We start from the raw sequence: 111,645 nt of genomic DNA, 5'->3' as shown, positions 1-111,645 counted from the left end.
ATCGGGGACGCCTGCACGCTGAACGCCGGAAGCATCATCCAGTGCCACTCGCAGGAGGACGGCACGTTCAAGTCCGACACCACCACGATCGGCGGCGGCTGCACACTCGGAGTCGGCTCGCTCGTCCATTACGGCGTGACGTTGGGCGACGGCGTGGTGCTGGCCCCGGACTCCTTCCTCATGAAGGGCGAGATGGTCCCCTCGCACGCGCAGTGGGGCGGGAACCCGGCACGGGAGTTGGAGCGGGTCCGCCAGGACGCGGGGAGGTGCGGTCGATGACCGTCGAACCTGTCCTCAACGGGGGTGGTGTCACCAGGATTCCGCGCTGGTCGCTCCTGCCGGTGCCGGGCGTCGCGGAACACGAGGCGGTGATCCCCGAGGAGACCATGACCGCCGTTCACCGGCTGGCCCACGAGTTGGCCGTGCCGACCAGTTCGGTCCTGCTCGCGGCACACGCCAGAGTACTGGCCGCGCTGACCGGCGAGCACGAGGTCACGACGGGCTACATCACCGAGCCGGGCGGTCGGCCGCTGCCGTGCGGGCTGACGACAGAGGTGCCGTCGTGGCGGGCCCTCATCCGGGAAGCCCGGCGTGGCGAGACGGAACTGCCGGCGCACCGGCACGTCCCGGCCGGGGACCTCGAACGCGAGCCGGGCCTGTCCGGACCGCTGAGCGAAGCCGCGTTCGATCCGCTCCCCGCGGCCGGCGCCGACCCAGGCCGCGAACTCCCCGCCGGCACGGTGCTGCAGGTCGGGACCGCCCGGCACGAGAGCGGCACCGTCCTGCGGCTGCGGTACCGCCGCGACGCACTGGACGCCCGGTTCGCCGCGCGCGTCGCGGGATACCACCTGGCCGCGCTGGCCTTGATGACCGCCGCTCCGGACGCTCCGCACGAGCCACAGAACCTGCTGTCCGCGCAGGAGATCCGCTTCCAGCTCGACGCCCTCGCCGGTCCGCGGCGAGAGCTCCCGCAGCGGTGTGTCCATGAACTGTTCGAGCAGCGCGTCCAGGACGACGGGGACGCCGTCGCCCTCGTGCACGGGGCCCGGCAGTGGACGTACGCGGAACTCGACGCGCGCGCCGACGACGTGGCACGGGCCCTGCTCATGCGCGGGGCGGGGCGCGAGGACGTCGTCGCGGTGGTGACGGAGCGAAACCTTCACTGGGCGGCCGCCGTTCTGGGCGTCTTCAAGGCCGGGGGTGTCTACCTGCCCGTCGAGCCGCACTTCCCCGCCGATCGCATCGCGACCACGCTGTCGCGCGCCGGGTGCCGGCTCGTGCTCACCGAGCGGGGCAGCACCACCACCCTGTCCCGGGCCGTGGACACACTGCCCGACGTACGGACGCTGCTGATCGAGACGGCGTACGAGGAGACGCACGCTGCCAAAAACCCCGGCGTCGACGTGTCCTTGGACCAACTCGCCTACATCTACTTCACCTCCGGCTCCACCGGAGAGCCCAAGGGCGCGATGTGCGAACACGCGGGGATGCTCAACCACATCCATGCAAAGATCGACGACCTGCGCATCGGCGAGGGACAGGTCGTCGCCCAGACGGCGCCTCAGTGCTTCGACATCTCCTTGTGGCAACTGCTGGCGGCGCTCGTGGCCGGGGGGCGGACGCTGATCGTTCCGCAAGAGGTGATCTGGGACGTCCCGCGCTACGTCGACACCATCGCCGACGGCCGGGTCAGCGTCCTTCAGGCCGTGCCCTCGTACCTCGACGCCGTGTTGTCGTTCCTCGAGCGGTGCCCGCGCGAACTGCCCGACCTCCGCTGCGTGTCGGTCACCGGCGAGGCGCTGAAGAAGGAGCTCGTGGAGCGCTGGTTCGCCGCACAGCCGGGCATTCGGCTCGTCAACGCCTACGGGCTCACCGAGACCTCGGACGACACCAACCACGAAGTCCTGGACGGCGTACCGGACACCGCGCGGATCCCGCTCGGCCGTCCCGTCAACAACGTACGGGTCCGTGTTGTCGACGACCATCTGTCACTGGTCCCGCTCGGCGCGCCCGGCGAGATCGTCTTCTCCGGCGTCTGCGTCGGCCGCGGCTACGTCAACGATCCCGAGCGCACCCGCCGGTCGTTCACGACCGATCCCTATCGCGCCGGCGAACGGCTCTACCGAAGCGGCGACTACGGCCGTTGGCTGCCCGGGGGCAAGCTCGACTTCCTCGGCCGCCGGGACAGCCAGGTCAAGATCCATGGCTTCCGGATCGAGATCGAGGACGTCGAGAACGCACTGCCGAAGGTGCCCGGCGTGCGCACCGGCGCGGTGGCCGTCGCCCAGGGCGGACGCGACAGGCGCCTGGTGGCCTTCTGCTGCGGTGAACCACCGCTCACGGACTCCGTGATGCGCGACCAGCTGGGCAGGTGGCTGCCCGCCTACATGATCCCCTCCGCCTTCCACTGGCGCGCCGGCCTGCCGCTGACCGTGAACGGCAAGGTCGACCGCAAGGCGCTGGCCTCGCTCGCCACGGAACTCGGCGACACCGGGCCCGGCGGCACCGCCGATGCCACCGGCGCCGAGTCCGGCGAAGCCCCGCGGACACCGGCGGAGCGGCGTCTGGCCGCCGCATGGGCCACGGTGCTCGGCGTCCCGCAGTACCGGATCGGCCGGCACGATCACTTCTTCGACAACGGCGGAACCTCGCTCACCGCGGTACAACTCGCCATCCGCCTCGACCGCGTGCTCACCCTGAAGGACCTCACCCGGCATCCGGTCCTCGCCGACCTGGCCCGGCTGCTCGACGCCAGAGCGGCGGCGGCGTCCCCGGCCGTCGAACCGACCGTTGAACAGACCGTCGAACCGTCACCGGAGGCAATGTGAGATGTCCTCCTCATTCACCAGCCGACCACTGGAGCCGGACGTGCGGCTCGACCGGGTGCCGGTCCTGACGACCGGTCCGATCGACGATCCCTCCCGTTGGGCGGCCGAACACCGCGACAAGCTGCGGAACCTCGTCACCGAGCACGGTGCCGTTCTCGTCCGCGGTCTCGGTCTTCGTGACCTGCCCGCGACGGCCTCGGTCTTCAGCCGGCTGGCCTCGGGCCTGATGGACGAAAGGGAAGCGTTCGCGGCCCGGCGGTCCTACGGCAACGGCGTGTACTCGTCGTCGAAGTGGCCGCCCAACCAACCGATGTGCATGCACCACGAGCTCAGCTACGCCCTCCGGTTCCCGGGCATGCTCCAATTCGCCTGCCTGAGTGCGCCCGACAGCGGCGGAGCGACGGCGCTCGCCGATTCACCCACCGTGCTCGACGCCCTGCCCGGCGAGCTCGTCGAACGGTTCGAGCGCGAAGGATGGCTGCTCATCCGCAACTACAACGACGACATCGGCGCCTCCTGGGCCGATGCGTTCGGCACCGACGACCGTACGACCGTCGAGAATTACTGCCGTGCCGCGGCGATCGAGTTCGCCTGGCAACCCGACGGCGGTCTGCGCACCGGCCAGCGCCGCAGCGCCGTGATCCGTCACCCGCTCACGGGGCGGCGCTGCTGGTTCAACCAGATCGCGTTCCTCAGCGAATGGACACTGGATCCCGAGATCCGCGAGTACCTGGTGGATCTCTACGGCGCCGACGGGCTGCCGTTCAACACCCGTTACGGGAACGGCGACGCGATCTCGCGGGAGACCGTCGACCTCATCAACGGGGTCTACCAGGCCAACACCGTACGTGAACCATGGCGGGACGGTGACCTGTTGCTCGTCGACAACCTGCGCACCGCGCACAGCCGAGAGGCCTACGAAGGACGGCGCGAGGTGCTTGCCGCCCTGGCCGACGCGGTGCTGCTGGCCGACTGCTCGCCGACCGTGGAGGTGCTCCCGTCATGACCACCACCTACTCCCCCGCCGCCCGGCTCGCACCCTCCGGGCCGCTGCGTGTGCCTCCCTTCGCCGTCATCTCCGGCGCGCAGGTGCGGGGTGTGCTGCAGGGGCGGGAACAGCGGATCGTGCGACTGGTGGAGGACGCCTACCGGCTGCACGCCGAAGGCGACTCGGTGAACCCGCCCTCCTATTTCCTGCGTTTCGACGATCGTCCGACGTCCCGGATCATCGCGCTGCCCGCCTCGCTCGGAGGCGAGACACGGGTGGACGGCCTCAAGTGGATCTCCAGCTTCCCGCAGAACGTCGCGGCCGGCATCCCGCGGGCATCGGCGGTACTCATCCTCAACGACCATGACACCGGCTACCCGTTCGCGTGCCTCGAGAGTTCGATCATCAGCGCTTCCCGAACGGCCGCGTCGGCGGCGCTGGCGGCCGACCGGCTCACCCGGCGCCGGCCGCGCCCGGCGAGCGTCGGCTTCGTCGGCACGGGACTGATCGCCCGTTACATCCACACGTTCCTGGCCGGCACGGGCTGGTCGTTCGAGAACATCGGCGTGTTCGACCTGTCCCGCGAGAACGCCGCGGCCTTCCGTTGCTGCCTGGAGCAGTCCGGAACCACGGGGCACATCACCGTGCACGACAGCGCCGAACAGGTGATCCGCCTCAGCGACCTGGTCGTCTTCGCCACGGTCGCCGCCCGTCCCCACATCCACGACCCGGCATGGTTCGCGCACCGTCCCGTCGTTCTCCACGTGTCACTGCGCGACCTGGCGCCCGCGGTTCTCCTCGCGTCGGCCAACATCGTCGACGACACCGACCACTGCCTGCGGGCCGACACATCACCGCACCTGACCGAACAGCTCACCGGGAACCGTCAGTTCCTCGACGGCACCCTGGCGGATGTCATGGACGGGCGCGTGACACCACCGGCGGACCGGCCGGTGGTCTTCTCACCCTTCGGCCTGGGGGTGCTCGACCTGGCCCTGGGCAAGTACGTCTACGACCGACTCGCCGACTTGGGAGAACTGCATGTCGTCGATGACTTCTTCCACGAGCTGAACCGCTACGGATGAGCGGTCGGCGGCACTATCAGGCACTGCGCCGCTCTCACCAACGGAGGCCATCGTGCCCGTCATCTCGGAGCCCTCCGGCTTCAACGAGGAAGACCTCTACGTCGACCTCCGGTCGATCTTCGGGTTTCCGCTGTTCCTGAAATGCGAAGGCTTCAATTTCGCCGGCTCCATCAAACTGAAACCGGCGAAGGAGATGGTGGAGGCCGCGGAACAGGAGGGGCTCATCACACCCGACTCGGTCCTGGTGGAGTCCTCGTCGGGCAACATGGGCGTGGCGCTGAGCGTGATAGCGGCCAGCAAGGGCTACCGGTTCCTGTGTGTGACGGACTCCCGCTGCAACCTGTCGACCCGGCTGTTGATGGAGGCGCTCGGCGCCCATGTCCATGTCGTCACCGAGCCCAGCCCGGACACCGGTTACCTCGGTGCCCGTCTGGAGTACATCCGCGGACTGTGCCTCAGGGACAACCGGTGTGTGTGGCTGAGCCAGTACACCAACGCGCACAACTGGAAGGCTCACTACCACCGGACGGCACCGGCCATCGCTCGCTGGTTCCCTCATCTCGACGTCCTGTTCGTCGGTGCGGGCACCACCGGAACGCTCATGGGGTGTGCCCGCTGGTTCAGGCACTGGCACCGCCCCGTGCGGATCGTCGCGGTCGACACGGTCGGCTCCGTGACCTTCGGCGGCGCGCCGGGGCGCCGGATGCTCCCCGGGCTCGGCATGAGCATCCGGCCGCCCTTGCTGGACACGTCGTACGTGGACGAGGCCATCGAGGTCGAGGAGGCCGACACCATCCGGGCCTGCCATCGTCTGGCCAGCCACGGTTTCCTCTTCGGCGGCTCCACGGGCACCGTGGTCAGCGGGGCGATCGACTGGCTGTCCCGCCGCGACGACCAACGCCCCACCGCGGTGGCCATCGCCCCGGATCTCGGCGAGCGCTATCTCGACACCATCTACCAGGCCAACTGGATCCAGGCCCTCTACGGCGACGACCTCTTCCCCACCGACACGCGGTCCGACACCGATCCCCGTCAGGCCCGTCATGCCCGGCCGGCGCCGTCGGTGCGGTCGCCCGGCACGCCATAGGCGCCCGTCGCGCGGGCCCCCGCTCCTCGCGACCGCGCCACCGTCACGGCCGTCAGCACGAAGCCGGCGCGCACCGCGAACCGCCCGTCGAACCCGGCCGGCGCCGTCGGGTCGAGGACGGGCTCGGCCAGACGCCCGTGGAAGGTCTCGTGGGACGGGTCCAAGGTGAGAAACACGTCCGTGAAGTCCAGCCACTTACGGGTCAGCGGGAACCACGCCTTGTAGACGCTCTCCTTGGCGCTGAAGAGCACCCGGTCCCAGTGGACGTGCCCCCGGGGCAGGTCGTCGAGAGCCGCCGCTTCCGCAGGGCTGGTGACGACGTGCAGGACGCCGCCCGGCAGTCCGTCGTGGGGTTCGCCGTCGATGCCCAGCGAAGCCAGGTCCCGCTCCAGCGCCACCGCGGCGGCGCAGTAGCCGCGGCAGTGCGTGATGCTGCCGACAACCCCCCGCGGCCACACCGGTTCGCGCTGCGTCCCGATCAGGATCGCGGAGGCCGGCCGCCCCAGAGCCCGCATGGCGCGCCGGGCGCAGGTCCTGCCGGCGGCGAAGGCCCACTCCCTGTCCTCCGCCACCCGCCCCAGAGCCGCGGCCTCCTCGGGCAGCAGCCGCACATCGCTGTCGCGCCCCACGATCTGCGCGGCGCGCGCGACGTCGGGCAGGAGCCCGGCGATCGACTGCGACGGCCAGGTCATATCAGCAGTTTCGCCCGCCTACATGCCTGGTGCATCTCTCCACCGCACCGCCCGGCTCATTCGGCCCGCTCGGGGTCCGCCGCCGTGGCCTCCGTGACATCGCCGGCGTAGACGAGGGCCACCCGGTGGTTGTACTGGACGGTGTACATCCTCTTGCCGCCGAGGACGACCCTGCCGCTGGACGGGAAGTAGTCGTCGGTGACGGCCGGGGGCTGGGTGGCGACGTAGGCCTGGCCGGCCGGGACGGTGTACTGCGCCAGCGGTTTCTGGGTCGAGGCGCCCAGGCCGGACGGGTACTCGGAGGCGTCCGGGTAGCTGGAGCCGTAGACCGGCACCGGCGCGTCCCCGGAGGCACGGACGACCGTCACACCCTCGGCGCGGGTGGTGTCGCAGCCGCCCGGGTTGTGGAACCACACCTTGGACCCGCTGAACCAGATCGCCGTCCAGTCGCCCTCCTGCCCGGCGACGACGAACTGCTGGCCGGCCTGTGCGGTGCCGCCCCAGTCGTTGATCCGGTCGGTGCCCGCGGCGTTCGGGTGCACCGCCTGGTCGCCGAAGAGCGGGGCGTCCGCCTGGGGCGCGGTGCGCAGGTACACGAAGTTCGCCGGACCGGGCCGCTCGGTGCACTCCGTGGTGGCACCGGTCGGGTCGTCGGACGGGCAGACCTGGACGGTCTGCTGGTTGCGGTCGAATCCGGGGGTGATCGTGACCACCGAACCGACGGGGCCCACGCCGCGGCGCCCGGTGACCGGAGCCCCGAGCAGACCCATGAAGTGCTCCCAGTCCCATGCCGGTCCCGGATCCCAGTGCATCCCGGAGACCAGCGCCGTGCTGGGCCCGGCCACGTTGTCGTGTCCCAGGATGTGCTGGCGGTCCAGCGGGATGCCGTACCGGGCGGCCAGGTACTTCACCAGTTCCGCCGTGGCCTCGTACTGGGCCTCGGTGTACCAGGTGCCGCCGTGGGCGGCGTAGCCCTCGTGCTCGATGCCGATCGAGTGCATGTTGGCGGAGTAGTTGCCCGCGTGGAACGCGAGGTCCTTGGTCGGCACCATCTGCGTCACCGCGCCGTCGGAGGAGCGCATCACATAGTGCGCCGAACCGCCGCCGGGGGTCTGGAAGATGTTGATCGCGGACTCGTAGGACGACTCGGTGTCGTGGATGACGATGGAGTCGATACGGATGCCGTTGGCGGGGCGGTTGGAGACCTGCCCGTTCGAGGGGGACGCCGCGACGAAGGTGCACGACACGGTGACGGGACACTCCGCCGTGCCGTCCTGGGCGGTGACCGACTTCCGCACGGTCGACCGCGAGCCGGCCGTACGCAGGCCCGCCACGGCGCGCAGGGTGACCCGCTGGCCGTCGTCGGTGGTGCGCGAGGCCCCCTCACGCAGGGTCGCGTAGACCCGGTCGGCGTACGCGGTCGCCGCCCGGCGCTCGGTGGAGCCGCTGAACCGGGCCACCGCCTCGTACCAGGCGCCGGGGTCGCGGGACAGCTCGCCGGTCGATTCCCTCTGATACGACGCCAGCAGCGCGGCGCCGCCGCGTATGTTGGCCGCCGGGTCCGTGCGCAGCGCGCGGACCGGCAGACCGGTCAGGCGGGCCGCCTTTTCGAGGGTGTGCAGCGCGGGCGCCGCCGCCGTCTTCGCCAGATCGGCCCGGCCGGCCGCTCCGGTGTCGCCACCGGCCAGCATCGCCGGGGTCACGTCCGTCAGGTGCATGGGCCCGTAGCCGCCGTCGGCGCTGTACCTGCCTTGATGCGTCTCCCAGGCCGACTGCTGGTACGCGACGGCCAGCAGGACCGCCACCGGTACCCGGTATTCGGCGGCCGCGGCGGCGAACTGGTGCTGCCGCTGGGATGCCGCCGAGGTGACCGCGGATGCGCCGCCGGGCGCGGCGACCGCCACGGAGGGCGCGGACATGCCGGCCGCGGCCAGCAGCCCGGCCGCGACGAGCGCGGTGCCGCGGCCCCGCGCAGGGATGATGCGTCTCGTTATCAAGGTCCTGGACTTCCCTTTCCAACCCCCCGCCCTGAGCGGGCAGTTGCCGAAACTAGCACACGCCTCGCGGCTCACAGGGGCGGCCCGACGGCCCGCACCGACGGGGGTGTGCCATCGCCTGAAAGGACGTCAATTCGGGCGGAATGAACATTCAGCCATTACTGTCATTTGACATGATTTCAAACTATGAGAGTAATCAGGTCGGGTACAGCAGACCGAAGAAGGGGCGCCGCCTGCCGCTCGGGCTGTTCCCGCTGGTCGCGGCCCTACTGACGACCGCGACGCCGTCCGCGCAGGCCGCGGCGCTGGGCACCGACTGGGACGCCATCGCGAGATGCGAATCGAGCGGGCGCTGGCACGCGAACACCGGCAACGGCCACTACGGAGGCCTTCAGTTCAAGCAGTCGAGCTGGATCGCCGCCGGCGGACTCAAGTACGCCCCCCGGGCCGACCTGGCGACGAAGAGACAGCAGATCGCCGTGGCCCGGCGCCTGGCCGCCCTCCAGGGCATGAATGCCTGGGCATGCGCGTGAGGCCTGCCGGGCCTGGGCAGCCGACTGAAGGCCGCCCGCCCGCGGCCCCGTACTGTCCGCATGGGCGGAGGCTGGGGCATGGCGGACGCCGGGCAGCGACCGCGTGCCCGCCTCGCAGGACCCGGTGACCAGTGACGGCCGCCGTTCGCGTCCTCGCCCATACCGGTGAACCGGTAGCCACCGAGCCGCACTTGCTCCACTCCTGGGAGGGAGCCGGGGCGACTCCGATTACCCAGCCTTCACCATTCCCACACCAAGTCATCACCTTGCGGTCGCCTTTTGTGTAGGCTCCAGGCGCTTCATCCGTACCACCGAGGGGGGACTCCTCATGCGTACCCGTTACGCCGTGGCCACCGCCGCCACCGCCGTCATATCCGCCGTGCTCACCGCCGCGCCCGCGCAGGCCACCGAGTACACCTCCGCCCTGAAGATCAAGGGCGTGCAGTACGACGCTCCGGGCCCGGACTCCAACCGGTGCTCCGGCGGCAACACCAGGGACGAGTACCTGACGATCAAGAACTACTCACACAGCGCGACGGTCAATCTCAAGGGCTATGTCGTCAAGGACGCCACCGGCAACCACTTCACCTTCTCCGCCGACCACTACCTTCAGCCCGGCGACTACGTGAAGCTGCGCGGCGGCCACGGCACCGACTCCGACGCCCACAACGTGGTCTACCGCCAGAACTGCAACTTCATATGGAACAACGACAAGGACACCATCTACCTCTTCAAGCCCTCCGGATCCCACGCCGACACCCACTCGTACACCAAGGCGGGCTCCGACCCGGACGGCAACGGCTACATCACGTACCACGGCTGACCGCGTGCCCCGTCGGATCGAAGCCGTCGAGACCGCCAGGCTGAGTCTGGTGCCGCTCGCCGTCGGGCACGCGGACGAGATGGCCGAGGTGCTGTCCGACCCGGCTCTGCATGTCTTCATCGGCGGCGCCCCGCACTCTCCGCGAGCTCTGCGGGCGCGGTACGAACGCCTGGTGGCGGGCTCGCCCGATCCCCGGGAGACGTGGTGGAACTGGGTGATCCGGCTCCGCGAGGAACATCGCCTGGCGGGAACGGTGCAGGCGACGATCACCGCCACCGAGCACGGCTCCGCGGCCGCGGTCGCGTGGGTGGTCGGCACCCCGTGGCAGGGACGCGGCATCGCCACGGAGGCGGCGCGAGGACTGATCGCCTGGTTGCCGGAGCAGGGCGTGCGGGTGATCCGCGCCCACATCCATCCGGACCATCGGGCATCCGCTGCCGTGGCCGCCGCCGCGGGCCTGGCTCCCACCGGTCACCGGCATGACGGTGAGATCAGGTGGGAGCTCCGCCCGGCCGGGCCCGGCGGGGTCACGTCGTAGCGCGTGGCCTGCCCTGATCGTCGGCTACCGCCTCCGTTCCCGCGCCGTCACGCGCCGCTCGTGCGGGTGCGGTGGTGGGTGCGGGCGGAGAGCCGGCGGTACAAGGCGCCGAGCACCGCTGCCTGGACGAGGGCGCCGACGACGACCCCGGTCCACAGGAGCGGGCCGGGCAGGAACAGGAAGAGCCAGGAGGTGGGGGCCGTGACCACGAAGGCCCGCACTCCGGCGAGACTGGCGTCCTGGTGTTCGACGAACAGCGTGTCCGCCCCGACCCAGATCAGGACGGCGGCCACCACCGTCAGATAGCCCACGGCCGCCGGATTGAACAGGCAGTGCCGTACCGTCGCGGTGAAGGAGCGCCGGTCCGCGTCCATGTCGAGCCTCCCAAGGCCGTTTCCGGGTTCCCACGATCCCGTGAGCCGGCGACGGTGGCCTGAGTACCCGTACTCACATGCGTACACGCGCCCTGCCCAACTGCATCTGTGGCGCGATCACGGGAAACTCGAGAGGCAGCGATCGACTCAGGAGCGGACCGGGAGGCGAGGGATGTGATCGCCGTCAACCCGACGGACAGCGCGTCGCTGCTCGCCGCCTTCGGCGCGCTGGGGGTCCTGGTGGTGCTCTTCGCCGAGTCGGGCCTGCTGGTCGTCGGGTTCTTCCTGCCCGGCGACACACTGCTGTTCCCGGCCGGTGTGCTGTGCGCGGCGAGTGGTGACCAGGATCCGCGGCTGGAGCTGTGGCAGGTGCTGGTGTGCGCGGCCGTCGGCGCCGTGGCGGGCGGACAGGTGGGCTATCTGCTCGGGCGGCACGGCGGACGGCCCCTGCTGGCCCGCACCTCGAGGCGGCGGGTGAGGGAGGGGGCGGAACGGGCGGAGCGGCTCCTGGCCCGCTACGGATACGGCAAGGCGCTCGTGATCGGCCGTTTCGTCCCGATGGTGCGGACCGTGCTGCACCCGGCGGCGGGCGCGCTCGGCGTGCCCGCGCGGACGTTCACGGTCTGGCAGATCGTGGGCGGCCTGCTCTGGTCCCAGAGCCTCGTACTCGCCGGATATCTCCTGGGTTCGTCGGTCGCCCACATCGACGACTATCTGCTGCTCCTCGTCGCCGTGATCGTCGTTCTCTCGCTGCTGCCGCTGCTGGCGGAGGCCCGCCGGTCGCGGCACGACCGGCGGGATCCCTCTCGTCCGACGGGGAGCTGACCACGGCGCTCACGGGAGCCGGCGGGCCAGGTCCGTCTCGCGGACGAGCGCCCAGGCGTCCGCCACGGGACCTATGTGACCGAGCTTGTCGGGGTTGAGCACCGTGCGGATCGTCTGGATCCGTCCGTCGAGGATCTCGAGCGTCCAGATGTTGATGACCTTGCCGTCCCGGTCGCGGAAGACCGCGCCCGGCCGGCCGTTCACCTCGTGCGGCTGCACGGTCCCGCCGATCTGGGCGAACGGCGGGACGAGAGAGGCCAGCACCCGGGCCACGTCCTCGACACCGGTGACGCGTTCGGCGAACAGCGGGGCCTTGCCGCCGCCGTCGCCGACCATGTGCACGTCGGCGGCGAGCAGTTCCCGCAGCCCTTCGACGTCCCCCTCCCGGAAGGCTTCGAGGAACCGCCCGGCGAGTGCGTCGCGCTCGCGCCGGTCGGCCTCGAACCGGGGGCGGCCGGCGTCCATGTGGCGGCGCGCCCGGACCGCGAGCTGGCGGCACGCCGCCTCCGAGCGCCCCACGGCCGACGCGATCTCCGGGAAGCCGAAACCGAACACCTCTCGCAGCACGAACACCGCGCGCTCGAGCGGGCTCAGCCGCTCGAGCAGCAGCAGCGCCGCCATCGACACCGAGTCGGCCAGTTCCGCCGCGCGCTCCGGATCCTGGTACGGGTCGGTCAGCAGCGGCTCGGGGAACCACGGCCCCACGTACTCCTCGCGCCGCACCCGGGCCGACCGCAGCACGTCGATCGAGAGCCGGGTCACCACCGCCGAGAGGAAGGCCCTGGTCGAGACGGGCCGGGTCGCCGAGGCCTCGTAGCGCAGCCAGGTCTCCTGGACCGCGTCCTCGGCCTCGCTCACACTGCCCAGGATGCGGTACGAGATAGCGAACAGCAGCGACCGCAGCTCCTCGAACTCCTCGGCCCGGCTCACGCCAGCTCCTCCTTGAAGCCCTGCCGCCACGACGGATGGCGCAGCTCCCAGCCGAGCTCCCGCTTGGCCTTGGCGTTGGAGAAACCGCGTCCCTCGGTCATCATCACCACCGCCTGGTCCCCGGCCAGCAGCCGGGCCAGCCACACCGGGACCCGCATCGGCCGCTTCGCCCCCGCGCAGGCGGCCAGACAGGGCAGCCACTCGTTCGCCGGGGCGGGTTCGTCGTCGACGATGTTGAACACGCCCGTCGCCTTCTGCTCCAGGGCCAGCACGGTGGCGCTCGCCGCGTCGTCGAGATGCACCCACGAGCTGTAGCCGGTGGCGCGGCCGACGAGCGGGTACTGCCGTTTGCGCAGCAGCTCGACCTGGTCGTCGATGGCGCCCGGGCCGTAGAACGCGCCGTAGCGCAGGACCGCACCGCCGGCTTCGAGGACCACGTCCTCGACATGGACCAGCGCTTTCAGCCCCTTGTGCGCCGCCGTCCCCTCGAGCGTGTCCAGCGGGTCCTCCTCGGTCTTCACCCATCCGCCCTCGCGGATTCCGTTCCAGCTGGCGTAGCCCTGTGCGACGACGTGGGGGACGCCGGTCGCCTCGGCGGCGGCCAGCAGGTGGTCCGTCCCCTCGGTGCGCAGCCGGTTGGTGGTGGCGAACCATCGGTCCGGGTGCTTCAGATCGGGCTTGCCGGCGTGTGCCGGGGAGATCGCCGTCATCTGGTGCACGATCGCGTCCGGCCGGGCGGCCGCCACGGCCTCACCGACCGACAACGCGTCCAGTCCGTCCATCACGACACCGTCCGCGCCCAGCCGCGTCAGCGCGCCCAGCTTGGCCGCGCTGGTGGTCGTGGCCGTCACCTGGTGGCCCCGTGCCACGAGCCGCGGTACCAGCCGCCGCCCCAGAACCCCGGTCCCGCCCGCCACGAAAACCCGCATGATCGTCACCTTCCCGACGCAGAGTCTGTCTCCGACACCCGAGACGAGACAGCACCGGCCGTTTGTGACATGGGAGGAGAAGCCGGGGACGAAGCGGGTCATCCCGGCGTCGCCGTCACCGCGCACCGTCCGGTTTGCGCCAGGTCATGATCTCGGTCGGCGGGAGATGCTCCGCGAAGCGGCCGTCGGCAGAAGCCTGCCGCAGTACCGCGCGCAGGTCTCGCTCGAATTCCCCCAGACGGCCGCCGAACAGGTGGGGGGCGGAATCGGATCGGGAGAACACATACGCCACGAGGTCGTCGGCGCTGCGGTGCACCACCTCACCGGCCGGCACGACATGCCGTTCGAAGTCCCCGAAGCCGGCCCGGGCCAGGACGAGGTCCTCCCGGCCCGGCGTGCCGTTGACCAGCGTTCCCTGCCCGGCGCGGCGCACCGGACCCAGGTACCGCCGCACCAGCTCGCTGATCCGCGCGTACGGCGGTTCCGGCAGCGGCAGGGGCGTCGGTGCGGCGGGCGGGTTCTTGTGGTCGCTGATGTGGACGAAGGCGCCTTGCGGCTCCAGCATCCGCAGCACGGCCGCGGCGACCCGATCGCGCTCGGTCCAGTGGAAGGACTGGGCGAACACCACCGCACGGAACTCGCCCAGACCGGCGGGGAGGTCCTCGGCGCGGGCTGCCGCCCACCGCACGTTGGTCACCCCGCGGTGCCCGGCCCGCCGCTCGCCCTCGGCCAGCATGTCCGCGTCCGGGTCCATGCCGACCGCCTCGGCGAAGAACCGCGCCAGGGCGAGCGTCACGATGCCGGGCCCGCAGCCGACATCGAGGAGCCGGCCCCGCCCGTCCAGACCGAGAGCCGTGGCCAGGGTTTCCTCGAAGCCCGGGGCGTACGGCAGCCGGCCGCGCTCGTAGTAGGCCGCGCTTCCCCGGAACAGGGTGCTGTCCCACTGCCATCCGTCAGGCATGTCGATTCCGCTCCAGGAGTCGGCGAAGGGCGATCACCGTACGCGATGCGCGCGTCCGCCACGTACCGGTTTTCCTCGGCTGCGAGGTGTGAACCGACCGCGAGCGGAGCGCCCCGGACCTGTCCGGGGCGCCCGTTCCGCGGCAGCCGCTTCTCCAATGACCGCGGAGTACCCACCCGCTCGGCGAGGGGCAGCCCGAGAGTGCCACACCGGACGGCCGGCGCGGTGCCCACCGGCCCGGAGGTCAGCGTCTCGTAAGGTCCGTGACCGGCTCCCAGGGAACCCCCGTGGTCGCATCTCGGCCACTTTTAAGTCAGCCGCTTGATTAATGCAGTCGCTTTAACTTCACTGGAGGGGAAGCGTCCGCTTGATCAGCCGCCCCACCCCACTGGAGGCCGTGTGTCCCCCGCACGAGGACAGGAACAAGCACTGCTGCCCTACCCCCTCACCGGTCCCGCCGCGCTCGAACCCCCCACGGAATGGGTCGAGTTGCACCGGCGCTGCCCGGTGGCCCGGGTCGCGCTGCCGAGCGGGGACGAGGCCGCGCTGCTCACCCGGTACGCCGACGTGCGGCTGGCGCTGAGCGACCCTCGGCTGAGCCGGGAAGGCGCCACCAGCCCCGACGCTGCGCGCGTCGCCGACGGCGAGTCGAGCGTCTTCACCAGCCCCATGGCCCAGACGCTCAACGCCGAGGGCCACGAGCGGTGGCGGCGCATGCTGGGCCGGTGGTTCACCGCCAAGCGCATGCGGGCCCTGCGTCCGGCGATGGAGGCGACGGCCGACCGGCTCGTCGACGCCATGGTGGAACAGGGACGGCCGGCCGACCTCGTCGAGCATCTGGCCTTCCCGCTGCCGGTGTACGTGATCTGTTCCATGCTCGGCGTCCCCGAAAGCGACCGCGACGAGTTCAAGCTCTGGTCCGACACCTTCCTCAGCACCACCAGGTACACCCCGGACGAAGTGGCGGCGGCCTACCGCGCCTTCGAGTCGTACATGTCCGGCCTCATCGCCGACAAGCGCACGACGCCGGCCGGGCAGGCGGTGGCCGGACAGGCCGTCGCCGAAGAGGAACAGGACCTGCTCACCCTGCTGATCAGTGCCACCGACGCCGAGGGCAGGCCCATGTCGGACGCCGCGCTCACCGCCACCGGGCAGGCACTGCTGATCGCCGGGCACGAGACGACCGCGGGCTTCATCGCCAAGATGCTGGCCCACCTGCTGTCGGACCGGCCCGGTCGCTGGGAGCGGCTGCTGGCCGATCCCTCCCTGGTCCGCCCGGCCGTGGAGGAGGCGCTGCGCTTTGACCCCAACGGCAGCGCGTTCGGCATGGTCCGCTACGTGCACGAGGACATCGAGGTCGGCGGCACGGTCGTACCCCGCGGCACCACCGTGGTGTGCAGCATGGCCGCGGCCAACCGCGACACGGACGCCTTCGACCACGCGGACGAGATGGACGTGGCCCGCACCCCCAACCCGCATCTCACCTTCGGCGCCGGACCGCACTCCTGCCTAGGCCAGCCGCTCGCCCGGACCGAGATGCAGACGGTGCTCAGTGTCCTGCTGCGCCGCCTGCCCGGTCTGGAACTGGCGGTCGACGCAAGCGAACTGGAGCAGGTGGAGGGCCTCCTGACGCGCCCCTTGCGTGAGCTTCCCGTGCGGTGGTGACCATGAGCGCCGAAGTCGTGTCCACCGAACGCTCCGGCCAGACCCGCGAGGCCATCATGGCCGCGGCGGAGCGGCTCTTCGCCGAGCGGGGCCTGCTCGCGGTCTCCAGCCGGCAGATCAGCGAGGCGGCCGGGCAGGGCAACGTATCGGCGGTGGCCTACCACTTCGGCACCAGGGCGGGCCTCGTCCGGGCCATCATGCGCAGGCACTCCGAGGCGGTCGAACGCATCCGGCTGCGCATGCTGGACGAGATCGGCGGCAGCGACGACGTCCGGGACTGGGTGGCCTGCCTCGTCCGGCCCGTCCCCGAGCACCTCGCCACGCTCGGCACCCCGTCCTGGCACGCCCGTTTCGCCGCGCAGGTGATGACCGATCCCGTCCTGCGGGCGATCATCACCGACGAGGCCCTCGCCCGGGAGCCCCTGTGGCGCATCCTCCAGGGCCTGGGCCGTCGCCTCGCCTCCGTACCGGCTCAGGTACGCGCCGAACGCGGCGACATGGCGCGCCAGTTGATCATCCACACCTGCGCCGAGCGGGAACGCGCCCTCGCCGAGGGCACCCACACCCGACTGACCTCCTGGGAGGACACGGCCGTGGCACTGACCGACGCCGTCACCGGCCTGCTCCTCGCCCCCGTCACCCCCCGCCCCCCACACGCAAGGACAGCCCCCTATGAAGATCACCGTTGACGAAGTGAAGTGCTGCGGCGCCGGTCAGTGCGTGCTCATCGCGCCCGAGGTGTTCGACCAGCGCGACGAGGACGGCATCGTCGTCCTCCTCGGCACGGAGCCCGCCGAGGAGCACCACACGGCGGTCCGCGAGGCCGCGAGCGTCTGCCCCGCCGCGGCGATCGAGTTGAGCGAGACCAGGTGACCGCACCCGCCCACGTCCTGATCGTCGGGGCCTCCGTCGCCGGCCTCGCCACCGCCGAGACTCTGCGCCGCAAGGGCTACGACGGCCGCCTCACCCTGCTGGACGCGGAGTCCCGTCCGCTCTACGACCGGCCGCCGCTGTCCAAGCAGGTCCTCTCCGGCACCTGGTCGCCCGACCGGGCGCGGCTGCGCGCCCCGGAGGCGCTGCAGGCACTCGGCGCCGAGTTCGTCCTCGGCGATCCCGCCGTGGCGCTCGACGCCGCGACCCGCACCGTGCACACGGCGTCCGGGCGTGTACTGCGCGCGGACGCCGTGGTCCTGGCCACCGGCGTACGGCCGCGGACCCTGCCCGGTCGGGAGGCGCCGGCCTCGGTGCGCGTACTGCGCACCCTGGACGACGCACTGGCCCTGCGGGCCCGCCTGCTGACCACGCCGCGCACGGTGGTCGTCGGCGACGGCGTGCTGGGCGCCGAGATCGCCGCCACCGCACGCGCGATGGGCGTGGACGTGACGCTGGCGGGCCCCCAACGTGCCCCTCTTGAAAGCCAGTTCGGTTCCGCGGTGGCGGGGGAGCTGGCGGCACTGCACCTGCGGCACGGTGTCGCCCTGCGCCTCGGCACCCCGGTCGAGGGCCTGAGCCGGCACGACGGCACGGTCACCGGGGTGCGGCTGGGCGACGGCCAGACGCTGCCGGCGGACCTCGTGGTGGTCGCCGTCGGCGCCGCTCCGGCCACCGACTGGCTCGGCGGAAGCGGTCTGCGACTGGACGACGGTGTCGTGTGCGACGCCCACTGCCGTGCCGCCGCCGGTGTCTACGCCGTCGGTGACGTGGCCCGCTGGCACCACCCGGGTGCCGGCGAGCTGTGGCGGCTGGAGAACCGCACCAACGCCGTGGAACAGGCCGCCGCCGTCGCCGCGGACATCCTCGGCGAGCGGCGCCCCTACACCCCCGTCCCTTACTTCTGGACCGAACAGTTCGACGCCAGGATCCACGTCTACGGACGCCCCGGCGCCGACGCCGAAGTGAGCGTCGTCGAGGGCTCCCTGACCGACCGCCGCTTCGTCGCGCTCTACCGGCGTGCGGGCCGGGTCACGGCCGTCCTCGGCTGGAACATGCCCAAACAGGCACGCCTGCACCGCCAGGCCCACCTGGCCGAGCCCACGCACGCGCCCACACCCACCCCCACCCGAACCTGACCGCCCCGCACACTCCCGCCCCGACCATTCGAGGACGACGATGACCACCGCACCCGTCACCGGCCCCGCGTCGGCCGACATCCCCCGGTTCCCCCCTCCGCGGTCCTCCGCCTGCCCCTTCGACCCCTCCCCCGAACTGCGCGGCCTCGCCCTCCGGGGCCCGCTGACCCGCGTCCGGTCCTGGGACGGCAGCACCCCGTGGGCGGTGACCGGCCACGCCGAGCAGAAGGCACTGCTCGGCGACCCCCGACTCAGCGCCGACTTCGCCCACCCCGGCTTCCCCAGCCCCGTCCCCCACCACGGCGGCGGCGAGCAGACGGCCACCGACCTGAGCTTCGTCGGGATGGACGACCCCGAGCACGCCCGGCTGCGCCGCATGGTCAGCGGTGCCTTCACCATCAAACGGGTCGAGGCCCTGCGCCCGGCCGTGCAGCGCATGGTCGACGACTTCCTGGACACCATGCTGGCCGGTCCCCAGCCCGCCGACCTGGTCCAGGCACTCGCCCTGCCCCTGCCCTCCCTGGTCATCTCCGACCTGCTCGGCGTCCCCTACGAGGACCACGACTTCTTCCAGACCAACAGCAAGACCCTCGTGTCCGCCGTCGCCACCGCCGGGCAACGGCACGCCGCGCACACCGATCTGGCCCAGTACCTGGACGACCTGGTGGCGACGAAGCTCACCCGCCCCGGTGACGACCTGCTGTCCGCCCTCGCCGCCCGCATCCACGCCGGCGAGCTGACCCGCCGCGAGGCCGCCACCATGGGCGTGCTCCTGCTGCTCGGCGGCCACGAGACGACCGCCAACATGATCAGCCTGGGCACCCTGCTGCTCCTCCGGCACCCCGACCAGCTCGCCCTGGTCCGCGACGCACACGAGCCCGCGGCGATCGTCTCCGCCGTGGAGGAACTCCTGCGCTACCTCTCCGTCGTCCACCTCGGCCGCCGCCGCACCGCCCTGGAGGACATCCGGATCGCCGGCCACACCATCCGCGCCGGAGAAGGCGTCATCCTCCTCGGCGAACTCGCCAACCGCGACCCGTCCGTCTTCCCCGACCCCGACCGCCTCGACCTCACCCGCCAGGCCCGGCACCACCAGGCCTTCGGCGCGGGCACCCACCACTGCCTGGGCCAGCCCCTGGCCCGCATGGAACTCCAGGTCGTCTACCCCACCCTCTTCCGCCGCCTCCCCACCCTGCGCCTGGCCACCGGCCTGGACCGGGTTCCCTTCAAGTACGACTCGGTGATCTACGGCGTGTACGAGCTGCCGGTCACCTGGTAGCCCGGCCCCTCGGGGGCGGGCACTGCGAGCAGGAGGAGCGTCACGTCGTCGTCGTGGGCGGCGGTGTCCGGGATGAGGGCTTCGATCAGCCGTGCCGCGGCCTGGTCGAGAATCTCGGGGTCCGCGGGAGCACCCTTCAGCGCGACCTGGAGGGTGTGGGTGAGGACATCGATCTGGGCGTCGATGTCGGTGCCGGGTCTCTCGACCAGCCCGTCGGTGTAGAGCGCGAGGGTGCTGCCCGGTGGCAGGGGGTGGGTCGTCTCCTGGAACGGCACCGCGCCGACGGACGGATCGTTGACGCCCAGCGGCACGTTCACCGGTGCCCGCAGCCGGCGGGCAGGGCCGTCAGGGGCCAGGGCGATGACCGGCAGGTGTCCGGCCGAGCACAGGGTGACCTCGCCGACCGCCTGGTCGATGACGAGGTAGAGGCAGGTGACGAGCTGGTCCGCCAGGTCGTCGACGAACGCGTCCAGTCCGGCCATGAGCCGGCTGGGCGGTACGCCCGTGCGCGCCAGTGCGTGGGAGGCCGCGCGGAGCTGGCCCATGACGGCTGCCGCCTCCAGGCCGCGGCCCATCACGTCGCCGATGACGACGCCGGTGCGGTCCTGGTCCAGCGGAATGATGTCGAACCAGTCTCCGCCGACCCCGGGGTCCTGCACGGACGCCAGGTACCGGTGCGCGCTGGGCAGGTACGGCAGGCGGGGCGGCTCCCCCATCAGGCTGTGCTGGAGGGTGTGGGCGATGCGCCGGTGCTGCTCGTAGCGCTCGGCGCGTTCGGCCTCGGCCTGTCTGCGTTCGGTGATGTCCCGCACGGTCAGGAACACCAGCGTTTCCTGTTCGGCCCTCAGGCTGCTGACGCTCACCTCCACGGGGAACTCACTGCCGTCGCTGTGCAGCCCGCACAATCCCTTGTCCAGGATCATCGGCCTCGGGTCGCGCAGCCGCAGGTAGGCGGCGAGGAGCGCGCTGTGCCGCCGACGCCCCGATCGGGGCACGAGGTCGACGACCGCGGTGCCGGTGAGGTCGCCGGGCCCGTGACCGAACAAGCGTTCCACCTGGGCGTTGGCCATGACGATGGTGCCCCGGCCGTCCGTGATCAGGGTGGCGTCGGGCGCGGATTCCAGCAGCGCGAGAAAGCGCCGGTTGGCCCGCTGGACCTCGCGCTGGGCCGCGACCCGTTCGGTGATGTCGGTGACGACACCGCACACGGCGTAGGGCGTACCGAACGGATCCTTGAGGGGAAAGAGAGTGGTGAGGACGTCCCTCGGCCCTTCCGGCAGGGCGAGGAGCTCCTCCCGTTGCACGGGAGTGCCCTGTGCCAGCATGGCGAGGTCCGCGTCCCGCGCGTGACGCGCGAGGTCGGGCGGCATGACGTCCCGGTCCAGGCGGCCCAGCACCCGCTCGCGGGGCAGGTGTGTGCTCTCCTCGAACTGCGCGTTGACCGCCAGGTAGCGACCGTCCAGGTCCTTGATGAACACCACCGCGGGCGTGTGGTCCATGAACGCCTGAAGCAGTTCGGTCTGCCGTACCTGCCACTGGGCGCGGGCGTGCGCCACCTCGACACGGCAGCCCACGACCAGGGCGCCGAAGATGATCGCGGAGAACACGACCGCGTGGCCGCACACCAGCAGCGCGATGCCCAGCCGCGACCCGTACAGCCCCGCGTTCTCCCCTGCCAGGACGGCCCAGCCCAGCAGCAGCGGCGCCACCAGGGCGGTGGCGAACAGCCGGCGGCCCAGCGCGCCCGTGGTGCCCGCGTTCGTCAGCAGGCCTGCGACGCCTTCGTCGGGCCGGGTCAGGAAGGCGGCCATACCGAGCAGGACGAGAGCGAGCCCCGTGTGCAGGGCCATGCCCGTGTAGCCGCCGAACCGTTCGAGTTCGGGGACGTCGTAGGCGAATGCGTAGAGCCGCGCCATGCCCAGGGCGAAGACGGCCAGGCCGGGGATCTGACTCGTCCAGGCGGGCAGGCGGGAGGTGCTCGCGCACCATGACGCCAGGCCCGTCAGCGCCAGCGCCGCGGCCGTGTTCGGTGCCATGCGTCCGGGCACCCCGGTCGCCACCCGCGCGGTGTCGTCGTCGAAGAGGAGCTCGTCGATGCCCAGGCGCGCTCCGGTCACGTACTCCGCGATGGTGAGCCCGGCGATCAGGACGGCCAGGAGGGCTGCCGCACGGGCCACGGCGATCGTTCGCCGGGTCGCGGGCCTGCGGGCCACCAGGAACAGGGAGAAGCCGAGCGCCAGGAGAGCCACAGCGGTGTTCGGCTTCATGGACGAGTCGACGCGGGGCAGCACGGTCTTCAGCGCGTCTATGCCGAGGATCCAGCCGACCAGGCCCAACGCCCCCAGCGTGGCGGCCACCAGGGACGCACCCCGAGCAGCGGCGCGAGCGGCGGCCAGGGCGGGCTGCTGGAACGGCAGGCCCTCGGCCTGCACTGCTCCGGGCAGGCGAGGCAGCTCGGACGTCGGCTGCTCTTTCGTCACCAAATTCTCATCCTCATGGATGAACGGCTCCATCAGCACTCATCAGCTTAAATGCTGCCAAAGATGTGCATACGGTGATGAAGAGCGTCAACATTTCTGATCGCTTCACACCGCGGCGTGGGCTGCCGGGGCCAGGTGATCCGTGAACCAGTCGCGGGCCAGGTCGGTGACCGCCTCCAGGGCGCCGGGTTCCTCGAAGAGGTGGGTGGCACCGGGGACGACCGCGAGCCGGTTCTCGCAGCGCAGCTGGGCCTGGGCCCGGCGGTTGAGGCCGAGCACCGTCTGGTCGTGGCCGCCGACGATCAGCAGGGTCGGGGCCGCCACGGCAGGCAGGCGCGGCCCGGCCAGATCGGGCCTGCCGCCGCGGGAGACGACCGCCGCGATGCGCCTGCCCTGTTCCGCGGCGGCGCACAGGGCGGCGGCCGCGCCGGTGCTGGCGCCGAAGTATCCGACCGCGAGCCCTTCGCACTCGGGCTGTCCGCGCAGCCAGGTGGTGACGTCCACCAGGCGCCCGGCCAGCAGGTCGGTGTCGAACACGTTGGCCCTGTCGCCCTCCTCGTCCCGGGTGAGCAGGTCGAAGAGCAGGGTGCCGAGGCCGGCCTGGTTGAGCCCGGCGGCGACGAACCGGTTGCGCGGGCTGCGGCGGCTGCTGCCGCTGCCGTGCGCGAACACCACGAGGCCGGTCGCGCCGTCGGGCACGGTCAGATCCCCGCGCAGCCGCAGGGCGCCGGCGGCCATGTCGACCTCCCGGTCCGGTGGCACGCTGTCCGCGGCCCTTCCGCGCGGCCGGCCCGCGGCCTGTTCCAGCAGGGTGATGACCTCGTCGTCGCCGAGCTGGGAGAAGTCGTCGTAGAACTGGCCGATCGCGTAGAAGCGCCTGGGCGTGTCCAGGCAGACCAGATCGTCCGCCTCCCCGCCCAGCCGCTCGGTCCAGTCGTGCGGTGCCACGGGCACGGCCAGCACGATCCGCGCCGCTCCTCGCGCGCGGGAGATACGGCAGGCCGCCCGTGCCGTCGCCCCGGTGGCGACACCGTCGTCGACCACGACCACCGTCCGCCCCGCCAGGCCGACCGGCTCCCGCTCACCCCGGTACCGCCGGGCGCGCCACTCCAGCACCTCGCGCTCGCGGTCCTCGACCTCGGCGAGTTCCTCCCGCGTGACCCGCGCGCCGCGCAGCACCTCGTCGTTGATGACCCGGACACCGTCCTCCCCGATCGCCCCCATGCCCAGCTCCGGCTGGTACGGCACCCCCAGCTTCCGTACCAGGCACACGTCCAGCGGGGCGTTCAGCTCCCGGGCGACCTGTGCCGCCACCGGAACCCCTCCTCGGGGGAGCCCCAGCACCACCACGTTCTCGTTCCTGAGGTACGCCAGCCGGGAGGCCAGCCGCTGCCCCGCGTCGAGACGATCCGTGAAGAACATGACCGGCCTCCTCGTCGGCGCCTGCGCCCCCGCCTTCCATGTTCCCGCCGTGGGCAAAGCCGGACGACCGCTTAGCCTGGGATTATGCGCGGGGGCCTGGTCACCCTGTTCCTCTGCGGTGACGTGATGCTGGGCCGGGGTGTCGATCAGATCCTTCCGCACCCCGGGGACCCCGCGCTGCGGGAGACGTACATCCGTGACGCCCGTGCCTACGTCGAGCTCGCCGAGGCGGTGAACGGAGCGATTCCCCGGCCGGTCGGTTTCTCCTGGCCCTGGGGCGACGCCCTGCGGATCCTGGACGAGGCGGCGCCCGACGCCCGGATCGTCAATCTGGAGACCAGTGTCACGCGGGCCGGCCGGTTCGCGCCCGGCAAGGCGGTCCACTACCGGATGAACCCCGCCAACCTGCCCTGCCTGGCCGCCGCCCGCCCCGACGTCTGCGTCCTGGCCAACAACCACGTGCTGGACTTCGGGCCCGGCGGACTCGACGAGACGCTCGGCGCCCTGGCCGGCGCGAAACTGAGGACGGCCGGGGCGGGCCGGGACGTGGGCGAGGCGATACGGCCGGCGATCATCCCGGTTGACGGCGGGGGCCGGGTGCTGGTCTTCTCGTACGGGATGGCGTCCAGCGGCATCCCGCACGGGTGGGCGGCGACCGGCGAGCGCGGCGGTGTGGCCTTCCTGGCCGAGCCGTCCGATGCTGCCGCCGCCGGGATCACCGGCCGTGTCCGGCAGGTGAAGCGGCCGGGGGACCTCGCGGTCGTCTCGGTCCACTGGGGGGCGAACTGGGGCTACGGCGTCTCCCGCGACGAGGTCGGCTTCGCCCACGCCCTCATCGACGGCGGGGCGGACCTCGTGCACGGGCACTCCTCGCACCATCCGCGCCCCATGGAGGTCTACCGGGGCAAGCCGGTCCTGTACGGCTGCGGCGACTTCGTCGACGACTACGAGGGCATCAGCGGCTACGAGCGCTACCGGGACGATCTGCGGCTGCTGTACCTGGTCGCGGCGGACCCGGACACCGGCGCGTCGGCCGCTGTACGGATGGTGCCGCTCCTGGCGCGGCGGATGCGGCTGGTACAGGCCTCCCGTGCCGACGCGGAGTGGCTGCGGACCGTTCTGGACCGGGTCAGCAGCCGCGACTTCGGGTCGCACGTGGTCCGCGAACCGGACGGCACGCTCCTGCTGCGGCCGCCGTCGTCGGTCATGCCGCCGCCGAGGGGCGGATGTTCTGGTTGAGGCGGAACATGTTCGTGGGGTCGTAGGTGTCCTTCACCCGCACGAGGCGGTCGTGGACGGCGTCCGGGTACGAGGCCCGCACCCTGTCCTCGGCGGCGTCGCCGGTGAAGTTGACGTACATGGTCCCGTGGCCGTGATGTGCGATGTCCTTGCGGGTGTCGCGGGCCCACGCGACGTGGGCGTCGAAGTCCGTCGCGTCGGGGGATCGCGCGATCACGTTGCACAGCACGCTCGGCTCCCGCTGGCTGAAGGCCGTGGCGTCGGCGGGTACGCGGGCGTAGGCGCCGCCCAGTTGGTGCAGGTGCAGTTCGCTGGAGGGCGTGGGCGTTTCCAGGTGGTGGCGCAGCAGGGCGTCGACCGTGGCGTCGGACGGCTCGATGAACGCCGACGTGAAGTAGTTGTGCGAGCCGGCCGTCCACAGCGGGTCGAGCATCGACTGCATGCCGGTGTACGGCATGGGGCCCATGAGGTCGGCGATGGGTGTGCCCAGCCCGCGCAGCGGACCGACGACCGGCTCACCGGCGGCGGGGTCGCCGGCGTACATGCCGACGAGCACCAGGACGCGGGTGCCGTGCACCTCGGGCGGCAGGAACGGCAGCGGAGGTGCCGTCGTCAGGTTGATCAGTGTGGTCAGCTCGTCGGGCATGTCCGCGATCAGCTCCCGCCAGCCCGTGATCACCTGGCGGGCCTGGGCGAGGGGGTAGACGATCAGGCCGCCCAGGATCTGGGGCCCGACGGGGTGCAGCCGGTACTCGAACGACGTGACGACACCGAAGTTGCCGCCGCCGCCCCGCAGTGCCCAGAACAGTTCGGAGTTCTCGTGTTCGTCCGCACGCACCACGCGGCCGTCGGCGGTGACGACCTCGGCCGCCGTCAGATTGTCGGAGGCCAGCCCGTGCCGGCGCAGCAGCCAGCCCACCCCGCCGCCGAGCGTGAAGCCGGCGATGCCCGTCGAGGAGACCAGGCCGCCGGTCACGGCGAGGCCGAAGGCCTGGGTCTCCTGGTCGAGGTCACCCCACGTCAGGCCGGCCTGGGCGACCACGCGGCGGCTGCGGGGGTCGACGATGGCGCCCTTCATCGGCGACAGGTCGATGACGATGCCGTCGTCGACGGTCGAGAACCCGGCGATGCTGTGGGCACCGCCGCGCACGGCGACGCGCAGGTCCTGGCTGCGTGCGAACTCGACGGCGCGGATCACGTCCGCGGTCCCGGCGCAGCGCACGATCAGTGCCGGGTGCTTGTCGTGGGCTCCGTTCCAGACCGCCCTGGCCTGGTCGTAGCCGGCGTCGCCGGGGCGGACGACGGTGCCGCGCAGGCCCGCCTCCAGTTCGGCGATGGTGGCGTCGCCCAGGACGCCCTTTGCCGTGTCGATCGACATCATCGGCTCCTCGTTCTGAGTGTCTTGCGCTGATGTCCATGACCGTAGGCAGCGTCTCTTAGCACTCACTCAGCAGCGGCTTTGCGCGGTCGGCGTCCGTGGCAGCACGCGCCTCAGCACGGCCGTGCCGCGCCTGTCACCGAGGCCGGCGAAGAGTTCGCCGGCCCGGGCGGCCGACCCCCCGGCGGCGTCGCGGTCACCCGCCTCCCACTGGAGCCGCGCCAGCATGAGGGCGACCCATCCGGCGGCGGGGATCGACCCGGCGATCTGTTCGAGCCGCTGGGCACGGGTCAGCAGGGTCCGGGCTCGTGCCGGGTCGCCCGCCGCCCGGGCCACCAGGCCGAGGTGGAGCAGGCTGTTGGTGATGCCCGGGATGTCGTCGGTCTCCTCGAATCCGGCGAGGGCGCGGGAGACGGCGGCCCCCGCGCTCCCGGTGTCCCCCACGGCCAGGTGGAGCAGGCCGAGGCAGCCGAGGGTGATGCCTTCCTCCCGGCGGTCACCGAGGCGGCGTCTGATCGCCAGCGCGGTGTCGAGGTACGTGCGCGCCGCGTCGTGGTCGCCCCGGCTTCGGTGGATGTTGCCGAGGGTGTTGAGAGCCAGGGATTCCCCGTGCGGGTCGGCCAGCGAGCGGAAGCAGTCGACGCTGTCCTCGGCCGCCGTGGTGGCGGCGCCGGGGTCTCCTTCCAGTCGGGCCGCCCACGCGAGGTTCGCCAGGACGTAGCCGCGGGCCCGGGACGGGCCGACCGTGCGGCCGGCGAGCACCGTCTCCTCGAAGAGCAGCGACACCTGCCCCGCTTCGTCGTCCCGGACCGCGTACCCGGGCGTCATCACCGGGAAGAACGGGCCGCTGCCCGGTTCGGCGTCCGCCAGCAGCCGGAGGCTTTCGGTACAGGCGGCGCGGGCCGCCGGACCCTCGCCGCGGCAGACCGCCCAGACGGCCTCGAGGTGCGCGGCGACGGCGAGGACCGGCGTCTCGCCCGCCTCGCGGGCGAGGGTGCGGGCCCGGTCGAGGGCGGTGCGGGCGCGCTCCCAGGCGCCGCGCATCCAGAGCAGAACGGCCTGCTGGTAGTAGGCGTGCGAGAGCGCCGCCGGGTCCGGCCCGCGCCGGTGGATCGCCACGATCTGCGCGCCGATGTCCTCCAGCGGGGAGCCGTCACCGAGGCGGATGGCGAGTACGGCCTTCCCCATCAGTGCTCTCGCCCGCTGCGGTGTGGGCGCCGGCGCGGCGGCCAGGGCGTCGTCCAGCCGGCGCCGGCCCTCGGCGAGGCGCCCGCGTTCGGGCCAGAACGATCGCAGGGCGACCGCCAGACGCAGCGCGTCGTCCGGTTCGTGGCGCAGGAACGAGCGCAGGGCGGCCCGGAGATTGTCGTAGTCGGCCTCCAGTTCCAGGGAGGTCGCTCCACAGACTCCGGTGGGCGGCTCGCGGTCCCGTGCCTCGGCGAGCTCCAGGTAGTAGCGCCGGTGGCGGGCCTCGGTCGCCGCCTGTTCCCCGGCGGCCCGCAGCCGCTCGGCGGCGTACTGCCGGATCGTCTCCAGCAGCCGGTAGCGTGCGTCTTCCTCTTCCTCGTCCCGGTCCTCGTCCTCGTCCTCGTCCTGCCGGGGCTCCACCCCCACCAGGGATTTGTCGGCCAGCCTGCCGAGGAGGTCCAGCACCGGGGTGTGGTGGGTGCCGTCGGCGCACACCTGCTCGACCGCGGCGAGCGTGAAGCCGCCCGCGAAGACGGCGAGCCGGCGGAGCAGCCGCCGTTCGTCGTCGTCGAGCAGCCGATGGCTCCACTCCAGGGTGGCCAGCAGGGTCTCCTGCCTGGTCACGCCGTGCCGGCTGCCCCGGCCGAGCAGGGCCAGGGCGTCGTCCAGGCGTTCGGCGATCTGACGCGGGGCCAGGAGGGGCACCCGGGCCGCCGCCAGCTCCAGGGCCAGGGGCATTCCGTCGAGCCGGAAGCAGATCTGTGCGACGGCCTCGGCGTTCTGCGAGGTCAGCCGGAATCCGGGGGCCGCGTCGGCGGCCCGCTCCACGAACAGCCGAACGGAGGCGAACCGGCCCAGCTCCGCCACGGAGGGCAGCCGGCGCGGGTCCGGAAGACACAGGGACGGCACCCTGAAGGTGCGTTCCCCGTAGCTGCGCAACGGCTCCCGGCTGGTCGCGAGCACGAACACGCCCGGGCAGTGGGCCATGATGTCCGAGACCAGGGCGGCGCAGGTGTCGACGAGGTGTTCGCAGTTGTCCAGCACCAGCAGCAGGTCCTGGCCGCCGAGTTGTGCGATCAGCGCTCGGTGGGCCCCACCGGACGGCGGCAGTTGCACTCCGAGGGCTGTGGCGACCGCCTCGGGGACCAGGTGTGGTTCCGTCAGCGCGGCGAGGTCCACGAAGCACGCCCCGTCCCGGAAGCGGTCCCCACGCCGGGCCGCCACCGCGAGCGCGAGCCGGGTCTTGCCGCAGCCGCCGGCCCCGGTGAGGGTCAGGAGCCTGCTGCGTTCGAGCAGCCTCTCCACCTCGGCCGTCTCGCGCTCCCGGCCGATGAGGGCGGTGGCCGGCGTCGGCAGGCGGTGCCGTGGGACCTCGGGGCGCTGTTCCCGTGCCTCGACCGAGTCGGCCAGCAGGTCACGGAAGAGGCGGCGCGTCTGCGGGTCGGGGTCGGCGCCGGTGTCACGGCGCAGCTCGTCACGCAGACGTTCGTAGGCGGCCAGCGCTTCCCGGCGCCGCCCGGCGTCCGCCAGAGCCCGCATCAACGCCCGGTGGGCGGGCTCGTCCAGGGGGTCCTGGGCGATCAGGGTGTGCAGCACGTCGATGGCCTCGGCCGCGCGGTGGTCGTGCTCGAGCGCCTCGGCCAGCCCCAGCCTGAGCGTCGTACGCCGGGTCTCCAACGCGGCGGCCGCCTCGTCGGCCCATGGCTCGTAACGGTCCTCGGGCAGCAGCCCGGCGTCGGCCAGGGCGAGCGCGGCACGGTAGTCCGCCGCCCCGCCGCCGTCCGACGCGCGCCGTACCGCCTCGTCGAGTTCGTCGAGGTCGGTCCGCACGCCGCCGTCGGGGCCGAGCAGCACCATGTCGTCGCGGAGTACGACGACATCGCCGGGCGCCCCCGTGGCGGCCAGCGCGCGCCGCACGGCGTGCAGCACCTGGTGCAGGTTGTTCGACACGGCCGTCCGGTCGAGGTCCGGCCACAGCAGGTCGTACAGCCGCTCCCGGTGCAGCCGGTGGCCCGGTGCCAGGCACAGGAGTTTGAGCAGGCTGCGGGCCTTGCGCAGCCGCCAGGCCCCGGCGGCGACCGGGCGGTCCGCGACCGTCACGGCGAAACCGCCGAGAAGCCGGATGCGTACTTCGTCGGCCATGGCTGCCCTCACGAGCAGGCTACCGCCTGACCCGATCGGGGACCCGTCGGTGGACTACACTATTCACCGAGCGATGAATTCGACTCTCCTGGAGGCTGGAGGGCAGGGCGGCAATGGAGCGGACCACGTGTTGCGTAGTGGGGGGCGGCCCCGCGGGCATGGTGCTCGCACTGCTGCTGGCCCGGGCCGGCATCGACGTGACGGTGCTGGAGAAACACGGCGACTTCCTGCGTGACTTCCGCGGCGACACCGTGCATCCGTCCACGCTGGCCCTGCTGGACGACCTGGGGCTGGCCGAGCGCTTCGCCCGGCTGCCGCAACGCCGGGTACACACCGTCCAGTTGCCGGTCGGGACCGGCCGGTCGAACGTCACGGTCGCGGACCTCGCGGTGCTGCGCGGCCCGTACAACTACGTGGCCATGGTGCCCCAATGGGATCTGCTGGACCTGCTCGCGGACGAGGCGGGACGCGAGCCGTCCTTCCGGCTGCGGATGCACACCGAGGCCACCTCGTTCCTGATGGAGGGCGGGCGGGTGACCGGGGTGCGCTACCGCACCTGCGACGGCCGCGGCGGCGAGCTGCGTGCCCTTCTCACGGTCGCCTGCGACGGCCGCGGATCACTGGCGCGCTCACTGCCGGAACTGGGACGGCGCCGCTTCAACTGCCCGATGGACGCGTGGTGGTTCCGGCTGCCGCGGCGTGCGGAGGACCCGCGCGGACTCGTCGGCGGCGCCGGCGACCGCTTCCTCACCGCGATGATCGACCGCGGGGACTACTGGCAGTGCGCCGCGCTCATCCCCAAGGGCACCGACAGCCGGCGCCGCGCCGCCGGCCTCGACCGCTTCCTCGCCGACTACGCCGCCGCCGTTCCCTGGATCGCCGACCGGACGCATCACCTGCGCTCGTGGGACGACGTCAAGCTCCTCGACGTACGCCTGGACCGGTTGCGCCGCTGGCACCGCCCCGGCCTGCTGTGCATCGGCGACGCCGCGCACGCGATGTCCCCGGTCTTCGGCATCGGTATCAATCTCGCCGTGGAGGACGCCGTGGCCGCCGCCCGCCACCTGGTCGAGCCGCTGCGCCAGGAGCGGGTGGGACTGCGCGACGTACGCGGTGTGCAGCGCCGTCGCCGTCCCACCACGGTCGTCACACAGACCCTCCAGCGGGTGGCCCACGCCCGCGTCATCGCCCCCGTCCTCCAGGGGCAGCCACCGCTCGGCAGCGTCGACAGGGCGCGGCACGTGGCGGGTCTGCTCGCCGGGTCACGGTTCGTACGCCGCCTCCCCGCGTACTTCATCGGATACGGCGCACTCCGAGAGCGTCCACCGGCTGCGGCGGTCCGTAAGCAGTAGGCCCCTGCCCAGGGAGCGGACTCCCCCCGAGCGTCTATTCCGCCGGGCCCGCCGTTCCAGGGTTGACGGCGGAGAGGAGCTTGCCGATGGCGTCCCGGGAGCGGTGCGGGTCCGCTTCGTCCAGTGCCGCCAGGACGTCGGCAGCGGCCATGCGTACGGGGGTGGGCAGTGCGGCCTCGGCGGCGATCCGGTACGCGGCGCCGCGACGGGCGAATCGCTCCTCGGCGGTCACTCCCCCGACGCTCAGGGGAAAGACGGCCGCTTCGTACTGGGCGACGACGGTGAGGAGGCCATGGGAGAGGCCTTCGGCATAGCCGCGGGCCATCGCCTCCTGTTCCGCCACGGCGAACTTGGCCATGACACGCCGCCGCACGAAGACGGAGCCGGTCAAGCAGACGGCTCCGGCCGACAGACCGGCGAGGACCGACGCCGTCCAGCCGCCGAGGAGCGCGCCCAGCACCCCGCCCGCCACCACGACCAGGCAGGTGATGCCACTCCAGAGCAGTACGAGGGCGCGAGCGGGCGTCAGGGTCGTCATGCCGTGCAGTGTGCCAGGACCGTCGGGGGCGGGTGGAGACGGGTCCGCACGCGGAACTCCGTTGCCCGCGCCCACTCTTGACGAGTACACGCAGAACCCGAAGAATGAGCGCGCCGCTCTGACAACGTTGTCCAGGGGAGGGGTCGGACGCCCATGAGATGGACTCAGCGCATTCGCGGTGCGGGTACGGTGATCGCAGCGGTCGCTCTCCTCGGCGGGGCCCTCACCGCGCCCGCGGCCGGGGCGGCGGCCGACCCGGGCGGTCGACTCACGGACCTCGTCAACCCGTTCATCGGAACCGAGAACGAAGGCAACACCTACCCCGGCGCCGCCGTGCCCTTCGGGATGGTGCAGTTGTCGCCGGACACCGGGCACAACACCGGTTACGACTACGCCCAGAACCACATCCGGGGCTTCTCGCTCGTCCATCTCTCCGGCGTCGGCTGCGGCCTGGGCGGCGATCTCCCCGTACTGCCGACCACCGGCGACGTCACGGAGACCGACTACGCGACCTACGCGGCCGAGTTCAGCCACGACACCGAGAAGGCGAGCCCCGGCTACTACAAGGTCGGGCTGGGGACCGGCATCGACGCCGAGCTGACCGCGACCGCGCGCACGGGCGTACAGCGCTACACCTTCCCCGCGACGGACAAGGCCGACGTCCTGCTCAACGCGGGCCAGTCGCTGCACCGGACGGTCGCGAGCAAGGTCGAGGTCCTCGACAACCGGACCGTGCGCACCGCGATCACCGGCAGCGGGTTCTGCCAGGACACCAAGCCGTACACCGTCTACACGATCACCCGCTTCGACCGCCCGTTCACCGCGTACGGCACCTGGGACGGCGCCGAGGTCACCGCCGGGTCGAGAAGCGGCCGGGACGGCGCGTACGTCCGCTTCGACACGACCGGGGACCGGACCGTCGAGGCGACCACCGCCCTGTCGTACGTCGACGCGCACGGCGCCGCCGTCAACCTCCGCGCCGAGGGCGGCCGTTCCTTCGACCGGGTACGCGACGCGGCACGGCGGGCGTGGGAGGACCGGCTCGACGACGTGCGGGTGCGAGGCGGCGGCGACACCCTCCGCCGTACGTTCTACTCGTCCCTGTACCGGTCCTTCCTCGCGCCGAACATCGGGGGCGACGCCGATGGCCGCTACACCGGCTGGGACCAGAGGATCCACCGCGCGCGGGGCTTCACGTACTACCAGAACTGGTCCCTGTGGGACACCTACCGCACCCAGTCCCAGCTCCTGTCGCTGCTCGCGCCGCGTGAGGCCCGGGACATGGCGATATCCGTGATCAAGATCGACGAGGAGAGCGGCTGGCTGCCCAAGTGGGGGTACGGCACGGTCGAGACGAACATCATGACCGGCGACCCGGTGACCCCGTTCCTCACCAACGCGTACCAGCAGGGCCTGCTGAAGGGCTATGAGGAACGGGCCTATCGCGCACTGAGGAAGAACGCCGACGGGGTGCCGCCCGCCGACTCGCCGGCCGTGGGCCGCGAGGCGAACGAGGCCTACATCGCCGACGGTTTCGCCCCGTACGTCAAGGGCCGCCCGCACGCGAAGCCAGGAGACTCGGACTACGACCACGGCGCGTCCGCGACACTGGAGTACGCCCTGTCGGACGCCATGCTCGCCGAGATGGCCCGCGGCCTCGGCCATGACGCCGACGCGGCGCGCTACACCGCCCGTGCGCAGAACTACCGGCGGATATTCGACGCCTCGACCGGCTTCTTCCGCGCGCGGGACGCCTCCGGTGCCTTCACCGGGCCGGACGACCCGGCCCGGAGCGAGGGATTCCACGAGGGCACCGCCTGGCAGTACCAGTGGCTCGTGCCGCAGGACCTGCCGGGCATGGTCGCCCTGATCGGCGGCGAGCAGGCGGCCAACGACCGGCTCGACTCATTCTTCGCCTACGACCAGCTCGTGCGGGACCCCGCCAGGACCGCCCGCGAGGTATGGGTGAACGGTCCGTACGACTACTACAACGCGGACAAGTACAACCCGCAGAACGAGCCCGACCTCATCGCGCCCTACACGTACCTCTCCACGGGTGAGCCGTGGAAGACGACCGACGTGGTGCACGCCGCGCTGACCCTCTTCACGGACAACCCGACCGGCATGACCGGCAACGACGACCTCGGCACGATGTCCGCCTGGAACGTGCTGTCGTCGATCGGTCTCTTCCCGGTGCAGCCCGGCGACGACACCTGGGGACTGTCCACACCCGTCTTCGACCGCGTCGACCTCACCCTCGACCGGCGCTACTACCCCCACGGGTCGCTCACGGTCACGGCACCCGGCACCTCGGACGCCCGCCGCTACATCCGGTCGGCCCGCGTCGACGGCTCCTCCTACGCGCGTACGTATCTGACGACGCACGACCTGCGGCACATGCGGTCGCTCGCGTTCACGGTCGGCTCCGAGCCGTCCGGGTGGGGCACGAACGCCCAGGCCGGACCGCCTCCGCTGAACTGAGCGCGCCGACACGGGACGCCCTTGGGCATGCCCTCCGGGAACGCCGGGCGCTGCTTGACGATAGGTTGATCGCCATGAGCGAGAACGTTTACTTCGACATCACCATCAACGACGCACCGGCCGGCCGGATCGTCTTCCAGCTCTTCGACGAGGTCGTGCCCAAGACGGCCAGGAACTTCCGCGAGCTGGCCACCGGCCAGAACGGCTACGGTTACGCCGGTTCCTCCTTCCACCGGATCATCCCGCAGTTCATGCTGCAGGGCGGCGACTTCACCCGGGGCAACGGCACCGGCGGCCGGAGCATCTACGGCGAGAAGTTCCAGGACGAGAACTTCAACCTCAAGCACGACCGGCCCTACCTGCTGAGCATGGCGAACGCCGGCCCGCACAGCAACGGGTCGCAGTTCTTCATCACCACCGTCGTCACGGACTGGCTCGACGGCAAGCACGTGGTCTTCGGTGAGGTCGTCGAGGGCCAGGAGCTCGTCGACCAGATCGAAGCCCTCGGCAGCGGCAGCGGATCGCCCAAGGGCAAGGTCACGATCGCCGCGAGCGGCACGGTCTAGTCGGCGCCGCCGGTGCCGCGGGCCGGTTCTCGCCCGTTCTCCGGGCGGGTCAACCGGCCCGCACCCTGCCGCGGCGGGGTCACACGGGGAGAGCTCCGGCCGGGTGGCCGAGCTCTCGCCCGCACGCGGTGAGCGCCAGGACTCCTGAGCCCTCGACCCTCGTGTGCGCCCCCAGTGCTCCGGGATCGACGGAGAGCCGGGCGGCGATGTCCTTGGCGTAGCAGGTGTCGGGTATCCGGTGTTCCTCCTTGACGCGGCGGCACCAGGCGACGAACTCCTCGGTGTCGGAGAAACCGACGCCGTCGAAGGCACCGGCGGGGATACCGTCCTGGTGCGGCAGGAGACAGCCGGCTTCGGCCAGGTGCGCGGGGCCTTCGTCCCCGCCTTCCGCGGCGGCGAACGCGTCGTAGTGGCGCACCACTTCGCCGTCTTCGGCGATGCACCAGGCCGTCCAGCCGTCCCCGCAGCTCATTCCGTACCAATGAGCGGCGCCGAACCGGCGGCTGAGGTCCGCGCACCGCCCGCGCACGACGTCCGGCATCGTCCGCTCCCGGTCGTCCGCCTCTTCGATGCGGTGAGTGTCCTGGGACGAGTCGCCGAAGACGAGGGTCCAGCCGTCCAGTGCCGGGCTGACGAACGCCCGTGCGCAGCGGCGGTGCGGGCGGGCCCGCTCCCAGTAGTGGTGGCGGTCGTGGTTCCAGGCCGCGGCGCCGGTCCGGAGTGTGACCGGCTCGGGGTCGCCCAGGTCGAACGCCGCCAGCACCGCGTTCTGGTCGACGCTCGGAACCGCGTACCAGGATCCGCACAGGTGCATGCCTGCGGGGATCTCGTCCAGCCGCTTGATCCGCGTCAGCCTGCGCCACACCTCCTGGTCCCTGTCGTCGAGCACGGCCGGCCCGCCGATGGCCGCCAGCGCCTCCAGGGCCCCCGCCCGGATCCCGGGGCCGGGGGCGGGTTCTCGCCGCAGCCGCCGCAGCTTCGGGACGGCTCCGGTGCCGATCCCCTTGAACACCCGGACCGCTCGCCGGCGGACTTCGGGTTCCGGGTCTCCCAACAGCGGGATCAACTGCTCCATGACGGCCGACGCGGCCTCGCCCTCCCCCTGGAAGGCGGAGAGCGCGGCACTTCGCACCCCCGCGTCCCTATGCCTCAACAGCGATGCGTAGACCCCCGGACGGCCCACCTCCAGTCGCCCCAGGGTCCACGCGACCCTCCGGGCCGCCTCCGCCGAGCCCGCCGACACGGCCGCCTCCGCGAGCGGGAGGAGAGCGGGCTCCCCGATCCTGCACAACACGTCCGCCGGGACCGTCCAGTCGACGGGTGACCCCTCGTCACAGAGCACGTCCAGCACCGCCGCGACCACGGCCGCGCCCTGCCCCACCAGGGAGTCGCGAGCCGACCGGGTGCGGTCGAAGGAACCGGAGAGTTCTTCGGTCAGCAGTCCCTTGTCCATGGCGGGCACCCTAGCCGTGGGGTCTGACATGCCGATCGGGTCACAGCCGTGCGATGATCACGGCTTCACCCTGCCGCTCGCGCAGGAGCGGTCCCCAGCGGATAGGCGTCTTGTGGAATTCCGGGGTCGTCGTACGACGGTTTTCGCATCGGCGGCAGCGATCGCCGTCCTCGCCGCACCGGCAGTCGGCTGCGCCGGAGAGCACAGCGACAGCCCGCGCTCCTCCCCCACCCCTGCGCCGGCTTCCTCCTCCCGCTCCGTGAGCGTTCCCGGGAAGTCCGTGGCCAAGGCTCCGGACCTGCTGGAGGGAGAAGTCCTCGCCCAAGCGGCCGACGCCAGTGGCGGCCGGGAGATGGACATCCGAGGCGGGATCAGGCCCGGGACGCTGTCGGTCCTCGTGACGTGCCTGGGCGAGGGACGACTGACCGTCTCGGTCGAACCGCTCGGGCTGAGCTTCCCGCTCGACTGCGTGGACGGAAGGGTCAGCAGCGTCCTCGACCGAATGGATACGAAGCGCGGCTACGAGCACGGGACGGTGAACGTCACCGCCCCGGCCGGCCTCCGCTGGGCCCTCACCTTCGGACGGTCCCGTGGACGGTAGTCCCGTGCACCGTCGGGGAACCTACGCGGCGGTGTCGTCGAAGTGGAAGTAGTGGCCTTTCTCGAGGTCGTCGACGAGCCCGGGGCCGGTCGGCTGCCAGCCCAGTAGTTCGCGGGTCAGGGCGCTCGAGGCCGGGCTGTCGAGGGCGATGAAGCCGGCGAGCCAGCCGAAGTGTTCGGCCGCGGCCTCCGGCGGGACGGCGGCCACGGGGACGTCGAGGTGCCGCCCGATCAGTTCGGCAATGGTGCGGATCGGCACCCCCTCGTCGGCCGTCGCGTGCAGCACCGACCCGGCCGGAGCCTTTTCGAGGGCGAGGCGGAACAGACGCGCCGCGTCGGACCGGTGCCCGGCCGGCCAGCGGTTGGTTCCGCCGCCGACGTAGCCGGAGACGCCCTTGGCGCGGGCGATGCCGATCAGTGCGGCCATGAAGCCGTGGTCGCCCTCGCCGTGCACCGTCGGGGGGAGCCGGACCACGGACGAGCGGACGTCACGGGAGGCGAGGGAGAGCGTCAGCCGCGCGGTGCCCAGCCGGGTCCGCGGACCGGCGCCGAGATGGTCGAGGGACAGGCCGGCACCGGCGTCCTCTTCGCTGACGACGCGCCCCGGGGCGATCCCGAGTGTCCCGGAGGCGATGACGAGCGGCCGGCCGGAACCCGCGAGCGCCTCGCCGATCGCCTCGACGGCGCGGCGGTCCGCGTCGGCGGCGCCCTGGAAGTCCCCCGAGAAGGCGATGTCGTGCTTGAACGCCAAGTGGATCACCCCGTCCGAGGCCTCCGCCGCGCTCCGCAGGACGTCGAGATCGTCCACAGTGCCGCGCCGCACCTCGGCCCCGGCCTCGCTGAGGGCGGCGGCCGAAGCGTCCGAGCGGGCCAGCCCGACGACCTGATGCCCGGCGCCGACGAGTTCGGGAACCACGGCGGAGCCGATCCAGCCGGAGGCACCGGTGACGAATACGCGCATGAGATGTCCTTCGGGTAGGTCGATGTCAGTGACTGTCATCGACCGTAGCACCGATGTCAGTCACTGTCATCGCGTAAGATCAGGACATGGGTCGATGGGAGCCGAACGCACGCGGGCGACTCGAGCAGGCCGCACTGGACCTGTACGGCGAGCGCGGATACGAACAGACCACGGTGGCGGAGATCGCCAAGCGGGCCGGGCTCACCGAGCGGACCTTCTTCCGGCACTTCGCCGACAAGCGGGAGGCCCTGTTCGCGGGCGCCGCCTCGCTCCAGGAACTCTTCGTGAGCACCGCCTCCGGGGCGCCCGCGTCCGCGGCACCGATCGACGCGATGGCCGCGGCCCTCGATGCCGTCGGCGCCGTGTTCCAGGAGCGCCGCGCACACGCCCGGCGGCGCCATGCCGTCATCGTCGCGAACGCGGAACTCCAGGAGCGTGAGCTGATCAAACTCGCCTCGCTGTCCGCGGCACTCGCCGAAACCCTGCGCGGGCGCGGCGTCAGGGAGCCGGCGGCGAGCCTGACCGCGGAGGCCGGGGTCGCCGTCTTCAAAGTCGCGTTCGAGCGCTGGATCGACGCGGACGACGAGCGGGACCTCGGGCACCTCGTCCGGGAGTCGCTCGACGAGCTCAAGGCCGTGACAGCGGGGCGGGGACAGGGGGCGCCCCGCCCGGCCGTCACGCCGGCGTGATGTCGTCCCGCTCACCCTCCGCCTGGGACGGTTCGGTCCTGGGGACTTCCGGGTGCTGCTCCATGGCCGCCCGTTCAGTCGGTTCGTCGCGCTCGCCCTCGGCCTGTGAGGGCGTGTGAGAGTACAGCCAGGAGTCGTAGTCCGAAGCTCCGGTCTTCATGACGGGCCTCCCTCTTCCGCTCAGGTCTCGATCACGGCATCGCAGTCGGGGCACACCACGGACGCGTACTGCGGGGAGTACCAGGGCGCTCCGGGGTGCTCGGCGGGCCGCCAGGCAGCCGTCCGCATGGCGAAGGTGTCCTTGCCGCAGAGGGTCCGCGGCCCGGTGGCGGAGGACATCCCCGGCGCGGAGGGCGCCGCGTGCACCCTGCGGACGGGCTGCTGCTCACAGCCCTGCGTTCCCGAGGAGGTACGCGCGGCCTTCGGCTTGTCGAGCTCGTACACGACGACGATCCCGCCCATGTCTCCATGGTAGGCGGGCCCCGTGGACACCGCCGTGACACCGGGCGACGGCCTCGGCCCAAGACGGCGCCGCGCCGAGCCCGGGCCCCTGGAGTCGACCGCGATCGGCACATCCGCCAGGGGAGGAGCGCGGGATGTCCCTCACCGCCCGGCAGCGCGCGGAGGCGGCCCGGCTGCTGCGGCAGGCCGAACACCGCAGGGCGCCGGTCGATCCGCTGTCGACGCTGCTGCCCGGCCTGGACCTGGCCGACGCCTACGCCGTCCAGCGGGACAACATCGCCCGGCGCCTGGCCGACGGGGCGACGGTCATCGGCCACAAGGTCGGCCTGACCGCCGCCGCGATGCAGCAGCTCCTCGGCGTCGACCAGCCCGACTTCGGGCACCTGATGGACGACATGGTCCACCGTGACGGCGCCCCGGTCCCGGCGGCCCGCTACTGCGCCCCGCGCATCGAACCGGAGATCTGCTTCCGCCTCGCCGAGCCGCTGCGCGGTCCCGGCGTCACCGTCGAGGACGTGCTCGGGGCGACCGATGCGGTCGCCCCCGCGGTGGAGATCGTCGACAGCCGGATCCGCGACTGGAAGATCACGCTCGTCGACACCGTCGCCGACAACGCCAGTTCCGTCCTCGTCGACCTGGTCGTCGACGGCGAGCGCGTCGCCACGGGCAGCGGCAAGGAGGTCCTGGGCCATCCGGCCGCCGCCGTCGCCTGGCTGGCCAACACCCTCGCCGGCTTCGGGGCCGGCCTCGAGCCCGGACACGTCGTACTGCCCGTCACCATGACCACAGCCCCGGGATCGTCAGGTGCTCGTGAGGATGACGAGTCGCTGGGTCGCCCGGGTCATCGCGACATAGCGGTCGACCGCTCCTTCGACGCCCTCGCCGAACTCCTCCGGGTCGACGAGGACGACCAGGTCGAACTCGAGCCCCTTCGACAGCTCCGGGGCCAGCGACTGCACACGGGACGTCGCCGGGAACGCGGGATCGCCGATGACGCAGGCGACCCCCTCGGCATGGTCGGCGAGCCAGGTGTCGAGGACGGAGCCCAGGTCCGCGACGGAGCCGTGGGCGACGGGGATGCCGTTGCCGCGGATGGAGGTCGGCACGTTGGCGTCCGGGAGCGCGGCCCGGATGACCGGCTCGGCCTCCGCCATGACCTCTTCCGGTGTGCGGTAGTTGATGCTCAGGGAGGCGAGGGTGATCCGGTCGAAGCCGACCCGCTCGAGCCGTTCCCGCCACGACTCCGTGAACCCGTGCCGGGCCTGGGCGCGGTCCCCGACGATGGTGAAGCTCCGGGACGGACAGCGCAGGAGCAGCATCTGCCACTCCGCGTCGGTGAGTTCCTGGGCCTCGTCGACGACGATGTGCGCGAACGGGCCGGCGAGCAGGTCCGGGGCGAGGGCGGGGAGTTCGGACTCGTCGACCAGGCTGACCTTGGCGTCCTCGCCACGCAGCATCGCCACCAGGCCCTCGCCGTCGTCACCGTCGGCGCCGGAGTCGGCCACGGCTCCGATCAGGTTGTCGACGACCTGCGCCATGCGCTCGCGCTGGGCGGCGAGGACGGCCTCGTGCCGGTGCCCCCGTCGCGCCGCCTCCGGGTCGCCGAGCCGCTGCCGGGCCGCGTCCAGGAGAGGCAGGTCCGACACCGTCCAGGCCTGGGCGTCCGCGCGCTGGAGCCTTCGTACGTCGTCGCGGCCGAGCCAGGGGGCGCACATCCGCAGATAGGCGGGCACCGACCACAGATCTCCGACCAGGTCGGTGGGTTCCAGTAGCGGCCACGCACGGCCGAGGGTGTCGACCAGCTCCTTGTCCTGCCGCAGCGAGCTGCGGAACTGCTCGCGCGGGACGTCGTCGCCGTCGTACTTGTCCAGCAGGATGGTGACCAGCTCCTCCCAGATCTGGTCGCGCGCCTCGTTGTGCGGCGTGCTCGGCCCCGGTGCCTGGAAGGCCTCGGCCCAGTCGTCGGCGCTCAGCCAGAGGTCGGACCAGCCGGTCGTGACCGTCATCCCCTCGGCGGGTGGCTCCTCGTAGAACCTGACGGCCGTCTCGATCGCCCCGACCATGTCCGCGGACGACTTCAGACGGGCCACGTCCGGGTCGGCCTCGGGCGTCGCTCCGGCTCCCTCGTCGACGAGGTCCCGCAGGACACAGGTCTGCACGCCCTCCTCTCCGAGGCTGGGCAGGACGTCGGAGACGTAGTTCAGGTAGGGCCGGTGCGGACCGACGAACAGGACGCCGCCCCGGCGGTGACCGAGGCGGGGGTCGGAGTACAGGAGGTGGGCGGTGCGGTGCAGGGCGACGACGGTCTTCCCGGTACCCGGGCCGCCGTCGACGACGAGAGCGCCACGGGACCCCGCGCGGATGATGGCGTCCTGGTCGGCCTGGATGGTGGCGAGCACGTCACGCATCCGGTCCGACCGGTTGGTGCCCAGACTGGCGATGAAGGCGGACTGGTCGTCGAGCGCGGCATGCCCTTCGAGCCCGTCGGCGGTGAACACCTCGTCCCAGTAGTCGCTGATCCGGCCATCCGTCCAGCGGTACCTGCGGCGGCTCTTCAGGCCCATCGGGTCGGCGTGGGTCGCCGCGAAGAACGGCTCGGCCGCGGGTGACCGCCAGTCGACCAGCAGCCGCCGGCCCTCGCTGTCGGTGAGGCCGAGCCGTCCGATGTGGACGGGCTCGGGGTCGTCCGCGGCGACCATGTGCCCGAGGCACAGGTCCAGGCCGAAGCGGCGCAGGGTGCGCAGGCGCCCGGTCAGCCGGTGGACCTCGATGTCCCGGTCCATCGCGGCCCGGCCCGTTCCGCCGGGTGCCTTGAGTTCGGCGTCGAGGCGGTCGGACAGCTCGGCGATCGACTGCCGGAGGCACTCCGCGATGGCGGTGAAGTGCCGCTCGTCGTCGGCGATGAGCGCCGGGTCCGCCTTTGCGGTGAGGCGTTCGGGCAGGTCGAACGCGCTCGTGGTCAGGGAGTTCACTGCATCAGCTCCGATATGGGAGGGCCGGTCGCGCCCATGGCGCGCGGCGAGGCGTCCGGACCGCTTTGCTCACGGACCCGGGATGTCCGGTTCCGCGTGGCTCACGCGGACGGCGATTCCCGGCTGATCTCGTCGAGGAGCAGCCGCGCGGCCACGGTCGCCCCGTCGGCGCGGACGGTGCCGGCCAGGGCGGTCGCGCGGGCGCGGGTCTCGGGGGTCAGGGCCACCTCGAGCGCGGCCGACAGGGACTCGAAGGTCGGGGTGGGGCCGTCGTGTGCCGCGCCGACGCCCAGTGCGGCCACCCGGGCGGCCCAGTGCGGCTGGTCCACGAGCTGGGGGACGACCACCTGGGGCGCGCCGGCCAGGGCGGCCGTCGTGGTGGTGCCCGCGCCGCCGTGGTGGACCACGGCTGCCACCCGGCGGAACAGTGCCTGGTGGTTGACCTCGCCGACGGCGAAGCAGTCGTCCCGGTCGACCGCGGGTGCGAGGTCCGCCCAGCCGCGTGCGACGAGCACGCGGCGGCCCTGGGCGCGGACCGCTTCGACGGCCACCCGGGCGACGTCCGGTGAGGTGCGCATGGCCATGCTGCCGAAGCCCACGTACACGGGCGGTGCGCCTGCGTCCAGGAATGCCTCCAGCTCCTCGGGGAGCGGGCGTTCGTCCGGCAGGACCCACGCCCCCGTCTGCACGAGGTCGAGATCCGTCATGTCCTGCCACGGGGCCAGACCGGGGTCCGCCGCCAGCCAAGGCCGGTCGGTGAGGACGTGGTCGCGGACGTGGTCCACCGGCGGCAGGCCGATCGCCGCCCGGTGGGTGTTGAGGGCCTCTCCGTACAGATCGTGCACCCGCTGGGCGTCCACCTTCCACAGCGTCGGGATGTCGGCGTCCGGCGGGGCCGGGCGGCCCGGTCGCCCCGCCGGCGGGAACTTCGACGACGGCAGCCCGAACGGGTGGAAGCACGCGAACACGTAGCGGATGCCCAGCTTCTCGGTCACCGACCGCGCCCCGGCCGGCAGCAGGCCGGTCGCCAGCAGCGCGTCGCACCCCTCGGCCGCCGGGGCGACCGTGTCGAAGTGCGCGGCGACCAGTTCGGGCGCGAGCCGGAACGCGTCCGCCGGCGACGGATTCGGCCTGGTCACCAACGAGCGCACCGACGGTCCGAACGGCACGTGCTCCACACCGGCGCGGGCCAGCAGCTCCGCGAACTCCTCGTCCGGCGGCGCGCACACCCTGACCTCGGCGCCCAGTGCCCGCAACGCCGCCGCGAGCCCCGCCATCGGTTCGACGTCCCCGCGCGACCCATACCCCATCAACAGCACACGCATTTCGTGAATCCCCTATTTCCCCAGGACTTGGCCCAGGCCGGAGATTCTGCGGCACGAGGGGGGCCTTGCCGCAAGCCCCCCGGTGCGCTATATGTTGAACATGGCAAGGAGTGCGAGACTCCTTGCCTTTGTCGTGTGCGGTGTCGTCGTGTGCGGTGTCACGGACGGATCGTCAGCCAGTCCAGGGCCGCCACCTGGGGACCTCCCTTCGCGACGAGGTACAGGGTGTGGATGCCGGCCAGTGGACGGCGCAGGGTGAGCGACTGCTCCCGCCAGGTGTCGGTGGCGCCGGTGGCGCGTACGGGCAGGGTCGCTGCCACCGGCCCGTCCGGGGCGTCGAGCCGGAGCTGGAGCGCGCAGCCCGCGGCGCAGGTGGAGGCGAGGCGCACGGTGAGCCGGTCACCGGTCACGCTCGCCCGCCGGAAGCCGATCCGGTCGCCGGAGCCCAGTACGCCGGTGGCGGCCGTGCCGCGCGCGACGCCGCGCACGGTGGTGGCCTGCTCGGCCTGGAGCGTGGCGGAGGCGTCGGGGCCGTCGCCGTACAGGCGCAGGTCGTTGACCACCCAGGGAGCGGGGCCGCTCGCGGTGAGCGTGATCCGGACGTACCGGGCCGTCTGGGCCGGGAAGACCGCGTCCTGGGTGAAGGACCGCCCGGAGACCCGGGCGAGGGTCCTGCTCCAGTGCGTGCCGTCGCGGCCGGCGGACACGGAGAAGCCGTACGGCTGCCCGCTGGTGTCGCGCCCGGCGTCGAGGGAGAGCCCGTCGAAGGTCCTGGTCTCGCCCAGGTCGACGGTCAGCGACTGGCCGGGGGTCTGCGCGGCGGCAGCCGTCCAGCGGGTGTTGATGTCCCCGTCGAGGGCGGCGGAGGCGTCGGTGCCGTCACTCGCGGTCGCGGTCCAGCCGCCGTGCCGGACGCGCTGGCCGCAGCCGGGGAGGTCGCAGCCGGTCGCCCAGACCGGCGCGCCGTACTCGTACGCGCCGATGTCGGGAGCCGCGCCCCGCACGTCCGTGGTGATCCCGTCGATCGTCTCGCCCGCGTCGATGGCGGGTGAGCCGTCGGTGAGCCACAGTTCGCCGTTGACGGCGTCGGTGTAACCGGGCCTGTCGGTGATGAGGTTGGAGCGGACCACGGGCAGCGGGTCGCCGGTCCGGGTCGCGCTGACCGGCATCGGTCCGACGATGTTGCTGAGGTACGAGCCGGAGGCGTCCGTCGCGCCGCTCAGCAACGCCGAGTTGCCGTTGATGCCCACGCCGTAACTGGAGTTGTGGTCCTGGTTGGCGATACTCGGACCGGTGTGGCCGTTGAAGAACGTACCGCGGCCGCCGGTGTTCCAGGCGACGTTGTGGTGCAGCAGGAAGTGCCCGGAGTAGTTGTCGACGTAGAAGCCGACCTGGCCGTCCGCGTCGTGCGAGGTGTTGTGGTCGATGGAGCTGCCGGAGGCGTCCAGGCTGCAGCAGACGTAGAAGGGGGAGCCGTCGCGGGAGGTGCGCATCGCCTCGGACATGTCGTTGTAGGCGATGCGATTGCCGTGAAACTGCGTGCCGTTGAGTTGCCAGGCCGTGTCGATGGAGGCGCGTCCGGTGCGCCGGATCGTGTTGTGCGTGACCGTGTGGTCATTGCCGTTGATCTCGATGCCGGGTGTGTAGCTGCCCATCCAGCCGACGTCGTGGATGTAGTTGTTGCTGACCGTGTTGCCGGTGCCGCGCAGCAGGACGCCGTCACCCGCGGACCGCGAGATCTCGCTGTTCTTCAGGGTGTTGCCCGTGCCGAGGATCTGCACGCCCGAGTCGAGGATGCGGGAGGCGACGATGTGCCCCTCGAACGGCGGGATCGCGAGGTCGCTGTCGGGCGGCATGGGGAGGGTCGAGAACTCGGAGATGTAGGTGGCATGGAGTCCGTCGATCACAACTCCCGTGCTGTCGTCACCCGTTCGCAGGGACGTGCCCCACAGGTTCAGCCCGCGCACGGTGACGTACGAGCTGTCGCTCAGGTCGACGCCCCACAGGCGGTGCTTGGCGGTCACCGTGTGCCCGGCCATGCCGCCCTTCGGCGGTACGAGGTAGAGCCGGTGCGCGGATGTGTCGTAGTACCACTCCCCCGGCTGGTCGAGCGCGGCCTTCGAGCCCACGAGGTAGTAGTTGCGGTAGTTCTGGTTGCCCATGCACAGGGGCGGGCAGCGGTAGTTGCCGCCCTTGAAGTCCAGCTTGCCGGGTGAGGTGGCGGTGACCGTGCCGGTCTGCTGGGCCCACGGGTTGGAGCCGGCCCACAGGTGCACGGTGGCGCCGGTCCAGTCGGCGTCCGGCAGGTCGGTGTCGTCGATGTGCTGGTCGGTGGAGGTGGGATCGGCCTCGGCCCAGGTGGTGTTCAGCGGATCGGCGCCGGAGTTGGGCCAACGTCCCTCGGCCGCACGGTCGTTGTCCAGGAAGACCGCGTTGAAGTCGGGGTCGGGCGGCAGGTTCGTGTCGGCGGCGACCAGTCCGTCCCCGGCGTCCTTCCAGCCGGTCACCGGCTCGGTCCCGTCGACGGTCACCGGGCCGTCGCCGTACGCGGCGAGGGTGATCGGGGCGTCCTTCGTGCCGGAGGGCGGGGTGATCTGCTCGCGGTAGGTGCCGTGGTGGACGAGGCAGGTGTCGCCGGGGCGGACGCGTAAGAGGCAGGCGCCGATGGTGCGCAGGGGGCTCGACGGGGAGCCGTAGGCGTGGTCGCTGCCGGAGGGGGCGACGTGGTAGGTACGGCGGGGGCCCGCCGCGTGCGCCTGGACCGGGAGGGCCAGCAGCGCTGTGACGGCGGTCAGTACGGACAGGTGTCTCAGTCTCATGTCCCGTCTCCAGTGGTCGGGGGTTGCCGCCAGGCCGCCTCGGCTGCGGGGCCGGTGGGAGCGCCGAGCACCGCGCATCTCAACCAGTGCTCCCCGGGCGGGATGTGACCGGTCAGCATGGGCAGTGCCGTGCGCCGGGCCAGGACGTTGGTGCCGGGCAGGCAGTCGACGACCTCGCCCTGGCGTACGCCGTCGAGATCCCGTAGACCGGTGAGGCCCGCCGGTGCGGACGCGCGGGCGTAGCCGACGCCGGCCCTTCGGTTCACCCCTGTGTCGCGGTCGACCGCGAAGGCGCCCTCCGCCGTGTGGAGGGTCCGCCCGGTCCGTACGCGGTGCCTGCGTACATGCCACGGGGGCGCGGCGGTCAGCCAGGTGGTGATCTCGACATCGGGCCAGGGCCACCAGGTGCCGAGCACGGTGTCGCCCCTCAGGTGCCAGCCGGCCGGTTCCTCGCGGGCCCGGTAGTGCCTCCCGCCGTCGTCGCTGAGCGCGAGCATCGAGTCGTACGCGCCCTGCTCCAGCCCGAGCGTCCCGCTCGGCAGGCTGAAGCCGAAGCGCGTCGAGTAGGCGAACTTGGCGTACTTCGCGGCGCCGTGCCGTACCCAGGGGTGGTGCTGGCGTCCGGCGAGCAGCGTGACGTCGCCGTCCGCGCGCATCAGGACCGCACCGGCGTGCGGCTGGGAGCTGACCGTCGGGAGAAGCGGGGCGGGCTGCTCCGCGGCGGTCCAGAACGGGTGGTCGGCGGGCAGGGCGAGCGGCAGGAACGCCTTCAGGGACCAGTACGGTGAGCCCGGCGCGTTGTACTGCTCGGCCAGCTCGGGTTGCGGATAGCCGTACCCGATGGTCAGCAGCCCGTCCGGACCGGTCACCGGACGCCCCTGCCACCAGCGCAGATGCCTCAGCAGATATCCCTTGGCCTCTCCCCACGGCAGCGCGTCGACCCCGGCGAAGGGCAGCGCGCCCCAGAACGCGGCCTGCGCCCAGCGGTAGGTGAGGCTGCGGCCGTAGGGGACGGCGGCGCCGTCGTCGGCGAACCAGTGCCGGAAGTCGTGCGCGAACCGGGCGGCGCGCTCGCGGAACCGGTCTCCGTCCCGCGCGAGTTGGGCGTACAGCAGGCCGTAGAAGTGCATCGCCCACGGCACGTAGTAGTCGCGGCGCTCGGTCGGTCCGTCGGAGTACCAGCCGTCGCCGAGCCAGAAGGTCTCCAAGCGGTCGAGGCGGGCGGTGATCAGCTCGCGGTCGTAGGCCACGCCCACCCGGTCCAGGCCGAGGCCGATCAGCACCGGGAAGAAGTGCCAGTTGTTGTCCGCCGTCTCGCGGGGCAGGGCGCTCAGCAGCCAGCGGGCCAGCCGGTCGCGTTCGGGGCCGGTGAGCGGGTCCCAGAACCGCTCGGGCGCCAGCGCGAGGGCGAAGCCGATCGCGGCCATTTCGACGATCCGCTGGTCGCGGTCACCGGGCTCGCCCCAGTACTCGGGGTGGCCGGGGTCACTGCCCGAGGCCAGGCCGCGCGCCCAGAGTTCCGCGTACGGCACCTCGCCCTTGCCCGCGGCCAGGGGCGCCAGGCCCCACAACGGGCGGGCGAAGGACTCCAGTTCGGCGGCGGTGTCGTCATGGATGGCGGTGTTGGCGCCCAGGCGCACCCGGGCCCGCCCCGCGCTGAAATGCGGTACGACGGCCTCGGCCAACCCTCGGACGTCGTCCTGGAGTTGCTCCCTCATCAGCCCTTCTCCGCCCCGGCCAGCAGCCCTGTGCGCAGGAAACGCTGTGCCACCACGAACCCGACGAGCAGCGGCGCACAGGCCACCAGACCGGCGAGCGCGGCCTCCGGCTGGTGGATGTCGAGGTCGGCGAAACCACTGGAGTTGTTGACCGCGCCGGTGGACTGCAACAGGGACATCAGACCCAGCTGGAGGGTGAAGGTGCGGTCGTCGGAGAGCATGACGAAGGGGAGGAAGAAGTCGGTCCAGCAGCGGACGAAGCCGAAGAACGCGATCAGGGCGATCGCCGGGCGGGCCAGCGGCACCGCCACCGACCAGAACAGCCGCAGTTCGCCCGCGCCGTCGACGCGCCCGGCGTCCAGCAGGCTGTCCGGCAGGTTGGCCTGGAAGTGCAGGAAGGCGAGGTAGACGCCGAACGGGTAGAAGGAGAGCGGCAGGATGACCGCCCAGACCGTGCCGGTGAGGTCGACCGCCGACATCTCCAGGTACAGGGGCAGCACCAGGGCGGCCGGGGGCAGGATCATCGTCACGACGGAGAGGGTGAGCAGGGTCCGGCGGCCCGCGAAGTCGTGCTTGGCGAGCGCATAGCCGGCGGGCACGCAGAGCAGCAGGGCGAGGACGACGCTCGCGCCCGCGTAGATGACGGAGTTGCCGATCCACAGGGTGATCTCGCCGTCGTTGTACGACATCAGGTGCTGCCAGGCGTCGCCGACGTTGCCGAGCGCGCCGAAGCCGAGCGGGGATCCGGTCGTCAGGTCGTCGGCGGTACGGGTGGGCGCGAGGAGCAGCCAGAGCAGGGGCAGTGAGAAGAAGACGGCGGCGCCGAGCAGGAACAGGGCGCGGGCGCCGCGCGAGAGGGCGGTCATGGTCCGACTCACCCGGCTTTCGTGGTGTCCGTGGCGTACATACGGGTGCGGGTGATCACGATCCAGGCGGCCAGCAGCCCGACCGCGAGCATGGCCAGCGACAGCGCCGCCGCTTTGCCGAAGTCGCCGTCCTGGGTGGCGTAGACGTAGGCGAGCTGGTTGACGGACCAGGTGGGGCTGATCTGGCCGGGGGTGCCGGTGCCCAGCACGGTGGGTTCGACGAAGACCTGGCTGCCGGCGGCGAAGCTGGAGATCAGTACGAAGGCGACGTAGGTGCGGACCATGGGCAGCTTGATGTGCCACATGGTGCGCCAGGCCGACGCCCCGTCGACCTGGGCCGCTTCCAGGACGTCCTTGGGGAGTGCGGTGAGCGCCCCGTACAGGACGACGATCCAGCCGCCCGCGTGCACCGCGACACCCATCACGGCGAGGACGGCGATCAGACTGGAGCCGGAGAGGGCGTCCGTGGCGCTCTTGACGTCCATGAGCTTCAGCAGCGGTCCGAACGGGCTGTTGCTGGGGCTGACCATGAACAGCCAGAGCAGGGCCGCCGCCGAGCCGGTGACCGCTCCCGGCAGGTAGTAGACGAGTTGGAAGGCGCCGGAAGGCCGGCCCGGCCTGGCGTGCAGGGTGAAGGCGAGCGAGAGGACGGTCAGCAGCAGGACGGGCAGCCAGAGCAGGAGGTACAGGGTGACGTTCTGGGCCGCTTCGCCGAGCCGGTAGTCGTCGAGGACGGCCGTCCAGTTGCGCCCGCCGGCCCAGGAGCCGTCGTGGACGAAGGAGGTCCACAGGGCGTATCCGGCGGGCGCGAGTCCGAAGACCGCGAGGAACAGGGTGTACGGGCCGACGAGGATCCACACCGCGGTGGTGCGGCTCCGGTGCCCGCGGCGCCGGGGCCCGGCCGGTGCGGCGGTGGCCGTCGCCGGCGGGCGGGTGGGGGTCAGCGTCATCGTCCGACCGTGTATGCGCTGGTCCCGGCCGCCGCGGCCAGCTTGTCCTGCCAGCTCTTCAGCGCGTCGCCCAGGTCGCCACCGGAGTCGGCGGCCTTGCCGACGGTGTCGTTGAAGCTCGCCTGCCATTCGGCCTCGAAGCGGACGGCGCCGAAACCGGGGCGCAGCGCGTTCGCCGAAGCGGTGACGGCGGGCATCGGGTCGGAGGCGTAGTAGGGGTCCTGGGACTTGGCCTCGCCCCACTTCCGGGCGGCCGCCGCGAACGCGGGGTAGGTGGGCTGCTTCGCCTGCAGGGCGACGTCGGTGGTCATCCATCGCACCAGGTCCACGGCCTGCTTCGTACGGTCCCCGGCGTGCGCGGAGACGAGGAGGGCGCCGCCGCCGACCTGGCCGGCGTAGGACGTGGTCTCGCCGGGCCAGGTGGGCATGGGAGCGGCGGCGATCCGCCCCTTGGGGATCTTGAAGGCGGGCCCGAACATGAAATCGCCGAACCAGGCGGGGCCCGGCAGCATCAGGAGCTTGTTCTCCTTGCCGAGCTTGGCGAAGGCGGGGTCGGTGGGGACGACGGTCGTGACCGCCTTGGCCCTGGCCATCGGCTGGAGCAGGTCGGCGACGCGGGTGCAGTTCCGCTGGGTGAGGTCGATGCGGACCTTGGTGAGGCTGAGGGTGTCGCGGGTGGGGCAGCCGCTGCTGCCGAAGTAGATGCCGGCGCCGTACTTGCCGTTGATCGCGCCGACGACGGTGCCGGGGTGGTCCTTGGCCGCCTTCAGCCCGACCTGCTGGTACGCGGCCCAGGTCCTGGGGACCTCGTAGCCGTAGCTCTTCATCAGCTTCGCGTCGTACCAGAGCACGGTCGGCGCGATGTCGTTGCGCAGGCAGTACGTCTTGCCGCCGAAGGTACAGGTGTCGAGGGAGCCGGGGGTGAATCCGTCGCGGACGGACTTCGGTACGAGGCCGTCGAGCGGGGCCGCGTAGCCGAACCTGTCGCTCGCCAGGGTGGCGGCCTCGGCCGGGTTGGCCAGGAAGACGACGTCCGGCCAGCCGCTCTTGGTGCGGTTGGCGAGCGAGACCTTGGTGGGGACATAGCCCGCGTCGGGCGGGATGGTGACGATGCGCATCTTCAGGTCGGGGTGCGCCTTCTTGTACTGCTGCGCCGCCGGGGTGCGGGTGTTGTCCACCCACACCAGCAACTCACCCTTGCCGCCGCCCGAGGTGTCGCTGCCGCCGCCGGTGCCGCCGCAGCCGGCCAGCAGGAGTGCCGCGGTGGCGGCCAGGGAGGCGGCGCGCCACCTCCGGTCCGGACGCCATCTCTTCATCGAGAACCACCTGCCGCCTCTACACTGGAGGGTTGGATTGCGATAGTTTTCGCAAGCTGCGACCGCTCCGGAAACGTAGGAGATTCATCCGATGACGTCAACAGTCCGGACAGGATCCGGTGAAGCGAGGCGGCGCACTCTGGCCGAAATCGCCGATGAGGCAGGCGTTTCAGTCTCCACCGTCTCCAAGGTGCTGCACGACAGATCCGATGTATCGCCCGAGACCAGGGCCAAGGTGCAGCGACTGCTGGAGAAGCACGGCTATCTCGCGCGGCAGCGGCCCGCCGCCACCGCGGCGCCGCCCGGCGGGCTGATCGATCTGGTCATCAACGAGTTGGACAGCCCCTGGGCGGTGGAGCTGATCCGCGGCGCCGAGGACGTGCTGCACGAGGCGGGCATGGGGCTGGTCGTCTCGGCGACGCACGGGCGGCAGAAACGGGCGCGCCAGTGGCTCGACTCGCTGGCCACGCGCCCCACGCGCGGCGCGATCCTGGTCGTACCCGAACTCACTCCCGGGCAGCAGGCGGACCTCGCCGGCCTCGGCATCCCGTACGCCCTCGTCGCACCGATCGACGAGCCCGCGCCGGGCATCCCCTGGGTGGGCGCGACCAACTGGCCCGGTGGGCTGGCCGCGACCCGCCACCTCATCGAGCTCGGCCACCGGCGCATCGCCGTCATCAGCGGCCCGGAGCGCCGGCTGACCTCACGCGCCCGGGTGGACGGCTACCGCTCGGCACTGACGGAGGCCGGGCTCCCCTTCGACCCGGAACTCGTCCGCTACGGCGACTTCACCCACGGCCTGGCGCATCAACACGCCCTGGATCTGCTCGCGTTGCCCGACCGCCCCACGGCGATCTTCGCGGGCAGCGACCACCAGGCCCTGGGCACCTACCGTGCGGCGGCCGAACGGGGACTGGGCATCCCCGACGACGTCAGCGTGGTCGGCTTCGACGACCTGCCGTTCGCGGACTGGGTGACCCCCCGCCTGACGACCATGCGCACTCCCCTCGCCGACATGACCGCGCTCGCCGCCCGGATGGTGCTGCGGCTGCTGTCGGGCCAGGAGCCGGAGACCACGCGGGTGGAGGTGGCCACGGAACTGGTCGTACGGGAGAGCAGCGGACCGCCGGCGAAACGGTGACGCCGGTCAGGCCGCCGTGTATCCGAGCTGGCGCCGCATGAAGGGGGTCATGAGGGTCTTCGCCTTGGCCAGGGTGGTGGTGCGGGTTCCGAGGACCGCTGTCTCGCCGCCCGGCACGGGCAGCATGGTCACGCCGTCGGCCGGGCCGAACGGCACGATGAGCGGGGTGCGGTGGATCGCCCGGTAGGAACGGGACTTGCTGCTGTGCCGACCCGAACTGCGGAGGTAGGAACGGATGTTGTGGAAGGCGACCTCCGCCTGGGCCAGCGCGGCAGGGGTGACCTTGAGCTCGCCGACGTCGTTCACGTCGCCGACCGCGAACACGTCCGGCCGGCCCTCGACGCGGAGCATCCGGTCGACCTTGACGTGGCCCGTTCCGTTCAGCCAGTCGCCGTGCCCGGCCAGACGCAGCCAGAGCGTGTTGGGGGTGGTGCCCGTGGCCCAGAAGGAGACGTCGGCGGCGAGGACGGCGCCACGGGCGTCGCGGTAGGTGCCGAAGTCGTTGCCGGGCGACATGAAGGCGTCGAGCCGCACCTCCACGTCATGCGACTCCAGCCAGGCCCGGGCCTTCCGGCCGGCGCGGGCGCTGCCCGTGGAATGCAGCAGTTCCTGCCCCGCGTGCGCGAGGGTGACCCGGGCGTCCGGCCGGGCCAGGCGGATCTCGGCGCTGAGTTCGACGCCGGAGGGGCCACCGCCGACGACGAGGACGTGCTCGGCGATGGCGACCTTCCGCTGGTGCTCGGCGAACGACTTGGCCGCTTCCTCGGGGGTGCTGCCGGTGAAGCGCGCCGGTTCCGGGTAGTCGGCGCCCGTGGCGATCACCAGCACGTCGTAGGGGAGCCGGTCCCCCGTGGCGAGTGCGACCTCACGTGCGACGGGGTCGACGCGGACCGCCTTGCCCACGACCACCTGGCCGTTGCGCAGCAGCCGGTCGTACGGGATGAACGGGGTCGCCGTCCACTCCGGGCGCACACCGGCGCGCAGGGAGGCGATCCGGTGGAAGAAGACCTCCTTGCGGTCCACGAGCGTGACGTGCGCCGTCGCGTCCAGCCGTTTCGCCAGGCGGACACCCGCGTAGCCGCCGCCTATCACCACTACGTTGCCTTCTCGCACCGGAATCTCCTGCGCTGTGGGGGGATTGGGCGCGAGATTAACACTTGAAACTTAAAGCGCCTGGAGAGCTCTGTGTGAGTACTGTGAAGGGGACGTTCACCGTGTCCAGTACAGGATGTTACGGAAACGTGCCTCGGCGCGGCCCGAACCGTGGTTGTACACGCCGTTCTTGAAGTAGCGGGTGGCGGGACCCCGGTCGGCGACGGTCAGGACGAGGGAGTCGTCGAAGTAGACCTTGATGCTCCCGGTCCCGCTGCTCGCCGCGTGGGCGATCTTCACGTTGAACCAGGTGTCGTACGCGCCCGTCCTGAGCACCGTGCCGTCGTAGCGCCGCACGGTGCCGCCGTTCGTGTCGTAGACGTTGAGCATGATGTCGGTGGCGGGGGTGCCCGAGGGGTGGACGCCCCGCAGGATCTGGACGAAGGAGGCGCCGTCCGTGCCGGACGGGAGGTAGACGTCGGCGTCCCACATGTGGTCGCCCGTGGTGTAGTCGGCCTTCCAGCGCATCTCGGTGCGCGGGTCGGTGGAGCTGCCCTCCTCGAACGGCTCGTCGGTGGCGTACACCCACATGCGGTGCACGCCGCCGCTGTAGCTGTGCCGGTCGGCGAGGTCGAGGTTCCAGGGCTTGTGCCAGCTGTAGGTGAACGAGGTCCGGGTCCAGCCGTCGGTGGGGTCGGCGGCCGCGACGGCGGGCGTGGCGGCCGGGAGGGTGAGTGCGGCGCCCCCGGTCAGCAGGCCGGCGCCGGCCCGTAGGACTGATCTCCTGTTCATCGTGTGTCCTTTCCGGTGAGTCAGTTCCCGGTGAGTGAGTGGAGGTCGATCGCGTCGGCCATCGCCCGCAACCCCGTGTCGTCGAAGTGCAGGTGGTCGCCGGAGTCGTAGTCCGGCAGGATCCGGTCGGGCGCGGCGGGGTCGCGGACGACCGCGTCGAAGTCCACCACCGCGTCGAAGATGCCACCGTGCCGGATCAGGTCGTTGACGGACTGCCGTACGGCCTCGCGGGCCGTGGTCCAGCCGCTGTTGCCGCCGTACGGGGTGATCGTGCCGCCGACGACACGGATGCCCCGGGCGTGGGCGCGCGCCACGATCTCGCGGTACGCGGCCTCGAAGGCGGCGGGATCGGTCTGATTGGGGCTGCCCTTGATGTCGTTGATGCCCTCCATGACGACCAGGGCGCGTACACCGCTGCGGGAGAGCACGTCGGCGTCCAGCCGGGACAGGACGCTGGGGCCGGTGCCGTCCAGCAGCACGCGGTTGCCCGCGATGCCGGCGTTCAGCACGCCGAGGCGCTCGCGCGGCGGCAGTTCGCGCAGTCGGGCGGCGAGCCGGTCGGGCCAGCGGTGGTTGGCGCTCGAGGTCGAACCGGAGCCGTCGGTGATCGAGTCTCCGAGCGCCACGACGCTGCCCGCGGCGGGTGCGCCGAGCACGTCGACGCCGGTCAGGTAGTACCAGGAGCCGGTGGCCCTGGTGTACGACGCGCCGTCCTGGTCGGCGGTGTGGTCGCCGGCCGGGGCGAGGAAGGAGGTCTGCAGGCCGGAGCGGTGGTACGTCGCCGGGCCCGAGTCATGGGGCGTGTACAGGCTGACCAGGAGGTTGGCGTCCGCGGGCACCCGCAGCGGCACCGGATCGCTCACCGCGTCCCGCCCCGCCGGTACCGCGGCGGCGGTGGCGCCGTGGAAGGTGACCGTGCGCACCGAACCGGGCACGGCGTTCGGGCTCTTCGGGGAGCCGGTCTCCTGTACGGCCACGGTGACGGCGCCGAGTTCGAGCGGCGCCGTGCCGAGCCGGTTGGAGATCCGGATCCGGGCCGCGCGGCCGCCGAGGCTGGTGTGGATCACGTTGCGCACCGACTGGTCCGGGAGTTGGGCGACGGTGCCGGAGGCGGCGGCCTCCCAGGTGCCGGTCCAGGGGCTCTTGTGGGGGTGGCCGGACGGGGCCGCGCTCGCTGGAGACGGCTGCAGCACAAGGGGCAGTGCGGCCGCGAGAGCCGCGAGTAACGACGCGATCGAGCCTCTGCGCATGGAGGGCCGTCCTTCCGGGCGGGAGACGGAGGCGGGGCAGGGAGCGGGATGCGAAGGCAGGCAACTCCAATACATCGGAGGAGTCAAGGACTTGAGTCAGGATTATTCATGTGAACGTGAAGCTCACAGCGGCGTGTTCAGCCCAATACGCCTTCACCACGCAACTGTTGGCCTTGTTGACAGAGACACGCAGGGTGCCTAGGTTCGCCGATACACCCGATGTATCGACGATCCGTCAGGTCTGGAGGACTACGATGACCTCGCAGCCGGAGAAACGTTCACCGGTGCCCCGCAGAGCCGTACTCGGGACCGCCCTGGGCGGAGCGGCAGCCTCGGCCCTGCCCGGAACCGCTCATGCCGGACAACCCTCGGCCGCGGCGCGACCGACGGGCACCAAGGCCGCACGCCCGTGGAAACTCCGCGACACCATGACCACCGACGGCGCCTGGGACCGGTTCCTGCGCGGCCAGGACCTGCTGTGGACCAGGCTGCCCACCCTCTGGTACGAGGGCCCGTTCCTCGGTGACGGGCTGCTCGGCAGCATGGTCTACCAGGAGCCGGGGGCCAACCGGATCCGCTTCACCGTCCAGCACGGCCGAGTCCAGGACCACCGGCCGGAGTTCGGCAGCGGATGGGGCACCTGCCGCCTGCCGGTCGGGCATCTCACGCTCGAACCGGCCGGCACCATCACCGCCGTCGACTGGCGGCTGAGCCTGTGGAACGCCGAGCTCACCGGCACCGTCACCACCACCGAGGGCACACTCACCCTCTCCGCCCTCATCCACGACGAGGTCTTCGCCGCCCGTGTGACGGCCGGCGGCGGGGAACAGGTCACCTGGACGTTCCACCCGGAGGACGCCGTCAGTCCCCGGCACATCAGCGAGGCCCCGCCCGCCGGATACACCGCCAACCCGCCCTGGACCGCCCGCACCGCCGCAGACGGCACCGAACAGGTGCTCCAGCCCCTGACCGGCGGCGGCCAGACCGCCACCGCGTACCGCCGCACCGGCCGCGACCTGCTGCTCAGCGTCGGGCACAGCTCGCCCTCCGACACCGCTGCGGAGACCGACTCGCTGCGCAACCTCCGTCGCGCGAAGTCGTACAGCGCCTTGCGGCGACGGCACACCCGCTGGTGGCACGAGTTCTACGGCAAGAGCTTCGTCTCGTTCCCCGACCAGCGGCTGCAGAGCTTCCACTGGATCCAGCTCTACAAGGTCGCCTCCGCGAGCCGCGCGGGCGGCCCCGTCATGGCCACCTCCGGCCCGTGGCTGGAGCCCACCCCGTGGCCCGCGGTCTGGTGGAACCTCAACGTGCAGCTGGAGTACTGGCTCATCCATGGCTTCAACCACCCGGAACTGGACTCGCTCGCCACCACGCTGCGGCAGAACCAGGAACAGCTCATCGCCAACGTGCCGGCCGCCTACCGCGCGGACAGCTCCGGTATCGGCCGCAGCTCCGACATGTTCGCCGACCGGGAGGTGGGCAGACCCGGCACCGGCGCCGAGACCGGCGACCTCACCTGGGCGCTGCACAACGTGTGGCTGTCGTACCGGCATTCCATGGACAAGGCCCTGCTGCGCGACACCGTCTTTCCGGTGCTGCGCCGGGCGGTCAACTACTACCTGCACTTCCTCACCCCGGGCAGCGACGGCAGGCTCCACCTGCCGAGCACCCTCTCCCCCGAGTACCCGGTCGTGCCGCCGCAGGACACCAACTACGATCTGGCCCTGATCCGCTGGGGCTGCCAGACGCTCCTCGACTCCGCCGAACTGCTCGGTGTGGACGACGAGTTGAAGCCGCGCTGGCAGGAGGTGCTGGCCCGGCTCACGCCGTACCCGGTGGACGACAACGGCTTCATGATCGGCGCGGACACCCCGTACGCGCAGTCCCACCGGCACTACTCGCACCTGCTGATGGTGTACCCGCTGTACCTCGTCAACTGGGACCAGCCGGAGAACCGCGAGCTGATCGCGAAGTCGGTGGCCCGCTGGCACGCGCTGACCGGCGCCCACCGGGGCTACAGCTACACCGGGGCCGCCTCGCTGTACGCGATGACCGGCGACGGCGACACGGCGATCACCTACCTGCGGAAGTTCTTCGACCCCACCACCCGCTACCCCTGCCGGGCCAACACGCACTACACCGAGGCCGGTCCGGTCATCGAGACGCCGCTGTCCGCCTCGCAGTCGCTGCACGACATGTTCTGCCAGAGCTGGGGCGGCGTGATCCGCGTCTTCCCGGCGGTCCCGGCCGCCTGGGCGGACGTCACCCTGCGCGACTTCCGCACCCAGGGGGCCTTCCTGGTCACCGCCGTCCGGAAAGCGGGGGTCACCCGGTTCGTCCGGATCGAAAGCCTGGCGGGCGAGCCCCTCAAGCTCCGCCACGGTCTGACCGGTCCACTCACCGTCCTGCTCGACGACGGCACCCCCGCCCGCACCCACGACCTCGGCGACGGCACCCTCGCCATCGACCTGCCGCGCGGCCGTGAGGTGCTCGTGCACTCCGGTTCCCGGCCCGACCTCGTCATCGCGCCCGTCGCCGTCAGCGAACCGGGCGCGGCCTGGGGACTGCCGTAGCGGCCACACACCTCGGCCACACACCTCGGAGGGATCACATGGCAGTCGCTCTCAGCAGAACCAGAACCGCGGTCACCGCGCTCTGCGCCGGTCTGGTGGCCGCACTCTTCACGTCCGTGCCCGCGCACGCCGAGCAGCACGAGCGATCGTGGTCGGTGTCCGAGGCGGCACACGCACCCCATGCGCGGATCACCCTGGACGGCACCACCGGCACCCTGAGCCTCGTGGTCTCCCGTGACGGCCGTACGGTCCTCGAGCCGTCACCCGTCGGCATCGTCACCGAACAGGCCGACCTGTCGAAGGGGTTGCGCTTCCTGCACCGCAAGGACCGTACGGTGAAGGAGCGTTACCGGGCGAAGTCCGGGAAGCGGCTGGACCGCAGGGTCCGGATGAGCGAGACCCGGTTCTCCTTCGCCACCACCGCCGGCGCCCGGCTCGACCTCGTCGTCCGCGCCTCCGCCGACGGCATCGCCTACCGCTACGTCCTTCCCACCGGGTACGGCGACGTCCTCGGCGAGACCTCCGCGTTCAACCTGCCGCCGGACGCGGGCGCGTGGCTCGGCACCTACCGGGTGGACAACGAGGGCCAGTTCAACCAGTACACCGCCGCGACCGCCCCCACCGGCGAGTACTCCGACCAGGCGCTCTTCTCCACCGCGGGCGGCTACACCCTGCTCGCCGAGTCCGACCTCACCGGCGCCTACTCGGGCGCCCGGCTCGCCCACGACCAGGGCACCGGCACCTACCGGATCAAGCTCGCCGACGACCGGGTGCACACCGCCGGCCCTCTCGCCACCCCCTGGCGGGCCATGGTCACCGGCGACCTCCCCACCGTCACCCGGTCCACCTTCACCGACGACCTCGCCCCCGCCGCCAAGGCCGGCGACACCTCCTGGGTCCGGCCCGGCACCGTGCTGTGGACCTGGCTCGCCGGCGGCAAGACGGCAGGCCAGAGCCTCGCCGCGCAGAAGGCGTACGTCGACTACGCCGCCGAGCGGCACTGGCCGTACGAGGCCGTCGACTCGGGCTGGTACTTCAAGAAGGACGAGTGGGACGTCACCGATCCCGACTGGCAGACCACCAGCTGGATGCCGGAACTCGTCGAGTACGCGCGCGCCAAGGGCGTCGGGATCGTCGTCTGGATCCACCAGCGCGACCTCGACACGCCCGAGGAACGCGCCCAGTGGCTGCCCACCCTGGAGCGGTGGGGCGTCAAGGGCGTCAAGATCGACTTCATGAACTCCGAGGCGCAGTCCATGCTCCAGTGGTACGACACCATCCTCCCGGAGACAGCCGCCCACCACCTCATGGTCGACTTCCACGGCTCCACGATCCCCAAGGGCATCCAGCGCACCTGGCCGCAGGTCATGACCCTGGAGGGCGTCGGCGGCGAGGAGAAGCGGACCAACACCGCCACCCACCTGACCACCCTGCCCTTCACCCGCAACGTCATCGGCTCCATGGACTTCACCCCCGGCGCCTTCCAGCGCGTCGGCCTGCGCCCCAACTCCGACGCGGCCGAGGTCGGGCTCACCGTCGCCTACGAGTCGGGCCTGCAGATGTTCGCGGGCACCCCCGAGTCGTACGACGCCCGGCCGCTCGCCCGGGCCTTCCTCGACCAGGTCCCCGCCGCCTGGGACGACACCCGGCTGCTCGCCGGGCAGCCCGGTCAGGAGGCCGTGCTCGCCCGCCGCAGCGGCGACCGCTGGTTCCTGGGCGGGGTCTACGCCGGCGCCGCCCGCACGGCTTCGGTGCCGCTGTCCATCGGCTCCGGACGGTGGCTGGTGGAGACGATCCGGGACGGCGCCGACGGCCTGGTCCAGGACCGGCGGGTCCTGCGCGGCGGCGACACCCTCGGCGTCGACGTCACGGCCAACGGCGGCTTCGCTTCGATCGCCTGCCGCTGGCACCCGGGCGTCACCACCTGCTACCGCTGACAGCCCGCTCCCGGGGTTCAGTGCACGGAGAACCCGCCGTCGACGAAGATCGCCTGGCCGGTGACATAGGCGGAGGCGCGGCTCGCCAGGAACACCGCCGCCCCCGCGAAGTCCTCGGCCAGGCCGTTGCGCCCGACCAGCGTGCGCGCGGCGAGCGCCGCGACCTTCTCGGGGTCGGAGGACAGACGTGTGTTGAGCGGTGTCATGACGAAGCCCGGCACCAGTGTGTTGCAGGTGACCCCGTACGGCGACCAGGCCTCGGCCTGCGACCGGGCCAGCGACTCGAGCGCTCCCTTGGAGACGCCGTAGGCGCCGCTCTGGACGAACGCGCGGTGCGCCTGCTGGGAGGTGATGTGGATGATCCGCCCGTGGCCGCGTTCGGCCATACCGGGTCCGAAGCGCTGTCCCAGCAGGTGGGGCGCCTCCAGGTTCACCGCCATGGTGGTGTCCCACACGTCCTCGCTCAACTCGCCCATCGGGGGCCGCAGATTGACCCCGGCCGAGTTGACGAGGATGTCGGGCTCCCCGAACGCCCCGGCCGCCTCCTCGGCCGCCGCGCGCACACCGTCGCGCGTGCCCAGATCGGCGCTCACCCAGGCCGCCCGGCCGCCTTCGGCCTCCAACTCGCCGACGGTCGCGGCCAGTTCCTTCTCCTTGCGCGCCACGACCACCACGCTCGCCCCCGCCCGCGCGAGGGCCCCGGCGATGGCCCGGCCGATGCCGGAACTCCCACCGGTCACCACGGCGACCCGGTCGTCCAGCGAGAACAGTTCGGAGAGATACGCCTTCGAGGTCATGATCGCACCCTAGGGCCTGTCGACCCTGGGGTGCGCGGCCGGGGGGACGGCCGCCGGGGCCTCGTCACGCACCCTCCTCGCGCACGGCCTCCTGTGTCCCGCGCCCGCCCTCGCGCAGCGCCCGGGCGGCCCGCTCGGCCACCGGCGCCAGTCTCGCCGCCGCGCTGTCCACGATCTCCAGGTCGGCCTTGGTGTGGGCGATCGCCGCGTCGATGAGGAGGGCCACCAGCGGGTCGTCCAGGTGGGAGCGGCGCAGGCGGGTGAGGCCGGCGAGTTCGGAGACGTACTTCTGGCGCTGTGTCGACACGAGGGTGTCCAGCGCCTCGGGGCCCAGTGCGGATGCCCCGAACAGTTTCAGGAACAGTTCGTCCCGGAAGCCGCCCGTGCGCACCCAGGCGCTCGTCGCCCACTCGCGCAGTTCCTCCTGCCCCGCCGGGGTGAGGGTGTAGCGGGTCTTGTCGGGGCGGTCCGACTGCGTCACGTGGGAGCGGGTGACGTAGCCGTCGCGGACCAGGCGGTCCAGGATCTGGTAGAGGTGGCCGATGTTGAGGCCGCCCCACTGCGGGCCGATGGCCTCTTCGAAGCGTGCCTTCAGTTCGTAGCCGTGGTCCGGCCCCTCGGTCAACAGCGCGAGCACCGCGTGGTGCAGTGGCATTTACACACCTCCTGGATTGTGACAATGTACCGCTGCATTGCCGCAATGTAAGGGTCGCACGGACGGCGGTGCGGAAAGGGTGGGAAGTACGTGGACGTGACGTTGAGGGGTGTGTCCCGCCGGTATACGGGGGTGACCGCGCTGGACGCCGTCGATCTGGAGATCGAGGACGGCTCTGCCGTCGCGCTGACCGGTCCGTCGGGCTCGGGGAAGTCCACGGTGCTGCATCTGCTCGGCGGGATGGACCGGCCGGACGAGGGCACCGTCGTGGTCGAGGGCAAGGAACTGACGGCACGTCAACTGGACGCGCACCGGCGCCGGGTGGGGTTCGTGTTCCAGCGCTTCCACCTGCTGCCCGCACTGACCGTGCTGGACAACGTGCTCGCGCCGGTGCTGCCGCGCCGGGTGGACTTCGACCGGCGGGCCCGGGCCGGAGAACTGCTGGAGGCGGTCGGCCTGGCGGAGCGTGCGAACGCCCTGCCCTCGGAACTCTCCGGCGGCCAGCAGCAACGCGTCGCGATCTGCAGGGCGTTGATCAACCGGCCGGGGCTGCTGCTCGCCGACGAGCCGACCGGCAACCTCGACAGCGCGACCGGGCGGGAGATCATCGACCTGCTGCTGTCGCTGCGCGAGCGCTACGGAATGACCATGCTGGTGGCCACGCACGACGCCGAGGTGGCCGCGAACTGCGACCGGATCATCCGGCTGGGCGACGGCAGGATCGTCGCCGACGAGCAGGTGGCACCGGCCACCGACGTCCTCGACCGGCTCGGGGGCCTGCGTCCGTGATCGCCATGATCCTCTCCCAGCTACGCCGTCGCCGCGCCCGCGCCCTCGCCCTGGCCGCCGGGATCCTCGTCGCCGCCACCAGCTTCACCCTGCTCACCTCCGCCGTGACCACCAGCCGCGCGCAGACCACCGGTCTGGTGCAGCGCAACGCCCGCTCCGCGTACGACGTGCTGGTCCGGCCGCCCGGCACCGACACGGCCGTCGAACGGCAACACGGCCTGGTACAGGCGAACTTCCTGTCCGGTGTGTTCGGCGGCATCACCCTCGACCAGTACCGGCGGATCAAGGACCTGGCCGGAGTCGAGGTGGCCGCGCCCGTCGCCAACGTCGGCTACCTCATGGTGCACGCCACGCTGCGGATGGACGTCTCCCGATTCCTGGACGGCAAGGCCCCGGCGCAACTGCTGCGCGTCAAGCCGACGCTGACGGCGGGCCTCGGCAGCTACCCGGTCGCCGACCAGTACGTCTACCTCACCCGCAACCGGATCGTCTCCCGTGACGACCTCCTGGAGGACACGGGACTGCTGGGTCTGGAGCAGGAGAAGGCGAAGCGCGGGGACTACTACGTCTGCTGGTATTACAACTATGACAAGTCGGATACGGCGCAGAGTGCGGACGGTACGACGCTGACACCGCAGGCCGAGCCGCCGTACAACCCCGCTCCGGCCTCCCCGTTCGACACCGACGCACGCTCACGCCTGAGCTGCCAGTCGGGGAAGGGGAAGGCCGTGGCCGAAGTGCCGTTCGCCTTCCCGGTGTTGCTGTCGGCCATCGATCCGGCCGCCGAGGACCGGCTCGTCGGGCTCGGTGCCGCGGTCACCTCCGGACGGATGCTCACGGCGAAGGACCGGCCGGTCTGGGGTCCTGACCCGTTCGACAAGGGCCCGGCGGCCCAGCGCCAGCACGACTACCAGGTCCCGATCATGCTCAGCAGCCACACCCTGACCCCGGGCAGGGTCAAGGCGACCGTGCAACGGCTCGACGCCGGCGACCCGTCCGCGCTGCCGGCCAAACTGGGCAGCCCCGCCGCGCACACCTTCGTCAAAGGCCTGCACGGCACCACCGTCGGCAAGGTCGCCGGCGATCTCGACCACGCCTTCCGGTCCGCGAGCTCCTCGGTCAGCTTCCAGACGGGCAACTACTGGACGGTCGGCCCGGTCGCCTACCGCGACACCGGGGACGGCCTGACCGCACGGACCCGGTCCGCGCAGTCCGCCGACGTCTGGCAGGACAACTTCGACCACCAGCCCAGGACCGACATCCCCGAGGAGAACGCGGACACCCAGTTCCGTACGGTCACCGGCCTCACCGGTACGGACTGTATGGGCAACAAGTCCTGCGGCAGCCCGGACTCGGGGCGCGCGCCCATCCCGATGCTGCGTCTGGTCGGCCGTTACGACACCGCCAAGCTGCGCGGCTTCTCCGCCCTCTCCAAGGTGCCGCTGGAGACCTACCAGTCCCCGGAGGTCACCGGCGCCGACGCGGCCTCCCGCCGCGCCCTGGGCAACCAGCCCCTGCGCCCCGACCGCAATCTGGGCGGCTATCTCGGCGCGCCGCCCACCTTGCTCACCACGCTCGACTCGGTCTCCGCGTTCACCCACAGCCGCCACAAGCCCACCGCGCAGGAGAAGGCACCGGTCAGCGCCATCCGTATCCGGGTGGCGGGCGTGACCGGGGTCGACCCGGCCTCCCGGGCCCGGGTCAACGCCGTCGCCGCGCAGATCAGCGCCGCCTACCCGAAGCTGCACGTGGAGGTCACCGTCGGCAGCTCGCCCGCACCGCAGACCGTCGCGCTGCCCTCGGGGATCCGCATCAGCGAGAACTGGGTCGCCAAGGGCGTGGCCCTGCGCATCCTGCGGGCCGTGGACACCAAGAGCGCGGCCCTGTTCGTGCTGGTGCTGGTGGTGTGCGGGCTCTTCCTCGGCCAGGCCGCGCTGGCCTCCGTACGATCCCGTCGCGCCGAGATCGGCACGCTGCGCTGTGTCGGCTGGAGCGCCCCGGAGATCCTCCGGCTGATCCTCGGCGAACTGGCGGTGATCGGACTCGGCGCGGGCGCGCTGGGCTCCCTCCTCGCCTTCGTCCTGGGCACCCTGCTGGACGTGTCCCACGCGGCACTGAAGGCGGTCCTGGTCCTGCCCGTCGCGCTGCTGCTCGCGGTGGTCGCGGGCCTGATCCCGGCCTGGCGGGCGACCCGGCTCGGGCCCCTGGACGCGGTCACGCCTGCGGTGACCGCCACCCGCCGGGCCGCCGCCGTCCGTTCGGTCGCCGGTCTCGCCGCACGCAACCTGCTGCGCGTCCGCGGCCGTACCCTCCTGGGCGCCACCGGCCTGGCGCTCGGCGTGGCCGCCTTCACCGTGCTGTTGTCCGTCACCCTCGCCTTCCGCGGCGAGGTCGCCGGTTCGCTGCTCGGCAACGCGGTCGTCGCCCGGGCGCGCACGGCCGACTACCTGAGCGCCGTACTCTCCCTGCTGCTCGGCGCGGCCGGGGCGGTGGACGTCCTGGTGCTCTCCCAGCGCGAGCGCGCCGCCGACCTGGCCGTCCTGCACGCCACCGGCTGGACGAAACGCGAACTCGCCCGCCTCACCTTCTACGAGGGCCTCGGCCTCGCCCTCCTGGGCGGCCTGGCCGGAGCCGTCGTCGGCCTGGCGGGGGTCCTCGCCCTCGGCCGGGGCGTGCTCGACGGTCGCCTTCCCGCCCTGACCGGTGCCGCGCTCCTGGCCGTCCTGGCCGGGATCGCCCTGGTCTGCGGCGCCCTGGCCGTACCGATCCGCGCACTGTCCCGCATCGCCCCGGCTCAAGCGCTGGCGGCGGAATGAGTGGACCGCCCTGCCCCGGAGTCAGTGGTAGGCGTGCACGACGGCATGGCCCTTGCCGCGGCCGATCATCCACCGGTTGACCGGAGTGGTCAGCGCGAACGCCAGGACGAGGGAGAGTGCGAGCGATACCCAGAAGAGGACATCGGTGAGCCCGGCATCCATGGCTCCGGGCACACCCACCATGACGGTGTTGTCGATCAGTTCCATCACCGCGATGGACACCGTGTCCGCGGCGAGCGCGACCTTGAGCGCCCGCCGGACGGGCAGTCCGGCACGCAGCACACCGCGCATGGTCAGCGCGTAGCCGAAGACGAAGGCCAGCGCGATCGAGACGACGACGGTGGCGGCGTTGTGCAGGCCGGCGGCGGTTCCGACGACCATGCCGAGGACTTCGCCGATGGCACACCCGGTCAGGCAGTGCAACGTCGCCTGTGCGGCCGTCCGCCAAGTGCCGTGAGAGAAGTGCCCGTGCTCGTGCTCGTGTTCGTGCGCGCTGTGGTCCATCGTGGACTCCTCATGTCGGATGAGCTCTCCACCAGGACCAACCAGATACCCCCCAGGGGTATTCCCCACCGACCCGCCGGGACGGCGAATCTCCTCGGACAACGCCATGGGTCCCGGATCACGTGATCCGGGACCCATGGACGCGCAGACGCTGCCGTCAGTGCGTGGCGGTGACGCTTCCGCCCGCCGTAAGACCGTCGGGCGTGGCGACGGCCAGCAGGTCGGCGCAGAGGTCCGCGACCGGCGTCTCGATGTGGAGACCCCCGGAGCCGCCTGCCGCGAGGCCGCCGGAGACGCGGTCCAGGTCGGCGTCGGATATCTGGGCCGTCTCCACCCGGGAGGCATGGTTCATGACGCGCTGTTCCCTTCACATAGGCACTTTTCCATGACGTAGTCCGCTCGCCCGATCCCCGACAGCGCGAGCCGTCAAGCGAGAGCCGATACCGGCGACCTGCGCCACGCGAAGGATCAAAGCACGCCCGTTCAGGGGACGGCCAGCCACGTACGAGCCGAGCGGACCCCATCGCGAATGCAACCTTCACCGGCGTGACGACCCGGTGACCGAGGACACCCACTCCTTCACAGGGCCCGCTGCGCCGCAGCACGCGCGGCCATTGCCCTCGGCACGCGGCGGCCACTCGGACGCCCGGATCCCCGGGCCGCGGCCCGGGCGTGACCACCACTCAGGGGCGGTGTGCAGATTCAACGGATTTCCCGCAACCGTGCGGCCTCACCCGGACGGATCAGTGCGGCGACACCGGGCGCCGGCCCAGCGGGCGATCTTGGCCCGGCTGCCGCAGGATGGTGCCGGTTGCCCGCCCACCTTGTTCCCCGAGGGAGCCTCGTATGGCAGTGATGACGGAGGAGCTCGTACCGGCGCTGGAGGACGCACGCCAGGCTCACGCCGCGGTCCTCGACCGGCTCCGGGCGGATGCGACGGTCACTCCGGCGGGCCCGCACCGGGAGATGCTCGAACGCCAGGCCGCCGAGGTCCAGGTCGGTGTGCAGCGCATCCAGCGTCAGGTGCGCGAGCTGCAACCGCAGGGGCTCGTGGGCACGGCGGCGAGTATGACGCGGTACGTCTCGCACGGCGCGGTGCGCACGGCGATGCTGCCGCTGAACATCGGGGCGGCGGCCGTCAGGGGCATGCTGCCCGACAGGCGCCCGGCCGACGCGCGACGGCTGCTGCGGAACGCGGAGAGCGAGTACTCGGCCGCCGCGCGGGCGCTGGCGACGTGCCGGGCCGGAGAGGTGCTCGCCGAGCAGGTGGACGACGAGACGACCGCCGCGCTGCTCGCGTCGCTGCGCCGCCAGGACGAGGAACTGCTGCTGGAACTGGAGGAGAGCCTCGCCGAGCACGCCCGTGCCGTGGCGGATTCCGCCGTCGTCTTCGGGCCGGGCGTAAGCCGCGACGGCGGTCTGGCCGACGCGGCGGTCCGGACGGTGCGGACCGCCATCGTCCAGGCCGGTGACGTGATCCAAAGTGGCGTCCGGAAGGCCAAGGACGTCGCCGAGGGTGCGGTGCGGCAGGGAAACCGGCCCAGCCCCAGTCCCGAGGAGGTCCTCGGCGCGGTGCGGAGCGAGGAGGACCTGCCGATCCACGGGTTCAGCCAGCTGAGCACGGATCAGATCCATCGGCGGCTGGGCACGCTGTCCCAGTCGGACCTGACGCTGATCGAAGCGTACGAGCGTACGCACGCCCGCCGGAAGGGAGTCCTGGACGCCATCGAGCAGCTGCGCGGCGAGCAGCCATGAAATACGCGCACCGCCGGCGCCGGGAGGTCGTGTCCGCCGCCGAGGAACGCATGCGTGGCTGACGCGGACGGCCGATGTCAACGGCTTACTACTCGCCGGTACCCCGCCATGGATCAGGCGGGCACCCTGAGGTAGGGTCTCCCCTCCGGCCCTCAACCATTCACCTGTGACGGGCCGTTGCGGGGAGCGTCGGAGGGCTGCAAGCACGATGGAATCGCACCTGGTCGACGGGGGACCGACAAAGCTCGGTGGCGCACGCCTGGAGGACCTCGACCCGCAGCCGTTGCTGACACGCGACTACGAGACGCGCCCCGCCCTGGTGTACGAGCGGCTGCGCGAGCGGCACGGGCCGGTCGCGCCCGTCGATCTGCTGGGCGTGCCGGCGTGGCTGGTGCTCGGCTACCGCGAGTCGCTCCAGGTGCTGCAGGACGACCCGGCCTGGCCGAAGGGGCTGGAGAACTGGCGGGCCCGCACGGAGGGCCGGGTGCCCGCGGACTGGCCGTTGGCCCCTTCCCTGGAGGTCAACCACGTCCTCATCCAGGGCGGTTCCGGCTACCGCACGCTGCGCACGGCGTGGGACGCGGCCCTGCGGCCCTTCCAGGACCCGCGCCGGCCGCAGGCCAAGCGGCTCCGCGCGGCCGTCACGTCCTACGCCGACGAGCTCATCACCCTGCTCGGACAGGGCGGCGGCACCGGCCACGCCGACCTGTCGGCACAGTTCTCGCGGCCCCTGCCGCTGATGGCGGCGAGTCATCTCCTCGGCTTCCCCGGCGCCCAGGGCGATGACGCCCTGATGGACATGTGGCGGGTCCTGGACGCCGGCCCGGACGCGGAACCCGCCCTCGGGCGGCTCCTGGAGACGCTCGCCGAACTCGCGGCCGCCAAGATCCGCGAGCCCGGCGACGACTTCCCCTCCCTCCTGCTGGCCGCCCACCCCGACCTGTCCGTCGACGAACTGGCCCGCGAGCTGTTCATGCTGCTCGGCATGACCTCCGACCACGTCGGGATCCTCATCTCCAACACCGTCGTCGAGGTGATCTCCGGCGAGGTCGACGGCGGCGTACGGACGGTGCTGTCCGCCGGGATGGTGCGGGAGACGATGAACCGGGTGGTCATGCGCAAGCCGCCGCTGGTCAACTTCGTGCCGAGGTTCGCGGCCCAGGACACCCGGCTCGGCGCGTACACCATCCGCGCCGGTGACCCGGTGTGGGTCTCCTCCTCCGCCGCGCACGCCGACCCGCTCTTCGCCGGTCAGATGACCCCGGGCTCCACGATCAGCAGCCGGGCGCACCTGTCCTGGGGCGCGGGCCCACGCCAGTGCCCGGCCCGGGAGCTGGCCTCCACGATCGCCGCGGCGGCCGTGAGCCGTCTGATCGAGCGCTTCGCCCACCTGGAGCTCGCCCTCCCCGTCGACCAACTCCCCTGGCGGTCCTCCCCGTTCATGCGCGGCCTGCGGTCCCTGCCCGTACGGTACGAACTCGCCGCCCCCGCGGTGTTCCCCGCGTCGCGGACACCGGAGCCGGAGGCTGTCGAGGACACCGAGGACACCGAGGCGCTCGCCCCGGACCAGGCCGCCAAGCGGCGGTCGTCACTGTGGCGGTACCTGACCGGACTGATCCGCACGGGCGGCTGACGAACAGGATGACCGATCAGTACGAGGGCGCGCTCACGTGGTTGTCGTGGAACGCGGCCGCCCCGGGCAGTGTGCTGCTTCGGCTCCTGAAACACGGCGACCGGTCCATCAGAAGGTACGTCGCCCAGCGCGGGAACCTGCCGCCGGAGGTGGTCGAGGCGATCCTGGCCGACCCCGACCCTGACCTGCGAATGGATTTCGCCGAGAGCTGGAACGCCGATCCCGCCCAGCGCGCCCGGCTCGTCGACGACCCGCTCTGGAAGGTCGGCTTTCTGATCGCCACAGGCCCTTTGACGTACCGGACCGGGGTGGAAGCGATGCCCGACTGGGCGTACGAGCGGCTGCTCGCGCATCCGGACGAACGTGTCCGCCATGAGGCCGCGGTCTCGCCCACCATGCCCGCTCACGTCCTGGCCGGCTTGGCGGACCATGCGGACCGCGTGTTCCGCCGGGCGTCCTGCCGCGCATGGGACCAGCTCCCCGAGTCCGCGCGACAGGCGCTGCTCCGGGACGAGGACCCGGAGGTACGGCAGGCTGCCGCACTGCGCGTATGCCACGAGGACGCGGATTGGACCGCATGGCTCGTGGAGAGCCTCGGCGACTCCTGGCTGCTGGCCGACGTGCTGCGAACCGGGCGGCTCGGCCGGGACCTCGCCGAGCGTCTCGTCGCCGCGGACGAACACCCGTCGGCCGTCGCCGCCAACCCCGGCCTTCCTGTGGACCTGGTCCGGCGGCTGGCCGTCCACCCGGATCCGCACGTACGGCTGGTGGTCTCCGCACGGGCGGAACTGACCGAACGGGAACGCGCGGCCATCGACTACACCGTGGCGCCCGAAGCGCGCCTGAGCCCCCTGGAATGGGTGTGGGGCGCCCGCGAGGACGCCGGCCTCCTGCGGCGGTGCGCGACCTCGGCACACCCCTGGCTGCGGCGCAGCGCCGCCGTGTGTCCCGGCCTGCCGCCGGACATGGTCGAACTGCTGGCGCGCGACGAGGACTTCGCCGTACGGCTGCTGCTGTGCGAGTTCCATCCCGAACCGCCGCCGGAGCTACTGCTCGACCTGTATCTCAACGGCGAGCACCGTGCCGTGAAGATGCTCGTCACCAACCCTCGGTTTCCCACGGCGGGGCTGGCGGCCCGCTTCGCCGGCTCTGCCGATCCCGAACGTCGCCGGCTCGTGCTGCGTGATCCCGCGCTGACTCCGGAGTTCCTGGACCGGCTCAGCCGTGAGCCGGAGATGAAAGAATCGGCCGCCCGGGATCCGCGGCTCCCCCTGGCGCGACTGCGAGAACTGCTGGCCGGTCCGGACCCGTTCGGTGCCGCCGCCGGCAATCCCGCCCTCCCCGCCGAGGACATGCACCGGCTCCTCGACAGGGCGGGCGTGCCCGCGTAGGCAGGCCGTCATTCCGCGCCCAGGAGGCGCTGCTCGGCCTCGGGGGTGACCGGTGCGAAGAAGTTGACCAGGTTGCCGTCGGGGTCCCGGAACAGCAGGGAACGGTTGCCCCAGGGCTGGGTCGTGGGCTCGTTCACGAACTCGACGGCGAGCGGGCGGAGCCTGTCGTACTCGCGGTCCACGTCGTCGACGAGGAACTCGATGATCACGCTCTCGTTGGCGGCCGGTCGCGGCGCCCGCGCGCCGAGCGGCCGTACCGTGCGGACGCTCGCGAGAGCGAGGGTCCCGGCGGGGGTGCGGAACTCGGCGAAGTCGTCGGTGAAGCGCTTCGCGGTCCGGCCCGTCACCCTCTCGTAGAACTCGATCATGCGGTCGACGTTGTCGGTGATGATGCGGATCGAAGCGAACTGCATGGCGGACTCCTCGGGCTGCTTCGCGTGGGTGTGTCAGGGCGCTGTGCCGCGCCCTGTGGAGACCGTAGGACGGATACAGGACAGGATCCGCCCGGTATCCGGGAGAGACTTGGCCGCATGAGTCGTCCCACCGCACGTGTGCTCGCTCTCCTCGAGATTCTTCAGGCGGGAGGCGTCCATACGGTCGCCCACCTCGCCGGGCGGCTGGGCGTGGACGCGCGCACGGTCCGCCGCTACGTCGATCACCTGATCGACCTCGATGTACCCGTCGAGTCGGTACGCGGACGCTACGGCGGCTACCGGCTGGCACGCGGGTACCGGATGCCCCCACTGATGCTCACGGAGGACGAGGCGCTGGCCACCGTGCTCGGACTGATCACCGTGCACCGGGCGGGACCGGCCCCGACGCCGGACGCCGCCGCCGGCACCGCCGTCGCGAAGCTGCGCCGCGTGCTGCCCGAACCGCTGGGCCGACGGCTGGACGCGCTGCTGGCCACGACCAGCTTCACGGCGACCGCCGGCCGCGGCGCCGAGGGCCCGGGCGGGCGCGTCCTGCTCACGCTCGCCGAAGCCTCCGCCGACCGGCACCCGGTGTCGATGGAGTACCGCAGCCGTGACGGCAGGGTCAGCCGCCGGGTCGTCCACCCGTACGGTCTCGTGGCCCACTCGGGCCGCTGGTACGTCACCGGCGCGGATACCGAGTCCGGAGACGTACGGACCTTCCGGGTGGACCGGGCGCGTCACCTGCGCGTGCTGCCGGGCTCCTTCGACCGGCCCGAGAACTTCGATGCCGCCTCGCACACGCTGGCCGCGCTCGCCGGGACCCCGTGGACCCACGACGTCGAGATTCTCGTGCAGGGCACGATGGAGCACATCAGGTCGGCATTCCCCGAAGGCATCGCGCTCGTCGACGAGGCCGACGAGGCCGACGAGACGTGGTTCCGGGTCCGGCTCCGCGCCGAGCGGCTGGACTGGATCCCGCCCCTGATCGCCGGGCTCGACTGCCCGTTCGTGGTGCGAAGGCCTGCCGAACTACGCACCCTGGTGCAAGAGTTGGCGCAACGATTCGCCCGGTTCGCCGCTCAGCGGGACTGAGCCGTGGCCTGTACGGCAGGGATCAGGTCCGCGACTCGTTCCAGCTGGTCGCGCTGGGCGCGCAGGCCCACGGCGCCGAGGCGGGCGACGATGTGCCGGGCGCCGGCGGCGACGTACCGTCGTAGACCCTCACGTACCTGCTCGGCCGTGCCGGTGACGACGGCCTGGATCCTTTCCAGCTCCACCAGGGGCATGCCGTATGTGGCCCGCGCGTACTCGTCCAGTGCCCGGCGGCCGCTCTCCACGTCGTCGTCGATCCGCACCGACACGAACAGCGCGGGGGTGATGTCCTCGGCCGCGCGTCCGGCGTCGGCCGCCGCCGTGCGGATGTCGCGGAGGCCGGAGGCGTAGTCGGCGGGGTCGGGCGGGTAGGGCAGCCATCCGTCGTACAGCCGGCCGGTCCGGGCCAGCGCGGCAGGGGTCGCGCCGCCGAGCCAGATGGGCGGGCCGCCGGTCCGGTAGGGCCGGGTCGCGGGTGGAAGGTCGTCGAAACGGAGGATCTCGCCGTGGAAGGAGCCGGCGCCTTCCCACAGGGCCCGCCACAGGGCGACGGTCTCGTCCAGGCGGGCGAAGCGCCGCTCCCAGGGCAGCTCGGACAGGGTGTAGAGAGGCCGTCCGAAGCGGCCGGGGAAGCCGGCGCCGACGGTCACGGTGAGCCGGCCGGCGGACAACAGGTCGATCGACGCCAGTGACTGCGCGGCCTGGACCGGCCGGCGCAGGAACGGCATCAGCGCGGCCGTTCCCAGGGTCACGGCCCCGGTCGCCGGGGCGAGCGCGGCCAGCATCGTGAGCGCTTCGATGCGCGGGCTGATCAGTGAGTCGTTGACGAAGAGGGAGGAGAAGCCCAGCCGTTCGGCCCGGCGGCCGAGTTCGACGAGCGTGCGGGGGTCGTCGGCCGCACCCCACTGGGCGGTTCCGGTCGGAAGCAGTACACCGATGTCCATGCCGCCGATGTTCATCACCACCGCGGCCGGCGACAATTCCCCGGGAGGAATGGCCCGGAGCACGCCCGGACCGTTACAACAGGGCCGTGGACTTCCCTCGTGCGCTTCGCGAACGCCGTACCGGCCGTCATCTCAGCCAGCTCGACCTGGCGCTGCGGGCGGGCACCACCCAGCGGCATCTCAGCTTCATCGAATCCGGCAGGTCCGCCCCCGGTCGCAACATGGTCGTGCGTCTGGCCGAGTCGCTGGAACTGCCGTTGCGGGAGCGCAACGAACTGCTGCTGGCCGCCGGGTTCGCGCCCGCCTACCCCGAGAGCTCACTCGACGACCCGGTGCTGGCACCCGTACGCACGGCGATCGACAACATCCTGCGCGGGCATCTGCCGTATCCGGCGCTGGTGGTGGACCGGGGCGGTGATCTGATCGCGGCGAACACCGCGTTCGACGTGATCACCGAGGGTGCGGCCCCCGAGCTGCTGGGCCCGGGCACGAACGTCTACCGCCTCGCGCTGCACCCCAACGGCGTGGCTCCCCGCATCCACAACCTCGCCGAATGGGCGCGCCACATCCTGGCACGTCTCGGCCACCTGGCCGAGTTGCGCGCCGAACTCACCTCGTACGTTCCCGAGTTGGAGCCGTCCGCCGGGCATCTCGGTTTCGCGGTTCCGCTGCGTCTGCGGTCCTCGTACGGTGAGCTGCGTCTGATGACGACGGTGACGACCTTCGCCACCGCCGTCGACGTCACTCTCGCGGAGCTGAAGCTGGAGGCGTTCCTGCCGGCCGACCCGGCGACGGCCGAGGCTCTCACCGCGGCCGCCGGGCCACCAGCCTCGGGCGCCGGGGGTCAGGCGCCGGGGAACATGTAGTCGGTCTTGATCCGCCCGGTCTCGTCGAGCACGAGGATCTCCGAGCCGCCGCCCGCCACGGCGCCGGTTTCGGCGGACACGGCCTCCCAGCCGAACCTGACCATGCCGTGGAGGCGTACCGCGTCGCCGCACGCCCGGAACGTGAACCCCGCCTTCTCGACGAAACGCTCGTGGCTTCGTGCCACCCGGGTCTCGATGGCATCGTACCCCTGGGCCTCCAGCGTCGTGTGGCCGAAGCCGAGTTCCGCGGCGATCCGCCGCATCTCCTCGGGCGGCTGGAGGATGTGGGCGCCGTCCTCGGCCCACAGCCGCTCGATGGCCGCGCGGCGTTCGGTGGCCTCCGGGAGGTTCCACTGTGCGATGTAGCGGTCGGCCACGTCCTGCGGGTCGATGTCGATCACGTGCATCTCCTTGCCGATCAGATCACTTGGGAACAGATCCTGCGGCGCACGAGGGAGACCGACAATTCCCCGCGGGGAATGGGGCCCGGCAGCGCTCAGGTGGCGGGCAGCCCCCAGCGGGGCGCCTCTCCGATCGGGGGCACGGGCTCGATGGCCAGGTCGGGCCGGTCGCCCTTGGCCGTGATGAGCGCGGACTCGCCCCTGCGCAGGGTCACTTGGACCGTGCCGTCGCCGGCGTCGGTGTGTCGCAGGGGGCGGCCCTGCCCGTCCCGGATGTCGACCGGTCGGGTGATTCCATGCCGTACGACACAGGGCGCGCCCGCCTCGCTGACCAGTCGTACCCAGCGGGTGGCGCCGCCCCGGCGGACCGCGCTCAGCAGGAAGGCTCCCTGCGTACGGAAGTGATGCACGGTCAGGTCCGGCCAGGCGGCGGGCAGGGCGGGGAAGACCCTGATGACCCCGCCCCAGGACTGGCAGATCATGTCGTGCAGGGACTGGGCCGCCGACAGGGGTGTCTCGATGACCGGGCCCGACTCCTTGTACATGGTGTTGGGCTGGATGAAGCGGGCCATCAGTTCACCGAGGTACTTCAGCGCGTCCTCGCCCTTGCCGAGCAGCGCCGACATCGAGGCGGCGCCCGTGAAGGTGTAGCCCTGGAGAGCGCCCTCGAAGCCGACCCAGTGCGCCAGCGACTTCTCGATGAGGGCGCGTTCGCCGGGGGTGCGGCCGGTCACCTCGTACAGCGGGTACACGGCGAGCAGATGCGAGTAGTGGCGGTGGGACTTCGCGAAGGGGATGTCCGCGCCGATCATGAAGCCGTTCTCGTCCGTCGGGTACGGCACGCGCTTGGCCAGTACCTCGCGCCAGCGCGGCGCCAGCGGGTCGTCGACGCCGAGGAGTTCGGCCGCTTCGAGGAGGGTGCGGCAGCCCCAGGTGAGGAGCATCAGGTCGTAGTTGCAGTCGCGTGAGTCGCCGCCGTACTCCGGGGAGAAGGTGGCGGGCAGGTGCAGGTGGCCGTCCGGGCCGGGCTCGAGGAAGTGCAGGTAGTAGTTGACCGCCTTGCGCAGCAGGGGGAAGAGGACGTACCGGAGGATCGTCTGGTCCATGGTGTGGCGGTGGCTGAGCCAGACGTTGTGCAGCGCCCAGGTGAGGTTGCCGACTTCGGGGGTCGGCGGGTCCTGGCCGGGGATGCCGACGCCGTAGCCGGTGAGGGGGTCGGCCGCGCCGTTGACCAGGTGGGGGTCGGTGGTGCGGGGGATGCCGAGCGAGTCGGCGCGGTACGGCTGCGGGACCTCCTTGGCGAGGTTGTCCCGGAACTCGCTCAACGACCGGGTGATCGCGTCGAGTTCGAGGTGGTTGGAGCCGTGGACGAGCCAGTACTCCAGTTGGGCGTTGAGGTTCCACCAGGTGTTGGGCCACGGGGTGGGTTCCAGCCAGGGGCCGCTCGTCGCCATCACGGGGGCGTCGCGGCGGGCGGCGGAGGCCGCCTTGTACAGCTGGATCCAGTAGAAGCGCTGGATACGGGCGTCGGGCAGGGACAGGAAGCTCTTGCGGTAGTAGGCGTGCCACCAGTCGCGGTGGGTCGCCGCCAGGGCGGAGTAGGAGAGCCGGGCGGTGCCGCGGATCGTCTTCAGGGCCCGGTCCAGAGCCGTGGCCCGCGGGTAGGAGTGCGCGACGTGGACGTACAGCGTCCGCGTGCGGCCCCTGGTCCGCTCCCGCCACGCGGTGACATGCTGTCCGCCCGCCAGCAGCGGCTGCACGGCGGCGGTCACACCGTCGTGGTCGGCCACCTCGGCGGGCGGGTTGCCCCGGTAGCCGTCCGGCAGCGGCTTGAAGGCGGCCCGCGGGCTGATCGCGTCCGCCGGGTGGAACACCCAGCAAAAGCCGCGCTCGCCCTCGCTGGGCGTCACCTCCACGGCCAGGACGGAGCGGTCGTTGTGGACCAGGGCGCGCAGGGCCAGCGTGCCCCGGTCGGTGGTGAGGGTGCCGGTCAGCTCGGCGTCGTGCAGCGACAGCCGCCAGTCGAGGCCGGTGATCGTGCCCACCGGCTCCAGGGTGAAGTACCCGATCGGGAGCCGGGCCAGACCGAAGAGGGAGCCGAACTCGGGGCGGTGGTCCTGCACTTCGGAGTGCTGGACGTTGAAGCGCACGGCGCTCGACGCGGCGCCCGGTCCGGCCTCAGGGTCGGCGTCCGGCTCGGCGTAGATCCCCGAGCCGAGGAAGCCGTTGCCGAGGAACGGACCCTCGTACCAGGTCGTCGGCATCCGCTGCCAGACCAGGTCGGCGTCGTCGAGGACGGTGCGCCAGGGGTCGGAGGGCTTCGCGGCTTCGCCGGGACGGTCCGCCGCCGTCGCCGTCGCGGGCAGGCCGGGGGTGAACAGTGCGCCGCCGACGGCGGATCCGGTGGCGAGGACGGTACGTCTGGACGGGCTGGGCACGGTACCTCCGGCGGCTCGAGTAATACATCGGAGCTATCCCAGAAGAAAACGTAGAGAAGTGGCGGGGGTGCGTCAATATGCCGGGATAGCTCGGATGTGTGCGGAGTGTGTGTCAGATCTGCCTCTTCGGGCACATCGCTCTGCCTCACTGTCCGGTGACGCCCGTTCAGCAGCCGGATAGCGTCCGCCTGTGCACAGCAGGCCCCACCCGCATGCCCCTTCGGAGGGCACGCCACGCCCCCGCCGCCGGGGCCCCGGTCCGTTCACGCTGATGGTGTTGCCGGCGCTGGTCGCGGCCTCGGGTGTCGCCGGATTTCTGATTCTGACGGGCGGTCTCGCCCCGGACGGCGCGGATGACGCGGCGTCCCGGCCGGACGGCGCGAGCGGTGTGAACGCGGCGTACGGGCCCTGGCTGCGCAAGGCCGCCGGAGGGTGCGCGGTCCTCACTCCGTCGGTCCTCGCCGCCCAGATCGACCAGCTCTCCGGCTGGCGGAACGACCCGAAGGAGCAGGGCAAGGCCGGTATCGCCGATTTCACGGAGACCGACTGGCGGCGGTGGGGCAAGGACGAGGACGGCAACGGGCGTTCCTCGCCCCTGGACGAGCCGGACGCCATCATGGCCCTGGGCAGGCAGGACTGTTCCCTCGCCACGAAGGTGACCGAGTTGCGGACCGACGGGACCGTCTCGGGGGACCTGGTCGACCTGACCCTGGCCGCCTACGCGGTGGGAGAGGACGCCGTGGCGACGGCGGGGCGCGTGCCCGCGGCGGCGCGCACCTATCTCAGCGAGGTGAGGACCCGCTTCGCGCGCTACGCGAGCTTCGACCACGAGGACACGGGCGACGGCGCCGAGCAGCCGGCGAGCGCCGTTCTCAGCGCGCCCGTGAGCACACTCACGGTCACCTCGCCCTTCGGCTCGCGCAAGCACCCCCTCACCGGAGTGACCAAACTCCACACCGGCGTCGACTTCGGTGCGCCGCAGGGCGCCCAGGTGTCCGCCGCGCGACAGGGGCGGGTCGTGTTCGCCGCCCTCACCAAGGCGTACGGCAACCGCATCGTCATCGACCACGGCACCATCGGCGGCAAACGCCTCCAGACCACCTACAGCCACCTCTCCGCCCTCCAGGTCACCGCGGGCCAGACCGTGCGGACGGGCGCCCCGATCGGCCGGGTCGGCTCCACAGGCCTGTCCACCGGCCCGCACCTGCATTTCGAGGTCGTCTACGGCGGCTACTACACCGATCCGCAGCCGTGGCTCGCTACGAGCCGCTGAAACGGCACGGGCACCGCGCCGGCCCGCCGTGGCGTGGATGCCGCGGCCGCGCGCAGGGGGCGCTCGGCGGGTTGAGTCGTCGGGTGCGCCCGGACGTCGAGGACGACGGGCAGGGCGCGCACCGTCCCCTCGGGGGCCTCCCCGGGCGGGAACTCGCACAGCAGACGGGCGCTCTCGCCCCCATGCCCCGTGGACGCAGGTCGATCGCCGTGATCGGGTGGCTCCGCCGTCCGCATCGCCGAGCAGTCCTCGCACGACGCCAGCAGCAGGTCCGCGCCGACGGCCGCCGCGCGGAGTCCGGAGGACCGGACGACGGGCTCCGCCGTCGCGGAGGTGCCGGAACGTTCCGGCAACCGTAGGTTCGGTGGCTGACGCGTGCAGTGACCCCTCCGCTCACGCCTTCCGGCCCCACAGAAATCACAAAGCATGAGCAGAGTGATTGACGCGCACATGGCCACGCCCTACCTTCTGATCGCCTCACCGAACCACGTTCGGTATATCGACACTGATCGATCACTGGAGTACGTATGAGCCGCCCCCTCCCCAGCCGTCGACTCGTCCTGCGCACGGCCGCCGCCGCTCCCCTGGCCATGACCGGCGCGCTGACCCTGGGCACCGGCACCGCCCGGGCCGCCGACTCGGCGTACGTCATGGGCTACTTCACCGAGTCCCCGAACGGCACCGGCACCGACTACGGCCTCCACCTCGCCGTCAGCCAGGACTCGCTGAACTGGATGCCGCTCAACCAGAACAACCCCGTGGTCACCCCCACCGAGGGCGCGCTCGGGCTGCGCGACCCGTTCATCCTGCGCAAACAGGACGGCACCTTCGTGGTCCTCGCCACCGACCTCAAGGGCACCGACTGGAGCTACGTCAGCCAGTACGTGCATGTGTGGAACTCGACCGACCTGCGTACCTTCACCGGCTACCACCGGCTGAAGCTGCACGACATGAACACGCACTGCTGGGCTCCGGAGGCGTTCTGGGACGCCGGCCGCGGCCAGTACGCGCTCATCTACTCCGCGGTCAACAGCAGCGGCCACAACGTCATCATGGTCAACTACACGACCGACTTCGTCACCGTCTCTTCCCCCCAGGTCTTCTTCGACCCCGGCTACGACGTCATCGACGGCGACATGGCCGTCGGTGCGGGCGGCGTCAACTACCTCTACTTCAAGAAGGACCAGACCCTCGTCGGCGCCCGCTCCACCTCGCTGGACCCGGGCAGCTTCTCCGTCTTCAGCACCCCGGCCGCCCACGGCGGCACCGAGGCTCCGACCCTCGTCAAGTCCCTGACGGCCAGCACCTATTACCTGTGGGGCGACACCTACACCCCGAACGGCGTCTTCTACGCCTGGCAGTCCACCGACCTCTCGGCGGGCACCTGGACGGCGCTGGACCAGAAGACGTACACCCAGCCGGTCAACTCCAAGCACTGCGGCATCACCACGATCACCGCCACCCAGTACGACAACCTCGTCGCCAAGTGGGGCGCTCCCGCCTGGAACCGCCTCAAGTCCTACAACTTCCCGGCGCGTTACGTCCGCCACTCCAACTTCGCCGGCCGCATCGACGAGTACCCCTTCGACCCGTACACCGACTCACAGTGGAAGCTCGTCCCCGGCCTCGCGGACGGCTCCGGTGTCTCCTTCCAGTCGGTCAACTACCCGACCCGCTATCTGCGGCACTACAACTACCAACTGCAACTCGACGTGAACGACGGCACGTCGACGTTCGCGGCGGACGCCACCTTCTACCGGACGGCGGGCCTGGCCGACGCGAGCTGGTCGTCCTTCCGCTCCTACAACAACCCGACCCGCTACATCCGCCACTACGACTACGCCCTGCGCATCGACCCGGTCTCCACGGCCACCGAGCAGCAGGACGCGACCTTCCGCGTGGGCTACTGACCCACGTCGTACGGCTTCTGCCATACGGAGACGTGCGCCCGGCTGTCCGCCGTGAACGGGGCCTCGTTCCAGTCGGCCCACCGTTCGCGGAGTTCGAGGTCCGCGAGCCGGGCCATCAGGTCCAGCTCGGAGGGCCACACGAAGCGGTGGCGGGAGCGGACGGCCTCGGCCCGGCCGTCGGTGAGGCGGAAGTGGTGGGAGACCAGACGCTGGTTCACCAGGTCGTAGGTGTCGAAGCCGACGTGGTTCTCGCCGATGTGGAACGGCCGGGCGCTCTCCCCCGGCGGCAGCCGTTGCAGGTCGGGCACGCCGACCTCGATGACGAACCGGCCGCCGGGACGCAGGTGACGGGCGGCATTGCGGAAGCAGGCGACCTGCTCGTCCTGGGTGAGCAGGTTGCTGATGGTGTTGTAGACCAGGTAGACGAGGCTGAACTCGCCCGGCACCCGCACCCGGGCCATGTCCCCCGGTGTCACCGGCAAGCCGTCCCCGCCGGGCTTACGGCGCAGCTCCCGCACCATGGGCTCCGACAACTCGACTCCGCTGACGGCCACGCCCCGCTCCCGCAGCGGCAGGGCGACCCGCCCCGTACCGACCGCGAACTCCAGCACCGGCCCGTCCTCCGCGCGGCGCGCCAGGAACTCGACCGCGGGCTCCAGCACCTTGGGCGCGAACATGTACGCGGACGATTCGTCGTACGTCCGGGCCACCTGCTCGGTCCACACATCCTGCTCCATGACGCCCCAGGCTGGCACGCCGACTCGCCTCCGTGCCAACGGATTACGAGACCGGGCACTCACCGGCCGTGCAGGGCCGCCGACGCCGCGTCGAGGTCGGCGGCGCGCGGGCGGTTGTGGGGCAGCTCGGCGAGGACGCGGGCCATGCCGCAGGTGTCGGTGAGCGCGGAGAACACGAGGCCGCCCGCGACACCCGCCGAGAGGATCAGGAAGGCCGGGTGGAGCAGGCCGAGGACCAGGCCCAGGAGTACCAGCGTGCCGGCCGTGCAGCGCACCTGGCGCTCCATGCTCCAGCCGGCCCGTGCGGCGCGGGACGCGGGGCGGTTGAGGTCGTGGCCCCCGGCCGCCCAGGCTCCGGTGCCACCGGCGAGGGTGGTACTCCGTACGCCCTGCTCGGCCAGCAGTTCGCAGGCCTTCTGGGAACGCGCGCCGGAGGCGCAGACGACGAGGACCTCGCCGTGCCCGGCGGCGTGGCGGATACCGGGGAGTGCGCGCCTGATGTGGTCGAGGGGGATGTTCAGGGCGCCGGGCAGGTGGCCGGAGGCGTACTCGCCGGGGGTGCGCACGTCGATGACGGTGAACTCGTGCAGCCGGGTGCGGGCCTCGTCCGTGGTGAGGGCGCAGGGCGTGACGGGAGCGGTCATGGCAGGTGTGATCCTTCGTGGTGGTGATCCCGGTGGTCGACGCCGTCCCGAAAAGGGACGTACAGTACCCCCAGGGGTATATTTCGAGGAGTGGTCGTGGAGCTGGATCTCGCGGGAGCCGAACTCAAGTCCGTGCTGAACCGGCTGCGCCGTGCGCAGGGTCAGATCTCGGGCGTGATCCGGATGATCGAGGAAGGCCGTGACTGCGAGGACGTGATCACGCAGCTGGCCGCCGCGTCCCGCGCCCTCGACCGGGCCGGCTTCGCGATCATCGCGACCGGTCTGCAGCAGTGCGTGGCCGACATCGAGTCCGGCCGTAAGAACGGCGAGGACGCCGAGCAGATGCGCGCCCGCATGGAGAAACTGTTCCTGTCGCTGGCGTGAGGCACCGCCCACGCGCGTCCGGGGGTCGTGCGCATCAGACGGCCACCGCGTCGATCAGCATGAAGGCGGCCACGGCCAGCAGCACCAAGGCGAAGATCCGCTGCAGCGCGGGCCCGGAGACCCTCGTGGCCAGGCGTTTCCCGTCCCAGGCGCCGAGGATCGCCGCCCCGGCGAACGGGCCGATGACCGCCCAGTCCGGCCCGTCGGCCGTCCCGGCGCGCAGCGCGAGAGCGGCCAGTGAGTTGACGGTGATGACCAGCAGGCTGGTGCCCACCGCCGCCCGCATCCGCAGGCCGACCACGCCCACCAGGGCCGGTACGGCGAGGAAGCCGCCGCCGACGCCGAGCACTCCGGTGACGGCGCCCAGGCCCGCGCCGGCCGCCGCCGCCCTCCCGGGCCGTACCGGGCGGTGCGATTCCGGTGCCGGGCGCCGGCGCAGCATCCGGATCGCGGCCCCGGCCGCCACCACGGCGAAGGCTGCGGTCAGCACCGTGTTCGGCAGCCTCCCGGCGGCCGCGCCGCCCAGCATCGCCGGCACGGTGCCCGCCGCCGCGAACAGCAGTCCCGTGCCCCAGCGGACACCGCCCTCGCGCGCGTGCCCGGCCAGCGCGGTGGCCGATGTGACGCTCACGATGACCAGGCTCGCGGTGGTGGCCGCGACCGGGGTGAAGCCGAGCAGATAGATCAGGGCGGGCACGGCCAGAACACTGCCGCCGCCCCCGAGCGCCCCCAGCGCCAGACCGATGACGGCCCCGGCCGCCAGGGCGAGTATCAGAGCACTCACGAGACCGTGCCGTCCCCACCCCGAGCGCCGACGACGGGCAGTCCGGCCCGGACCCGGTCCCGCATGCCGCCGATCATGTCCACGGCCGTGAAACCCCGGGTGACGAGCAGCTCGGCGGCCTGGCGGGAGCGGTTGCCGGAGCGGCAGACGACCACGAGGGCCCGTCCCCGCGCCTCGGGCGGCAGCGGCACTCCGGCCGCCAGGGCGGACAGCGGCACATGGACCGCCCCGGGTGCGTGCCCCGCCCGCCACTCGTCCGCCTCGCGGCAGTCGAGCAGCATGGCGAAGCCGGCACCGTCGGCGGCCGGGGCCGCGCCCCCGGGGTGGTGACCGGTGCGCTCGGCCGCCTCGCGCGCGGTGACCCGGAGCGGGTCACGGTGGGACGAGGTCATCGGCACGTCTCGCTCTCCGCGCACCCCGGACCCGTCGCGCCTTCGCGTACGACCAGCCCGGCCTGCTCGGCGGCGTCGAAGGAGTCGTCGACGGCGACGACGGCACGGCCCGCCGCGTCCAGCAGTGACGCGGCGACGGCGGCGCGCATCCCGCCGGCACAGTGCACCCACACCTCGCCGTCTGGGATCTCGCCGATCCGCGGGCGCAGGTGGTGCAGCGGGATGTGGACCGATCCGGCGATGAACCCGCCGGCCCGTTCCACGTCGCGGCGGACGTCCAGCACGACCACCCCGTGATCCGGGCGGCGGCCGGCGAGCTCGGCGAAGGTGGCCCGCGGGAAGGAGCTCAGCCGCTCCCCCGTGCGCACCCAGGCCGACGGCGCGCTCGTGGCCGCGGCGGCGGGCCGGTCGATGCCGACGCGTGCCAGCTCGCGCTGGGCGGCGGCGAGCTGCCCGGCCGACTCGGCGAGCAGCGTCACCGGCCTACCCCACGGGATCAACCAGGCGAGATACGTGGCGAGTTGGCCCTCTCCCTCGAAGTTGAGGGAGCCCGCGACATGCCCCTGGGCGAACGCGACCCGGTTGCGCAGGTCGACCACCCATTCGCCCGCGGCGAGCCGGTCGGCGATCTCGCCGGCGTCGGCCGGGGCGGGCGGCGTCAGGTCGAGCGGGGCGGGTCCGGCGGCGTTGGCGGGGCTCATGTGCGCGTAGTAGGCGGGGATGTCGTCGAGCCCGGCCAGCAGAGCGGTGACGAAGGCGTCCACGTCCTGGGTGAGCGCGTCGTTGCCCGCCTTCTCCTTGCCGATCGTCGTGGCGCCGCCCGCGTCCGGGCCGGAGGCGCAGAAGCTGCCGAAGCCGTGAGTGGGCAACACCTCCGTGTCGTCGGGGAGTTCGGCGGCCAGCCGGCGGGCGGAGGCGTGCTGGGCGCGGGCCAGCCGCTCGGTCAGCCGCGGCTCGACCAGGTCGGGGCGGCCCACCGTGCCGATCAGCAGCGAGCCCCCGGTGAACACCGCGACGGCCGTCCCGTCGTGCTCCAGGACGTAGGCGGTGTGGTGCGGGGTGTGGCCCGGGGTGGCCATCGCCCGCAGGGCCAGCCCGGAGCCGGGGTCGACGGCCGTGGTGTCCCCGTCGTGCACGGGTGTCCGCTCGAAGGAGACCCGGGCCGCGGCCGGGACGAGGTAGGCGGCACCGGTGACGCGGGCCAGTTCCGGACCGCCGGTGACGTAGTCGTTGTGGAGGTGCGTCTCGACGACATGCGCTATCCGCACGCCGCGCCTTGCCGCCGCCGCGATCACCCGGTCGATGTCCCGGGGTGGATCGACGACCACCGCCGTTCGCTCGCCGCCGGCGAGGTAGCCGCGATTCCCGATCCCTGTCGTCTCGATGGTGTCGATGAAGTACACCTGGCGCTCCCTTCAGCGTGAAATTACCCCCCGGGGTATCTGCACGCTAACACAGATACCCCAGGGGGTATTTTTCCGGAGCGCCCGGCAGGGCGGTCTGCGGTTGCCGTCCGGCGGACGGCGCTCTTACGCCTGCGGGTGGAGGACGACCTTGGTGTAGCCTTCGATCCGCTTGTCGAACTTCTCGTAAGCCGTCGGCGCCTGGTCGAGCGGCAGCTCGTGCGAGACGACGAAGCTCGGCCGCGCACGGTCCTCGATGATCAGATCACGCAGGTGGCGGTTGTAGCGCTTGACGTTGCACTGGCCGGTGCCCATGCGCAGCCCCTTCTCGAAGAGGCGCCCGATGGAGACCATGAGCATGCCCTGCTTGGCCTGCGCGTCCGGTCCCCCGGGGTCGCGCGGGACGTAGAGGCCGGGTATGCCGAGCGCTCCCGTCGGCCGGACCGTCTCGACGAGCGAGTTCAGTACGGTCGCCGGTTCCTCGCGGTCGCCGCCCTTCTTCCCCGCGGCCTGGGCCTGGTAGCCGACGGCGTCGATGCCCTTGTCCGTGCCTTGGCCTCCCATCTGCTCCTTGATCTGCTGCGCCGGGTTGCCCTCGGTGAAGTCGATCGGAACGGCGCCGATCTCCTCGGCCTTCTGCAGCCGCTCCGTCACCCGGTCGACCACGAACACCTTGCTCGCGCCGCGCAGCATCGCGGAATAGGCGGCCATGAGCCCGACCGGGCCACCGCCGTACACCGCGACGCTGTCACCTGGGCGGACGTCGGCCAGCTCGTTGCCGTGATAGCCGGTCGGGAAGATGTCGGCGAGAAGAACGAAGTCGGTCTCCTTGTCATTGCCCTCGGGGAGCTTCAGGCAGTTGAAGTCGGCGTACGGCACCCGTACGAACTCCGCCTGTCCTCCCACGTAGGGGCCCATCGCGACGTAGCCGTAGGCACCGCCGGCGAAACCCGGGTTCACCGTGAGGCAGAAGCCCGTGAAACCGGCCGTGCAGTTCTTGCAGAATCCGCAGGCCACGTTGAAGGGCATGACGACCCGGTCGCCGCGGCTGAGCGTGGTGACTCCGTCGCCGGTCTCCTCGATGACCCCGAGATTCTCGTGACCGAAGACGATCCCCGGCTCCGCGGCGGTGCGGCCCTCGTACATGTGCAGGTCCGAGCCGCAGATGGCGGTCGACGTGACACGTACGAGCGCGTCGTTCGGGTGCTGGATCCTGGGATCCTCCACTTGCTCGACCGCTACCTTGAACGGTCCCTTGTACACGACAGCCCTCATCCTCAAGCACCTCCACTGGACATAAGGCGCGGTCACAGTGAGGAAGACGATGCCGAGGGCCCACTGCCCTTCTCAGCGACAGGCCCGCGAATTCGATCGGTCTTCTGTGCTGTGGCTCATATACCAGGCTGGTACATGATGAGACGATTTGCACCCAGAGGACGCAGAGTCCGGTTCTGCGCCGTTCCGGAAGGATTGATCACTTTGTCGCGTCGTCTCGGAACACTGCTCGTGGCAGTCACCGGCCTGTCCGGCACCACCTACCCGGAGGGCACCCGGGTGGCCATACGAGGCACCGGAGGCTCCGTCGACGGCTTCGTCGACGGTGACTGGCTGCCGCTCGCCTGGTGGGAGTTCGCCGACATCCAGCCGGACGACGCACCGGGCCACTGAGCGGTCCGCGCACCGCGCTCACAGCGCGCGCATCACGCTCACGACCTTGCCGAGGATCTGCACCTGGTCGCCGGGGATCGGGTCGTAGGCGGGGTTGCGGGGCATGAGCCAGACCTGCCCCTCCTGGCGACGCAGCACCTTGACCGTGGCCTCGTCCTCGATGAGGGCGGCGACGATGTCGCCGTGGTCGGCGCTGTCCTGGCGCCGCACGGTGACGATGTCCCCGTCGCAGATCGCCGCGTCGATCATGCTGTCGCCGGACACCGTCAGCGCGAAGAACTCGCCTTCGCCGACCAGCTGGCGCGGCAGCGTGTAGACGTCCTCGACCATCTCCTCGGCGAGCAGCGGCGCGCCGGCGGCGATACGGCCGACCAGCGGCACCTGAACGGGCTGCTCGGCCGGAGCGCCCGGCTCCGGGGCCGCGGAGACCCGTACGCGGTAGGCCCGCGGCCGGTGTGGATCGCGGTACAGGACACCCTTGCGCTCCAGTGTCATCAGCTGGTGCGCGACGGAGGAGGTGCTGGCGAGACGGACGGCCTGGCCGATCTCGCGCATGGACGGCGGGTAGCCCTGCCGCTGGACGGTCTCGGTGATGAAACGGACGATGTCCTGCTGGCGGGGGGTGAGCTCGCCCTCGGCGGACCGGGTGCCCGGCGGCCGTCCCCGGCGCGCGGGCTCGCTGTTCTCCATACCGGGCACCTCCGCACAAGATCTCTCAGAGCGTGACCTTAACCCGCCGCACCCCGTGAATGGAACACTGATTCGACGGCGCGCCGCGTTCGTACACTCATCGTGATCGTGCGTGCACCGGTGGTGTGCGCATCGGTCCGCTCCCCCGGTCCCGGTGGATCGGCGTCCTGGATCCGGTCAGCGGAACCCCCGTCCCTCCACGCCGGGCCGCGATGATCTCCGCCACGATGGACAAGGCGGTCTCCTCCGGTGTGCGGGCGCCGAGATCCAGGCCGATCGGGGACCTCAGTCGCGCCAACTGCCGCTCGCTCACGCCGACTTCACGCAGACGGCGGTGGCGTTCCTCGTGGGTGCGGCGCGAGCCCATCGCGCCGACGAACGCGACCGGCATATCCAGTGCCGCCTTCAGCAGGGGCACGTCGAACTTCGCGTCGTGGGTGAGCACGCACAGCACCGTACGGCCGTCGGTCGCGGTCCGGCGCAGATAGCGGTGCGGCCAGTCCACGACGATCTCGTCGGCCTCGGGGAACCGGGCCCGCGTGGCGAAGACGGGCCGGGCGTCGCAGACGGTCACGTGGTGGCCGAGGAACTTCCCGGCGCGCACCAGCGCCGCGGCGAAGTCGATCGCCCCGAAGACGATCATCCGGGGCGGCGGCACGTTCGCTTCGACCAGCAGGGTGAGCCCGCCGGGACAGTACGAGCCGTCCGCCGCGACCTCGACCGTGCCGGTGCGCCCGGCCTCCAGCATGGCCCGGGCCGCCGCCTCCGCCGTGCGGTCCAGGTTCTCGTGCCCGCCGAGGCCGCCCTCGTACGTGCCGTCGGGACGCACCAGCAGGGCCCTGCCCAGGAGCTCCTGGGGGCCGCGGGCGACCCGGGCGAGAGCCGTCGGCTCGCCACGTACGGCGGCTGTCAGCGCGGACCGGAGCACCGCCGGGGCGGGCGAGCCCGCGCCGACCGGCGTGATCAGGACGTCGATGGTCCCGCCGCAGGTCAGCCCCACGGCGAAGGCGTCCTCGTCGCTGTAGCCGAACCGTTCGGTGAGGCTCTGTCCGGTGTCCAGGGACTGGACGCACAGGTCGTAGACCGCGCCTTCCACACAGCCGCCGGAGACGGAGCCGACGACGGTGCCCGCGCTGTCCACGGCGAGCGCGGCGCCCGGACCGCGGGGCGCGCTGCCGCCGACGGCCACGACGGTGGCGACGGCGAAGTCGCGGCCCTCGGCGAGCCACCGGTTCAGCTCCTCGGCGATGTCAAGCATCCACCGCTCCGGCGGCGGCCGACAGCACGCGGCTGGGACGGATGGGCAGACCGCGGTGCCGTACGCCGGTGGCGTGCCAGACCGCGTTGGCGATGGCCGCGGCGGCGCCCACGATGCCGACCTCCCCGATGCCCTTGATCCCGACCGGGTCGTCCGGGTCGGGGTCCGCCACCCAGTCCGCCTCGATGAGCGGTACGTCGGCGTGCGTGGCCACGTGATAGTGCGCGAGGTCGGGTCCGACATGGCCGCCCGAGGCCCGGTCGCGGACCGCCTCCTCGTGCAGGGCCATGGAGATGCCCCAGGCCATGCCGCCCAGGAACTGGTTGCGCGCGGTGAGCGGGTTGATGATCCGGCCCGCCGCGAAGATGCCGAGCATGCGCCGTACGCGGACTTCGCCGGTGGCGGTGTCGACGGCCACCTCGGCGAACTGTGCCCCGAAGGAGTGGCGTTCCTTCTGGGCGAGGGCGCCGATGGCTGCGGTGGTGTCCGACCGCACCGTGATGCCCTCCGGCGGAACGCCGGCGCCCAGGGCGAGCCGCTCGCGCAGTTCACCGGCCGCCGCTGTGACCGCCCAGGCCCAGGAGCGGGTGCCCATGGAACCGCCGGCGATCATCGCGGGTCCGAAGGCGCTGTCTCCGATGCGTACCTCGACCCGGTCCGGTGTCACGGCGAGTGCGTCCGCGGCGACCAGGGTGAGTGCGGTCCGGGCGCCGGTGCCGATGTCGGCCGCGGCGATCCGCACGGTGAAGGTGCCGTCGTCCCGGGCGGTCACCGTCGCCGTGGAGGGTGCCGCCCCGGCCGGGAAGGACGCCGCGGCCGTGCCGGTGCCCAGGAGCCAGCGCCCGTCGCGGCGCAGTCCGGGGCGGGGATCCCGGTCCGCCCAGCCGAACCTGCGGGCGCCCTCGACGAAGCAGGCGCGCAGATTGCGGCCGGCGAACGGGAGGCCGGAGACCGGTCCCCGCTCGGGTTCGTTGCGCAGGCGCAGCTCGATCGGGTCGATGCCGCACTTCTCGGCGAGTTCGTCGAGCGCGGCCTCCAGGGCGAACGACCCCGGTGCCTCGCCCGGCGCGCGCATCCAGGTGGGGGTCGGCACGTCGAGCCGTACGACGCGGTTGGCGGTGTGGTGGGCGTCGGCGTCGTACATCACCCGGGCCACCCCGGCGCTGGGCTCGACGAACTCGTGCACGGTGGAGGTGAGGCTCTGGGACCGGTGCTCCAGTGCGCGCAGCCGTCCGTCGGCGCCGGAGCCGAGCCTGATCCGCTGGGTGGTGGGGCTGCGGTAGCCCGCCAGCGAGAACATCTGACGGCGGGTCAGTACGACGCGTACCGGCCGCCGCAGCACCGTGGCGGCTATCACGGCCGCCACCTGGGGGACGCGGACGCCCTTGCTGCCGAAGCCGCCGCCCACGTGCTCGGAGCGTACGCGCACCGAGGCGGGGTCGAGCGAGAACAGGCCGGCCAGTTCGCCCACCACCCAGCTGGCGCCCTGGTTGGAGTCGACGATCTCGAGCCGGCCGCCGTCCCAGTGGGCCGTCGCCGCGTGCGGTTCCATCGGGTTGTGGTGCTCTTCGGGGGTGGTGTACTCGACGTCCACGACGACGGCGGACGCGGCGAGTTCGGCCTCGAGGTCGCCCTTGTCCGTCACCGCCGGCATGTGGCCGTCCACCGGGTAGGCGTCCGGGTGGTCGCCGGTGAAGTCGATGTCGTGGGGTTGCTGTTCGTAGTGCACGACGAGCGTTTCGGCCGCCTCCCTGGCCTGCTCGGGCGTTTCGGCGACGACGAGCGCCACCGGCCAGCCCAGGTGCGGCACTTGGTCGTGCTGGAAGACGGCGCAGGTCGGGTCCGGCCTGCCCAGCATGCCGACGTAGTCGGTGTCGAGCCGCGGGGTGTTGCGGTGGTCCAGGACGGTGAGGACGCCCGGCATGGCGAGCACCGGAGCGGTGTCGATCGCACGGATGCGTCCTCGGGCGACCGTGGACAACACCAGCCAGCCGTGGGCGAGTTCGGTGAAGGGGATGTCCGCGGCGTAGCGGGCCGCTCCGGTGACCTTGTCCCGGCCCTCCACGCGTGAGTGCGGGGTACCGACGGAGGGCCTGGAGGTCCTGGTCCCGGTCGTGGCGGTGGTCATCGGGCGGCCTCCTCGGCGAGTTCGGTCAGCACGGCCACCACGAGGTTGCGCATGAGGGTCACCTTGTATCCGTTGTGCGGCAGTGGCCTGGCCGCCGCCAGTTCGGCGTCCGCCGCGGCGGCGAAGCTCGCGCCGTCGGCCGGCGCACCGGTCAGTACCCGTTCGGCCGCCCGGGCCCGCCAGGGCCGGGACGCGACCGCCCCGAAGGCCAGCCGCACGTCGTGCACCATGCCGTCCCGGACGTCGAGCGCGGCGGCGACCGAACCGATGGCGAAGGCGTAGGAGGCGCGCTCGCGGATCTTCCGGTAGCGGGAGCGGGCGGCGACCGGAGCGGGCGGCAGGGTGACGGCCGTGATGAGGGCCCCGGGCGGCAGGGCGGTCTCCCGCTGCGGGGTGTCGCCGACCGGCAGATAGAACCAGCCGAGCGGCAACTCTCCCGGCCCGTCGGCCGTTTCGTAGGAGATGACGGCGTCGAAGGCGGCCAGCGCCACGCCCATGTCCGAGGGGTGGACGGCCACGCAGTGGCCGGAGGCGCCCAGGATCGCGTGGTTGTGGTGCTCGCCGTGGATCGCGGGGCAACCGCTGCCGGGGGCACGCTTGTTGCACGCCTTGGTCACGTCGGCGAAGTAGCCGCAGCGGGTCCGCTGGAGCAGGTTGCCGCCGACCGTGGCCATGTTGCGCAGCTGGCCGGACGCTCCGGCCAGCACCGCCTGCGCCAACGCCGGGTAACGGCGCCGTACTTCGGGATGCGCGGCGAGCTCGCTGTTGGTGACGGTCGCCCCGATGCGCAGCCCGCCGTCCGGCGTCGGCTCGATCCGGTCCAGGGGCAGTTCGCGTACGTCGACGAGCCGGGCGGGACGTTCGACGCCGGCCTTCATCAGGTCGACGAGGTTGGTGCCGCCGCCCAGGAAGCGCGCGTCGGGATCGGTGCCGAGCACCGCGACCGCGCCGGCGACGTCGGAGGCCCTGTGATAACCGAACTCCCTCACGCCGCCACCTCCCCCTGCTCCGGCGCCTGCTCCGCCGGTGCCTTCTCCGCCGCCGCCCGGGCGACCGCCTCGACGATGGACACGTATGCGGCGCAGCGGCACAGGTTGCCGCTCATCCGCTCCCGGATCTCCTCGGCGGACAGCGGTGGCGGTCCGGATTCGGGCCGGAGGTCGTCGGTGACGGCGCTCGGCCAGCCGGCCGCGTGTTCCTCGATCACCCCGATCGCGGAACATATCTGTCCGGGCGTGCAGTACCCGCACTGGAAGCCGTCCAGATCGAGGAAGGCCTGCTGCACCGGGTGCAGCCGGTCACCCTCGGCCACGCCCTCGATGGTGGTGATCTCGCGCCCCTCGGCGGCCACCGCCAGTTGGAGGCAGGCCACGGCCCGCCGGCCGTCCAGCAGGACGGTGCAGGCGCCGCACTGCCCCTGGTCACAGCCCTTCTTGGTGCCCGTCAGGTCGAGCCGCTCGCGGAGGGCGTCGAGCAGGGTGGTGCGATGGTCGACGGGTAGCGTGTACTTCTCGCCGTTGACGTTCAGGGTGATGACACTGGACGTCGATGAGGCCATGAGCAGCTTCTTTCGCTTTTCCGGAACAGGAAGGACGGTGCGGCAGCCGGATGCGTCGGCTGTCGGGGAGATGGCGTCGCACGGCGCGACGCCGCTTCGGTGAAGGGCACGTCCACGGCTATGGTGGACGGAACCGGACAGCTGTCCGCTACTACGAAGAACCTAACGGACAGCTGTCCGGTTAGCAAGGGCCGGGTTCGGCCACGGATCTCGAGGAGGACGGGTGCAGGAGAAGAAGGACGCGCCCCTGCGCTCGGACGCGCAGCGGAACCGCGAGCGCATCCTGGAGGTCGCCCTGGCCGAGCTGACGCGGAACGCGGACGCCCCGCTGAGTGTGATCGCCAGGAAGGCCGGCGTCGGGCAGGGCACGTTCTACCGCAACTTCCCCAACCGCGAGGCCCTCGTCCTCGAGATCTACCGCCACGAGATGCAGCAGGTCGCCGACAGCGCCGTCGAGTTGCTCGGGGACCGGGCACCCGACCAGGCCCTGCGCGCCTGGATGGACCGGCTCGCCGAGTTCGCCATGGCCAAGGCCGGCCTGGCCGACGCTATCCGCCAGGCGACCAGTGCGCCGGGGAGTCCCGGCAAGCCGGCCCCCACCCCGGTGACCTCCGCGGCCGAACTCCTGCTCCACGCCGCCGAGCAGGCCGGCACCATCCGCCCGGGAGTGACCGGGGACGACTTCCTCCTCGCCATCGCGGGGCTCTGGCAGATCGACTCCGCCGACGACTGGCGGTCACGCGCCAACCGTCTCCTCGACCTCGTCATGGACGGCCTGCGGGTGGGCGCGCCGGGACGGTGACCGACGCCGTCACGACCCCGGCCGCGCCTCCGTGACCGCCAGGGCTGCCGCCAAGACGGTCGACCGCGGGTCCGCCTCGGCACAGCCGAGGAGCCCGGACGCGTCGCCGACCTGCTCGAACCCGCCGCACGCGGCCCGCCGCGTGATCATGCAGTTACGGAACAACGGCCCCGATGACCCGGTCGATCGCCGTGGCGACGTCCCCGGCGACATGCGTGGGCCGGTAGGGGACCTCGGGCCACGGCCGCCCGTTCGAGACCCACACGCTGCGCAGGCCGAGCGCGTGCGCGCCCGCCACGTCGGCGTGCGGGGAATCGCCGACGACCCACGCGCCGGTGAGGGGCACTCCGGCGGCATCCGCGGCGGCGTGGAAGATCTCCGGTCCGGGCTTCTTGTGACCGACCTCCTCGGAGATCACCCAGCCGTGGACGAGCCGGTCGAGTCCGGTGCGGCGAATCTTCGCCTCCTGCTGGCCGGTGCGGCCGTTGGTGACGATCACACAGGTCCAGCCGTCGGCCCGGGCCCTTTCCACGGCCTCGCGGGAGGAGGCGGTCAGCACGACACGGTCGGCGGCGCCATGGTCCAGCAGGGCGTGGACGGCCCGGGCCGGTACCGAGTCCGCGTACCGGTCGGTCATGGCCGCGGCGACATCCTGGCGGGCGGCGTAGCCGCCGGCGTCGAGGGTCGTCACCCACGTCAGCTCGGTCCCGGGCAGGCGGTGCTCGGCGAGGAACGCGGCGACGGCGTCGCGGAAGGCCGCGTCACGGTCGATGAGTGTGTTGTCGAGGTCCAGCATCAGCAAGGGCATGGGTACACCGAATCACTTCTCCCGGCGCGTCCCCCTCGTTCGCTCTACGGGGTGGGGATGCCCGCCGGGCGGAGCGGGCCACCGAGGCGGACCGGTACGCCCGGGGAGTACAGCACGCTGACCGGCGCGTCGGCGGGCGCCGGCAGACCGGCGGCTGCGAGCAGGTTCTCCTCGCAGCCGAGCAGCTCGGCGCGGTACAGGGGCCAGCGCGGATGGTGATTGGGCAGATAGGAGGCTCCGCCGAAGAACGAGTTGTGCATGCCCCAGCGGGCGGTGAGGAAGTGCTCCAACTCCGTTGGCCGCTCGATGCGTTCGCCCCTGCGTACGGTGATACGGCTGTACGCGCCCCGTGGTGCGGGCCAGCGGCGGGAGCTGGTGTAGGTGACGGTGTCCCCGGCGGCCCGGACGCTCATCCGCGACCAGAGGTAGGGCAGCCGGAAGCCGACGCGCCCCATCACCACGGGGATCAGCCGTGCGGCGTCCATGGACCGGAAGACGACACCGCGTCGGCCGTGCGCGTCGACGGAGTACAGGCGGACGTTGGTCTCCGGGAAGGACCCCAGATACGGCACCCCGGGCAGCCGCAGCCACCCCACCCGGTGCATGCGGAAGGCGACGAGTCCGACGTACGTGACCCCGTCGTACGTGTCGGGAACCGTGCCGCCGGGCAGGAGCCCCGCCACCACGTCCGGTGCGACGGCCCAGTGCACGAAGCACAGGTCGAGCCACTGCTGGGTGAGCAGGGGGGCACGTATGCCGGTCGGGGCGTCAGGGGTGATGGGCGTCGGCTGCTGCACGGGCCCCAGCATGGCAGAGGCGCCGGCACCGGTGGCTTCACCGGTGGCTTCCGCCATCACGGCCGCCCGGCGAAACGCGACTGACGACCAGCGCTCCGGCCTCCGAGAGTGCTTCTTCGTGGAGCACGACCAAGACGATGAAGACCTCGTGAGCGAGAGCCGCTTGACGGCCGAGGAGAAGGAGGAACACACCGAGCTCGCCGCCGGCCTGCTCGGCGTGGTGCTCTCGGTCAAGATGGACGCGGCGCCGCCGGTGCGCGGTGCTCGGGCCCGTCGGGCTGGGCGGCATCGAACCGGGTGATGCCATGCGGGGCGCCATGACCGCTCTGGGCGGCACCTGGGGTGACGTCGCCACGACGATGACGGCCATGTCGAGGAACACCGTTGAACGGTCACGGGTGACGCGGCCGCCGGCGGTGCGCTACCCCTGGGAGCGGGTGGCGCCGAAGTTCGTCTCGTGCGACCAGATGTGGGTGCACGACGGGCACTGCAGGTGCAGGATGCTGCCGGTGTTGGAGAGCAGGTAGCGCCAGTGCTCGGAGCACGTCTGCCCCTGCGCGCACGTGGCGCACCCGCGGTGGTCCGCGCAGTTCGGGCAGTCCACCCAGGCCCGGCGTCCGATGTCGGCCTGCGGGTCAAGCGGCAGCATGGCCGCCCCCTCGCCTCGGGAGCACCCCGGCCGAGACCAGCTCGTCGTACAGGCGCTGCTGCTCTTCGCTGAGGCCGGAGTAGAGCAGATCCTGCGCCTCCTCCTCGCCGCGCAGCGCCGCGGCGGGGTCCCAGTCGGGGCCGAGAGCGGACATGACATGGGTCCGCCGGAGCATTTCGTGCGAGCTCAGGTCGACGGCGAACTCGACCGGTGCTGAGCTCTCGGAGCCAGGGGAGGACATGCCACCGAACCTAGGAAAGCCCGCCGGGCTGGGGCAAGAGCAGGTGGGGGAAGTCACAGCAGGTCAGCGACTCGCCGCACCCGGCCGGCCCCAGCACCGGGCGGGCTTCAGATGCCGGTGACGGACGCCACGGTGAACGGCGTCTCGGGCACCCCGGGACCCATCGGACCGCCCTTGTCGAACTGGGACCGTACGACCAGCAGCCGCCCCCGGTCACGGACCAGCGTGGTCGGGATCTGCAACGCGCTGTCGGTGAACCGCCGCTCCAGACGCGCGGACGTACCGTCGGCGGACAGCCGCCAGCGGGTGAGGGTGTTGACGCTGTTGTGCGCGGCCCACAGCGTGCCGTGCGCCAGTTCCAGACCGTCGCCGTGCGTCAAGTCCCCTCCGTGCAGGGTGACTCGGCGGACGGACCCGGTGGCGGTGTCCACCTGGTACAGCCCGCCGCCGGTCATGTCGACGACGTACAGCCGGCGTCCCGCCCGGTCCGCCACGATGCCGTTGAGGGTGATCACGTCGGGGTCCTGCGGGTCCTTGACGGCGGTCAGGTCGTAGGCGGGGTCGAGCGTCCCGCGTCCGTCGCGGGCGGCGGTGGCCAGGTCGGCGGGGGTGACACGGTAGACGACCGCGCGGGTGCTGTCGGTGAGGTAGGCCGTGCCGTCGGGCGCGAGGGCCAGGTCGTTGACGAAGCGGGGCGCGTCGCCGGGGACGTCGAGGCGGGCGATCAGGCGCCGGCCGCGCGAGTCGTAGACGTCGACCCCGGCGGTCGAGTCGATGACCCACAGCCGGCCGGCCCGGTCGGCCTTCAGTCCGTTGGCGGTGGTACGGCCGTCCGCACCCGCCGGGAGGAAGATCTCGGCGGTACGCCATCCGGGCGCGGCCCGGTGGACGGCGCCGGTGGTGTACGAGCCGACGTACACGTCCCCGGTCCGCGGGTCGAGCGCGATGCCCTCGGGGTAGGCGCGGTCGCCGGGGAGGGCGAAGGCGGTGGAGACGCGGGGTCGGGTGGCCGCGCGGGCGGCGGGTGCGGCGGCCGCGGACACGGCCAGGGCGGCGGCGGAGGCCAGGAACGTGCGGCGGTGCATCGGACGGGACACGGTGGTCGACGCCTCTCGGTTCGGCTACTCACAAGCTGACGCACATGAACGTAGATTAGAACTCTAATGCTCGTCAATGCATTAACGAATGCAAGTGAGCGAATCGATGGACGCGCCCGCTACCATGCGTGCATGACGTCCATGCCCGCCTCCGAGCGCCTCGGCTCCCACCTCAAGCGGGCCGAGCAGGCTCTCAACGCCACCAAGAACGCGGTGCTGAAACCGGCGGGCGTGACGGTCGCGCAGTACGGCGCGCTGCTCCACCTCTCCGCCAACCCGGGCATCTCGGCCGCGGCCCTGGCCCGGCTGTGCGGGGTCACCCCGCCGACCATGAACACGGTCCTGAAGAACCTCCAGGACCGCGCCCTGATCGAACGCACCCCGCACGAGTGGCACCGCAACGTCCTGGAGACCCGTCTCACGGACGAGGGCCGCGCCGCCCTGGCCGACGCGGACGCCCGCGCCGTCCGTGTGGAACGCGCCCTCGCGGCGGAGTTCACCGAGGAGGAGCGGGCGGCACTGGTGGGCCTGCTCGGCCGTTGCGTCGGCCTGCTGGAGCGGGAGCGGCCCTGACGCCCGGCGCGGTGTCGCCGCCCACCGGCCCCGCCCGCCCCTGAGGCCTCACCGGACACATGGGCACCAACCGGAATTCTCCCCTTACAGGCCGTCTACCAGGCAGTTCGGGAAAAACCCTCCTCGTCGTACGCACGGCCGAATAGCGTGCGAGGACCCGAGCCGCTCCCCCCACCTGGAGTTCCGGAATGCCCCACGGCCATACCCATGCCCGGCCGCACCACGGCGACCTGCGGCGGCTGCGACGCAGGTACCGATTACAGCGCCGGGTCACCACACTGCTGGCCCTCGGCTATTTCACGGCCTTTCTGATCCTCTCCGCGGGCCGGCCCGCCCTCATGGCGCGCCCGCTCCTCGGCGGACTGCCGACGGGTCTCGTCCTGGCGCTCTCCCACGTTCCCGTCACCTGGCTCGCCGTGCTGCTGTACGAACGCACCGCGCGGCGCTATGTCGACCCCCTGGCCCTCCGCGTCACCCGGCACGCGCCGTGGGCCGCCGGGACGGAGCGGGAGCCGCTCCCGTGACCGGCTTCGGCGAGACCGCCCGGACCTGGTCGCTGGTCGCCTTCTGCAGCGCCGTCACCGTGACGCTCCTGCTGTGCGTGCTCACCGGCCCGGACCACGACGACCTGGACGAGTTCTACACCGGATACCGCTCACTGTCGCCTTTCCGCAACGGACTCGCGATCGCCGGGGACTACATCTCCGCCGCGACGGTGCTGACCATCGGCGGAGTCATCGCGCTGTGCGGCTACGACGGTGTCGTCCTCGCCGTCAGCACCCTGCTGTCGCTGCTGGTCCTGATGTTCCTGCTGGCCGAACCGCTGCGGAACACGGGCCGGTTCACCATGGGGGACGCGCTGGCCCGGCGCATGCCCGGACGGTCGGTACGGATCGTCGCCTGTGCCGTCACCATCACGTCGCTGGTGCCGATGATGCTGGTCCAACTGGCGAGCACAGGGCAGCTGCTGGCGTTCATCCTCGGCTTCTCCGGCACCGCCATGAAGACCGGCTGCATCGTCGGGGCCGGTGCGTTGATGATCGTCTACGCGGCCATCGGCGGGATGCGGGGCACCGCGCTGCTGCACATCCTGAAGATGGTGGCACTGCTGGGATCCGGTGTCGCCATCGCCGTACTCGTGCTGCGCACCTTCGACTTCAGCCCCGCGGCCCTGTTCGGCGCCGCCGCCGACCGGAGCGGGGCGGGCGGGGCCTTCCTGCGCAGCGGTCTGCAGTTCGCCGGTGGCCCCCACCCGCGGCTGGACATGGTGAGCACCCAGTTCGCCATCGTGCTCGGCGGCGCCTGCCTGCCGCACGTGACCATGCGCATGTACACCGCCGACAGCGCGCGCCAGGTGCGGCGGTCGATGTCCTGGGCCGTGTCGTCCGTGGCCCTGTTCGTCCTCGTCATCACGGTGATCGGGGTCGGGGCGACGGCACTGGTGGGCCGCACCGGCATCGCGGCCGGGGACCCGCGCGGCAACACCGCCTATCTCCTCGCGTCGCGAGCGGTGTTCGGCGAGCACGTGTCCCGACCGGAGACCCTGCTCTTCACGGCGGTCACCACCGCGATCTTCCTCACCCTGCTCGCCTCGGTCGCCAGTATGACGCTGTCCTGCGCCAACTCCCTGGCGCACGACGTCATCGCCTCCCGCCGCTCGGGGATGACCGCGCCACGGGAGTCGGCCGTCGCGCGGGTCTCGGCGGTCGTGGTCGGCGCCCCGGTGATCGTGCTCGCCGCACTCGTCCAGCAGCGCAGCCTGCAGCCGCTCGCGACGCTGTCCTTCTGTGTGGCGGCCTCCGCCATCGCGCCGGCGCTCGTCTACAGCCTGTTCTGGCGCCGTTTCACACGCAGCGGCCTGCTGTGCACCCTCATCGGCGGCACCACGGCGGTACTGGTCCTGATGCCGGGGACCAACCTGGTCTCCGGGTCACCCATGGCGGCCTTCCCGGACGCCCACTTCAACTGGTTCCCGTTCACCACGACGGGTCTGGTGTCCATTCCGCTCGGCTTCGCCTTCGGCTGGCTCGGCACGATGCTGCCGGGGCGGCGCGCGAGGCAGGAGGCACGCGCCCGGTACGAGGCCGTCGAACCGCTGATCCTCGCCGGACCGCAGCGCAGACTCCGCTGACGGTGCGGGCAGGCGGCCGGGTCGCCGAACATGCCGCTGAGTGGAGCAATCACCGGCGTGCCGGGGTACGGCACCGCAAGCTGGACCTCTTGTGGAGATCGTGTGCCAGGAGTCCCGTGTGCGCAGGCCGCATGAGCCGAGCCGTCAGGCATGTCGTCCGCCCGCCCACCCGAGGGCAGCCGCGTCCGGGAGCGCCGGGTGAGGCACGGTCACACCTTCCGCGCGGACCGTCATGAATCGCCGGCGGGCAGCACGGCGCGGACACGGCTGCCCGCTCCCCCGGCATGGCTGCGCCGGCTCCCGGTGCTGTACCTCGCGGCCGTGCTGCTGCTCGAACCCGCCACGCCGGTGGAGTGGCCGGTGAGCTTCGCGCTGATCGCCCTGCCTCTGGTGGCCGCCTTCGCCCACTCAGCCGTGTTCGTCGGCTGCACCACGGTGTTCGCCGTCCTCTTCCAGGGTGTGCTGGCCGGCACCCCCTGCTGTGCCGGCCGCTCCGTCGGCTACCTGTGGGACCGCCACTACGTGGCCGCCTATGTGTGCACCGCCCTGGTGGGCGCCCTCGGCACCGTCCTGGCCGCTCATCGCGTCCACCGGGAGCGCACCCTCGCCGATGTGCGCTTCGTGGCCGACATCGCCCAGCGCGTCCTGCTCAGACCCGTCCCGCACCGGATCGGCGACCTCCGGCTGGACAGCTTCTACCTCTCCGCCGCCGCCGAAGCACGTATCGGCGGGGATCTCTACGAGGCCGTCCCCACCGCGTACGGGGTCCGGCTGCTCATCGGGGACGTCCGCGGCAAGGGCCTCCTCGCGGTCGAGACGGCGGCCGCGCTGCTGGGCGCGTTCCGCGAGGCGGCCCACGACGAACCCGACCTTCCCGCGCTGGCCGAGCGCCTGGAGACGAGCATGTCCCGCAGGGCGACGCAGGTCGCCGGGAGCGAGGTGAACGAACGGTTCGTCACCGCCGTCTTCGCCGAGCTCCCCACCGACGGCCACCATGTCCGCGTCGTCAACTGCGGCCACCCGCCCCCGCTGCTCATCCGCCCCGACGACGTGCTCGAACTCGACCGGGGCCGGTCGGCTCCGCCGCTGAACCTCGGCGTGCTCGCGGGCGCCCCGTTCCACGTCGACACCTATCCCGTCCGCCCAGGCGACCAGCTCCTGCTCTACACGGACGGCATCACGGAGACCCGCGACCCGGCCGGCTCCTTCTACCCCCTCCTCCAGCGCCTCCGCTCCTGGGGCCCCCTGCCGCCCGAGGACCTCCTGGACCGCCTCCACCAAGACCTCCTCACCTACAGCCACAACCGCCTCCAGGACGACACCGCCGCCCTCACCGCATGGCTCCCTCCCGACCCCGGGGGCGCCTGACCGCATCCGCCGGGGCCCGCCGCTCCCGTCCCGGTGGTTCGCCTCTAGGCTTGGCCCGTGACCAGCTTCGATCAGGCAGGCAGCGCTCCCAGGCCGCAGTCGCTGATGCTTAGTTTCTTCGGCATCCACGTCCTCGGCCGGGACACCGCCCTCTCGTCCAGCAGCCTGATCGACGTGTTCGCGCGGGCCGGGATCACCGAAGAGGCCGTACGGTCCACGCTCACCCGGATGGTCAAGCGCGGTCTGCTCGAACGGCACCGGCGGGGCCGCAAGACGTACTTCGGCCTGACCCCGCGCGCCGTGGGTGTTCTCCAGGAGGGGCACGACCGGATCTGGCACACCGGGGCGGTCAACCGGACCTGGGACGGCACCTGGACCCTGGTGGGCTTCTCACTGCCGGAGGCCTGGCGCAGCGAGCGGCACGATCTGCGGTCCCGGCTGGTGTGGAACGGGTTCGGCCCGCTCCAGAACGGCCTGTGGGTGGCGCCCGGCACGGTGGACGTACCCGAGGTGGTGGCGGAGCTCGGCCTCGACTCGTATCTGCGGGTCTTCCAGGGGGCCATGGCCGGTGCCCCGACCGAGGCGCGGACCGTACTCCGGACGGCGTTCGACGTCGAGGCCATCGCCAAGGGCTACGCGGAGTTCCTCGCCCGCTGGGGCGCGGATGCCGACGTGCCGGACGGCGGCGACGAAACGGGAGCGCTCGTACGGCAGTTGCTGCTGCACACCGACTGGCTGGGACTGGTGCGCCAGGACCCGCACCTGCCCGCCGAGCACCTGCCCGAGGACTGGCCGGCGGGCCGGGCGGAGCAGTTGTTCCAGACACTGGCGCGACGCTACGAGGGGCCGGCCCGGCGGCAGGCGGCCGGCACCTTGGACATGATCAGTTCGGGCGCATCGCAGGAGTAGCCCCCCGCACGGTGACCGGGCCCGCGGCCGAGTTCAGGCGCGGGCCCTCGTCGGCATGCCCGCGAAACGCTCGCACGTCGATCGACATTGGGCACTCTATTGACCGTGGTCGAAAAACTGCCCTACATTCACGGCACGCTCGCCGCTCACCCCGCACACCCGCCGCTCACAGGGGAGCCACACGTGTCCACTGCCACGACCAAGCACTCCGACGCCGCCGTCCGCGGACCGTCCGGAGGGCTGCCCGCCGGCACCCTCGTCGCCGGCTGTTTCGCCGTCTGCCTGGCCCAGATCGCCCTCGCGATGCCGGCCACCCTCAACGGCCTCTTCCAGGAGGACCTGCACCCCATAGGCTCACAACTGACGTGGATCTCTGACGCGTTCCTGCTGCCCGTCACCGTCCTGGAGCTGACCTTCGGCGTCCTCGGCGACCTCTTCGGACGCAAGCGGCTGCTGGTCGGCGGCGGCGCCCTGCTCGTCGTGGGTGAGGCCGTCGCCGCAGCGAGCAACGGCATCCACATGCTCTGGGTCGGCCAGATCATCGCCGGTCTGGGAGCCGCGGCGCTGTTCCCGACCTCGCTCGCCGTGATCGCCGCGGGAACGCACACGGCCCGCGACCGCGCCCGGGCGATCACCATGTGGGCCGCCGCCCTGTCCAGCGGCGGATTCGTCGCTCCCGTACTCGGTGGCATCACCGGCAACTACGGCTCCTGGCGCTGGGCCTTCGTCGTGGTCACCGGCCTGGCGCTGGTCAGCACGGTGCTCAGTCAGCTGCTGGCACAGAACTCCAGTGCCCCCGAGGGGCGTTCACTCGACCTCGCCGGGCAGATCACCATCGGCGTCGGTATGTTCGCCCTGCTGTACGCGGTGATCCAGGGCCCGGCGGACGGCTGGACCGCGACACCGGTGGTGATCGCGTACGTCGTGGCCGCCGTCTTCATCGGGCTGTTCCTCGTCGCCGAACGGCGCGCCGCCTCCCCGCTGCTGCGTCTGGACCTGTTCACCAACCGGGCGTTCGCGGTGGCCTCGTTCGTGGCCGTGGTCGGCATGTTCAGCTACCTGGGCACCGCCTACGCCACCAGCATCCGGCTCGGTCCGATCCAGCACCAGAGCCCGTTGCGCGGCTCCTTCGCCTTCATCCTGCTCAACTGCTGGACCCTGCTGCTGATGCCGCTGATCTCGCGGCTGCTGGAGCGGGTGAGCGCGCGCTGGGTGCTCGGCTCCGGGCTGGCGCTGATGGCCGCGGGCGACTTCGCCGCCGCCACCCTGGACGTCGACGACCTCGCCCTGACCTCCCTGATCCTCCCCATCGGCCTGGTCGGCATCGGCTTCGCGCTCACCGTCTCCTCCATCACCGCGACCGCCGTCAACACGGTGGAGGTCCACTACGCGGGCATGGCCAGCGCGTCCACGAGCCTGCTGCGCGACTTCGGCTTCACTCTCGGCCCCGCCGTCATCGGGGCGATCGCGCTCAGCCACGCGGCCGACGAGTTCCACCAGAAGCTGGCCGCGTCCGACCTCGGCGCCCAGGTCAAGGCGGCGGCCGGACAGGTCGCGGCCGAAGGCGGCCCGCTCGCCGTCAACTCGGTCCCCCCGGCTTCCCCTCCGGGTGGCGCCGCCCCCCTCGCCCTGGAAGCCCTCGGCAACGGTTACACCATCGGCTACGTCGTCTGCGGCTTCGCCGCCCTCGCCTGCTGCCTCCTCAGCCTGGTCGCCCTGCGCGGCAAGGGCGGCGAGGAAGAAGCCAAGGCCGGCATCACCGAGGAAGAGGAGCCCGCGGCGGCCTGAGCGCCGCCGCACCCCTCGCCGCCCCGTTCGTTCAGCCGGCCTTGCGGGCCACGCCCCCGTAGAAGCCGATCTCGCCGGAACGGGGCGGCGGCGGGGTGTCCGGGCGCCAGAACGGGACCTGGGCCAGGCCGGGTTCGAGCAGGTCGAAGCCGTCGAAGAAGCGCTCGACCTCGGCGCGGGACCGCAGGTTGAGGGTGGCGGTGGCGTTGTTGTAGACGGCCTGGGCTCCGCTGCGGTCGGCGAAGTCGCCCGTGGCGTGCGACAGCACCAGGAAGCTGCCGGCCGGCAGCGCGTCGCGCAGGGTGGCGACGATCTGCTCGGGCTTCTCCGCGTCGGTGAGGAAGTGCAGGACGGCGACGAGGAGCAGGGCGACCGGCTCGTCGAAGTCGATGACCTGGCGGACGTCGGGGTGGTCCACGACGGCCCGCGGGTCACGCAGGTCGCCGAGCACGATGCTGGTCGTGCCGGAGCGGCTGAGCAGCGCGTTGCCGTGCGCGCTCACGATCGGATCGTTGTCGACGTACGCCACGCGCACGTCCGGCGCCGCCTCCTGCGCGATCTCGTGCACGTTCGGCGAGGTGGGCAGCCCGGTGCCGATGTCGAGGATCTGGCGGACGCCGCTGCCGACCACGTACCGGACGGCGCGCCGCATGAAGGCACGGTTGGCCCGCACACCGATGCGCACCTCGGGTGCGGCGACGGCGAGCGCGTCGCCGGCCTCGCGGTCCACGTCGTAGTTGTCCTTGCCACCCAGCAAGTAGTCGTAGATCCGCGCGGGATGCGGCCTGCTGGTGTCGATCTCCTGCGTGTGGAAGCCGTCCTGCGTCACCCTGCGCTCCTCTCGACGGACCGCTGCCACGGCCCCCTCGCCCGCGAACGGATCACGACAGTTTCCCACATCAACTACCGTGCGCATGCCCTGAGTTCCCGGGAACTCCCGGACCCTCCCAGGAGTTACCGTGACCGAACGTCTGCGGAATTGTCCGTGGTTCGTAACAGGCGGATCCCTTGGTGCTCTACTTCCGTCCTGATCAATGCACGAGATAGACAGAGACGGTGAGGGCGGGGCGGACATGGCACGGCATGGCGGACGGGGATGGCACGGTCGGGTGTTCGCGGCGGCGCTCGGTGTGACGGCGCTGGCCGCCGCCACCTCCGCGTGGACCGCGCAGGCCGGTTCGGTCGGGTCGCACGAGGGACGCCCGAGTGCGTCGCACCACGGCTCGGCGGACGCCGGGTCGAAGGGCCACGCGGAGAAGCCGGTGTCGGTGGAGATCGCCCACGCCTCCGACCGCGGCGCCCGGGGCGTGAACATCACCATCGACGACGGCCCCGACCCGACGTGGACGCCCCAGGTGCTGCGGGTGCTGAAGGACAACGGCGTGAAGGCCACGTTCTGCATGGTGGGTACGCAGGCCCAGGCCCACCCCGACCTGGTCAAGGCCGTGGTGGCGGCCGGACACCGGCTGTGCGACCACACCGTCTCCCACGACACCACCATGGACCGCAAGTCCGAGGCGTATCAGTCACAGCAGATCCTGGACGCCGAGAACATGATCACCAAGGCCTCCGGGGGTGTCCGGCCGCTGTACTACCGGGCTCCGGGCGGCGCGTTCACCCCCTACAGCCGCAAGCTCGCCGCCTCGCACGGCATGCGCCCGCTGGGCTGGAACGCCGACTCCAAGGACTTCGAACGCCCCGGTACGGCCGCCATCGTCACCACCGTGAAGAGCGAGGTCTCCAACGGCCCGACGCTCCTCTTCCACGACGCGGGCGGCGACCGTTCCCAGACGGTCGCCGCCCTGCGCGAGATCCTGCCCTGGCTGAAGCAGCAGGGCTATTCCTTCGGCTTTCCCGTGCGCTGAGCCCGGCGGGTCACCAGCGGTACCAGCGGCCCTTGCGGCCGCCGGTATCCGCCGTGCGGACCACGAAGCCCAGCAGCCAGACGACCAGCACGATCACGGCGATCCACCACAACGCCTTGAGTGCGAAACCCGCACCGAAGAGGATCAGAGCCAGCAGCAGAACGAGAAGCAGGGGAACCATAGTTATCAACCTCCGTCGCTTCTGGTGCCCTGCGAACGGGGGAACACACAGTCGATTCACCTGGTTTCTTCACCGCGTCTGCGGGCACCGGACGGAGATCCTTCACCGTGCGCGGGGTCAGCCGAGTCCCAGGGTGCCGAGGGTCTGCTGGGCCATGTGTGACTCCCCGAGGGCGTTGGGGTGGACGGGGACGATGTTGGTGCCGAAGAGGAGCGGTTCGACCCAGCGGGTCCCGACGGCCGCGCAGGCGTCGTGGCCCTCGGACGCCTGGGAGAAGTCCACGAAGGTGGCACCGGTCTCCTCGGCGGCCCGCTCGACGACGGCGTTGAGGTGCGCCTCTATGCCGCGCAGATAGGGCACGTCGCCCGAGGCGATCGGCAGCTTCGCGTAGCAGGACGGGTCGGCGGTCGCGGGGACGATCCACGGGTAACCCAGCACCGCGACTTCGGCGTCGGGCGCCGCGGCGCGGACGCTGCGCAGGGCGGCTGTCAGCGCGGGGTAGGTCTTCGCGTCGATCTGGTCCTCGAACGAGCTGCCGTTCTGGTCCTTGCAGGGGCTGCCTCTTCCGCCGCTGAGTACGCCCGCCGTGCCGCAGGCCAGTACGGCGTTGATGAAGGTGCCGTTGTCGTTGCCGCCGGCCGTGAGCGTCACGAGGTCGGTGTCCGGCCCGAGGGCGTCGTCCTGCGGCGGTACTCCCGGGTACTGGGACTCGGTGAAGTCCTTGGTCTGCGCGGCACCGCAGGTGACGTCGGTCAGGTCGGCGCCGGTCCGGGCGGCGATGACGTGGGGGTAGTTCGCCGTGGAGCGCAGGCAGAGCAGGTTGGTGAGGTCGATGGGCAGCACTCCGGAAGCGGCGCTGTAGCTGTCGCCGAGGGCTGCGTAGCGCAGGGGTGTGGCGGCGTGTGCGGCGGGGGCCGTGAGGCTGAGGGCGACGGCACCCACGGCCGCGACTGACGCGTTCATGACATTGCGAAGGGCATGCATCGGCGTATGCTCTCTTCTCGGAAGGTGGACGCGGTGCCTGCGGGCATGGCAGTGCCCGCAGGCGTACGCAGGGCGAGAGTTCAGCGGCTCGAGCAGCGAAAGTGCCGAGGAGCGCGGGGTTACCGCACGTACCTACTGATAGGTAATGTGCGGCCACTTGGACACCGCGTCAACGTTGTTGACCGCACTTCTTCAATCCCGTACGCGATATGCCCATGACGAACGGGCCGGCCTCCAGGGTGCACACCCTGGAGGCCGGCCCGTGGCCCGATCGACGGAGCGGGACTAGCCGCTCGTCAGCAGCCCCTCGCGCAGCCTGGCCAAGGTGCGGGAGAGCAGGCGGGAGACATGCATCTGAGAGCAGCCGAGCCGGTCACCGATCTGTGCCTGGGTCAGTTCCTCCACGAAGCGCCAATGCAGGATCTGCCGGTCGCGTTCGTCGAGGGCGGCGACGAGCGGTGCCAGGGAGTGGAAGTCCTCCACCAGCCCGAGCGCCGCGTCCTCGGAGCCGATGAAGTCGGCCAGTACGCTCTCGCCGTCCTCGCTGTTGTTGATCGCGGCGTCGAGGGAGGAGGCGTTGTAGCCGTTGGAGGCCAGCCGGGCCTCGATGACCTCGTCCTCGCTCAGGCTCATCAGCTCCGCGAGTTCCTTGGCGGTGGGGGTCCGGCCCATGCGGCTGCGCAGTTCCTCGGTGGCGCGCGCCAGTTGGACACGGGCTTCCTGGAGACGGCGGGGCACGTGCACGGCCCAGGAGGTGTCACGGAAGAACCGCTTGATCTCGCCGACGATGTAGGGCACCGCGAAGGAGGTGAACTCCACCTCGCGCGACACCTCGAACCGGTCGATCGCCTTGATCAGACCGATCATCCCGACCTGGACGATGTCCTCCATCTCCTCCGGGCCACGGCTGCGGAAGCGGCCGGCCGCGAAGCGGACGAGGGACATGTTCATCTCGATGAGTGTGTTGCGCGCGTACTGGTGTTCGTGTGTGCCCTCTTCGAGAACCGCCAGCCGGTCGAAGAAGAGCCGGGACAGCTCACGCGCGTCCTTCGGTTCCACAGCGGTCGGCTCGGCGATCTCCGGCAGTCCGCCCGTTGTCTGCTGACCGGTGTTCCTGACCGTCGCGACCGTCATCATGCCCCTCCCCCGTCGGAGTCTCCGACGTGTGTTCGTAGTACCGATGAGCGGCGGCTACCCGGGTCCGCTTCGGATATGCAGCGTGCGCGTCAACCCGTTTACTGAATGCCGGGCACGACTCACAGCCAAATGGGTGTACTCGCCCGTATCATCTGTCGCCCAAAGAGACTTGGTGAGTCGCCCGAAGGGGCGCAGTCACCGGTCACAACCCGAGGAGAGTGCCGCCACATGCCCGAGAACACCACTCCCGCCACCGAACTGACATCGCAGTACATCACCCAGGTAGCCTCGGACCTCGAGCAGAACGTCAAGGAGCAGGAGCGCGTCAGCGAGGAAATCACCGCGCTCCAGGAGCAGTTGGCCGTTCTGCAGCACGACCACACGGTGCTCGTGAACATGCGGCAGGCCCTCGGCACGTCCGCGGCGCCCGTTCAGCCGGCGGCCAAGTCCGCGACGGCCACGGAGACCGAGGCCCGTACGGCGGAGCCGGCCGCCAAGGGCGCGGCCAAGCGGACGCGCGGCAAGGAGGCCACCGCCGGCCGGGCGCGGAGCAAGGCCGCCAAGCCGGCCGCGAAGAAGTCGGCCACCGCACCCGCCGCCGCGAAGAAGTCGGCCACCACGCCCGCTGCCAAGAAGCCGGTCACGAAGACCGCGGCCGCCAAGAAGTCGGCGACCACCGCCCCGGACGCCAAGCCGTCGCAGCCCAAGCTGGTCGAGCTCGTCCGCGCCCAGCTCGCCGGGCAGAAGGAACCCCGTTCCGCGGCGGAAGTCGCCACCTCCCTCGGCGACGCCCATCCCGGACGCGACATCAAGGTGACGGTCGTACGCTCCACCCTCGAGAACCTCGTCGCCAGGAACCAGGCCCAGCGCAGCAAGCAGGGCACGTCCGTCTACTACACCGCCACCGAAGCGGCCCCGGAGACGAAGGCTCCCGACAAGGCCGCCCAGCCCGAACCGGCCGGCGCCTGACCGGTCGGCCGGCCCCGCCCAGGCGTCCTTGCGAAGAGTTCTCGGTGCGAGCTTCGTACGGGTTTGAGGTGGTCGATCGCGTCAAGGTGGACTGTATGGGCCAGTCGACACGAGAGATCGAACGCAAGTACGCGGCACCGGCGGCGGACGACATGTCGTGGCTGTCCGACCTCGCCGGTGTGAGCACCGTCGCGTCGCTCGTCGACCGCGGGGTGCGGGACCTGGACGCCGTCTACTACGACACCGCCGATCTGCGGCTGGCACGCAGCTCGGCGACACTGCGACTCAGGACGGGAGGCACGGACGCCGGCTGGCACCTCAAGCTGCCCCTGGCCGGCGACAGCCGCGAGGAGATCCACAGTCCGCCGGCCGACGAGGTACCGGAGGAACTGCGCGAGCTGGTGCTGGCCCGGACCCGCGGTGCGCCGCTCCGGCCGGTGGTACGCATCCGCACCACGCGCTTCGTTCGTGAGCTCGCCGACACCGGGGGCGGCGTGCTCGCCGAGCTGAGCCTGGACACGGTCCGTGCCGACTCACTCCTCGACGAGGACGGGCACGCCGTGTGGACGGAGATGGAGGTCGAGCTGGCCGAGGGCGGCGATCCGGCGCTCCTGGACGACGTGGAGAAGGTGCTGCACGAGAACGGCGTGGACCGCGCGCCGTCCCCGTCCAAGCTCGCCCGCGCCCTGGCCGAGACGGCACCGGCGAAGGAGGCCGCCCCGGAGCCGCGCACGGAGGTCGTGCCCGGTTCGGCCGGCGAGCATGTGCACACGTATCTGCGCACCCAGGCCCGGGCGCTGGTGGACCTCGACCCGGACGTGCGTCGGGGCGCGCCGGACTCGGTGCACCGGATGCGCGTCGCCTGCCGCCGTCTGCGCGGCGCCCTGCGGTCCCACCGTCCCCTCCTGGACCGCGAGGTGGCCGACCCCCTGCGCGGGGAGCTCAAGTGGCTGGCCGGTGAGCTGGGCGCGGAGCGCGACCACGAGGTGCTGGCCGACCGCCTGGGGACGGGCCTGCACGAACTGCCCGACGAGCTGGTCCTCGGGCCCGTCGCCGCACGTCTGCGGGCGTGGGACGTGGCCCAGCGGGACGCGACCCGCCGGCGTACCCTCGCGGCACTGGACTCGCCCCGCTATCTGGACCTGCTGGACCGGCTCAGCGAGCTGACCACTCGCCCGCCGCTGCGCGCCAAGGCCGCCCGTAAGCCGAGGAAGGTGATGGCCAAGGCGCTCACGAAGGAGTTCGAGCGGCTGCGGCGGCGGATGGACCGCGCGTTGGAGCTGCCTGAGGGGCCGGAACGCGACACCGCCGTCCATGAGGCCCGCAAGGCGGCCAAGCGGCTGCGGTACGCCGCCGAGACGGCCCGTCCCGCCCTGGGCAAACCGGCCCGGCGTCTCGGCAAGCGCGTCAAGGCCGTGCAGAAGGTGTGCGGCGATCACCACGACGGTGTCGTGGCCCGGGACACGCTCCGCCGACAGGCCGTCGCGGCGAACGCGGCGGGCGAGGCCGGGTTCACCTGGGGCCTGCTGCACGGTCAGGAACGGGCCGCCGGTCACGCGCGGGAGCAGCAGTTGCCGACGGTCTGGCAGCGAGCCTCGGCTCCGCGGCTGCGCAAGACACTGCGGTAGGGCCTGTTGCGAAAGTCCCTCCCCCATCGCGGCGGGCGCCAGGCCCGCTCTTCGGGCGGACGACGGGACTTTCGCAAGAGGACCTGGCGGGAGGAACGCCGGGGTCACTGGCGCTTGGCTCGGGGGTGGGGGAGCTGCTCGCGCGCGCTGCGCCAGCCCGACCGTGCCTGTTCGACCACGTTGTCCCACTCACGGCGGACCTCGTGCTCCGACGGCCTGAGCCCTTGCCGGATGCGCACGAGCTCGTCGCGTACCTCCCGTCCCACCGCCGCGGACGCCACGACGACGAGCATGACGGCGAAGAGCGCCGAGATCATCGCGAAGACGGCGCCCACGGTTCCGTAGCGTGCGGCGTAGGTGTCGAACAGCCGCGGCAGGTAGACCGTCGCCCCCACTGCGTACACGGCGATCAGCACCGCCGCCACGACGGCGAAGGGCAGCAGGTCCCGCCGGCCGATCCGCTTCGCCGAGAGGATCCAGCCGCTCCAGACGAGGAAGAGGACGGTCACCGGCGCCTCGCACGTCGCGGCCGGCAGGCCCAGCCGTCCTGGGGGCAGGGCCGCGTAGATCCATCCGAGGACCGATGTGTAGCCGATGACGGACAGCAGCCACTCGAGGCCGTTGCGCGTGTTGCGCACGCTGAGCGGTTTGAGCTCCCAGGTCTGTTCGAAGAGCCGCTGTGCCGCACGGGCGAAGCTGAGCGCGGAGATCACCAGGAACACGGCCCCGACGGCACCGATGCTCTCGGATTCGCCACTCGGGGAGGAGAAGAGATCCTTGACCGCTTCGGCGCCCGCACCGGTGAGGTCGAACCGGCTGATGATCCCGTCCGCGATGTCGTGGCTCAGGGCACCGCCGAAGACGGCGCCGGCCAGGATGCTCAGCGGAATCAGGGCGGTCAGGGCACTGGAGGCCAGGGCCATCGACCGGTCGAATCCCACGATCCGCTGGAACCGGTAGACCACACGCAGCGCGAACGCGGGGCGCAGCCAGAACGTCAGCGTTCTGATGACGCGTTCGCGGCGGTTCACGGCGCGAGCCTAACGGGCGGTCAGCCGGCGACGGGGGAAGACGCGGGCCGGCTCACCCGGGTGCCCCGGGAACGCCCGGGTTCACACTGATGGATTCTGATCATGTACACGTCTATTGACGCATGCATGACGCAAGTCTAGCTTCTGGGAAAGCGCTTTCTGTGCCAGTGACGGGAAACCCCGGCGCAGCGCGCGTTCACGCACTCGAACAGACCCACGTTGCCGCACACAACCTGGAGACGAACGATGCACCTCAGACCAGTCATCGCGTCCATCGGCCTGCTGGCCGGCACGGTCGTCGCACTGTCCGGCACCACCGCGCAGGCCGCGACCACACGCTACGAGGCCGAGAGCTCCCCGGCGGTCTGCACCGGCACCATCGACTCCGACTGGACCGGCTACTCCGGCAGCGGATTCTGCAACGGCACCAACGCGACCGGCGCCTACGCGCAGTTCACCGTGAACGCCGCCGGCGCCGGCACGGCGACGCTGAACATCCGCTTCGCCAACGGGACCACCACCGCCCGCCCGACCTCCCTCGTCGTCAACGGCTCCACCGTACAGAGCCCGTCCTTCGAGACCACGGGCTCCTGGTCGACCTGGGCCACCAAAACCCTGACCGTGCCGCTCAACGCGGGCAGCAACACCATCCGCCTGAACCCCACGGCCTCGGGCGGCCTGCCCAACATCGACTACCTCGAGGTGGAGGCCAACGGCAGTACGACCCCGCCGACGAGCGGCGCGCTGTACGTGGCGCCGAACGGCACCGACGGCGCGGCCGGGACGCAGTCCGCGCCGACGACGCTCACCTCGGCGATCAGCCGCATCGCCGCTGGTGGCACGATCTACCTGCGGGGCGGGACGTACAACTACTCGTCGACGGTCACGATCCCGGTCGGCAGCGACGGCACGTCCGGTGCCCGCACCACCCTGTCCGCCTACCCGGGTGAGACGCCGGTGCTGAACTTCTCGGCGCAGAGCGAGAGTTCGTCGAACCGTGGGCTCCAGCTGAACGCCTCGTACTGGCATGTGTACGGCATCACCGTCGAGCACGCCGGTGACAACGGGATCTACGTCGGCGGCAGCAACAACGTCATCGAGCGCACGGTGACGGCGTACAACCGCGACAGCGGGCTGCAGCTCGGCCGGATCTCCTCCAGCACCCCGAGCAGCCAGTGGCCGTCCAACAACCTGATCGTGAGCGCCGAGTCGCACGACAACGCCGACTCCGACGGCGAGGACGCCGACGGCTTCGCGGCCAAGCTCACCACCGGCACCGGGAACGTCTTCCGTTACGACGTCTCCCACAACAACATCGATGACGGCTGGGACCTCTACACGAAGACCGACACGGGCGCCATCGGGCCGGTGACCATCGAGTACTCCCTCTCCTACAACAACGGCACGCTCTCCGACGGCACCGTGAACGCCAACGGCGACCGCAACGGGTACAAGCTCGGCGGCGACGACATCGCGGTCAACCATGTCGTCCAGCACAACATCGCCTACCACAACGGCCATCACGGGTTCACCTACAACAGCAACCCCGGCACGATGGCCGTCTCGAACAACGTCGGCATCGACAACGCCGAGCGCAACTTCTCGTTCGACAAGGGTACTTCGGTGTTCCGGAACGACACGTCGTGCCGGTTCGCGGTGAGCGGCTCGAACGACAAGACCGTCGGTGACGTGGACAGCTCGAACCAGTTCTGGAGCGGGTCGAACGGTTCGCGGTGCTCGTCCTACAGCGGTGCGCTGGGCTGGTCCTACGCCGGTGACGGCCGGCTCGTCGTGACCTTCGGGGGGTCTCCGGTGACGCCGTAGCCCGCGGGGGCTTGATCGGGGGGGGCGTTTCCCACCCGCCCACCCGTGACGGCTGACTGGAAGGTCGCCGCCCCTGGGGCTCCGCCCCAGACCCCGGGGGTTTCCCACCCACCCACCCATGACAGCCAACTGGAAGGTTGCCCCACCCTGGGGCTCCGCCCCAGACCCCGGCGGGGACTGCGTCCCCTGCACCCCTCGCGGGGCTCCGCCCCCGCACCCCGGCGGGGGC

The 111,645-nt window shown here is 71.7% G+C and carries 103 protein-coding genes (1 of these 103 only partly in view); 46 read left to right on the top strand and 57 right to left on the bottom strand.

What is annotated here, in order from left to right; translation table 11 throughout:
* The 5 genes in view from ACH45E_RS14860 to sbnA are tightly spaced (at most 52 nt apart) and all read left to right on the top strand, a layout consistent with a single transcriptional unit that may run on beyond the window.
* Window positions 1-279, top strand: the 3' end of a protein-coding gene (locus ACH45E_RS14860) for a Pls/PosA family non-ribosomal peptide synthetase (RefSeq protein WP_399040737.1). The gene continues 2,337 nt to the left of window position 1, outside the view; the window shows 279 of its 2,616 coding nt (coding positions 2,338-2,616); its start codon lies beyond the left edge, outside the window; the stop codon is at window positions 277-279.
* Window positions 276-2,828 carry an amino acid adenylation domain-containing protein gene (locus tag ACH45E_RS14855; protein WP_361438929.1) on the top strand — a complete coding sequence of 851 codons (2,553 nt, stop codon included), beginning with the start codon at window positions 276-278 and terminating at the stop codon, window positions 2,826-2,828. Before ACH45E_RS14860 ends, ACH45E_RS14855 begins: the two co-directional genes overlap by 4 nt.
* A 1-nt stretch (window position 2,829) precedes the next feature.
* A complete protein-coding gene (locus ACH45E_RS14850; RefSeq protein ID WP_361438931.1) occupies window positions 2,830-3,834 on the top strand; it encodes a TauD/TfdA family dioxygenase in 1,005 nt (334 codons plus the stop codon).
* A complete protein-coding gene (gene sbnB, locus ACH45E_RS14845; RefSeq protein WP_361438933.1) occupies window positions 3,831-4,901 on the top strand; it encodes a 2,3-diaminopropionate biosynthesis protein SbnB in 1,071 nt (356 codons plus the stop codon). Before ACH45E_RS14850 ends, sbnB begins: the two co-directional genes overlap by 4 nt.
* A 52-nt stretch (window positions 4,902-4,953) precedes the next feature.
* Complete coding sequence (sbnA, locus tag ACH45E_RS14840) at window positions 4,954-5,988, top strand: 2,3-diaminopropionate biosynthesis protein SbnA (RefSeq protein ID WP_361438935.1); 1,035 nt, start codon at window positions 4,954-4,956, stop codon at window positions 5,986-5,988.
* Here the strand turns inward: sbnA and ACH45E_RS14835 are convergent.
* Both ACH45E_RS14835 and ACH45E_RS14830 read right to left on the bottom strand, forming a co-directional pair.
* On the bottom strand, window positions 5,943-6,680 hold the full coding sequence (locus ACH45E_RS14835; RefSeq protein WP_361438937.1) for a 4'-phosphopantetheinyl transferase superfamily protein: 738 nt from the start codon (window positions 6,678-6,680) through the stop codon (window positions 5,943-5,945). The two genes, sbnA and ACH45E_RS14835, sit on opposite strands and share 46 nt — an antisense overlap.
* A 56-nt stretch (window positions 6,681-6,736) precedes the next feature.
* On the bottom strand, window positions 6,737-8,599 hold the full coding sequence (locus tag ACH45E_RS14830) for an N-acetylmuramoyl-L-alanine amidase (RefSeq protein ID WP_361439161.1): 1,863 nt from the start codon (window positions 8,597-8,599) through the stop codon (window positions 6,737-6,739).
* Window positions 8,600-8,850: 251 nt separating this feature from the next.
* Between ACH45E_RS14830 and ACH45E_RS14825 the strand changes: the two genes are divergently transcribed.
* The 3 genes from ACH45E_RS14825 to ACH45E_RS14815 all read left to right on the top strand — a co-directional run bounded on the left by ACH45E_RS14825 (window position 8,851) and on the right by ACH45E_RS14815 (window position 10,571).
* Window positions 8,851-9,210, top strand: coding sequence for a transglycosylase family protein (locus tag ACH45E_RS14825; RefSeq protein WP_361438939.1), 360 nt, complete (start codon window positions 8,851-8,853; stop codon window positions 9,208-9,210).
* Between the two features lie 328 nt (window positions 9,211-9,538).
* Window positions 9,539-10,033 carry a lamin tail domain-containing protein gene (locus ACH45E_RS14820; protein WP_361438941.1) on the top strand — a complete coding sequence of 165 codons (495 nt, stop codon included), beginning with the start codon at window positions 9,539-9,541 and terminating at the stop codon, window positions 10,031-10,033.
* A gap of 4 nt (window positions 10,034-10,037) precedes the next feature.
* The gene (locus tag ACH45E_RS14815; RefSeq protein WP_361438943.1) at window positions 10,038-10,571 is read left to right on the top strand and encodes a GNAT family N-acetyltransferase; all 534 of its coding nucleotides are present in this window, start codon (window positions 10,038-10,040) and stop codon (window positions 10,569-10,571) included.
* A gap of 47 nt (window positions 10,572-10,618) precedes the next feature.
* Here ACH45E_RS14815 and ACH45E_RS14810 read toward each other — a convergent pair whose 3' ends face one another.
* Window positions 10,619-10,945: an SCO4225 family membrane protein gene (locus ACH45E_RS14810; RefSeq protein ID WP_361438945.1), complete on the bottom strand. Its 327-nt coding sequence runs from the start codon at window positions 10,943-10,945 to the stop codon at window positions 10,619-10,621.
* A 174-nt stretch (window positions 10,946-11,119) separates the two neighbouring features.
* On the opposite strand from ACH45E_RS14810, the gene ACH45E_RS14805 reads away from it, so the two are divergent.
* Window positions 11,120-11,770 (top strand): DedA family protein, encoded by a 651-nt coding sequence (locus ACH45E_RS14805; protein ID WP_361438947.1) that lies wholly within the window; start codon window positions 11,120-11,122, stop codon window positions 11,768-11,770.
* A gap of 9 nt (window positions 11,771-11,779) precedes the next feature.
* Here the strand turns inward: ACH45E_RS14805 and ACH45E_RS14800 are convergent, their stop codons facing one another.
* From ACH45E_RS14800 to ACH45E_RS14790, 3 genes are all read right to left on the bottom strand, one after another.
* Window positions 11,780-12,700, bottom strand: coding sequence for an RNA polymerase sigma-70 factor (locus tag ACH45E_RS14800; RefSeq protein ID WP_361438949.1), 921 nt, complete (start codon window positions 12,698-12,700; stop codon window positions 11,780-11,782).
* Complete coding sequence (locus tag ACH45E_RS14795; protein ID WP_361438951.1) at window positions 12,697-13,629, bottom strand: NAD(P)-dependent oxidoreductase; 933 nt, start codon at window positions 13,627-13,629, stop codon at window positions 12,697-12,699. The genes ACH45E_RS14800 and ACH45E_RS14795 overlap by 4 nt, the downstream gene beginning before the upstream one ends.
* A gap of 115 nt (window positions 13,630-13,744) precedes the next feature.
* Window positions 13,745-14,590: a class I SAM-dependent methyltransferase gene (locus ACH45E_RS14790; protein ID WP_361438953.1), complete on the bottom strand. Its 846-nt coding sequence runs from the start codon at window positions 14,588-14,590 to the stop codon at window positions 13,745-13,747.
* A gap of 399 nt (window positions 14,591-14,989) precedes the next feature.
* On the opposite strand from ACH45E_RS14790, the gene ACH45E_RS14785 reads away from it, so the two are divergent.
* From ACH45E_RS14785 to ACH45E_RS14765, 5 genes are read left to right on the top strand one after another with little or no spacing between them, the layout of a single operon-like run.
* Entirely contained in the window at window positions 14,990-16,255 is a 1,266-nt protein-coding gene (locus tag ACH45E_RS14785; protein ID WP_361438955.1) for a cytochrome P450, read from the top strand.
* 2 nt (window positions 16,256-16,257) lie between these two features.
* A complete protein-coding gene (locus ACH45E_RS14780) occupies window positions 16,258-16,944 on the top strand; it encodes a TetR family transcriptional regulator (protein WP_361438957.1) in 687 nt (228 codons plus the stop codon).
* Window positions 16,928-17,128, top strand: a complete 201-nt coding sequence (locus ACH45E_RS14775; RefSeq protein ID WP_361438959.1) for a ferredoxin — start codon at window positions 16,928-16,930, stop codon at window positions 17,126-17,128. Before ACH45E_RS14780 ends, ACH45E_RS14775 begins: the two co-directional genes overlap by 17 nt.
* Window positions 17,125-18,324: an FAD/NAD(P)-binding oxidoreductase gene (locus ACH45E_RS14770; RefSeq protein WP_361438961.1), complete on the top strand. Its 1,200-nt coding sequence runs from the start codon at window positions 17,125-17,127 to the stop codon at window positions 18,322-18,324. Before ACH45E_RS14775 ends, ACH45E_RS14770 begins: the two co-directional genes overlap by 4 nt.
* 40 nt (window positions 18,325-18,364) lie before the next feature.
* Window positions 18,365-19,603 carry a cytochrome P450 gene (locus tag ACH45E_RS14765; protein WP_361438963.1) on the top strand — a complete coding sequence of 413 codons (1,239 nt, stop codon included), beginning with the start codon at window positions 18,365-18,367 and terminating at the stop codon, window positions 19,601-19,603.
* Here the strand turns inward: ACH45E_RS14765 and ACH45E_RS14760 are convergent.
* Both ACH45E_RS14760 and ACH45E_RS14755 read right to left on the bottom strand, forming a co-directional pair.
* Entirely contained in the window at window positions 19,570-22,083 is a 2,514-nt protein-coding gene (locus ACH45E_RS14760) for a SpoIIE family protein phosphatase (protein ID WP_361438965.1), read from the bottom strand. The two genes, ACH45E_RS14765 and ACH45E_RS14760, sit on opposite strands and share 34 nt — an antisense overlap.
* Window positions 22,084-22,188: 105 nt before the next feature.
* Window positions 22,189-23,505 (bottom strand): phosphoribosyltransferase family protein, encoded by a 1,317-nt coding sequence (locus ACH45E_RS14755; RefSeq protein ID WP_361438967.1) that lies wholly within the window; start codon window positions 23,503-23,505, stop codon window positions 22,189-22,191.
* An 84-nt stretch (window positions 23,506-23,589) separates the two neighbouring features.
* On the opposite strand from ACH45E_RS14755, the gene ACH45E_RS14750 reads away from it, so the two are divergent.
* Window positions 23,590-24,744, top strand: a complete 1,155-nt coding sequence (locus tag ACH45E_RS14750) for a CapA family protein (RefSeq protein ID WP_361438969.1) — start codon at window positions 23,590-23,592, stop codon at window positions 24,742-24,744.
* Here the strand turns inward: ACH45E_RS14750 and ACH45E_RS14745 are convergent.
* Complete coding sequence (locus tag ACH45E_RS14745) at window positions 24,710-26,125, bottom strand: FAD-binding oxidoreductase (protein WP_361438971.1); 1,416 nt, start codon at window positions 26,123-26,125, stop codon at window positions 24,710-24,712. The genes ACH45E_RS14750 and ACH45E_RS14745 overlap by 35 nt on opposite strands.
* 66 nt (window positions 26,126-26,191) lie before the next feature.
* Window positions 26,192-29,452 (bottom strand): BTAD domain-containing putative transcriptional regulator, encoded by a 3,261-nt coding sequence (locus ACH45E_RS14740; protein ID WP_361438973.1) that lies wholly within the window; start codon window positions 29,450-29,452, stop codon window positions 26,192-26,194.
* Window positions 29,453-29,565: 113 nt separating this feature from the next.
* Here ACH45E_RS14740 and ACH45E_RS14735 point away from each other — a divergent pair, with 113 nt between their 5' ends.
* On the top strand, window positions 29,566-30,804 hold the full coding sequence (locus ACH45E_RS14735) for an FAD-dependent oxidoreductase (RefSeq protein WP_361438975.1): 1,239 nt from the start codon (window positions 29,566-29,568) through the stop codon (window positions 30,802-30,804).
* Between the two features lie 34 nt (window positions 30,805-30,838).
* Here ACH45E_RS14735 and ACH45E_RS14730 read toward each other — a convergent pair whose 3' ends face one another.
* Window positions 30,839-31,342 (bottom strand): hypothetical protein, encoded by a 504-nt coding sequence (locus ACH45E_RS14730; protein ID WP_361438977.1) that lies wholly within the window; start codon window positions 31,340-31,342, stop codon window positions 30,839-30,841.
* Window positions 31,343-31,495: 153 nt separating this feature from the next.
* Between ACH45E_RS14730 and ACH45E_RS14725 the strand changes: the two genes are divergently transcribed.
* Complete coding sequence (locus ACH45E_RS14725) at window positions 31,496-33,823, top strand: GH92 family glycosyl hydrolase (protein ID WP_361438979.1); 2,328 nt, start codon at window positions 31,496-31,498, stop codon at window positions 33,821-33,823.
* A 74-nt stretch (window positions 33,824-33,897) separates the two neighbouring features.
* Window positions 33,898-34,389, top strand: coding sequence for a peptidylprolyl isomerase (locus ACH45E_RS14720; protein ID WP_361438981.1), 492 nt, complete (start codon window positions 33,898-33,900; stop codon window positions 34,387-34,389).
* 79 nt (window positions 34,390-34,468) lie between these two features.
* Here the strand turns inward: ACH45E_RS14720 and ACH45E_RS14715 are convergent, their stop codons facing one another.
* Window positions 34,469-35,842, bottom strand: coding sequence for a HEAT repeat domain-containing protein (locus ACH45E_RS14715; RefSeq protein WP_361438983.1), 1,374 nt, complete (start codon window positions 35,840-35,842; stop codon window positions 34,469-34,471).
* A gap of 259 nt (window positions 35,843-36,101) precedes the next feature.
* On the opposite strand from ACH45E_RS14715, the gene ACH45E_RS14710 reads away from it, so the two are divergent.
* Window positions 36,102-36,443 (top strand): hypothetical protein, encoded by a 342-nt coding sequence (locus ACH45E_RS14710; protein ID WP_361438985.1) that lies wholly within the window; start codon window positions 36,102-36,104, stop codon window positions 36,441-36,443.
* A 21-nt stretch (window positions 36,444-36,464) separates the two neighbouring features.
* Here the strand turns inward: ACH45E_RS14710 and ACH45E_RS14705 are convergent, their stop codons facing one another.
* A complete protein-coding gene (locus ACH45E_RS14705) occupies window positions 36,465-37,403 on the bottom strand; it encodes an SDR family oxidoreductase (protein ID WP_361438987.1) in 939 nt (312 codons plus the stop codon).
* An 86-nt stretch (window positions 37,404-37,489) separates the two neighbouring features.
* Between ACH45E_RS14705 and ACH45E_RS14700 the strand changes: the two genes are divergently transcribed.
* Window positions 37,490-38,092 (top strand): helix-turn-helix domain-containing protein, encoded by a 603-nt coding sequence (locus ACH45E_RS14700; RefSeq protein ID WP_361438989.1) that lies wholly within the window; start codon window positions 37,490-37,492, stop codon window positions 38,090-38,092.
* Here the strand turns inward: ACH45E_RS14700 and ACH45E_RS14695 are convergent.
* The 10 genes from ACH45E_RS14695 to ACH45E_RS14650 all read right to left on the bottom strand — a co-directional run bounded on the left by ACH45E_RS14695 (window position 38,079) and on the right by ACH45E_RS14650 (window position 50,520).
* Window positions 38,079-38,252, bottom strand: coding sequence for a hypothetical protein (locus tag ACH45E_RS14695; protein WP_361438991.1), 174 nt, complete (start codon window positions 38,250-38,252; stop codon window positions 38,079-38,081). The genes ACH45E_RS14700 and ACH45E_RS14695 overlap by 14 nt on opposite strands.
* Before the next feature lie 20 nt (window positions 38,253-38,272).
* On the bottom strand, window positions 38,273-38,554 hold the full coding sequence (locus ACH45E_RS14690; RefSeq protein ID WP_361438993.1) for a hypothetical protein: 282 nt from the start codon (window positions 38,552-38,554) through the stop codon (window positions 38,273-38,275).
* 433 nt (window positions 38,555-38,987) lie between these two features.
* Window positions 38,988-39,230: a hypothetical protein gene (locus tag ACH45E_RS14685; protein ID WP_361438995.1), complete on the bottom strand. Its 243-nt coding sequence runs from the start codon at window positions 39,228-39,230 to the stop codon at window positions 38,988-38,990.
* A gap of 124 nt (window positions 39,231-39,354) precedes the next feature.
* Window positions 39,355-41,526: an RNA polymerase recycling motor ATPase HelR gene (gene helR / locus ACH45E_RS14680; protein ID WP_361438997.1), complete on the bottom strand. Its 2,172-nt coding sequence runs from the start codon at window positions 41,524-41,526 to the stop codon at window positions 39,355-39,357.
* Window positions 41,527-41,627: 101 nt separating this feature from the next.
* A complete protein-coding gene (locus ACH45E_RS14675; RefSeq protein ID WP_361438999.1) occupies window positions 41,628-42,851 on the bottom strand; it encodes a glycosyltransferase in 1,224 nt (407 codons plus the stop codon).
* A gap of 158 nt (window positions 42,852-43,009) precedes the next feature.
* Entirely contained in the window at window positions 43,010-45,670 is a 2,661-nt protein-coding gene (locus tag ACH45E_RS14670) for a discoidin domain-containing protein (protein ID WP_361439001.1), read from the bottom strand.
* The gene (locus tag ACH45E_RS14665; protein WP_361439003.1) at window positions 45,667-47,388 is read right to left on the bottom strand and encodes a DUF2264 domain-containing protein; all 1,722 of its coding nucleotides are present in this window, start codon (window positions 47,386-47,388) and stop codon (window positions 45,667-45,669) included. Before ACH45E_RS14665 ends, ACH45E_RS14670 begins: the two co-directional genes overlap by 4 nt.
* On the bottom strand, window positions 47,388-48,254 hold the full coding sequence (locus ACH45E_RS14660) for a carbohydrate ABC transporter permease (RefSeq protein ID WP_361439005.1): 867 nt from the start codon (window positions 48,252-48,254) through the stop codon (window positions 47,388-47,390). The genes ACH45E_RS14665 and ACH45E_RS14660 overlap by 1 nt, the downstream gene beginning before the upstream one ends.
* Before the next feature lie 8 nt (window positions 48,255-48,262).
* Complete coding sequence (locus ACH45E_RS14655; RefSeq protein ID WP_361439007.1) at window positions 48,263-49,204, bottom strand: sugar ABC transporter permease; 942 nt, start codon at window positions 49,202-49,204, stop codon at window positions 48,263-48,265.
* A complete protein-coding gene (locus tag ACH45E_RS14650) occupies window positions 49,201-50,520 on the bottom strand; it encodes an extracellular solute-binding protein (protein ID WP_361439009.1) in 1,320 nt (439 codons plus the stop codon). Before ACH45E_RS14650 ends, ACH45E_RS14655 begins: the two co-directional genes overlap by 4 nt.
* 91 nt (window positions 50,521-50,611) lie before the next feature.
* Between ACH45E_RS14650 and ACH45E_RS14645 the strand changes: the two genes are divergently transcribed.
* A complete protein-coding gene (locus ACH45E_RS14645) occupies window positions 50,612-51,661 on the top strand; it encodes a LacI family DNA-binding transcriptional regulator (RefSeq protein WP_361439011.1) in 1,050 nt (349 codons plus the stop codon).
* A 6-nt stretch (window positions 51,662-51,667) separates the two neighbouring features.
* Here ACH45E_RS14645 and ACH45E_RS14640 read toward each other — a convergent pair whose 3' ends face one another.
* The 3 genes from ACH45E_RS14640 to ACH45E_RS14630 all read right to left on the bottom strand — a co-directional run bounded on the left by ACH45E_RS14640 (window position 51,668) and on the right by ACH45E_RS14630 (window position 54,795).
* Window positions 51,668-52,774, bottom strand: coding sequence for an FAD-dependent oxidoreductase (locus tag ACH45E_RS14640; RefSeq protein WP_361439013.1), 1,107 nt, complete (start codon window positions 52,772-52,774; stop codon window positions 51,668-51,670).
* Between the two features lie 96 nt (window positions 52,775-52,870).
* Window positions 52,871-53,545, bottom strand: coding sequence for a polysaccharide lyase family 7 protein (locus ACH45E_RS14635; protein WP_361439015.1), 675 nt, complete (start codon window positions 53,543-53,545; stop codon window positions 52,871-52,873).
* A 20-nt stretch (window positions 53,546-53,565) separates the two neighbouring features.
* Complete coding sequence (locus ACH45E_RS14630; RefSeq protein ID WP_361439017.1) at window positions 53,566-54,795, bottom strand: SGNH/GDSL hydrolase family protein; 1,230 nt, start codon at window positions 54,793-54,795, stop codon at window positions 53,566-53,568.
* A gap of 254 nt (window positions 54,796-55,049) precedes the next feature.
* Between ACH45E_RS14630 and ACH45E_RS14625 the strand changes: the two genes are divergently transcribed.
* Window positions 55,050-57,371 carry a glycosyl hydrolase family 95 catalytic domain-containing protein gene (locus ACH45E_RS14625; protein ID WP_361439019.1) on the top strand — a complete coding sequence of 774 codons (2,322 nt, stop codon included), beginning with the start codon at window positions 55,050-55,052 and terminating at the stop codon, window positions 57,369-57,371.
* 38 nt (window positions 57,372-57,409) lie between these two features.
* Window positions 57,410-59,308, top strand: a complete 1,899-nt coding sequence (locus ACH45E_RS14620) for a glycoside hydrolase family 97 catalytic domain-containing protein (protein WP_361439021.1) — start codon at window positions 57,410-57,412, stop codon at window positions 59,306-59,308.
* A gap of 17 nt (window positions 59,309-59,325) precedes the next feature.
* Here ACH45E_RS14620 and ACH45E_RS14615 read toward each other — a convergent pair whose 3' ends face one another.
* The gene (locus tag ACH45E_RS14615) at window positions 59,326-60,105 is read right to left on the bottom strand and encodes an SDR family oxidoreductase (RefSeq protein WP_361439023.1); all 780 of its coding nucleotides are present in this window, start codon (window positions 60,103-60,105) and stop codon (window positions 59,326-59,328) included.
* A gap of 64 nt (window positions 60,106-60,169) precedes the next feature.
* The gene (locus tag ACH45E_RS14610) at window positions 60,170-60,760 is read right to left on the bottom strand and encodes a PadR family transcriptional regulator (RefSeq protein ID WP_361439025.1); all 591 of its coding nucleotides are present in this window, start codon (window positions 60,758-60,760) and stop codon (window positions 60,170-60,172) included.
* A 111-nt stretch (window positions 60,761-60,871) separates the two neighbouring features.
* On the opposite strand from ACH45E_RS14610, the gene ACH45E_RS14605 reads away from it, so the two are divergent.
* Both ACH45E_RS14605 and ACH45E_RS14600 read left to right on the top strand, forming a co-directional pair.
* Window positions 60,872-61,549 carry an ABC transporter ATP-binding protein gene (locus ACH45E_RS14605; RefSeq protein ID WP_361439027.1) on the top strand — a complete coding sequence of 226 codons (678 nt, stop codon included), beginning with the start codon at window positions 60,872-60,874 and terminating at the stop codon, window positions 61,547-61,549.
* A 5-nt stretch (window positions 61,550-61,554) separates the two neighbouring features.
* The gene (locus tag ACH45E_RS14600; RefSeq protein WP_361439163.1) at window positions 61,555-64,365 is read left to right on the top strand and encodes an ABC transporter permease; all 2,811 of its coding nucleotides are present in this window, start codon (window positions 61,555-61,557) and stop codon (window positions 64,363-64,365) included.
* Window positions 64,366-64,386: 21 nt separating this feature from the next.
* Here the strand turns inward: ACH45E_RS14600 and ACH45E_RS14595 are convergent, their stop codons facing one another.
* Window positions 64,387-64,869, bottom strand: a complete 483-nt coding sequence (locus ACH45E_RS14595) for a DUF4396 domain-containing protein (RefSeq protein ID WP_361439029.1) — start codon at window positions 64,867-64,869, stop codon at window positions 64,387-64,389.
* Window positions 64,870-65,026: 157 nt separating this feature from the next.
* A complete protein-coding gene (locus ACH45E_RS14590; protein WP_361439031.1) occupies window positions 65,027-65,221 on the bottom strand; it encodes a hypothetical protein in 195 nt (64 codons plus the stop codon).
* Between the two features lie 494 nt (window positions 65,222-65,715).
* Between ACH45E_RS14590 and ACH45E_RS14585 the strand changes: the two genes are divergently transcribed.
* From ACH45E_RS14585 to ACH45E_RS14575, 3 genes are all read left to right on the top strand, one after another.
* The gene (locus ACH45E_RS14585; RefSeq protein ID WP_361439033.1) at window positions 65,716-66,624 is read left to right on the top strand and encodes a hypothetical protein; all 909 of its coding nucleotides are present in this window, start codon (window positions 65,716-65,718) and stop codon (window positions 66,622-66,624) included.
* A gap of 208 nt (window positions 66,625-66,832) precedes the next feature.
* Complete coding sequence (locus tag ACH45E_RS14580; RefSeq protein WP_361439035.1) at window positions 66,833-68,257, top strand: cytochrome P450; 1,425 nt, start codon at window positions 66,833-66,835, stop codon at window positions 68,255-68,257.
* 8 nt (window positions 68,258-68,265) lie between these two features.
* Window positions 68,266-69,648, top strand: a complete 1,383-nt coding sequence (locus ACH45E_RS14575) for a hypothetical protein (RefSeq protein WP_361439037.1) — start codon at window positions 68,266-68,268, stop codon at window positions 69,646-69,648.
* 8 nt (window positions 69,649-69,656) lie between these two features.
* Here the strand turns inward: ACH45E_RS14575 and ACH45E_RS14570 are convergent, their stop codons facing one another.
* The gene (locus ACH45E_RS14570; RefSeq protein WP_361439039.1) at window positions 69,657-70,061 is read right to left on the bottom strand and encodes a VOC family protein; all 405 of its coding nucleotides are present in this window, start codon (window positions 70,059-70,061) and stop codon (window positions 69,657-69,659) included.
* Window positions 70,062-70,178: 117 nt separating this feature from the next.
* On the opposite strand from ACH45E_RS14570, the gene ACH45E_RS14565 reads away from it, so the two are divergent.
* Window positions 70,179-71,156, top strand: coding sequence for a YafY family protein (locus ACH45E_RS14565; protein WP_361439041.1), 978 nt, complete (start codon window positions 70,179-70,181; stop codon window positions 71,154-71,156).
* Here ACH45E_RS14565 and ACH45E_RS14560 read toward each other — a convergent pair.
* Window positions 71,144-72,100: an LLM class flavin-dependent oxidoreductase gene (locus ACH45E_RS14560; RefSeq protein ID WP_361439043.1), complete on the bottom strand. Its 957-nt coding sequence runs from the start codon at window positions 72,098-72,100 to the stop codon at window positions 71,144-71,146. The genes ACH45E_RS14565 and ACH45E_RS14560 overlap by 13 nt on opposite strands.
* Before the next feature lie 86 nt (window positions 72,101-72,186).
* Here ACH45E_RS14560 and ACH45E_RS14555 point away from each other — a divergent pair, with 86 nt between their 5' ends.
* The gene (locus tag ACH45E_RS14555) at window positions 72,187-72,966 is read left to right on the top strand and encodes a helix-turn-helix transcriptional regulator (protein ID WP_361439045.1); all 780 of its coding nucleotides are present in this window, start codon (window positions 72,187-72,189) and stop codon (window positions 72,964-72,966) included.
* Here ACH45E_RS14555 and ACH45E_RS14550 read toward each other — a convergent pair.
* Together ACH45E_RS14550 and ACH45E_RS14545 are read right to left on the bottom strand one after the other, a co-directional pair.
* The gene (locus tag ACH45E_RS14550; protein ID WP_361439047.1) at window positions 72,945-73,373 is read right to left on the bottom strand and encodes a hypothetical protein; all 429 of its coding nucleotides are present in this window, start codon (window positions 73,371-73,373) and stop codon (window positions 72,945-72,947) included. The two genes, ACH45E_RS14555 and ACH45E_RS14550, sit on opposite strands and share 22 nt — an antisense overlap.
* 89 nt (window positions 73,374-73,462) lie before the next feature.
* Complete coding sequence (locus tag ACH45E_RS14545; RefSeq protein ID WP_361439049.1) at window positions 73,463-75,805, bottom strand: glycosyl hydrolase family 95 catalytic domain-containing protein; 2,343 nt, start codon at window positions 75,803-75,805, stop codon at window positions 73,463-73,465.
* Between the two features lie 271 nt (window positions 75,806-76,076).
* Between ACH45E_RS14545 and ACH45E_RS14540 the strand changes: the two genes are divergently transcribed.
* Complete coding sequence (locus tag ACH45E_RS14540; protein ID WP_399040716.1) at window positions 76,077-77,078, top strand: M23 family metallopeptidase; 1,002 nt, start codon at window positions 76,077-76,079, stop codon at window positions 77,076-77,078.
* Here ACH45E_RS14540 and ACH45E_RS14535 read toward each other — a convergent pair.
* Entirely contained in the window at window positions 77,039-77,431 is a 393-nt protein-coding gene (locus tag ACH45E_RS14535) for a hypothetical protein (RefSeq protein ID WP_361439053.1), read from the bottom strand. The two genes, ACH45E_RS14540 and ACH45E_RS14535, sit on opposite strands and share 40 nt — an antisense overlap.
* Window positions 77,432-77,605: 174 nt before the next feature.
* Between ACH45E_RS14535 and ACH45E_RS14530 the strand changes: the two genes are divergently transcribed.
* The gene (locus ACH45E_RS14530) at window positions 77,606-78,988 is read left to right on the top strand and encodes a glycoside hydrolase family 43 protein (RefSeq protein ID WP_361439055.1); all 1,383 of its coding nucleotides are present in this window, start codon (window positions 77,606-77,608) and stop codon (window positions 78,986-78,988) included.
* Here the strand turns inward: ACH45E_RS14530 and ACH45E_RS14525 are convergent.
* Window positions 78,982-79,725, bottom strand: coding sequence for a class I SAM-dependent methyltransferase (locus ACH45E_RS14525; RefSeq protein ID WP_361439057.1), 744 nt, complete (start codon window positions 79,723-79,725; stop codon window positions 78,982-78,984). The genes ACH45E_RS14530 and ACH45E_RS14525 overlap by 7 nt on opposite strands.
* Before the next feature lie 59 nt (window positions 79,726-79,784).
* Complete coding sequence (locus tag ACH45E_RS14520; RefSeq protein ID WP_361439059.1) at window positions 79,785-80,369, bottom strand: rhodanese-like domain-containing protein; 585 nt, start codon at window positions 80,367-80,369, stop codon at window positions 79,785-79,787.
* A gap of 96 nt (window positions 80,370-80,465) precedes the next feature.
* Here ACH45E_RS14520 and ACH45E_RS14515 point away from each other — a divergent pair, with 96 nt between their 5' ends.
* The gene (locus tag ACH45E_RS14515; protein ID WP_361439061.1) at window positions 80,466-80,753 is read left to right on the top strand and encodes a metal-sensitive transcriptional regulator; all 288 of its coding nucleotides are present in this window, start codon (window positions 80,466-80,468) and stop codon (window positions 80,751-80,753) included.
* A gap of 34 nt (window positions 80,754-80,787) precedes the next feature.
* Here ACH45E_RS14515 and ACH45E_RS14510 read toward each other — a convergent pair whose 3' ends face one another.
* From ACH45E_RS14510 to ACH45E_RS14495, 4 genes are all read right to left on the bottom strand, one after another.
* A complete protein-coding gene (locus tag ACH45E_RS14510) occupies window positions 80,788-81,537 on the bottom strand; it encodes a sulfite exporter TauE/SafE family protein (protein ID WP_361439063.1) in 750 nt (249 codons plus the stop codon).
* Window positions 81,534-81,929: a rhodanese-like domain-containing protein gene (locus tag ACH45E_RS14505; protein WP_361439165.1), complete on the bottom strand. Its 396-nt coding sequence runs from the start codon at window positions 81,927-81,929 to the stop codon at window positions 81,534-81,536. The genes ACH45E_RS14510 and ACH45E_RS14505 overlap by 4 nt, the downstream gene beginning before the upstream one ends.
* On the bottom strand, window positions 81,926-83,332 hold the full coding sequence (locus ACH45E_RS14500) for an MBL fold metallo-hydrolase (RefSeq protein ID WP_361439064.1): 1,407 nt from the start codon (window positions 83,330-83,332) through the stop codon (window positions 81,926-81,928). The genes ACH45E_RS14505 and ACH45E_RS14500 overlap by 4 nt, the downstream gene beginning before the upstream one ends.
* 126 nt (window positions 83,333-83,458) lie before the next feature.
* Entirely contained in the window at window positions 83,459-84,607 is a 1,149-nt protein-coding gene (locus tag ACH45E_RS14495) for a glutathione-independent formaldehyde dehydrogenase (protein WP_361439066.1), read from the bottom strand.
* Window positions 84,608-84,811: 204 nt separating this feature from the next.
* Between ACH45E_RS14495 and ACH45E_RS14490 the strand changes: the two genes are divergently transcribed.
* On the top strand, window positions 84,812-85,000 hold the full coding sequence (locus ACH45E_RS14490) for a hypothetical protein (RefSeq protein WP_361439068.1): 189 nt from the start codon (window positions 84,812-84,814) through the stop codon (window positions 84,998-85,000).
* Between the two features lie 18 nt (window positions 85,001-85,018).
* On the opposite strand, the gene lexA is transcribed toward ACH45E_RS14490, so the two are convergent.
* From lexA to ACH45E_RS14465, 5 genes are all read right to left on the bottom strand, one after another.
* Window positions 85,019-85,690 (bottom strand): transcriptional repressor LexA, encoded by a 672-nt coding sequence (lexA, locus tag ACH45E_RS14485; protein WP_361439070.1) that lies wholly within the window; start codon window positions 85,688-85,690, stop codon window positions 85,019-85,021.
* A 97-nt stretch (window positions 85,691-85,787) separates the two neighbouring features.
* A complete protein-coding gene (locus ACH45E_RS14480) occupies window positions 85,788-86,948 on the bottom strand; it encodes an XdhC/CoxI family protein (RefSeq protein ID WP_361439072.1) in 1,161 nt (386 codons plus the stop codon).
* Window positions 86,941-89,076, bottom strand: coding sequence for a xanthine dehydrogenase family protein molybdopterin-binding subunit (locus tag ACH45E_RS14475; RefSeq protein ID WP_361439074.1), 2,136 nt, complete (start codon window positions 89,074-89,076; stop codon window positions 86,941-86,943). Before ACH45E_RS14475 ends, ACH45E_RS14480 begins: the two co-directional genes overlap by 8 nt.
* Window positions 89,073-90,065, bottom strand: coding sequence for a xanthine dehydrogenase family protein subunit M (locus ACH45E_RS14470; RefSeq protein ID WP_361439076.1), 993 nt, complete (start codon window positions 90,063-90,065; stop codon window positions 89,073-89,075). The genes ACH45E_RS14475 and ACH45E_RS14470 overlap by 4 nt, the downstream gene beginning before the upstream one ends.
* Entirely contained in the window at window positions 90,062-90,634 is a 573-nt protein-coding gene (locus ACH45E_RS14465; RefSeq protein ID WP_361439078.1) for a 2Fe-2S iron-sulfur cluster-binding protein, read from the bottom strand. The genes ACH45E_RS14470 and ACH45E_RS14465 overlap by 4 nt, the downstream gene beginning before the upstream one ends.
* Before the next feature lie 223 nt (window positions 90,635-90,857).
* Between ACH45E_RS14465 and ACH45E_RS14460 the strand changes: the two genes are divergently transcribed.
* A complete protein-coding gene (locus tag ACH45E_RS14460) occupies window positions 90,858-91,436 on the top strand; it encodes a TetR/AcrR family transcriptional regulator (protein WP_361439080.1) in 579 nt (192 codons plus the stop codon).
* 9 nt (window positions 91,437-91,445) lie between these two features.
* On the opposite strand, the gene ACH45E_RS14455 is transcribed toward ACH45E_RS14460, so the two are convergent.
* From ACH45E_RS14455 to ACH45E_RS14445, 3 genes are read right to left on the bottom strand one after another with little or no spacing between them, the layout of a single operon-like run.
* Complete coding sequence (locus ACH45E_RS14455) at window positions 91,446-91,586, bottom strand: hypothetical protein (protein ID WP_361439082.1); 141 nt, start codon at window positions 91,584-91,586, stop codon at window positions 91,446-91,448.
* 4 nt (window positions 91,587-91,590) lie between these two features.
* Window positions 91,591-92,244, bottom strand: a complete 654-nt coding sequence (locus tag ACH45E_RS14450) for an HAD family hydrolase (RefSeq protein ID WP_361439084.1) — start codon at window positions 92,242-92,244, stop codon at window positions 91,591-91,593.
* A gap of 44 nt (window positions 92,245-92,288) precedes the next feature.
* Window positions 92,289-93,053, bottom strand: coding sequence for a YqjF family protein (locus ACH45E_RS14445; RefSeq protein WP_399040865.1), 765 nt, complete (start codon window positions 93,051-93,053; stop codon window positions 92,289-92,291).
* Here ACH45E_RS14445 and ACH45E_RS14440 point away from each other — a divergent pair.
* On the top strand, window positions 93,052-93,342 hold the full coding sequence (locus tag ACH45E_RS14440) for a hypothetical protein (protein WP_399040880.1): 291 nt from the start codon (window positions 93,052-93,054) through the stop codon (window positions 93,340-93,342). The genes ACH45E_RS14445 and ACH45E_RS14440 overlap by 2 nt on opposite strands.
* A gap of 120 nt (window positions 93,343-93,462) precedes the next feature.
* On the opposite strand, the gene ACH45E_RS14435 is transcribed toward ACH45E_RS14440, so the two are convergent.
* The 3 genes from ACH45E_RS14435 to ACH45E_RS14425 all read right to left on the bottom strand — a co-directional run bounded on the left by ACH45E_RS14435 (window position 93,463) and on the right by ACH45E_RS14425 (window position 95,016).
* On the bottom strand, window positions 93,463-93,690 hold the full coding sequence (locus ACH45E_RS14435) for a hypothetical protein (protein ID WP_361439090.1): 228 nt from the start codon (window positions 93,688-93,690) through the stop codon (window positions 93,463-93,465).
* Window positions 93,677-93,931 carry a DUF6400 family protein gene (locus ACH45E_RS14430; protein WP_361439092.1) on the bottom strand — a complete coding sequence of 85 codons (255 nt, stop codon included), beginning with the start codon at window positions 93,929-93,931 and terminating at the stop codon, window positions 93,677-93,679. Before ACH45E_RS14430 ends, ACH45E_RS14435 begins: the two co-directional genes overlap by 14 nt.
* Window positions 93,932-94,038: 107 nt before the next feature.
* Window positions 94,039-95,016: an SMP-30/gluconolactonase/LRE family protein gene (locus ACH45E_RS14425; RefSeq protein WP_361439094.1), complete on the bottom strand. Its 978-nt coding sequence runs from the start codon at window positions 95,014-95,016 to the stop codon at window positions 94,039-94,041.
* A 144-nt stretch (window positions 95,017-95,160) separates the two neighbouring features.
* Here ACH45E_RS14425 and ACH45E_RS14420 point away from each other — a divergent pair, with 144 nt between their 5' ends.
* The 6 genes from ACH45E_RS14420 to ACH45E_RS14395 all read left to right on the top strand — a co-directional run bounded on the left by ACH45E_RS14420 (window position 95,161) and on the right by ACH45E_RS14395 (window position 101,797).
* A complete protein-coding gene (locus ACH45E_RS14420; protein WP_361439096.1) occupies window positions 95,161-95,601 on the top strand; it encodes a MarR family transcriptional regulator in 441 nt (146 codons plus the stop codon).
* A gap of 188 nt (window positions 95,602-95,789) precedes the next feature.
* On the top strand, window positions 95,790-96,125 hold the full coding sequence (locus ACH45E_RS14415; protein WP_399040708.1) for a DUF485 domain-containing protein: 336 nt from the start codon (window positions 95,790-95,792) through the stop codon (window positions 96,123-96,125).
* A complete protein-coding gene (locus ACH45E_RS14410) occupies window positions 96,122-97,732 on the top strand; it encodes a cation acetate symporter (protein ID WP_361439098.1) in 1,611 nt (536 codons plus the stop codon). The genes ACH45E_RS14415 and ACH45E_RS14410 overlap by 4 nt, the downstream gene beginning before the upstream one ends.
* Window positions 97,733-97,930: 198 nt before the next feature.
* The gene (locus ACH45E_RS14405; protein WP_361439100.1) at window positions 97,931-99,100 is read left to right on the top strand and encodes a PP2C family protein-serine/threonine phosphatase; all 1,170 of its coding nucleotides are present in this window, start codon (window positions 97,931-97,933) and stop codon (window positions 99,098-99,100) included.
* 57 nt (window positions 99,101-99,157) lie between these two features.
* A complete protein-coding gene (locus tag ACH45E_RS14400; protein ID WP_361439102.1) occupies window positions 99,158-100,009 on the top strand; it encodes a PaaX family transcriptional regulator C-terminal domain-containing protein in 852 nt (283 codons plus the stop codon).
* Window positions 100,010-100,192: 183 nt separating this feature from the next.
* Window positions 100,193-101,797, top strand: a complete 1,605-nt coding sequence (locus tag ACH45E_RS14395; protein WP_361439104.1) for an MFS transporter — start codon at window positions 100,193-100,195, stop codon at window positions 101,795-101,797.
* A gap of 31 nt (window positions 101,798-101,828) precedes the next feature.
* On the opposite strand, the gene ACH45E_RS14390 is transcribed toward ACH45E_RS14395, so the two are convergent.
* A complete protein-coding gene (locus ACH45E_RS14390; RefSeq protein WP_361439106.1) occupies window positions 101,829-102,626 on the bottom strand; it encodes an SAM-dependent methyltransferase in 798 nt (265 codons plus the stop codon).
* A gap of 244 nt (window positions 102,627-102,870) precedes the next feature.
* Between ACH45E_RS14390 and ACH45E_RS14385 the strand changes: the two genes are divergently transcribed.
* Entirely contained in the window at window positions 102,871-103,662 is a 792-nt protein-coding gene (locus ACH45E_RS14385; RefSeq protein ID WP_361439108.1) for a polysaccharide deacetylase family protein, read from the top strand.
* Between the two features lie 10 nt (window positions 103,663-103,672).
* Here ACH45E_RS14385 and ACH45E_RS14380 read toward each other — a convergent pair whose 3' ends face one another.
* From ACH45E_RS14380 to ACH45E_RS14370, 3 genes are all read right to left on the bottom strand, one after another.
* Complete coding sequence (locus ACH45E_RS14380) at window positions 103,673-103,843, bottom strand: hydrophobic protein (RefSeq protein ID WP_132851822.1); 171 nt, start codon at window positions 103,841-103,843, stop codon at window positions 103,673-103,675.
* A 117-nt stretch (window positions 103,844-103,960) separates the two neighbouring features.
* Complete coding sequence (locus ACH45E_RS14375) at window positions 103,961-104,806, bottom strand: SGNH/GDSL hydrolase family protein (protein ID WP_361439111.1); 846 nt, start codon at window positions 104,804-104,806, stop codon at window positions 103,961-103,963.
* Window positions 104,807-105,112: 306 nt separating this feature from the next.
* Complete coding sequence (locus ACH45E_RS14370) at window positions 105,113-105,961, bottom strand: RNA polymerase sigma factor SigF (RefSeq protein ID WP_361439167.1); 849 nt, start codon at window positions 105,959-105,961, stop codon at window positions 105,113-105,115.
* 231 nt (window positions 105,962-106,192) lie between these two features.
* Between ACH45E_RS14370 and ACH45E_RS14365 the strand changes: the two genes are divergently transcribed.
* Window positions 106,193-106,933, top strand: coding sequence for a hypothetical protein (locus ACH45E_RS14365; RefSeq protein ID WP_361439113.1), 741 nt, complete (start codon window positions 106,193-106,195; stop codon window positions 106,931-106,933).
* Between the two features lie 95 nt (window positions 106,934-107,028).
* Window positions 107,029-108,561: a CYTH and CHAD domain-containing protein gene (locus ACH45E_RS14360; protein ID WP_361439115.1), complete on the top strand. Its 1,533-nt coding sequence runs from the start codon at window positions 107,029-107,031 to the stop codon at window positions 108,559-108,561.
* 104 nt (window positions 108,562-108,665) lie between these two features.
* On the opposite strand, the gene ACH45E_RS14355 is transcribed toward ACH45E_RS14360, so the two are convergent.
* Window positions 108,666-109,592, bottom strand: coding sequence for a hypothetical protein (locus ACH45E_RS14355; protein WP_361439117.1), 927 nt, complete (start codon window positions 109,590-109,592; stop codon window positions 108,666-108,668).
* A 246-nt stretch (window positions 109,593-109,838) separates the two neighbouring features.
* On the opposite strand from ACH45E_RS14355, the gene ACH45E_RS14350 reads away from it, so the two are divergent.
* Window positions 109,839-111,416 carry a carbohydrate-binding protein gene (locus tag ACH45E_RS14350; protein ID WP_361439119.1) on the top strand — a complete coding sequence of 526 codons (1,578 nt, stop codon included), beginning with the start codon at window positions 109,839-109,841 and terminating at the stop codon, window positions 111,414-111,416.
* Window positions 111,417-111,645: the final 229 nt, after the last annotated feature.

It is taken from the genome of Streptomyces sp. NPDC020299, from assembly GCF_044387825.1.
In the GTDB taxonomy this organism is placed as follows: Bacteria; Actinomycetota; Actinomycetes; order Streptomycetales; family Streptomycetaceae; genus Streptomyces.
This window is presented reverse-complemented; position numbering and strand designations above follow the sequence as displayed.

What these genes read in the sequence shown, in the direction of transcription:
- ACH45E_RS14740 (WP_361438973.1), bottom strand. Translation starts at nt 29,452, where the DNA reads ATGGCCGACGAAGTACGCATCCGGCTTCTCGGCGGTTTCGCCGTGACG.
- ACH45E_RS14365 (WP_361439113.1), top strand. Translation starts at nt 106,193, where the DNA reads ATGCCCGAGAACACCACTCCCGCCACCGAACTGACATCGCAGTACATC.
- ACH45E_RS14540 (WP_399040716.1), top strand. Translation starts at nt 76,077, where the DNA reads ATGGTGTTGCCGGCGCTGGTCGCGGCCTCGGGTGTCGCCGGATTTCTG.
- ACH45E_RS14650 (WP_361439009.1), bottom strand. Translation starts at nt 50,520, where the DNA reads ATGAAGAGATGGCGTCCGGACCGGAGGTGGCGCGCCGCCTCCCTGGCC.
- ACH45E_RS14475 (WP_361439074.1), bottom strand. Translation starts at nt 89,076, where the DNA reads ATGACCACCGCCACGACCGGGACCAGGACCTCCAGGCCCTCCGTCGGT.
- ACH45E_RS14525 (WP_361439057.1), bottom strand. Translation starts at nt 79,725, where the DNA reads ATGGAGCAGGATGTGTGGACCGAGCAGGTGGCCCGGACGTACGACGAA.
- ACH45E_RS14585 (WP_361439033.1), top strand. Translation starts at nt 65,716, where the DNA reads ATGGCAGTGATGACGGAGGAGCTCGTACCGGCGCTGGAGGACGCACGC.
- ACH45E_RS14660 (WP_361439005.1), bottom strand. Translation starts at nt 48,254, where the DNA reads ATGACCGCCCTCTCGCGCGGCGCCCGCGCCCTGTTCCTGCTCGGCGCC.
- ACH45E_RS14615 (WP_361439023.1), bottom strand. Translation starts at nt 60,105, where the DNA reads ATGACCTCGAAGGCGTATCTCTCCGAACTGTTCTCGCTGGACGACCGG.
- ACH45E_RS14705 (WP_361438987.1), bottom strand. Translation starts at nt 37,403, where the DNA reads ATGCGCGTATTCGTCACCGGTGCCTCCGGCTGGATCGGCTCCGCCGTG.
- ACH45E_RS14850 (WP_361438931.1), top strand. Translation starts at nt 2,830, where the DNA reads ATGTCCTCCTCATTCACCAGCCGACCACTGGAGCCGGACGTGCGGCTC.
- ACH45E_RS14440 (WP_399040880.1), top strand. Translation starts at nt 93,052, where the DNA reads ATGGCAGAGGCGCCGGCACCGGTGGCTTCACCGGTGGCTTCCGCCATC.
- ACH45E_RS14610 (WP_361439025.1), bottom strand. Translation starts at nt 60,760, where the DNA reads ATGCCACTGCACCACGCGGTGCTCGCGCTGTTGACCGAGGGGCCGGAC.
- ACH45E_RS14825 (WP_361438939.1), top strand. Translation starts at nt 8,851, where the DNA reads ATGATTTCAAACTATGAGAGTAATCAGGTCGGGTACAGCAGACCGAAG.
- ACH45E_RS14750 (WP_361438969.1), top strand. Translation starts at nt 23,590, where the DNA reads ATGCGCGGGGGCCTGGTCACCCTGTTCCTCTGCGGTGACGTGATGCTG.
- ACH45E_RS14480 (WP_361439072.1), bottom strand. Translation starts at nt 86,948, where the DNA reads ATGCTTGACATCGCCGAGGAGCTGAACCGGTGGCTCGCCGAGGGCCGC.
- ACH45E_RS14580 (WP_361439035.1), top strand. Translation starts at nt 66,833, where the DNA reads ATGGAATCGCACCTGGTCGACGGGGGACCGACAAAGCTCGGTGGCGCA.
- ACH45E_RS14590 (WP_361439031.1), bottom strand. Translation starts at nt 65,221, where the DNA reads ATGAACCATGCCTCCCGGGTGGAGACGGCCCAGATATCCGACGCCGAC.
- ACH45E_RS14620 (WP_361439021.1), top strand. Translation starts at nt 57,410, where the DNA reads ATGGCAGTCGCTCTCAGCAGAACCAGAACCGCGGTCACCGCGCTCTGC.
- ACH45E_RS14730 (WP_361438977.1), bottom strand. Translation starts at nt 31,342, where the DNA reads ATGACGACCCTGACGCCCGCTCGCGCCCTCGTACTGCTCTGGAGTGGC.
- ACH45E_RS14570 (WP_361439039.1), bottom strand. Translation starts at nt 70,061, where the DNA reads ATGCAGTTCGCTTCGATCCGCATCATCACCGACAACGTCGACCGCATG.
- ACH45E_RS14385 (WP_361439108.1), top strand. Translation starts at nt 102,871, where the DNA reads ATGGCACGGCATGGCGGACGGGGATGGCACGGTCGGGTGTTCGCGGCG.
- ACH45E_RS14520 (WP_361439059.1), bottom strand. Translation starts at nt 80,369, where the DNA reads ATGACCGCTCCCGTCACGCCCTGCGCCCTCACCACGGACGAGGCCCGC.
- lexA (WP_361439070.1), bottom strand. Translation starts at nt 85,690, where the DNA reads ATGGAGAACAGCGAGCCCGCGCGCCGGGGACGGCCGCCGGGCACCCGG.
- ACH45E_RS14455 (WP_361439082.1), bottom strand. Translation starts at nt 91,586, where the DNA reads ATGATCACGCGGCGGGCCGCGTGCGGCGGGTTCGAGCAGGTCGGCGAC.
- ACH45E_RS14415 (WP_399040708.1), top strand. Translation starts at nt 95,790, where the DNA reads ATGCCCCACGGCCATACCCATGCCCGGCCGCACCACGGCGACCTGCGG.
- ACH45E_RS14835 (WP_361438937.1), bottom strand. Translation starts at nt 6,680, where the DNA reads ATGACCTGGCCGTCGCAGTCGATCGCCGGGCTCCTGCCCGACGTCGCG.
- ACH45E_RS14360 (WP_361439115.1), top strand. Translation starts at nt 107,029, where the DNA reads ATGGGCCAGTCGACACGAGAGATCGAACGCAAGTACGCGGCACCGGCG.
- ACH45E_RS14690 (WP_361438993.1), bottom strand. Translation starts at nt 38,554, where the DNA reads ATGGGCGGGATCGTCGTCGTGTACGAGCTCGACAAGCCGAAGGCCGCG.
- ACH45E_RS14420 (WP_361439096.1), top strand. Translation starts at nt 95,161, where the DNA reads ATGACGTCCATGCCCGCCTCCGAGCGCCTCGGCTCCCACCTCAAGCGG.
- ACH45E_RS14855 (WP_361438929.1), top strand. Translation starts at nt 276, where the DNA reads ATGACCGTCGAACCTGTCCTCAACGGGGGTGGTGTCACCAGGATTCCG.
- ACH45E_RS14575 (WP_361439037.1), top strand. Translation starts at nt 68,266, where the DNA reads ATGACCGATCAGTACGAGGGCGCGCTCACGTGGTTGTCGTGGAACGCG.
- ACH45E_RS14450 (WP_361439084.1), bottom strand. Translation starts at nt 92,244, where the DNA reads ATGCCCTTGCTGATGCTGGACCTCGACAACACACTCATCGACCGTGAC.
- ACH45E_RS14625 (WP_361439019.1), top strand. Translation starts at nt 55,050, where the DNA reads ATGACCTCGCAGCCGGAGAAACGTTCACCGGTGCCCCGCAGAGCCGTA.
- sbnB (WP_361438933.1), top strand. Translation starts at nt 3,831, where the DNA reads ATGACCACCACCTACTCCCCCGCCGCCCGGCTCGCACCCTCCGGGCCG.
- ACH45E_RS14795 (WP_361438951.1), bottom strand. Translation starts at nt 13,629, where the DNA reads ATGCGGGTTTTCGTGGCGGGCGGGACCGGGGTTCTGGGGCGGCGGCTG.
- ACH45E_RS14665 (WP_361439003.1), bottom strand. Translation starts at nt 47,388, where the DNA reads ATGAGGGAGCAACTCCAGGACGACGTCCGAGGGTTGGCCGAGGCCGTC.
- ACH45E_RS14645 (WP_361439011.1), top strand. Translation starts at nt 50,612, where the DNA reads ATGACGTCAACAGTCCGGACAGGATCCGGTGAAGCGAGGCGGCGCACT.
- ACH45E_RS14810 (WP_361438945.1), bottom strand. Translation starts at nt 10,945, where the DNA reads ATGGACGCGGACCGGCGCTCCTTCACCGCGACGGTACGGCACTGCCTG.
- ACH45E_RS14655 (WP_361439007.1), bottom strand. Translation starts at nt 49,204, where the DNA reads ATGACGCTGACCCCCACCCGCCCGCCGGCGACGGCCACCGCCGCACCG.
- ACH45E_RS14465 (WP_361439078.1), bottom strand. Translation starts at nt 90,634, where the DNA reads ATGGCCTCATCGACGTCCAGTGTCATCACCCTGAACGTCAACGGCGAG.
- ACH45E_RS14830 (WP_361439161.1), bottom strand. Translation starts at nt 8,599, where the DNA reads ATGTCCGCGCCCTCCGTGGCGGTCGCCGCGCCCGGCGGCGCATCCGCG.
- ACH45E_RS14735 (WP_361438975.1), top strand. Translation starts at nt 29,566, where the DNA reads ATGGAGCGGACCACGTGTTGCGTAGTGGGGGGCGGCCCCGCGGGCATG.
- ACH45E_RS14505 (WP_361439165.1), bottom strand. Translation starts at nt 81,929, where the DNA reads ATGACCTCGTCCCACCGTGACCCGCTCCGGGTCACCGCGCGCGAGGCG.
- ACH45E_RS14675 (WP_361438999.1), bottom strand. Translation starts at nt 42,851, where the DNA reads ATGCGTGTGCTGTTGATGGGGTATGGGTCGCGCGGGGACGTCGAACCG.
- ACH45E_RS14350 (WP_361439119.1), top strand. Translation starts at nt 109,839, where the DNA reads ATGCACCTCAGACCAGTCATCGCGTCCATCGGCCTGCTGGCCGGCACG.
- ACH45E_RS14600 (WP_361439163.1), top strand. Translation starts at nt 61,555, where the DNA reads ATGATCCTCTCCCAGCTACGCCGTCGCCGCGCCCGCGCCCTCGCCCTG.
- ACH45E_RS14550 (WP_361439047.1), bottom strand. Translation starts at nt 73,373, where the DNA reads ATGCACGTGATCGACATCGACCCGCAGGACGTGGCCGACCGCTACATC.
- ACH45E_RS14720 (WP_361438981.1), top strand. Translation starts at nt 33,898, where the DNA reads ATGAGCGAGAACGTTTACTTCGACATCACCATCAACGACGCACCGGCC.
- ACH45E_RS14595 (WP_361439029.1), bottom strand. Translation starts at nt 64,869, where the DNA reads ATGGACCACAGCGCGCACGAACACGAGCACGAGCACGGGCACTTCTCT.
- ACH45E_RS14765 (WP_361438963.1), top strand. Translation starts at nt 18,365, where the DNA reads ATGACCACCGCACCCGTCACCGGCCCCGCGTCGGCCGACATCCCCCGG.
- ACH45E_RS14715 (WP_361438983.1), bottom strand. Translation starts at nt 35,842, where the DNA reads ATGGACAAGGGACTGCTGACCGAAGAACTCTCCGGTTCCTTCGACCGC.
- ACH45E_RS14635 (WP_361439015.1), bottom strand. Translation starts at nt 53,545, where the DNA reads ATGAACAGGAGATCAGTCCTACGGGCCGGCGCCGGCCTGCTGACCGGG.
- ACH45E_RS14775 (WP_361438959.1), top strand. Translation starts at nt 16,928, where the DNA reads ATGAAGATCACCGTTGACGAAGTGAAGTGCTGCGGCGCCGGTCAGTGC.
- ACH45E_RS14755 (WP_361438967.1), bottom strand. Translation starts at nt 23,505, where the DNA reads ATGTTCTTCACGGATCGTCTCGACGCGGGGCAGCGGCTGGCCTCCCGG.
- ACH45E_RS14430 (WP_361439092.1), bottom strand. Translation starts at nt 93,931, where the DNA reads ATGTCCTCCCCTGGCTCCGAGAGCTCAGCACCGGTCGAGTTCGCCGTC.
- ACH45E_RS14780 (WP_361438957.1), top strand. Translation starts at nt 16,258, where the DNA reads ATGAGCGCCGAAGTCGTGTCCACCGAACGCTCCGGCCAGACCCGCGAG.
- ACH45E_RS14530 (WP_361439055.1), top strand. Translation starts at nt 77,606, where the DNA reads ATGAGCCGCCCCCTCCCCAGCCGTCGACTCGTCCTGCGCACGGCCGCC.
- ACH45E_RS14725 (WP_361438979.1), top strand. Translation starts at nt 31,496, where the DNA reads ATGAGATGGACTCAGCGCATTCGCGGTGCGGGTACGGTGATCGCAGCG.
- ACH45E_RS14565 (WP_361439041.1), top strand. Translation starts at nt 70,179, where the DNA reads ATGAGTCGTCCCACCGCACGTGTGCTCGCTCTCCTCGAGATTCTTCAG.
- ACH45E_RS14445 (WP_399040865.1), bottom strand. Translation starts at nt 93,053, where the DNA reads ATGCTGGGGCCCGTGCAGCAGCCGACGCCCATCACCCCTGACGCCCCG.
- ACH45E_RS14435 (WP_361439090.1), bottom strand. Translation starts at nt 93,690, where the DNA reads ATGCTGCCGCTTGACCCGCAGGCCGACATCGGACGCCGGGCCTGGGTG.
- ACH45E_RS14425 (WP_361439094.1), bottom strand. Translation starts at nt 95,016, where the DNA reads ATGCACCGCCGCACGTTCCTGGCCTCCGCCGCCGCCCTGGCCGTGTCC.
- ACH45E_RS14375 (WP_361439111.1), bottom strand. Translation starts at nt 104,806, where the DNA reads ATGAACGCGTCAGTCGCGGCCGTGGGTGCCGTCGCCCTCAGCCTCACG.
- ACH45E_RS14380 (WP_132851822.1), bottom strand. Translation starts at nt 103,843, where the DNA reads ATGGTTCCCCTGCTTCTCGTTCTGCTGCTGGCTCTGATCCTCTTCGGT.
- ACH45E_RS14370 (WP_361439167.1), bottom strand. Translation starts at nt 105,961, where the DNA reads ATGACGGTCGCGACGGTCAGGAACACCGGTCAGCAGACAACGGGCGGA.
- ACH45E_RS14495 (WP_361439066.1), bottom strand. Translation starts at nt 84,607, where the DNA reads ATGAGGGCTGTCGTGTACAAGGGACCGTTCAAGGTAGCGGTCGAGCAA.
- ACH45E_RS14695 (WP_361438991.1), bottom strand. Translation starts at nt 38,252, where the DNA reads ATGAAGACCGGAGCTTCGGACTACGACTCCTGGCTGTACTCTCACACG.
- ACH45E_RS14700 (WP_361438989.1), top strand. Translation starts at nt 37,490, where the DNA reads ATGGGTCGATGGGAGCCGAACGCACGCGGGCGACTCGAGCAGGCCGCA.
- ACH45E_RS14560 (WP_361439043.1), bottom strand. Translation starts at nt 72,100, where the DNA reads ATGGACATCGGTGTACTGCTTCCGACCGGAACCGCCCAGTGGGGTGCG.
- ACH45E_RS14670 (WP_361439001.1), bottom strand. Translation starts at nt 45,670, where the DNA reads ATGAGACTGAGACACCTGTCCGTACTGACCGCCGTCACAGCGCTGCTG.
- ACH45E_RS14745 (WP_361438971.1), bottom strand. Translation starts at nt 26,125, where the DNA reads ATGATGTCGATCGACACGGCAAAGGGCGTCCTGGGCGACGCCACCATC.
- ACH45E_RS14820 (WP_361438941.1), top strand. Translation starts at nt 9,539, where the DNA reads ATGCGTACCCGTTACGCCGTGGCCACCGCCGCCACCGCCGTCATATCC.
- ACH45E_RS14630 (WP_361439017.1), bottom strand. Translation starts at nt 54,795, where the DNA reads ATGCGCAGAGGCTCGATCGCGTCGTTACTCGCGGCTCTCGCGGCCGCA.
- ACH45E_RS14790 (WP_361438953.1), bottom strand. Translation starts at nt 14,590, where the DNA reads ATGCCTGACGGATGGCAGTGGGACAGCACCCTGTTCCGGGGAAGCGCG.